Source organism: Scardovia wiggsiae (assembly GCF_051045985.1).
Classification (GTDB): Bacteria; Actinomycetota; Actinomycetes; order Actinomycetales; family Bifidobacteriaceae; genus Scardovia; species Scardovia wiggsiae.
Genome location: NZ_CP157350.1, coordinates 1,036,983 through 1,152,325, shown reverse-complemented (window position 1 = coordinate 1,152,325; position 115,343 = coordinate 1,036,983). Strand labels below are relative to the sequence as shown.

General features: G+C 53.6%; 94 protein-coding genes, 2 tRNA genes and 2 pseudogenes (2 of these 98 cut by a window edge). 57 read left to right on the top strand and 41 right to left on the bottom strand.

From position 1 onward, the window contains the following. Both ABKA16_RS04860 and ABKA16_RS04855 read right to left on the bottom strand, forming a co-directional pair. Positions 1-165: the 5' end (the start) of an NADH:flavin oxidoreductase/NADH oxidase gene (locus ABKA16_RS04860; protein WP_381000410.1), read on the bottom strand. Its footprint begins 1,119 nt before the window's first position; 165 of the gene's 1,284 nt are visible here — the first part of the coding sequence; it begins with the start codon at positions 163-165; the stop codon falls past the left edge of the window. A 326-nt stretch (positions 166-491) separates the two neighbouring features. Further along, positions 492-1,136 carry a vitamin K epoxide reductase family protein gene (locus ABKA16_RS04855; RefSeq protein ID WP_381000617.1) on the bottom strand — a complete coding sequence of 215 codons (645 nt, stop codon included), beginning with the start codon at positions 1,134-1,136 and terminating at the stop codon, positions 492-494. Between the two features lie 408 nt (positions 1,137-1,544). Here ABKA16_RS04855 and ABKA16_RS04850 point away from each other — a divergent pair, with 408 nt between their 5' ends. From ABKA16_RS04850 to ABKA16_RS04820, 7 genes and pseudogenes are all read left to right on the top strand, one after another. Next, on the top strand, positions 1,545-2,402 hold the full coding sequence (locus tag ABKA16_RS04850; RefSeq protein ID WP_381000412.1) for a PHP domain-containing protein: 858 nt from the start codon (positions 1,545-1,547) through the stop codon (positions 2,400-2,402). A 424-nt stretch (positions 2,403-2,826) separates the two neighbouring features. Then, the gene (locus ABKA16_RS04845; protein ID WP_381000413.1) at positions 2,827-3,828 is read left to right on the top strand and encodes a LacI family DNA-binding transcriptional regulator; all 1,002 of its coding nucleotides are present in this window, start codon (positions 2,827-2,829) and stop codon (positions 3,826-3,828) included. A gap of 338 nt (positions 3,829-4,166) precedes the next feature. After that, on the top strand, positions 4,167-4,721 hold the full coding sequence (locus ABKA16_RS04840; protein ID WP_381000415.1) for an ATP-binding cassette domain-containing protein: 555 nt from the start codon (positions 4,167-4,169) through the stop codon (positions 4,719-4,721). 233 nt (positions 4,722-4,954) lie between these two features. Continuing rightward, a pseudogene (locus tag ABKA16_RS04835) lies at positions 4,955-5,239 on the top strand (ABC transporter permease); the annotation flags it as partial. A 71-nt stretch (positions 5,240-5,310) separates the two neighbouring features. Then, a complete protein-coding gene (locus tag ABKA16_RS04830; protein ID WP_381000416.1) occupies positions 5,311-6,255 on the top strand; it encodes a substrate-binding domain-containing protein in 945 nt (314 codons plus the stop codon). A 192-nt stretch (positions 6,256-6,447) separates the two neighbouring features. After that, a complete protein-coding gene (gene rbsD, locus ABKA16_RS04825) occupies positions 6,448-6,843 on the top strand; it encodes a D-ribose pyranase (protein WP_381000418.1) in 396 nt (131 codons plus the stop codon). Positions 6,844-6,859: 16 nt separating this feature from the next. Continuing rightward, positions 6,860-7,867: a ribokinase gene (locus tag ABKA16_RS04820; RefSeq protein ID WP_381000420.1), complete on the top strand. Its 1,008-nt coding sequence runs from the start codon at positions 6,860-6,862 to the stop codon at positions 7,865-7,867. A gap of 109 nt (positions 7,868-7,976) precedes the next feature. Here the strand turns inward: ABKA16_RS04820 and ABKA16_RS04815 are convergent, their stop codons facing one another. Together ABKA16_RS04815 and ABKA16_RS04810 are read right to left on the bottom strand one after the other, a co-directional pair. Continuing rightward, positions 7,977-8,204: a DUF3107 domain-containing protein gene (locus ABKA16_RS04815; protein ID WP_381000422.1), complete on the bottom strand. Its 228-nt coding sequence runs from the start codon at positions 8,202-8,204 to the stop codon at positions 7,977-7,979. 234 nt (positions 8,205-8,438) lie between these two features. Beyond that, on the bottom strand, positions 8,439-10,232 hold the full coding sequence (locus ABKA16_RS04810) for a phosphotransferase (protein ID WP_381000423.1): 1,794 nt from the start codon (positions 10,230-10,232) through the stop codon (positions 8,439-8,441). Positions 10,233-10,374: 142 nt separating this feature from the next. Here ABKA16_RS04810 and ABKA16_RS04805 point away from each other — a divergent pair, with 142 nt between their 5' ends. After that, positions 10,375-11,832, top strand: a complete 1,458-nt coding sequence (locus ABKA16_RS04805; protein WP_381000619.1) for an ATP-dependent helicase — start codon at positions 10,375-10,377, stop codon at positions 11,830-11,832. A 79-nt stretch (positions 11,833-11,911) separates the two neighbouring features. On the opposite strand, the gene ABKA16_RS04800 is transcribed toward ABKA16_RS04805, so the two are convergent. Further along, complete coding sequence (locus ABKA16_RS04800; RefSeq protein WP_381000425.1) at positions 11,912-13,873, bottom strand: zinc-dependent metalloprotease; 1,962 nt, start codon at positions 13,871-13,873, stop codon at positions 11,912-11,914. 284 nt (positions 13,874-14,157) lie between these two features. On the opposite strand from ABKA16_RS04800, the gene ABKA16_RS04795 reads away from it, so the two are divergent. From ABKA16_RS04795 to ABKA16_RS04770, 6 genes are all read left to right on the top strand, one after another. Next, positions 14,158-15,048 carry a YlbL family protein gene (locus tag ABKA16_RS04795; RefSeq protein WP_381000427.1) on the top strand — a complete coding sequence of 297 codons (891 nt, stop codon included), beginning with the start codon at positions 14,158-14,160 and terminating at the stop codon, positions 15,046-15,048. A gap of 203 nt (positions 15,049-15,251) precedes the next feature. Then, positions 15,252-15,674 carry a DUF3052 domain-containing protein gene (locus ABKA16_RS04790; protein WP_007148073.1) on the top strand — a complete coding sequence of 141 codons (423 nt, stop codon included), beginning with the start codon at positions 15,252-15,254 and terminating at the stop codon, positions 15,672-15,674. A gap of 218 nt (positions 15,675-15,892) precedes the next feature. Further along, positions 15,893-16,849 carry an IS30 family transposase gene (locus ABKA16_RS04785; protein ID WP_381000621.1) on the top strand — a complete coding sequence of 319 codons (957 nt, stop codon included), beginning with the start codon at positions 15,893-15,895 and terminating at the stop codon, positions 16,847-16,849. A gap of 65 nt (positions 16,850-16,914) precedes the next feature. Beyond that, entirely contained in the window at positions 16,915-18,204 is a 1,290-nt protein-coding gene (locus ABKA16_RS04780; protein ID WP_381000429.1) for an ABC transporter permease, read from the top strand. Positions 18,205-18,210: 6 nt separating this feature from the next. Further along, entirely contained in the window at positions 18,211-18,852 is a 642-nt protein-coding gene (locus tag ABKA16_RS04775) for an ABC transporter ATP-binding protein (RefSeq protein WP_381000432.1), read from the top strand. A 12-nt stretch (positions 18,853-18,864) separates the two neighbouring features. Continuing rightward, a complete protein-coding gene (locus ABKA16_RS04770) occupies positions 18,865-20,241 on the top strand; it encodes an ABC transporter permease (RefSeq protein WP_381000434.1) in 1,377 nt (458 codons plus the stop codon). Positions 20,242-20,568: 327 nt separating this feature from the next. On the opposite strand, the gene ABKA16_RS04765 is transcribed toward ABKA16_RS04770, so the two are convergent. Continuing rightward, a tRNA-Val gene (locus tag ABKA16_RS04765) sits at positions 20,569-20,642 on the bottom strand. Between the two features lie 684 nt (positions 20,643-21,326). Between ABKA16_RS04765 and ABKA16_RS04760 the strand changes: the two genes are divergently transcribed. From ABKA16_RS04760 to ABKA16_RS04730, 7 genes and pseudogenes are all read left to right on the top strand, one after another. Further along, entirely contained in the window at positions 21,327-22,589 is a 1,263-nt protein-coding gene (locus tag ABKA16_RS04760; RefSeq protein WP_381000436.1) for a DivIVA domain-containing protein, read from the top strand. A gap of 165 nt (positions 22,590-22,754) precedes the next feature. Next, entirely contained in the window at positions 22,755-23,591 is an 837-nt protein-coding gene (gene recO, locus ABKA16_RS04755; RefSeq protein WP_381000437.1) for a DNA repair protein RecO, read from the top strand. 2 nt (positions 23,592-23,593) lie between these two features. Next, positions 23,594-24,385: pseudogene (locus tag ABKA16_RS04750) on the top strand (isoprenyl transferase); the annotation flags it as partial. Positions 24,386-24,548: 163 nt separating this feature from the next. Then, positions 24,549-25,298, top strand: coding sequence for an ABC transporter ATP-binding protein (locus ABKA16_RS04745; protein ID WP_381000623.1), 750 nt, complete (start codon positions 24,549-24,551; stop codon positions 25,296-25,298). Positions 25,299-25,395: 97 nt separating this feature from the next. Next, entirely contained in the window at positions 25,396-28,068 is a 2,673-nt protein-coding gene (locus ABKA16_RS04740; protein WP_381000439.1) for an ABC transporter permease, read from the top strand. Between the two features lie 185 nt (positions 28,069-28,253). Next, the gene (locus tag ABKA16_RS04735) at positions 28,254-29,999 is read left to right on the top strand and encodes a DUF2130 domain-containing protein (RefSeq protein WP_381000441.1); all 1,746 of its coding nucleotides are present in this window, start codon (positions 28,254-28,256) and stop codon (positions 29,997-29,999) included. Positions 30,000-30,044: 45 nt separating this feature from the next. Beyond that, a complete protein-coding gene (locus tag ABKA16_RS04730; RefSeq protein ID WP_381000443.1) occupies positions 30,045-33,170 on the top strand; it encodes a type IV pilus assembly protein FimV in 3,126 nt (1,041 codons plus the stop codon). A 163-nt stretch (positions 33,171-33,333) separates the two neighbouring features. Here the strand turns inward: ABKA16_RS04730 and brnQ are convergent, their stop codons facing one another. Next, entirely contained in the window at positions 33,334-34,833 is a 1,500-nt protein-coding gene (brnQ, locus tag ABKA16_RS04725; protein WP_381000445.1) for a branched-chain amino acid transport system II carrier protein, read from the bottom strand. A gap of 464 nt (positions 34,834-35,297) precedes the next feature. On the opposite strand from brnQ, the gene ileS reads away from it, so the two are divergent. Both ileS and ABKA16_RS04715 read left to right on the top strand, forming a co-directional pair. After that, positions 35,298-38,648 (top strand): isoleucine--tRNA ligase, encoded by a 3,351-nt coding sequence (gene ileS, locus ABKA16_RS04720; protein WP_381000447.1) that lies wholly within the window; start codon positions 35,298-35,300, stop codon positions 38,646-38,648. Between the two features lie 250 nt (positions 38,649-38,898). After that, positions 38,899-39,333, top strand: coding sequence for a DUF488 domain-containing protein (locus tag ABKA16_RS04715; protein WP_381000449.1), 435 nt, complete (start codon positions 38,899-38,901; stop codon positions 39,331-39,333). 12 nt (positions 39,334-39,345) lie between these two features. Here the strand turns inward: ABKA16_RS04715 and murI are convergent, their stop codons facing one another. The 4 genes from murI to ABKA16_RS04695 form a co-directional block, all read right to left on the bottom strand. Then, entirely contained in the window at positions 39,346-40,140 is a 795-nt protein-coding gene (gene murI / locus ABKA16_RS04710; protein WP_381000625.1) for a glutamate racemase, read from the bottom strand. A gap of 77 nt (positions 40,141-40,217) precedes the next feature. Continuing rightward, positions 40,218-41,138 carry a patatin-like phospholipase family protein gene (locus ABKA16_RS04705; protein WP_381000627.1) on the bottom strand — a complete coding sequence of 307 codons (921 nt, stop codon included), beginning with the start codon at positions 41,136-41,138 and terminating at the stop codon, positions 40,218-40,220. Positions 41,139-41,177: 39 nt separating this feature from the next. Beyond that, a complete protein-coding gene (locus ABKA16_RS04700) occupies positions 41,178-43,280 on the bottom strand; it encodes a transglycosylase domain-containing protein (protein ID WP_381000451.1) in 2,103 nt (700 codons plus the stop codon). Between the two features lie 97 nt (positions 43,281-43,377). Next, positions 43,378-44,106 (bottom strand): Crp/Fnr family transcriptional regulator, encoded by a 729-nt coding sequence (locus tag ABKA16_RS04695; RefSeq protein WP_007148088.1) that lies wholly within the window; start codon positions 44,104-44,106, stop codon positions 43,378-43,380. 95 nt (positions 44,107-44,201) lie between these two features. On the opposite strand from ABKA16_RS04695, the gene ABKA16_RS04690 reads away from it, so the two are divergent. The 4 genes from ABKA16_RS04690 (at position 44,202) to galK (ending at position 48,658) form a co-directional block, all read left to right on the top strand. Beyond that, entirely contained in the window at positions 44,202-44,987 is a 786-nt protein-coding gene (locus tag ABKA16_RS04690; RefSeq protein ID WP_381000453.1) for a polyprenol monophosphomannose synthase, read from the top strand. A gap of 59 nt (positions 44,988-45,046) precedes the next feature. Next, positions 45,047-45,841 (top strand): DeoR/GlpR family DNA-binding transcription regulator, encoded by a 795-nt coding sequence (locus ABKA16_RS04685; RefSeq protein WP_381000455.1) that lies wholly within the window; start codon positions 45,047-45,049, stop codon positions 45,839-45,841. 209 nt (positions 45,842-46,050) lie between these two features. After that, complete coding sequence (gene galT / locus ABKA16_RS04680) at positions 46,051-47,304, top strand: galactose-1-phosphate uridylyltransferase (protein WP_381000456.1); 1,254 nt, start codon at positions 46,051-46,053, stop codon at positions 47,302-47,304. An 82-nt stretch (positions 47,305-47,386) separates the two neighbouring features. Beyond that, a complete protein-coding gene (gene galK, locus ABKA16_RS04675) occupies positions 47,387-48,658 on the top strand; it encodes a galactokinase (protein WP_381000629.1) in 1,272 nt (423 codons plus the stop codon). On the opposite strand, the gene ABKA16_RS04670 is transcribed toward galK, so the two are convergent. After that, complete coding sequence (locus tag ABKA16_RS04670) at positions 48,655-50,145, bottom strand: metal-dependent hydrolase family protein (protein WP_381000458.1); 1,491 nt, start codon at positions 50,143-50,145, stop codon at positions 48,655-48,657. The genes galK and ABKA16_RS04670 overlap by 4 nt on opposite strands. 82 nt (positions 50,146-50,227) lie before the next feature. Further along, complete coding sequence (locus tag ABKA16_RS04665; RefSeq protein WP_381000631.1) at positions 50,228-50,893, bottom strand: tRNA (cytidine(34)-2'-O)-methyltransferase; 666 nt, start codon at positions 50,891-50,893, stop codon at positions 50,228-50,230. A 118-nt stretch (positions 50,894-51,011) separates the two neighbouring features. Here ABKA16_RS04665 and ABKA16_RS04660 point away from each other — a divergent pair, with 118 nt between their 5' ends. Then, positions 51,012-52,004: an A/G-specific adenine glycosylase gene (locus ABKA16_RS04660; protein WP_381000460.1), complete on the top strand. Its 993-nt coding sequence runs from the start codon at positions 51,012-51,014 to the stop codon at positions 52,002-52,004. Positions 52,005-52,161: 157 nt separating this feature from the next. Next, positions 52,162-52,983, top strand: a complete 822-nt coding sequence (locus ABKA16_RS04655; protein ID WP_381000462.1) for a hypothetical protein — start codon at positions 52,162-52,164, stop codon at positions 52,981-52,983. A gap of 30 nt (positions 52,984-53,013) precedes the next feature. Here the strand turns inward: ABKA16_RS04655 and radA are convergent, their stop codons facing one another. Next, on the bottom strand, positions 53,014-54,417 hold the full coding sequence (gene radA / locus ABKA16_RS04650; RefSeq protein ID WP_381000464.1) for a DNA repair protein RadA: 1,404 nt from the start codon (positions 54,415-54,417) through the stop codon (positions 53,014-53,016). Between the two features lie 102 nt (positions 54,418-54,519). On the opposite strand from radA, the gene ABKA16_RS04645 reads away from it, so the two are divergent. Both ABKA16_RS04645 and ABKA16_RS04640 read left to right on the top strand, forming a co-directional pair. Further along, positions 54,520-55,347: a hypothetical protein gene (locus ABKA16_RS04645; protein WP_381000466.1), complete on the top strand. Its 828-nt coding sequence runs from the start codon at positions 54,520-54,522 to the stop codon at positions 55,345-55,347. 149 nt (positions 55,348-55,496) lie between these two features. Continuing rightward, a complete protein-coding gene (locus ABKA16_RS04640; RefSeq protein ID WP_003817716.1) occupies positions 55,497-55,586 on the top strand; it encodes a 30S ribosomal protein bS22 in 90 nt (29 codons plus the stop codon). Between the two features lie 125 nt (positions 55,587-55,711). Here ABKA16_RS04640 and rpiA read toward each other — a convergent pair whose 3' ends face one another. Together rpiA and ABKA16_RS04630 are read right to left on the bottom strand one after the other, a co-directional pair. Continuing rightward, positions 55,712-56,413: a ribose-5-phosphate isomerase RpiA gene (gene rpiA / locus ABKA16_RS04635; RefSeq protein WP_381000470.1), complete on the bottom strand. Its 702-nt coding sequence runs from the start codon at positions 56,411-56,413 to the stop codon at positions 55,712-55,714. Between the two features lie 138 nt (positions 56,414-56,551). Next, a complete protein-coding gene (locus ABKA16_RS04630; RefSeq protein ID WP_381000472.1) occupies positions 56,552-57,430 on the bottom strand; it encodes a ribonuclease H family protein in 879 nt (292 codons plus the stop codon). A 346-nt stretch (positions 57,431-57,776) separates the two neighbouring features. Between ABKA16_RS04630 and ABKA16_RS04625 the strand changes: the two genes are divergently transcribed. The 3 genes from ABKA16_RS04625 to ABKA16_RS04615 are packed head-to-tail and all read left to right on the top strand — an operon-like array spanning position 57,777 to position 60,395. Then, positions 57,777-58,862, top strand: coding sequence for an ABC transporter ATP-binding protein (locus ABKA16_RS04625; RefSeq protein WP_381000474.1), 1,086 nt, complete (start codon positions 57,777-57,779; stop codon positions 58,860-58,862). Between the two features lie 4 nt (positions 58,863-58,866). After that, complete coding sequence (locus ABKA16_RS04620; protein ID WP_381000476.1) at positions 58,867-59,640, top strand: multidrug ABC transporter permease; 774 nt, start codon at positions 58,867-58,869, stop codon at positions 59,638-59,640. Next, positions 59,640-60,395: a hypothetical protein gene (locus ABKA16_RS04615; RefSeq protein WP_381000478.1), complete on the top strand. Its 756-nt coding sequence runs from the start codon at positions 59,640-59,642 to the stop codon at positions 60,393-60,395. The genes ABKA16_RS04620 and ABKA16_RS04615 overlap by 1 nt, the downstream gene beginning before the upstream one ends. 87 nt (positions 60,396-60,482) lie before the next feature. On the opposite strand, the gene msrA is transcribed toward ABKA16_RS04615, so the two are convergent. After that, positions 60,483-61,550, bottom strand: a complete 1,068-nt coding sequence (gene msrA, locus ABKA16_RS04610; RefSeq protein WP_381000479.1) for a peptide-methionine (S)-S-oxide reductase MsrA — start codon at positions 61,548-61,550, stop codon at positions 60,483-60,485. Between the two features lie 242 nt (positions 61,551-61,792). Between msrA and ABKA16_RS04605 the strand changes: the two genes are divergently transcribed. Together ABKA16_RS04605 and ABKA16_RS04600 are read left to right on the top strand one after the other, a co-directional pair. After that, on the top strand, positions 61,793-62,641 hold the full coding sequence (locus ABKA16_RS04605; protein ID WP_381000481.1) for an inositol monophosphatase family protein: 849 nt from the start codon (positions 61,793-61,795) through the stop codon (positions 62,639-62,641). 2 nt (positions 62,642-62,643) lie between these two features. Further along, positions 62,644-63,306, top strand: coding sequence for a GNAT family N-acetyltransferase (locus ABKA16_RS04600; protein ID WP_381000483.1), 663 nt, complete (start codon positions 62,644-62,646; stop codon positions 63,304-63,306). An 84-nt stretch (positions 63,307-63,390) separates the two neighbouring features. Here the strand turns inward: ABKA16_RS04600 and ABKA16_RS04595 are convergent, their stop codons facing one another. The 12 genes from ABKA16_RS04595 to ABKA16_RS04540 form a co-directional block, all read right to left on the bottom strand. Further along, positions 63,391-63,669 (bottom strand): HU family DNA-binding protein, encoded by a 279-nt coding sequence (locus ABKA16_RS04595; protein WP_007148107.1) that lies wholly within the window; start codon positions 63,667-63,669, stop codon positions 63,391-63,393. 172 nt (positions 63,670-63,841) lie between these two features. Continuing rightward, the gene (locus tag ABKA16_RS04590) at positions 63,842-66,391 is read right to left on the bottom strand and encodes a lysylphosphatidylglycerol synthase transmembrane domain-containing protein (RefSeq protein WP_381000486.1); all 2,550 of its coding nucleotides are present in this window, start codon (positions 66,389-66,391) and stop codon (positions 63,842-63,844) included. Positions 66,392-66,457: 66 nt separating this feature from the next. Next, positions 66,458-67,936: an adenylosuccinate lyase gene (purB, locus tag ABKA16_RS04585; RefSeq protein WP_381000488.1), complete on the bottom strand. Its 1,479-nt coding sequence runs from the start codon at positions 67,934-67,936 to the stop codon at positions 66,458-66,460. Positions 67,937-67,983: 47 nt separating this feature from the next. Continuing rightward, a complete protein-coding gene (locus ABKA16_RS04580) occupies positions 67,984-69,507 on the bottom strand; it encodes an esterase/lipase family protein (RefSeq protein ID WP_007148110.1) in 1,524 nt (507 codons plus the stop codon). 9 nt (positions 69,508-69,516) lie between these two features. Further along, a complete protein-coding gene (locus ABKA16_RS04575; RefSeq protein ID WP_017147373.1) occupies positions 69,517-69,843 on the bottom strand; it encodes a hypothetical protein in 327 nt (108 codons plus the stop codon). Between the two features lie 104 nt (positions 69,844-69,947). After that, entirely contained in the window at positions 69,948-70,529 is a 582-nt protein-coding gene (locus ABKA16_RS04570; RefSeq protein WP_007148112.1) for a DUF6466 family protein, read from the bottom strand. Further along, on the bottom strand, positions 70,526-71,569 hold the full coding sequence (locus ABKA16_RS04565; protein WP_007148113.1) for a vWA domain-containing protein: 1,044 nt from the start codon (positions 71,567-71,569) through the stop codon (positions 70,526-70,528). The genes ABKA16_RS04570 and ABKA16_RS04565 overlap by 4 nt, the downstream gene beginning before the upstream one ends. After that, on the bottom strand, positions 71,566-72,813 hold the full coding sequence (locus ABKA16_RS04560) for a vWA domain-containing protein (protein ID WP_007148114.1): 1,248 nt from the start codon (positions 72,811-72,813) through the stop codon (positions 71,566-71,568). The genes ABKA16_RS04565 and ABKA16_RS04560 overlap by 4 nt, the downstream gene beginning before the upstream one ends. After that, a complete protein-coding gene (locus tag ABKA16_RS04555; protein ID WP_007148115.1) occupies positions 72,810-73,313 on the bottom strand; it encodes a hypothetical protein in 504 nt (167 codons plus the stop codon). Before ABKA16_RS04555 ends, ABKA16_RS04560 begins: the two co-directional genes overlap by 4 nt. Further along, positions 73,310-74,296, bottom strand: a complete 987-nt coding sequence (locus ABKA16_RS04550) for a DUF58 domain-containing protein (protein ID WP_231198105.1) — start codon at positions 74,294-74,296, stop codon at positions 73,310-73,312. The genes ABKA16_RS04555 and ABKA16_RS04550 overlap by 4 nt, the downstream gene beginning before the upstream one ends. Before the next feature lie 60 nt (positions 74,297-74,356). Beyond that, positions 74,357-75,421 carry an AAA family ATPase gene (locus ABKA16_RS04545; protein WP_007148117.1) on the bottom strand — a complete coding sequence of 355 codons (1,065 nt, stop codon included), beginning with the start codon at positions 75,419-75,421 and terminating at the stop codon, positions 74,357-74,359. A 128-nt stretch (positions 75,422-75,549) separates the two neighbouring features. Next, positions 75,550-76,278: a uracil-DNA glycosylase gene (locus ABKA16_RS04540; protein ID WP_029246303.1), complete on the bottom strand. Its 729-nt coding sequence runs from the start codon at positions 76,276-76,278 to the stop codon at positions 75,550-75,552. Between the two features lie 185 nt (positions 76,279-76,463). Here ABKA16_RS04540 and ABKA16_RS04535 point away from each other — a divergent pair, with 185 nt between their 5' ends. Beyond that, positions 76,464-77,084 carry a LytR C-terminal domain-containing protein gene (locus ABKA16_RS04535; protein WP_007148119.1) on the top strand — a complete coding sequence of 207 codons (621 nt, stop codon included), beginning with the start codon at positions 76,464-76,466 and terminating at the stop codon, positions 77,082-77,084. Between the two features lie 227 nt (positions 77,085-77,311). Continuing rightward, entirely contained in the window at positions 77,312-78,925 is a 1,614-nt protein-coding gene (gene groL / locus ABKA16_RS04530; RefSeq protein ID WP_007148120.1) for a chaperonin GroEL, read from the top strand. A gap of 117 nt (positions 78,926-79,042) precedes the next feature. Here groL and ABKA16_RS04525 read toward each other — a convergent pair whose 3' ends face one another. Further along, a complete protein-coding gene (locus ABKA16_RS04525) occupies positions 79,043-79,333 on the bottom strand; it encodes a WXG100 family type VII secretion target (RefSeq protein WP_381000492.1) in 291 nt (96 codons plus the stop codon). A 361-nt stretch (positions 79,334-79,694) separates the two neighbouring features. On the opposite strand from ABKA16_RS04525, the gene ABKA16_RS04520 reads away from it, so the two are divergent. From ABKA16_RS04520 to ABKA16_RS04505, 4 genes are all read left to right on the top strand, one after another. Further along, positions 79,695-80,444: a response regulator transcription factor gene (locus ABKA16_RS04520; RefSeq protein ID WP_381000494.1), complete on the top strand. Its 750-nt coding sequence runs from the start codon at positions 79,695-79,697 to the stop codon at positions 80,442-80,444. A gap of 103 nt (positions 80,445-80,547) precedes the next feature. Continuing rightward, positions 80,548-82,803, top strand: coding sequence for a HAMP domain-containing sensor histidine kinase (locus tag ABKA16_RS04515; RefSeq protein ID WP_381000633.1), 2,256 nt, complete (start codon positions 80,548-80,550; stop codon positions 82,801-82,803). A 115-nt stretch (positions 82,804-82,918) separates the two neighbouring features. After that, positions 82,919-83,308, top strand: coding sequence for a cold-shock protein (locus ABKA16_RS04510; RefSeq protein WP_007148124.1), 390 nt, complete (start codon positions 82,919-82,921; stop codon positions 83,306-83,308). A gap of 63 nt (positions 83,309-83,371) precedes the next feature. Further along, on the top strand, positions 83,372-84,262 hold the full coding sequence (locus ABKA16_RS04505; protein WP_381000496.1) for a DUF3027 domain-containing protein: 891 nt from the start codon (positions 83,372-83,374) through the stop codon (positions 84,260-84,262). A 66-nt stretch (positions 84,263-84,328) separates the two neighbouring features. Here ABKA16_RS04505 and ABKA16_RS04500 read toward each other — a convergent pair whose 3' ends face one another. Then, positions 84,329-85,330 carry a universal stress protein gene (locus ABKA16_RS04500; protein ID WP_007148126.1) on the bottom strand — a complete coding sequence of 334 codons (1,002 nt, stop codon included), beginning with the start codon at positions 85,328-85,330 and terminating at the stop codon, positions 84,329-84,331. Between the two features lie 272 nt (positions 85,331-85,602). Here ABKA16_RS04500 and ABKA16_RS04495 point away from each other — a divergent pair, with 272 nt between their 5' ends. After that, positions 85,603-88,287 (top strand): ATP-dependent Clp protease ATP-binding subunit, encoded by a 2,685-nt coding sequence (locus tag ABKA16_RS04495; protein ID WP_007148127.1) that lies wholly within the window; start codon positions 85,603-85,605, stop codon positions 88,285-88,287. Between the two features lie 179 nt (positions 88,288-88,466). Then, positions 88,467-90,353 carry an ATP-binding cassette domain-containing protein gene (locus tag ABKA16_RS04490; protein ID WP_381000497.1) on the top strand — a complete coding sequence of 629 codons (1,887 nt, stop codon included), beginning with the start codon at positions 88,467-88,469 and terminating at the stop codon, positions 90,351-90,353. Here the strand turns inward: ABKA16_RS04490 and ABKA16_RS04485 are convergent. Then, positions 90,332-91,555, bottom strand: coding sequence for a sensor histidine kinase (locus ABKA16_RS04485; protein ID WP_381000499.1), 1,224 nt, complete (start codon positions 91,553-91,555; stop codon positions 90,332-90,334). The two genes, ABKA16_RS04490 and ABKA16_RS04485, sit on opposite strands and share 22 nt — an antisense overlap. 12 nt (positions 91,556-91,567) lie before the next feature. Next, a complete protein-coding gene (locus ABKA16_RS04480) occupies positions 91,568-92,179 on the bottom strand; it encodes a response regulator transcription factor (RefSeq protein WP_381000501.1) in 612 nt (203 codons plus the stop codon). Between the two features lie 193 nt (positions 92,180-92,372). Here ABKA16_RS04480 and ABKA16_RS04475 point away from each other — a divergent pair, with 193 nt between their 5' ends. Beyond that, on the top strand, positions 92,373-93,293 hold the full coding sequence (locus tag ABKA16_RS04475; protein WP_381000503.1) for an ABC transporter ATP-binding protein: 921 nt from the start codon (positions 92,373-92,375) through the stop codon (positions 93,291-93,293). Continuing rightward, positions 93,290-94,027 (top strand): ABC transporter permease, encoded by a 738-nt coding sequence (locus tag ABKA16_RS04470; RefSeq protein ID WP_381000505.1) that lies wholly within the window; start codon positions 93,290-93,292, stop codon positions 94,025-94,027. Before ABKA16_RS04475 ends, ABKA16_RS04470 begins: the two co-directional genes overlap by 4 nt. 250 nt (positions 94,028-94,277) lie before the next feature. On the opposite strand, the gene ABKA16_RS04465 is transcribed toward ABKA16_RS04470, so the two are convergent. Further along, positions 94,278-95,645 carry an FtsX-like permease family protein gene (locus tag ABKA16_RS04465; RefSeq protein WP_381000507.1) on the bottom strand — a complete coding sequence of 456 codons (1,368 nt, stop codon included), beginning with the start codon at positions 95,643-95,645 and terminating at the stop codon, positions 94,278-94,280. Beyond that, positions 95,642-96,352, bottom strand: a complete 711-nt coding sequence (locus ABKA16_RS04460; protein ID WP_381000509.1) for an ABC transporter ATP-binding protein — start codon at positions 96,350-96,352, stop codon at positions 95,642-95,644. The genes ABKA16_RS04465 and ABKA16_RS04460 overlap by 4 nt, the downstream gene beginning before the upstream one ends. Before the next feature lie 210 nt (positions 96,353-96,562). Between ABKA16_RS04460 and ABKA16_RS04455 the strand changes: the two genes are divergently transcribed. From ABKA16_RS04455 to ABKA16_RS04440, 4 genes are all read left to right on the top strand, one after another. Beyond that, a complete protein-coding gene (locus ABKA16_RS04455) occupies positions 96,563-97,477 on the top strand; it encodes a TraX family protein (RefSeq protein ID WP_381000511.1) in 915 nt (304 codons plus the stop codon). 438 nt (positions 97,478-97,915) lie between these two features. Beyond that, a complete protein-coding gene (locus tag ABKA16_RS04450; RefSeq protein WP_434156652.1) occupies positions 97,916-98,587 on the top strand; it encodes a deoxynucleoside kinase in 672 nt (223 codons plus the stop codon). A gap of 383 nt (positions 98,588-98,970) precedes the next feature. After that, a complete protein-coding gene (locus ABKA16_RS04445; protein WP_381000512.1) occupies positions 98,971-99,915 on the top strand; it encodes a DUF6574 domain-containing protein in 945 nt (314 codons plus the stop codon). Positions 99,916-99,956: 41 nt separating this feature from the next. After that, on the top strand, positions 99,957-101,270 hold the full coding sequence (locus ABKA16_RS04440) for a zinc-ribbon domain-containing protein (RefSeq protein ID WP_381000514.1): 1,314 nt from the start codon (positions 99,957-99,959) through the stop codon (positions 101,268-101,270). A 14-nt stretch (positions 101,271-101,284) separates the two neighbouring features. Here the strand turns inward: ABKA16_RS04440 and ABKA16_RS04435 are convergent, their stop codons facing one another. The 4 genes from ABKA16_RS04435 to xseA all read right to left on the bottom strand — a co-directional run bounded on the left by ABKA16_RS04435 (position 101,285) and on the right by xseA (position 103,751). Then, positions 101,285-101,773, bottom strand: coding sequence for a hypothetical protein (locus ABKA16_RS04435; RefSeq protein WP_007148140.1), 489 nt, complete (start codon positions 101,771-101,773; stop codon positions 101,285-101,287). A 46-nt stretch (positions 101,774-101,819) separates the two neighbouring features. Continuing rightward, positions 101,820-101,892 (bottom strand) — tRNA-Arg (locus tag ABKA16_RS04430). A gap of 202 nt (positions 101,893-102,094) precedes the next feature. Continuing rightward, positions 102,095-102,403: an exodeoxyribonuclease VII small subunit gene (locus ABKA16_RS04425; RefSeq protein ID WP_007148141.1), complete on the bottom strand. Its 309-nt coding sequence runs from the start codon at positions 102,401-102,403 to the stop codon at positions 102,095-102,097. A 61-nt stretch (positions 102,404-102,464) separates the two neighbouring features. After that, positions 102,465-103,751 (bottom strand): exodeoxyribonuclease VII large subunit, encoded by a 1,287-nt coding sequence (xseA, locus tag ABKA16_RS04420; RefSeq protein ID WP_007148142.1) that lies wholly within the window; start codon positions 103,749-103,751, stop codon positions 102,465-102,467. Between the two features lie 157 nt (positions 103,752-103,908). Between xseA and ABKA16_RS04415 the strand changes: the two genes are divergently transcribed. The 3 genes from ABKA16_RS04415 to glnA are packed head-to-tail and all read left to right on the top strand — an operon-like array spanning position 103,909 to position 106,576. After that, positions 103,909-104,628, top strand: a complete 720-nt coding sequence (locus tag ABKA16_RS04415; protein ID WP_007148143.1) for a hypothetical protein — start codon at positions 103,909-103,911, stop codon at positions 104,626-104,628. A 42-nt stretch (positions 104,629-104,670) separates the two neighbouring features. After that, positions 104,671-105,180, top strand: a complete 510-nt coding sequence (locus tag ABKA16_RS04410) for a hypothetical protein (RefSeq protein ID WP_007148144.1) — start codon at positions 104,671-104,673, stop codon at positions 105,178-105,180. A 58-nt stretch (positions 105,181-105,238) separates the two neighbouring features. Beyond that, positions 105,239-106,576, top strand: coding sequence for a type I glutamate--ammonia ligase (gene glnA / locus ABKA16_RS04405; protein WP_381000518.1), 1,338 nt, complete (start codon positions 105,239-105,241; stop codon positions 106,574-106,576). Positions 106,577-106,600: 24 nt separating this feature from the next. On the opposite strand, the gene hrpA is transcribed toward glnA, so the two are convergent. Further along, entirely contained in the window at positions 106,601-110,674 is a 4,074-nt protein-coding gene (hrpA, locus tag ABKA16_RS04400; protein ID WP_381000519.1) for an ATP-dependent RNA helicase HrpA, read from the bottom strand. Then, positions 110,671-111,378 carry a class I SAM-dependent methyltransferase gene (locus ABKA16_RS04395; protein WP_381000521.1) on the bottom strand — a complete coding sequence of 236 codons (708 nt, stop codon included), beginning with the start codon at positions 111,376-111,378 and terminating at the stop codon, positions 110,671-110,673. The genes hrpA and ABKA16_RS04395 overlap by 4 nt, the downstream gene beginning before the upstream one ends. Positions 111,379-111,582: 204 nt before the next feature. Between ABKA16_RS04395 and ABKA16_RS04390 the strand changes: the two genes are divergently transcribed. The 4 genes from ABKA16_RS04390 to hflX form a co-directional block, all read left to right on the top strand. Further along, positions 111,583-113,718, top strand: coding sequence for a hypothetical protein (locus tag ABKA16_RS04390; protein WP_381000523.1), 2,136 nt, complete (start codon positions 111,583-111,585; stop codon positions 113,716-113,718). Positions 113,719-113,720: 2 nt separating this feature from the next. Beyond that, positions 113,721-113,984 (top strand): hypothetical protein, encoded by a 264-nt coding sequence (locus ABKA16_RS04385; protein WP_381000525.1) that lies wholly within the window; start codon positions 113,721-113,723, stop codon positions 113,982-113,984. 76 nt (positions 113,985-114,060) lie between these two features. Further along, a complete protein-coding gene (locus tag ABKA16_RS04380) occupies positions 114,061-114,546 on the top strand; it encodes a hypothetical protein (protein ID WP_434156651.1) in 486 nt (161 codons plus the stop codon). A gap of 112 nt (positions 114,547-114,658) precedes the next feature. Beyond that, positions 114,659-115,343, top strand: partial view of a GTPase HflX gene (gene hflX / locus ABKA16_RS04375; protein WP_381000531.1) — the 5' end (the start) only. It continues 944 nt past the right edge of the window; 685 of the gene's 1,629 nt are visible here — the first part of the coding sequence; its start codon is at positions 114,659-114,661; its stop codon lies beyond the right edge, outside the window.

The following is a 115,343-nucleotide window of genomic DNA, read 5'->3' as shown; positions in this document are numbered from 1 at the left end:
CTTGCCTGCCGGATGCTGCGGTCCTCTGAAGTGTTTGGCTGCGGTTTTAATCCGTTTCGCTTCTTTCAGGGCTTTTCTGTCGATAACTTCGTATGCGTCCTTTGCTGCGCTTTCCGCCAGCCTGAGTTCGCGGTCTATCTTGTTTTTCTTCTTATCCTTTGACATAGCAGAGCCTCTTATTCCATTGGATTTCGCCGTTAACACTGCGGGATCGTATATGCTGTATATGCGTATATACGGACCGCCTGCTACTAATGTACACCAAAATGCCCTGTATTTTCAACGGCGTAGGATTTTCAACGGGGGCAGGGCTGGGACAGAAGATTTCCCGCGCTGTAGCCTGTATTGCTTCGGCTATCCCCGTCATTCCAGCTGTCCGGCCGGCTTGGCTATCCGGTTCCTGCCGTTTTGATTATTCCGGCTCGGCTGTTTCGGTTCTTTAGTTCTGCTTCTCTGGCTGCCCGATCCGGATGTGCCGGCTGCTCCAGGCCTTATCTCAACAGTACAGATCCGTGTTTGGCAAGGATAAGGGCAACAAGGATGATGATCCAGACAGCGTCGTCAAGCAGGTCAATATTCAGCCGATAATATGTGTGCAGTACCCGGCCGGCAGATGATGAAGGGCTGGGGATGCGCTGGATGCAGACCGTGGCATGGGTAAGCGACATGAACTGGACTGTTGTTGCGAACATAAGGCCCAGGCACCATGGGCATAAAGCATTGATAACGTACATTGACTGTGTGAAAAGCCAGTAGGCATACAGCAATGCCGCGAGCCCGCCAAGCCATGTGCACAGGGAAAACCATCGCGGTACTGCTATGCGCGAAATCCCAAGGACGGCAACCGTTACAAAAACCGATTCGGCTGCTATGCCGAAGAAGGCATTGGGGAAACTCATCCCGGCGAAATGGATGAATTCTGCTTGCCAGCTTTGCGCTACTGTTGAACAGGAGACTGCCGAGCTGATATCGCAGGAAAGCTGCTGATGGGGATGCCGTGCAAGCTGGAGGGTTTCTGCGCTTAAAGCGAAAGAGACAATAAGGGCAGCCAGTGACGACAGCAGCATGATCAGATATGTCCACACTGCGGTGTGCCTCCAGCCCCTGACAGGAGCTGTGCCGGGAGTTGCGGATATCCCGGCGGGCGCCTCTGCGGGTACCCCGGAATTCTCTGATGCATTGGGAGTCCTGGGCTTACCGGATGCACCGGGCGTTCCGGAAGTTCCAAGTATTCCGGGTTTCCCAGGTGCTTTGGGGGATCCCGGCACAGTGTGCCGGCTTCCCGTTGTGGTGTCAGGCGTTGACGCAGCCTTATTATGTGTCGTGCTCATAGCTGTCTCCGTTTTATGGCGGCCGGGCGATATGCCGGACAAAGCCATATCAACTATAGCAGGAGACCGCAGCAGGGATGGCCAGGACAGGAGTTCTCTGCTGCTAGTGCCGGTGGCAGTAATGAGGCAGCTGTTATATGCCCATCATAAGTCTGCTATATGCCTGCGCTGATACATACCTGCAAATTCCCAGTAGCGGCTTAGAATAAGTGTATGACGCGCAATGAATGGGATATGCATTGCCATACTGTGTATTCTGACGGGACTTATTCACCCGAAGAGCTGATTATCCAGGCGAAGGAAAAAGGCCTTGCAGGGGTTGCAATCACAGACCACGACACCACAGCAAGTTGGCAGGATGCTAAAGCTGCGTCGCTCGCATTCGGTTATCCCCTTATCCGGGGGACAGAGATTACCGCAGAATCAGGAAAAACAAGTGTCCACGTACTGGCATACCTGTTCGACTGCGAAGATGAAGCTGCCCTGGGCCTTTTTGCGCAGACGCGCCGGGCACGACAGGAGCGCATCAGGACGATGGTTGACAGGATCGCGCGCGATTATCCGATAACGTGGGAGAGTGTCAGGGCGCAGATCAGGAACGGTGAGGATACTACCGTCGGGCGTCCCCATATTGCGGATGCCCTTGTTGAGGCAGGAGTCTATCAGGACCGTTCTGCGGCGTTTGCAGGGATCATCAATACGCACAGCCCGTATTATGTTCCTGTGTTCTCGCCTGATGTAGAGACAGTGGTGTCCACCATGAAACAGGCGGGCGGCGTTGTCGTTATTGCGCATCCCGGGGCTGTTTCGCGCAACCGTTTCCTGCTTTCGGACGGGGAGATCGGGCGCCTCGCGCGCCTTGGGCTCGACGGGCTTGAGGTATACCACCGCGATAATCCTCCTGAGCAACGCCGCCGCCTCAGTGCCCTCGCAGAGCGTTTCGGCCTTCTTGCGACCGGCGGGTCGGACTGGCATGGCAAAGGCAAACCTAATGAGCTGGGCGAGAACACTACCGGCATCGAAACTGTCGATGAGATTATTTCCCGCGGTGTAATCCGTGTTTTACCTTAAGCCTCGGCATGGTGCTCCGGCCATTGCGGCCTATATCCGTCTGATTTGACATCAATATTCATCTTGTTATATTATTGCGGTAACGTTTTCGCATTGGTATTACGAAAAAAAGGATAAAAATGCGGGCACGTTTGCATAAAACGGATGCATATACAAGCAGGATCAGGGATGATCATGGAAAGCATATGCAGCCCGGCACGGCGGCAATTCCCAGTATGGTTATTGTTTCGGCGTAATGCACTGCAGCATGGCTGCTGAGGGTGTACTTGGCAGTCAGAATAACGAATAATAACGAATAAAAGGACAGTATAAAAAGACAGCACAGCAGCAGGATCCGTCAGCGCATAAACCGCAGGTTTGGCCACGATAAGGCCTCAAAGCCATAGACCCCCTGTTATGCTACTTTAGTTCGAAGGGAGGTGTGATGGCATACGTTACTATCCGTGATGTTGCTCAGCGCTCCGGGACCTCTGTTTCCACAGTGTCCCGCGCATTGAACAACAGAGGCAGGATTTCCCGGGAGACAAAAGCCCTTGTTGAAAAAACTGCCCATGAACTTGGGTATATACCGGATTCCAGGGCTCAGGCAATGCGGTCAACCAGGACCCGGCTTGTCGGGCTGCTTGTCCCCGATATCCGCAACCCGTATTTTGCGGATCTGGCGTATGCGATTCAGGATACTTTATTTGATGCGGGCTATTGCACATCAATTGGAACGTCTTCAGAAGACAGCGTAAAGCAGGATGCCTATATCATGAAGATGCTTTCACAGCATATCGATGGGGCAATAATCGTCCCCCGCGGCGGCAAAAGCAAGGCGCTCAAAGCCCTTGTCGATATCAGCGTACCAATGGTTTTCGTTGACCGCCATGTGAATGATATGCCTGAGGTCCCTGTTGTAGATTCTGATCCGTCCGAGGGGCTGCTTAAGGCGCTTACGGACCTGCATTCACGGGGTTTCAGGAAGGTTGGGTATATTTCAGGCCCTATTCTCGATTCCCCGACTTTGCAGGAAAGGGAATATGCCTTCCGTTCGGCAGGCCGCGCCCTGTTCGGCGAAGACAACCTTTTTGTGGAATCAACGAGCTTCGGCCATGTTTCATGCCTTTCGGTGATCAGGAAAATGCGCGGTTCCGGTGTCAATGCTTTTATCTTCGGATATTCGCAGGATGCGGTACAGGCAATTTCTGCGCTGGGGTATCAGGGGCTGGCAATAGGCAAAGATATTTCTTTGATCTCTTTCGATGATCCGGAAATGTTCCGTCTTATGACGCCGAATATTTCAGTCATATCCCAGCAGGTGCATGTTATCGGTTCTCTTGGGGCACAGCTGTTCCTGGACATTGTTGAACGCGGCAGGAAGGCCGGTTCCCAAAGGGTGGAAACAGTTTATATCCCCCGGGGTTCCGTTGGGGAAGCACGCTGACCGGTATTAACCGGTATCGAACCGTACCGGCGTACAGGCTGGCTATTGCTGCCGGCTGCCGGTAGGCCTCTTGGAGGAGCCGGTAATGCAGCGCTGCACAGCTGGAAGCCACGGCTGACGGAAATACAGCCTTGATGTGATACAGATACCATCTTTCAAAACAATAGTCCTGCCATTATGAGGATCAGCGTATCGAAGTACTTTAGCGGTGTAATACCGGGGTACCGGCATACGCAAGGCGTGAAAGTGGGTAAGACGATGACTGTCTTCCAAGAAAGTAGCAAAAATGACTCAAATATCCCTTAAAGGGGGTTTCCAAAATATTCGGGAACACCACAGTGGTAGATGATGTCTCCCTTACCGTTGAACCGGGTAAAGTACATGTCCTCCTTGGTGAAAATGGTGCTGGAAAATCAACGCTTATCAAAATGATGAGCGGCATTTACCAGCCTGATAAAGGCCATATCGAGGTAGACGGCAAAACTGTCAGGATCCCGGATGTGAATGCGGCCCGTAACCTTGGGATTGCTGTGATCCATCAGGAGCTCAATCTTGTCCCTGAGCTGTCGATCATGGAAAACCTGTTCCTGGGGCATATCCCGGCGACTGCGGGCTTTGTCAGCATGGCCCAGATGCGCAGAAAGGCGCGCGCAGCAGTAGAGCGTATAGGGTTGAGTGAGGATATTTCTACCCCGATGGGCGAACTGGGCGTTGCCCGGCAGCAAATGGTCGAAATTGCCAAGGCGCTTATGCAGAATGCCTCAGTGCTTATTCTGGATGAGCCTACCGCTGCCTTGACACGCAGGGAATGCGAACAGCTTTTTACGATTATGGAAGAGCTGAAAAACAGGACGTGGCCATGGTCTTTATCTCGCACCATCTGGATGAGATAAAACGTATCGGCGATGTTGTTACTGTCCTTCGTGACGGCAAATATATTGATACCGTAAAAGCCGATACCCCCGAAAAAGAACTTGTCCGCCTTATGGTTGGCAGGAATATCGATAACCAGTATCCCCATACCGGATATCCGCAGGGGGAAGTCCTGCTGAAAGTTGACGGGCTGACAAGGCAGGGGGCTATAGACGATGTTTCTTTTGAACTCCATGCAGGCGAGGTAGTAGGGCTCGCGGGCCTGGTCATCGCAGGAAGGCTTCATTCTGCACAGCCTCAGGCGGCACAGGGATATGAAATGGATGCTATTGCTGCCGTTGTGATTGGCGGCGCATCGCTTTCCGGCGGCAAAGGCAAGGTGTCGGGGACCTTCGTCGGTGCGATCCTTCTGGCACTGATTCGCAACGGCCTTAATATCCTCAACGTATCGTCGTTCTGGCAGCAGGTTGTTATCGGCCTTGTCATTGCGCTTGCGGTGAGTATCGATACCTTGCGGCGCAAGCAGGATACCCACTGACAGGGAGTCTGCAGGAACATATCCATATGTCATTAAATATGCCGTTAATCGCACGCAGGAAAGGAAAAACAATGATTAACAAGCACATTAAGAAAATTGCTACTGCTGCGCTGGCAGTTGCATGCACAGCGGGCCTTATGCTCGGTCTGTCGGGATGTTCACAGGGATCTTCCGGAGGGAAGGACAAAGTCACGCTTCTCGTTTCTACGCTGAACAATCCCTTCTTCGTTGATTTGAGGGACGGCGCACAGGAAGAAGCGAAAAAGCTGGGGGTTGACCTGCAGGTCTCCGATGCGCAGAACGATTCTGCAACACAGCAGAACCAGGCGCAGAACGCCCAGTCGCAGGGTGTTAGGGCGGTGATCATCAATCCTGTTGATTCTGATGCCGCTGCCCCTGCCGTAGCTACGCTCCGCGGTTCCAGTATCCCGGTTGTCAGTGTGGATCGTTCGGTCACCGGTGAGGAAGTCAACGCCCATATCGCGTCGGACAACGTTGCGGGCGGCGCACAGGCAGCACGGAAACTTGCGGAAGGTATGGGCAAGAAAGGCAAGGTCATCATCCTTCAGGACACGCCAGGGGCAGCCTCGACCCGTGACCACGGCAAGGGATTCAAAGATGAGATCAGGAAGTATCCTGATATTAAAGTTGTTGCCGAGCAGACCGCAAACTTTGACCGTACAGAAGCTCTGAACGTTACTTCTAACCTCATGCAGTCAAACCCCTACGCTACAGCGGTTTACGCTGAAAATGACGAAATGGCGCTGGGCGCCATCCAGGCTCTGGGTTCCAAAGCCGGGAAGGATGTGCAGGTCTTTGGCTTCGACGGGACTGCTGACGGCCTGAAGGCTGTTGAAAGCGGTACCATGCTGGGGACTATTGCACAGCAGCCGAAAGAGCTGGGAAGGAAAGCTGTGCGTGCTGCATATGACCTTATCCGGAATGAGAAAGTCGAAAAGGTACAGTCAATAGCAGTGAAAATAGTGACAAAAGAGAACGTGGCTGATTTCAAATAAAAACAGCTGCGCCAGTGCGTACTGCGCCGGTTGAAGCGGGGCTGAGGCAGCCCCAGAGATGGTATTTCCTCCGGTACTGGTACCGGTGCGGCCTGAAAGCCGCCTGGGTCTGCCTGCGTCCCCCCGTCGAAGCTGTGCAACAGCAGTAACTTAACTATTGAATAAGTATATTGGCCAGTAAGGGGGAAATATATGCTGAAAAAAGGGATTTTGAATGCCCGGCTTGCTGAGGCGCTGGCGGGGCTCCGGCACAAGGACCGTTTTGTAGTCAGCGACTGCGGCCTGCCTGTGCAGCAGGGGATAGAAGTCATTGATCTTGCGGTAGTTTTTGGTGTCCCGCGTTTTGAACAGGTCCTTGATGCGCTTAAAAACCAGCTGGTGCTTGAAAACGCTGTTATAGCGCAGGAAGCCAGGGACGGGCTGCCTGAAAAATGGGTCAGGGAGCGTTTTGATATCCCTGTATCGTATATCCCGCATAATGGTGCAGCAGGGTTCAAAGACAGCGTCAGGGATGCCCGGTTTGTTATCAGGACTGGTGAAACGACATCGTTTGCCAATGTTATATTTCAATGTGGAGTGCCTTTTTAAAGATAAGGATCATTATATGGTTTCACAACAGGATGTTGACAGGCTGAAAGCTTTGTTTGCCCGCATTGAAGAGGGCAGCGCAGGCGTATGCGTTATGGGGTCTGCGAATGTGGACTATACCGTTGAGACTGAACGGCTTCCCAAACCCGGGGAAACGGTCAGTGCCGGCCCCCTGCAGATACTTCCCGGCGGCAAGTCTGCCAACCAGGCTGCTTCAGCGGGGAAGGCCGGTGCTGCAGTAACGATGCTGGGCATGGTCGGTACCGACGATAATGGCAGTTTCCTGCTGTCACAGTTAAGCGATGCCCATGTTGATGTGAGCAAGGTGGAACGGTTCGACGGGCCGAGCGGCTCAACGGTGATTACCGTAGACGCTAAGGGCGAGAATACTATTGTGTATTCTTCAGGATCCAATGCCCACGTATCAGCGGATTATGTGGAAAAGAACCGGGACGCCCTGGATAATACCGCTGTTTTGGGCCTGTGCCTGGAAAGCCCTATGGATGCGGTGATCCGCAGCGCACAGATATGCCATAGGAACGGGGTGCCTGTCCTTCTTAACGATTCGCCTTTCGTTGCAGAGCTTCCCCAGGAACTGGTTGATAATACGGATATCCTTCTGGTCAACGAGCATGAGATGGCCCAGCTCCTCGGGCTTGATATTAACGAGGACGACCTTTCCCCGCACAGCCCTTACTGGCAGTCTGTTGCTGCAGCCCTGGAAAAGTTCGGCTATACCAAGGCCATCGTTACGCTTGGAAGCCATGGGGCGATAGCTTTTGAGCCGGGAAAGGCAGAATATATCCCCGCTGTAAAGGTTTCTGCGGTCGATACTACCGGCTGCGGGGATTCATTTATGGGAACTATACTTGCCGGGCTGTCCGCCCGGCTCACCCTTGCCGACAGCGCGTGGCTGGCTTCCTATGTTGCGGCTTACGCGGCAACGGGGCTTGGTGCGCAGGCATCTTACGGTACAGCTGCCCAAATAACAGAATTCTTTGCAGCAATGGCCAGGCAGGGATAGGCTATACCAAAAGAAGGCCGGCAGCCTGATATGATCAGTGCATTTGCCGGCCTTCTTTATCCTCTCCTGATCTTCTTTATCCTCCCTGTCTGTGCAGTCATAAAGGGTTTTAGCTGAGTGCCCCGAACCCTACCGGATGGGTTGTTTCCGAACCGATAATAACGTAGCCGATCGAGTGGGCAGGGATGATTATTGTGCGGCCTTTTGAGTCCTCAAGCTCAACCATCCCGCCGTGGATATTGGTTGCGGTGATTTTCTTTGACACATCCTCTGCACTTGCATCGGTATCGAAGGATACCGGGCGGTCTACATTCATAATGCCGATTTCAACGTTCATAATTCTCCTTAGCGGTTTTACGGGATATACTGCACGCACAGCGGATCCCGTGTGTATACGTATTATGATGTGTTACTTTACTATATACTAGCTGCATGCAGCGAATGGGACAGCTTTCATAGGGGACTTCATCTGGAAGAAAATCTGCGGCCCTTGCATCAGGTGTTCTTCGGGTATTCCCCTCCGCAGGATTGCTCCCCATGATAGAGTTTCCTTCGCGGGTACCCCTCCCGTTTAGCGGCTCATCCCGTCTTCAGCAGAGCGCTTCCCCTGACGGGTATCCTCACCGTCTGCCGGGCTCTCCTGCATATGCTGGGCGATAAAGGTTTCTGTGGCAATGCCGTCAGGGCTGTCATCTATCTGGAAAATGCCGCCGCTACTGTCGGCGGTATTGCTGTCAGCGGTATCATCGTTGCCGGCAACGTCATTGCCGCTGTCAGCAGTTTTGACAGTGCCGTTATCGGTATCAGGCTCTTGTACGGAAGCTTCCTGCAGAAGCCGTGCATTAAAGATCTCCTGTTCCCCGGTGTCGTCAGGGTCCCGCGGCGCACTATGATTTTCAAGGCCTTCCTGGATCTTGCCAATATGCGGTATAGCTGCTGTTTCTTCATCATCTGCTGAGGAGGAAAACAGCTGTTCCACGTGGCCATTCCCGCCGTCGGCTGCAGGCGTATCATCCGACGTGGTGAAACGGAAGCCCTGTGAATCTTCAGGTATCGAATTCCACGCAACCTGGTGGTGCTGCAGGCCTTTAGGCGCAGGAGGCTGCCCGTTTCTATTCCCATCTCTACCCAAAGGGATTGAGCTGTGCGGAGTGCCGCGTGAAGGTGAAGCGGACATCCCCGCTACTGTGTTATCGCTGTCGTCGCCGGCGAGAGGGCTTTCCTCATCAAGGCGGGTATCTTCCTGCCCGGGCGCACTGTCGCGGTCAGGGCTGGATCCCCTGTCTGAAGGATCGTGCGGGGCTCCTGGATTGGTATGGTGAGGCTGGCTGCGTGCCCCTGCCTGCACTCCTGACGAGCTGAGCAGGTCGCCTACGGTGAGGGTAGAAGGGTCTGCGGATGGGGAAGAACCTGAAGGGTTGAGCAGGGATATCTCATGCGCCAGGGACTCCACCTGGGACTTGAAGCGCATGATTTTCTGGGTATCTGCGCGCTCCAAGGCCCTGATAAAATCGCCTACCTGGGACATCTGTACCCACAGCCCGGCACGCAGCATGATCATATCATCCATACGCCTGCCCATGATGCGCGCGTATGCGGCGATTACGGAGTTGCGGCGCGTGGGGTCAAGTTCAGTAAATATCCAGGCCAGATCCCGTGCGGGATCGTTGATCTGCATATCTTCCCAGTGGCGGATGCCTGAAATGCCTGTACTGGTAAAAAGGATATCCCCGTCGCTGAACCCTCCGTGGACCGGGCAGGAGCGGAAATTCCACAGGTTCTCATTGGAAATGATTGATGTCCAGTTTTTAAGGATCTCCCCGGGGATATGCCCTGCTGCCTTCAGGCTGGTGATCCATTGTTCAAGCTGCTGATGTATCTGCGCAGAGGCATGGGCAGGGTAGTGGGCATTAACAATAAATTTCCCGCGCAGGCGATGTATCGCGCCGATCGAAGTGCCGGCTGCCGCACATTGGGCCTCAGTCAGGCCTGACAGCTGGAAAGCATCACCGTTGATATGCGGTGTAATGAGGACGGCTGTATTCCCGGTGGCATCGGTAGGGTCGTCCCCCGGGACGAAGACTTTCAGCTGGTCAAGCTGGAAGCCGAGCGCTGACGGTTCGTGGGTATTGTCAAGCACGTAAGCGGCCCGTGCCCGAGCTTTGAGGCGCTCTTTGCCGTCAGCTGTGTCGCAGATGCTGGCGTCATACTCCTCGCCTGCCGTATCGGCCACAACAGCAGTCGTAATATCGTCTTTATCACCGCTTAAAACGAATTGTTCTGAGCGGCGTGTTGTTGCCACAGTCAATGTGGGCATAGCAGCGGATGCAAGTGCTGCAATTTCGAAGCTGGAACGTTGGCTCACACTTTAACCTTAATACATGGGGGATACTCGGATGAAGTTACCTGAATGTGGATCATTGTGGATAACATACCCTATTTTATTACGTCCTTGTGTCTGTCACAATGGAACTGTGAAGAACGATATCCTGGCTGGCCTTGACGAGATGCAGAGGTCTGCTGCGCTTGCGTCCGACGGGCCGGTGCGTATCATAGCCGGTGCCGGGGCGGGGAAAACGCGCACGATCATGCGCCGCATAGCGTATGCATGCGAAAGCAGCCGGGGAAGCATGCAGTGGGATCCCAAGAAAGTGCTTGCTGTTACGTTTTCCACGAAAGCTGCCCAGGAAATGCAGGGAAGGCTGGCACAGCTTGGGGTGCAGGGGGTGCATGCTGCTACTTTCCATTCGGCTGCTTTGCAGCAGCTGCGAAGTGTGTGGCACAGCCTGAGCGATTCCCCCTTCCCGCAGGTCTGTGAGAATACCAAGAACCTTGTGTTCAGGGCGCTTGCCCGCGCCACCGGCACTGATGCTTACCAGGATATAGAGGTCAGCGACGCTCAGGCGGAAATAGACTGGGCAAAGGTAAGCATGGTTGCGCCGTCTGATTACGGATCGGCATGCCAGGCATCAGGCCGGACTCCGCCGCTGGGGATGGATCCGCCTGTTATGAAACGGGTTATGGAGTACTACGAAGAGGAAAAGGCTTTCCGCAATGAGATCGATTTTAACGATATCCTGCTCATGCTGTGCCATATCCTCGATGAAGATGCTGAGCAGGCGCGCACAGTACGCGGCGGTATCGGGTGGCTGACAGTCGATGAGTACCAGGACGTTTCGCCCCTGCAGCATCGGCTGACGGAGCTGTGGCTTGGTGATAACCGTAATATCTGTGTGGTGGGGGATCCGGCACAGACGATCTATTCGTTTGCCGGCGCAACCAGTTACTATCTTACGGATTTTGCCCGGGAATACGGCAGCCTGGCCGCTGACATCGAACTTGCTACAGACTACAGGTCTACTCAGAATATTGTAAAAGAGGCCAATAAGATACTTAAACATTCTCCAATGCGCGATACTTACCTGCAGCTGGTTTCTGCGCGGGAAACAGGAAAGCGTGTTTTCCGGCGCGTGTATGGGGACGACCTCGATGAAGCCCGCGGGATCGTCAGCAGGATCAAGGACCGTATAAGCCGCGGGGTGCGGGCAGAAGATATTGCCGTGCTTATGCGTATCAACAGCCAGGGAAGCCTGCTTGCGCGCCTCCTTAAAGAGGAAAAGATAGCGTACCGTGTGCGTACAGAATCCGGATGGACAAGCAATGCTTCCCATGACTCCCTTATGAACTCTGACGGCACAGTAGGGCAGGTGAGCCTGTCGACCATCCATGCTGCTAAAGGGCTTGAGTGGAAACATGTGTTTATTATGGGATGCAGCGAAGGGCTGATCCCTTTTTCGTCAAACCAGGAAGATGGGAACCTTGAAGAAGAACGCCGGCTCCTCTATGTGGGCATTACCCGTGCAGAAGATGAGCTGGAGATATCTTATGCACGGGTTGCCCATAAAGATGATGCTGCTGCATCGCGGTACGGCGCTGAGCGACGGCCTAGCCGGTTCCTGACGTGAACGGCCTGCACAGGCACACGAACAGGTATGGAATGGGCCCTCTGGCCTGTGCTCCGGCTGCGATACGGAGGCTACCCTTCTATCCCTGTGTACTGTCAGGACTGGAGGCGGGACCCTGTGTTCCAGATCCGTGAGGATTGCCGGAACCGCTGGGATCATCAGAACCATTAGGATCGTCATGCTCACCGGAATTGTCAAGATCGCCGGAACCACCGGAACTGCTGGAACCATCAGGCCCATCCTTTTCAGAGCCGCTGCCTTCACTGTCAAGAAGCTGTTCAAGCTCCTTATCCCAGTCGATCGGCCCGTTCAGGCCCAGCTGCTCCAGGCCCTTATCCTCAGGATCCTTATCCTTCGGGCCTTCATTCCCCAGGCCCCCATCCGGGTATCCCGCGTATGGGATGCCATTATCCCCTTCTTTATCCGGCAGAGCTGTCCCATCCTGAGAAGCAGGGGGATCCTGGCTGTCCCGTGCCGGGCTGGATGTATTCGGCGAACCGGGACTATCAGGCTCAGACGCTGCAGAGGTGCTATCCGGGGAAGGGCGGCCAGCGTCTCTGCCGGAACCTGTATCAGCATCACCTGCGGTGCCGGCAGTATTATCCTGTGCATCCGATATGTTCGAGGTATCCGGCGTATCAGAAGGGCTGCTGTCCAAAAGTTCCATAAGGTCATCATTGAATTTCTTTGAATCGGCTGATGACTTCTCAGATAAAGCCGCAAGGGCGTCGTCAGGCATCGTCGGCAGCATATCCGGATGCGACCAGTGCCTGTCTCTTCCCGATGCTCCTTCTGCCAGCGTGATGGTTTCCCAGAGCTCTGCGGCCTCGCGCATCTTTTTAGGCCGCAGCTCAAGCCCCAGCAGCGTCTCAAATGTTTCCTGGGACGGGCCTCCGGTGGCACGTTCGCGGCGCTGCATTTCGCGCAGCTGGTCAATATGGGGGATATGTGCCATTCCTGCGCGCCAGACGATGCAATCCACCCACCCTTCAACAAAGGCAAGGAGATTCTCAAGGCTATGCAGTGCCTCACGCTGTTCGGGAGTATCGCTCATGCCAACTTTGCTCAGATCCACTGCGCCTGCAATAGAATCAGGGTTGACCTCCTGTACCTCACGCAGCTGCTCTTCCATAGCATCCAGATCAATGGTGATACCGCGTGCATACTTGTCGATCAGTGCATCGAACTGCGGCATCAGCCATGGGACGTTGGCGAACAGGCGGGCATGGGCTTCTTCAACAAGCGCAAGGTAGGCCAGGACCTCGTTATAGCTGAGCTTAAGTTCGTCAGCGTATCTCTCAATATTTTCAGGAATGAGGGTCCCGGCAGGATTATCGAGGAGCGCGATCCCCTGGTCGAAGCCTCCGCGGATATTGCGCGCCAGCCGTCCGCCTGCCTGCCCTATCTGCATTGCATATGATGTATTGCCTAAAATAGTAATCAGCTTGCCCGGATCTTTGAGGTCATCAGGAAGCGGCATAGGGACCGGCCCGGCGAAAACCCCTGCAATCTGCCCGTCTATCTCGCCGCCCAGCCGTTCGGAAAATACTGCAGCCATAGCCTTATTCATAGATTCGGCGACGGGGGCGGCAAAATGAGTCCATTTAGGCATGGCTTTGCCTACCCATTCATCGCATGTGAGGACATCCAGGGTGCCCTCAGGCGGGTCAAAGTCCGTGACAGAATCCAGCCACAGGTTTGCTTCCGACGCCGCAGACCTTACCTGCTGGCCGGAGACTGCGCTGATCACATGGACTTTCTCGTTTTCCCGGGCAGTATTGTGCGCAATAGATGTCGCCAGTTTAATGTTGATCGGGCCGCTGCTGAGCAGCTGGTTTATATCCTGCGTGGATCCCAGGCCGCTCGTATTGAATGCATCCATGAGGGAATGGACCTCTTTGGGATCGGGCAGGCCTCCAGGGGTATTGATGATCTGCTCGCGGATTTCAGGGGGCAGCTGAGAAAGCTGCTGCCACGCCATCTCGCCCTGATAGGGGCCGAAGGAGTCGATCATCCATTGGTGCAGTTCATCTTCTGACATGACATCCGTTCCTTAGCTAGTGTTATTCCGTCGCCGTTATCTCCGTAGGATCAGGGTCTTTGGGCGTCCGCAATATCTGTAAAGCTGCCTGCCGGACAGACCAGACAGATAATACCGGTACCTGTACCATTTGGGCATCTGTGTATCAGACCGCCGCTTTACCCTATTATCCTAAATCTTGAGTCTAAGTGTATCAACTTTTAAGAATATTTTTTATTCCTGAGAATAATCTGAACAATCCAGCTGATATAGCTGTTTCAGCTTTCGGGATATCCGGATATACTATGGGGGATATGACAGATCAAACAGAAACAGACAGATCCCGGGCACCGCAGGCCCATCCTGCCGTTCCGCACGCGCCTCGCTATTTTGCTCCCCGATGGCGTTACTATATCGGCATGGCTACAGCGTTGGCCTGTATGGCTCTACTGTTCCTGCCCTGTTCTGCTTACACCATCGAATTCCCGGGACCGACAGCAAATGTCCTTGGGAAAGTATCCGAGGCTAAAAATGCGAAAGATATGATTTCCATATCAGGCGGCAAAACCTACCGGAGTAAAGGGAAGCTCCTGCTGACAACGGTCAGCGCTACAGGTGTCCCGGGATATCCGGCAACGAATGCGCAGGTCTTGTGGGCGTGGTTCTCCAGGCATACTATCGTTGTCCCGCAGGAAGTAGAGTATCCTGCCAATCAGACGCCGGAAGAGTATCAGAAAGAATCCAGCGAGCAGATGGATCAGGCTCAGGATTCCGCCCAGAATCAGGCCCTATCTTTCCTGAGAAAAAGAGGTGTGGACGTTTCAGGCCTGAAAGTCACAATGAATGTTGATAATATTGGCGGCCCTTCAGCCGGTATGATGTATACGCTCGGCGCCATTTCGAAGCTGACCCCCGAAGATGAGACTGGCGGCAAGGTCATTGCCGGTACGGGGACTATGGAAAAGGACGGCACGATAGGCGCTATTGGCGGGATACAGCTGAAAATGGTCGGCGCCTTGCGCGATGGTGCTGCATGGTTTATAGCCCCCAAAAGCAATTGCCGGCAGGTTGTTGGCAATGTCCCCCAAGGGCTGAGAGTGGTCGCGGTCTCAAACCTCGACGAAGCATATAAAGCGCTTGTGGCTATTGGGTCAGGCAAAGGCGGCTCACTTGAGACGTGCCAGGCGGCAAAGTGACAGAAGGAGCGGAAGAGTATCGGAAAGAATCCAGCGAGCAGATGGATCAGGCTCAGGATTCCGCCCAGAATCAGGCTTTGCCTTTCCTGAGAAAAAGAGAGAAGCGGTATAGAGCGGAATAAAAGAAAGAATGTGTCTGTGCGTGGGAAGGGATATATGCCTGTCCTCAGGCCATTTTCCATTATTTCTGATATGCTGAGCCTGTGTCCAATACAACTAACACCGATAACGCTGCAAGTGAATTAGGATTCCAGCCGGGGGATATTGTCCAGGAATGGCTGTGGGATGATGATGTTGACGGCCATATCCGTGATTCTATTGAGGCTCTGACAGGGGAAGACCTCGTTGATGAGGAGTATGATTCAGCCGTTGACGGCGTCATCGTGTGGTGGCGCGACGGTGATGAAGAGGACGAGCTCTCCGATACGATCATGGATGCGGGCGGGCTGATTGCTGGTGACGGGCTGTTTTGGATCATCACACCTAAGCCGGGACGTGAGGGTGCTACCAGCGCTAATACAGTCCAGAATGCAGCCAAGACTGCCGGGATGAATGCGGGGACACCAGTCACGCTGAGCCCTGACTGGAACGGTATCCAGCTTCGGGCATTTGGCCGAGGGCGGTAGGCATCTTAGCCGGTGGCCAATAGGTACCTTCGTGTTCCGTCCCTGTACTTCGTTTTTTTGATTCTTTGGCCCCTCAGCTATTTGGTTTTAGTTCTTTGATCTGTTAGTCTTCTAACCTTTTTTAACTTCCTGATTTGTCATTTTAGGTGAGACAAAGACCATGTGTGTTAGGGTCGAATAAAATGCGATTTTTGATTCAAAAGGATTCCGTGACACACATGGCGTATCATCATCTTACCTTACATGAACTCGTTATGGTAGAAACGTATTGGAGTATGCGTGTTCCCGTTAGCCGGATCGCTCAGAGAATGCGCCGGGGTAGGCAAACTATTTACCGTGTTATCCACGCTTTCGACCGTGGAATGACTGCACTCGAGTATTACCACGAGTATAAGAAACATCGATATCATTGCGGCAGGAAACGTGTACGGTTACGCGCCCAGTATGTGCACCTGATTACCTGTTTTCTTCATCAGGGATTAAGTTTCGATGTTATCAGTGGCCTATTCCCGCGTATGTTGCCTTGCTCGTCACGTACCCTGTATCGTTTAGCCCACAAAGGCGTCTTCCCCAAGCAGAGTCTGCCATGGAAAGGCAAGCGTCATAAAAACGGGGTTAAAGACAAAAGAGGCGGACGCTACACATTTCGTCGTACTCTTATTGATCAAGCACACGCGTATCCTCGATTTGATACCGAGTTTGGTCATTTTGAAGGAGACACTATTGTTGGAGCAAACCATCACAGCTGTGTGCTCACTCTCGCGGAAAGACAAACGAAAGCTATCATCGCGCTCCATACTAATGGGTGTACTGCCAAAGATATCGAAGACACGCTTGACGCGTGGCTATTGAGTCTGCCAAAAAATTTCGTAAAATCTATCACGTTTGATTGTGGTAAAGAATTCGCGAACTGGAAAACCACGGCGAATACGCATGATATTGATATTTTCTTTGCTGACCCCGGGTGTCCGGGGCAACGAGGCTTAAACGAGAATAGTAACGGGCTACTACGCAGAGACGGACTGTCTAAAGGAATGGACTTCACCACGATAAGCCAAGAACAGTTAAACCGTGTCACACGCTTCCGTAACAACATTCCCCGCAAAAGTCTAAACTATAAAACACCCATCCAAGTCATGACCCAACACATACGAGAAATGTCTCACTTAAAATGACAAATCAGGCATTTCTTTTCTATAATAACTATAACAAATGATGAAAACGTCCACATTGCATCACTGTGGGCTTTGAAATGGAGGGTGAGTTCATGCTCTTACAACAGGCAATCGCCTATATTTCTCGAAAAAGAACGAGGAACCTGGTTCTCTTTCTGATTCTCCTCTTGATCCTCTCTTGCTTGTATTTCTGTTTTTCACTGATGCAAGTGGGAGGAAAACTGGAGGACCATATCAAACAGTCGGCGGGGACCAGTTTTGCCCTGACCAGTAAACAAGGGGAGACGCCCTTTGCTCTGAAGGAGGCTGAAAAAGTGCAGCAGTTGGCTGGGGTAGGATCCATGGTTCCTCAATATGAAAGTCCCGTTCGCATTCTTGGTAAAGAAGCGGTGACGGGACAGCAGTCGGTAGAGCGAGACGATTTAGGACAGGAAGCCAAGCAAGCTCTAGGCGCTGTCTTTACCCAGAAGACAGACCAGCACCTGGATTTCCGAAGTGGTAGTTTCCAACTGGTGCAAGGCAAGCACTTACCCGATAAGGCGAGTGGGCAGATCTTGATCCACGAAGAGTTGGCTAAGAAGAACAAGCTTAAGGTCGGAGATCAGTTGACCTTATCTAGTTTTCAGATAGGAGAGACTCCTGCCAAAGAGAAAACCTTTGAAATCGTTGGGATCTTTTCGGGTAAGAAACAGGAAAAATTCACAGGAATGACCTCTGATTTGAGTGAAAACCAAGTCTACCTCCCTTATGAGGATGCGACTAAGCTCTTAGGTCTCAGTCAGCAAGAAGTGACCCAGGTCACCTTTGGCGTCAAAGATCCTGATAAAATTGATGCTCTCTTGAAGCAAGTCAAAAGCTTGGATCTGGATTGGCAGTCCTTACGCTTGGTCGAAGATCGCAAGGCCTTTGATCAGATGAAGGAATCCTCTCAGACCCTAGAAGGCTTGGTACAGATCATGATGATTGTCCTCCTAGTGACGGGAGCAGGGGCGCTATCGCTCTTACTGAGTCTCTGGACACGGGAGCGGATCCATGAAATCGGGGTGCTCTTATCCATTGGGAAGAGCAAGGGACGGATCTTTGGACAGTTCCTCTTGGAAGTGGTGCTGGTATCCTTACTAGCAGTGATTCCGGCCTTTCTCATCGGGCGGATGGTCAGCTATCGTTTCTTAGAACAATTTGTCGGAGAGACGGGTCAACAGCAGACCCTAGACTTGCTCCATCAGATCCCTCAAGGACTTTCCTTAGGGATCGCCTATGCTAGCCTCTTGGGCTTGATCCTTCTGTCGCTCGGTGCAACTACCAGCTTGATCTGGCGCAAGACACCAAAAGAAATATTAACAAAAACGAGTTAAGGAGAAATGACACATATGTTAGAACTCAAAAATGTAGCCTATAGTTACCAAAGCTATAGTGAAGATATCCTCTCAAATGTGAACTATCAGTTCGAAAATGGGACATTTTACAGTATTATTGGCCAGTCAGGAACGGGGAAATCAACCCTCCTCTCCCTCCTAGCTGGTCTTGACAATCCCAAGAAGGGGCAGGTTCTCTTTGATGGGGAGGACATCCAGACCAAAGGGTCTAGCTACCACCGCAAGCACCATGTTTCCCTGGTTTTTCAGAATTACAATCTGATTGATTATTTGACACCACTTGAAAATGTCCGCCTTGTCAACAAACAAACTGGGAAAGACATCCTCTTGGAATTGGGATTGGATGAAACGCAAATTAAGCGCAATGTCCTTCAACTATCTGGAGGGCAGCAACAACGGGTGGCCATTGCGCGTGCGCTCGTTTCAGAAGCACCTGTCATCTTGGCTGATGAGCCGACGGGAAACCTAGACGAACAGACAGCAGGTGACATCATTGCGATTTTGAAGAAGTTGGCCAAGGAACGCCAAAAATGTGTCATCGTCGTCACCCACAGTAAGGAAGTGGCAGAGGCCTCCGATGTGGTCTTGGAATTGAGTCGCCGTAGCCTCGTTGAGAAGAGCAAGTAAGGAGGGAATGCTATGTTGCGAAATGCTTTTGCTTATATCACACGTAAATGGCCCAAGTCTCTCTTGCTCTTTGCCATCATTCTCCTCATGGGGACCTTGAGCTTGATCGGACTCTCTATGAAGGGAGCGACCCAAAAAGCTTCATCAGATAGCCTGGGCTCCATCACCAATAGCTTCTCGATGCAGATCAATCGACGGACCAATCCGGGAACCCCTCGGGGAGCTGGGAATCTCAGAGGAGAGGATATTGAAAAAATCAGCCAGGTAGAGGGGATCACCTCCTCCATCAAGCGGATCAATGCCATAGCGGATATCCTAGACCACGAGATTATTGAAACCGAAGAAACCCTGCAAAATCAATCTCCAGAGCGTGCCAAGCACTTTAAGAACACCTTGATGGTGACAGGGGTCAATGACTCTTCAAAAGAAGATAAGTTTGTCTCTGGGGCCTACAAGCTGGTCCAAGGGGAGCATCTGACCGATAAAGACAAAAACCAAATCCTCATGCACGAAGATTTGGCGAAAAAGAATGGCCTCAAGGTGGGCGATAAGGTTCGTCTCAAGTCCAACCTCTACGATGCAGACAATGAAAAAGGGGCCAATGAAACCGTCGAAGTGACCATTAAAGGTTTGTTCTCAGGGAAGAACCAAGCTCCTCTAACTTACGCCCAAGAATTGTATGAAGATACACTCATTTCTGACTTGGATACAGCTGCTAAACTCTATGGTAATACCGTCCAAACAGCTACCTATGAAGATGCGACCTTCTTTGCAAAAGGGGATCAGGATCTGGATAAATTGATCGAAAAAATCAAAGCCTTGGATATCCCATGGAATTACTTTGACTTGGTTAAGAGCTCTTCGAACTACCCAGCCTTGCAAAAATCCATCAGCAGCATGTTCCAAGTGGCGGACTACTTGTTTATCGGTAGCCTCATCTTTGCCAGCTTGCTTCTCACCCTGCTCCTTGTCTTGTGGCTCAATGCCCGTCGCAGAGAAGTTGGAATCTTACTGGCTCTTGGACTTTCTAAGGTACAGATTGCGGGGCAATTCGTGGCAGAATTGGTCATGATCTCCATTCCAGCCTTCCTCCTCTCCTATGGAGTCGCAGGACTTCTTGCCAAAGCAGTAGGAGATACGGTGCTCAAAAACGTAACCAGTGGCATTGCCAAACAAATGGCTCAAGAATCCTCTGCAGCCAACCTTGGTGGAGGAGCTGAGGCAGAAAGCTTCAGTAAGACTCTGACAGATATCCATATGGACATCCAACCGAGCCAATTGTTGGTGATTGTTTTGGTCGGTGGGCTTCTCTTGATTCTTGTGTCCATCCTTTCTTCTCAATGGCTCTTGCATAAGAAACCAAAGGAACTCTTGGTGGATGTCGAATAAGAGATTGTTTCCTAAAATAGAAATAGCCTGATTTGATATGGATTATTTTTTGTTCATTCCCATTTCAACGATATGAAATGGTATTTGGCGTTGTTCACAGGAAGCGGTATTTGTTTCTTCGAGTTGGGTGAGCGGGATGAGGAGGGGCGAGCAGGGTGAGCGGGATGAAGGGAGAAGGAGGGGGTGAGTGAGGGTTTAATAAATAAGTTGTTTTCCATATTTGGGTAGAAGCGCAGAAAAATCAGGGATTGAAGAGGGAATAAAGAATTAAAGAATAGGGGGGATAAAAACGGGGCAAAAGAAGAAGATAAAAAATAAAGAAGAACGTGGGCGATGAGGGACTCGAACCCCCGACATCCACCGTGTAAAGGTGGCGCTCTAGCCAGCTGAGCTAATCGCCCGACTCAGGAAAGTCTATCGCACCACACAGACGATGTCCATATGCGACACGCTTTGTGCAGGTTGAGGAGACGAATGGAATATAAGGAAACAGAAGAAACGGGAGAGGCGGATTGGAGAGAGAGGGGAAGGATGGCATGGGGGGGGGGCGGTGGAGCAGATGAAGGTGACGGGAGAGATGGGTGAGGAGGGCGGAGATATAGAAGATATAAAAGACGGATGTGATGATGAGACGTATGTGACAAGTGTGACGGTGGTGATAACAGACGGAAGGAAAATAACAGTGACGGTACCGGCAGTTGGGCGAAGCGGTCGGGTAGGGAAAAAGGTGGCAGCAGGGGCAGCAACGCCAGCGGGTGAATTAGCACTAACGAGTGCGGTAGATTGGAGGCGAGTAAGAAGACGCAAAGAGCGAAAAAGATGAGACGGTGACGATGTGATAGGCAGGGCAGACGGCTGGCCGGTAGTTAATGACGGCGAGACAGGCAGCTGGACAGGTCTCAGGTATTGAGAGGTAATGGAACCAGCAGGCTCCCCGACAAGCCTCCCGGCGGGGTTTCGTGGTTGTTCCGTGTATAAATTGAGGAATCCCGGTGCGGTTCCTGAAAAATTTGTAGGCTAAGTATCGGATATTCTTATTTAGAATGCGTAACTCTGTTTATTGTTTATCGGGTCGGGAGGCTTGAATGACTGGTGAGGAACAGGCGAGAGGGAATCGGCTTCCATTAGCCGACAGGAATAAGTGGGGCTATGACATTGATCAGGTTGATGAGTTTTTGGATCGGGCGCATCAGCTGTATGATGCGGCCCAGCCGCAGCTTAATCAGGAAGATATTCAGAATGTCCTTTTTACCCTGGTCCGCGGCGGGTATGATATTGAGGCAGTAGACCGGGCTCTTCTGCGCCTTGAACAGGCGGCTGTGGATAAGCAGACGTCATATGAGATTTCCAGTGAAGGCCGTGTTGCCTGGCGGACGAAAACAGTCCAGCTTGCTCAGACCCTGATGCCGCGTGCGAATGCTGGTAATGGGTACCGTTTCGCTGATGGGCACGGCAAAGAACCGTCCTATGACCGTAAACAGGTTGACAGTTTTGTGGTCAATGCTGTCACGCGCATTTGTGATGAGCTTGGCATTGAGTACCCGCAGGCGGTCAGTTCCAGTAATTTTGATTCGGACGAGGATTTTACCCCGCGTTATGTGTCTACGATCCTGTTTACACAGCGCAAAGGGGATAGAGGCTATGATGAAGGCCAGGTTGATATGTATGTTAACCGCATTTCCCAGGTGGTTTCGCGTATCGTGTCTTTCCGCAATTTTGAAGGTGTTGATGTTAAGGACGCGCTGAGCGGCAGTGCAGCTGACGGGGATGCTCTCCGTCCATATGAAGCCCGCGGGCAGAATGCCCAGTATGAAGATGTCGCTTCTCTGGAAGAATCAGTTTTTGCTGCGCACCAGGCGCAGGGACAGGCGGAGGTTTCCGGCAGCATTACAGATTCAGGTCATTCGGCAGACAGCCCCGCTCCAGCCGTTTCCGACGGATCAGCTGTTTCCGACGGCGCCGCCCCTGAAACACTGCATCCGTATGAGGGCGCGATGCCGGTATCTTTTGCCCCTTCGGGCAGTCCGCAGAGAGGTGCCGATACACAGCATAAGGCGGGTGCGGGCGAAGAAACGGAGCTGATCACCGATCTTCCGCTTTCGGATGGTTCGGGCGCGGGGCGTCCTGAGGACAGTACCAGAGAAAATAATGGGGACGGGAGCAATGCCGGAAAAGCTGATACAGGGGACAATACTCCGTCCCAGGCATCGGCCCAGGCAAACGATACCGGTACTTTCGCTCCGCAGGTCCTGCCTTTCCTTTCCGTATCGAATTCCCTCAATACAGCTCCGGACAGTTCCGGGGATAGGGAACGTAGGGAAAAGCCCGGACAGGCAGAGACAGGATGAGGATTCTGCTTCCCTGCGAGGAAGGGTGATATCCCGCCTGAAGTGTTATAACATAATGCGGCAGGGGAAAGCCGGCGTACATAAGTATTCTGCGGCATACTTGATATTGTGCAGCGTGAGGTATCAGTAAGGATAAGACTGCGAGCTTGAAAAAAGGGGGTGCTTATGCCTGCATACAGGGATCAGGGTGTTATCCTGCGCACTATCAAGCTCGGCGAGGCAGACCGCATCGTTACTATCCTTACAGCCAGCCACGGCAAGATCCGCGCAGTAGCCCGCGGCGTCAGACGTACAAAATCGCGTTTCGGCTCAAGGCTTGAACCGTTTATGCGCGATGACCTGCTTATTGCCCAGGGCCGCCACGAGCTTGATACAGTTTCGCAGGCAGTAGTCATCAGTGCGTATGCCCCTGAGATCATCTCGGATTATGACACTTACCTGTCGGCGAATGTTATTGTTGAGACTGCCGACAAGGCAGTTTCTGATCTGCGCGAAACCAGTATTTCCCATACGATGCAGTATCGGCTGCTTGCGGGTGCTCTTGCATCGCTTGCTGCACGGAAGCATAAGCCTGAATTCATAGAATCCTCATATGTCCTCAGGGCACTCAGCCTTGCGGGGTGGACACCGCGTCTGGATGCGTGTGTGGTCTGCGGCCGGCAGACGGATCTGTGCTATTTTTCGGTTGAATCCGGAGGTGTTATGTGCCCGACGGACCGTATACCTAAAGCCAGGAAGATTTCGCCCGATGCCCTGGATCAGCTGAAAGCGCTGGCTGCAGGTAACTGGAAGGCTTTGGAAGGGCCGTCCGCAGAAGGGCCCGCAGAGCATGGCCGATATGTGTATAATATGTCTTCTGTCCGGCACAGCCGTGATAACCGGGATAATGATACCTGCGGCGCAGGCAGCCCCCCTGATGCACAGGTGAGGTCAATAGTGGAGGAATGGTCGCAATATTACCTTGAACGTCCCATCCGCTCCATGCGCCTGATACATTCATAAATATGAGTTTTGGGAATGTTGATTACACATCGCTGAGTATTCCGGATGCGCCGTTTTCCAACCCTTCGCGGATACCGGATTTTGCCCGTGAGCATACCGGGATACCGCGCCACGTAGGCGTGATCATGGACGGCAATGGACGCTGGGCGCAGCAGCGCGGGCTTGCCCGTACTGAAGGCCATAAAGCAGCCGAACCAGTCGTATTTGATACTATTGCCGGTGCGATAGAGGCCGGTGTCCGGTATCTGAGCCTGTACACATTCTCGACAGAAAACTGGAAACGCTCGCCTGCCGAGGTCCGCTTCCTTATGGGTTTTTCGCGCGATATTATCCATCGCCGGGTGGCGCAGATGGATGACTGGGGGGTACGTGTCCGCTGGTCAGGCAGGCGCCCGAAATTGTGGAAATCTGTTATCGATGAGCTTGAGGCCGCTATGGAGCGTACACAAGATAACACGGTTATTGATGTAGTATTCTGCATCAATTACGGAGGGCGCGCGGAGATCGCTGATGCTGCCGCCGAACTGACACGTCTTGCAGCTGAGGGGAAAATCAAAGGCGGACGTATCACAGAGAAGATGGTTGCTGAGCATCTGTATAACCCTGATATCCCTGACTGCGATCTGGTGATCAGGACTTCGGGCGAGCAGCGTACAAGCAATTTCCTTCCGTGGGAGGCTGCTTACGCTGAACTGGATTTTGTCCCGGAACTGTGGCCGGAATGCGGCCGCGAGGTGTTATGGCGTTCGATTGAACGGTATGCCAGCAGGGACAGGCGTTTTGGAGGAGTAAAAGACAGCAGGGGAAGGCCCGGTGAGCGCCCCGTTATCTGGCCGGACAGTACACCTAATCGCCGGCAGGCCGGGAGCCTGAAAATATCTAAAATTTAAAAATTAAAGAGTACATACTCATAAAATACATACTCATAAATAGTGGAATACTGATAAGGAGAAAATGATGTCTGCAATTTCCGCACAGCATCTCGTCAAGGATTACGGTGAGGGCAGCAGTGCTGTCCATGCCCTTCGCGATGTCACTATTGATATTGAGGGCGGCAAGTTTACCGTGATCATGGGGCCTTCAGGCTCCGGGAAATCAACCATGCTTCATACGCTTGCCGGCCTGGACAGTGTGACTTCCGGCCGGGTCTGCCTTAACGGCAATGAGATCACGGCAATGAATGATAAGCAGCTTACCCTTCTGCGCCGCAACAAGATTGGTTTCATTTTCCAGAGTTTCAATCTGCTGCCCATGTTCACAGCAGAAAATAATATCCTGATGCCGTTGACGCTTGCAGGCAGGAAGGCTGATAAAGAATGGTTCACTACGCTGGTAAGGACTTTGGGGCTGGAAGGCCGGCTGGGCCACAGGCCTTCGGAGCTTTCCGGCGGGCAGCAGCAGCGTGTGGCTATTGCCCGTGCGCTGATTACGAAGCCGGAAGTTGTGTTTGCTGATGAGCCTACAGGAAACCTTGATACGGTATCCAGCGCGGAAGTGCTTGGTTTCCTGCGCAAGTCTGTTACTGACCTTGGCCAGACCATCGTCATGGTGACCCATGATGCTGTGGCTGCATCCTATGCGGACAGGGCAATAGTCTTTGCTGACGGGCAGATTGTCGCCGATGTGGCTGATCCGAATGCCGAAATGATGAATGCACTCCTGGTACGCGAGCAGGAGAAGGCAGCTGCTGCACGCCTGGCGCAGTAGCCTGACCGGCAAAGCGGTGCGGCAATGGCCTGTCCGGAGCTGGGCGGGGCTGCAGAAGATGTAAAAGAACAACTGTAAAACTGTAAAAGGAACTATTATGTGGTCACTAACATTCCAATTGATGAAGAAAAGCATGAAAATGCTTATCCCGGCAGGTATCGCCATTATGATTGGGACGGCGTTCATAGCCAGTACATTCCTTTTTGGCAATTCGCTTCAGGATGCCGTTGTCCGGCATGATACGGCGGGTTTTGGCAACAGCAACTATTCTGTTGACTATTCTTCTACCGAGGCGGCAAAGTCCCCTAAATACACGATGTCAGATATCCATCTGGATGAGATCAGGAAAATGGAAGGGGTCACTGGTGTTGCCACCATTGCAGGCGGTTCGGCAGCGGTATCCCATAACGGGAAAACAGGTACAGTTGTATTCCTGCAGAACCCATGGGGCACAGCGCGCCAGCCATTGGACATTATCCGGGGGAAAGCGCCTGACGGCAATAACCAGGCCGCCCTTCCCGCAAACCTTGCGTCGCGCCTGAATGTGAAGATCGGCGATACAGTGACGCTGAAGCCCGGCAGTGCTGCCGGCAGGGAAAGCAGCCCTTCTGCAGCGGAAGATACGGCCGATGGGTATACTGTTACCGTGACGGGCCTTACAGATGACCCTGAGCATTTATTCTCCCAGATGGGCGGCTGTGCGCTGCTCTCCGCCAATACCGTCATGCAGATGGGCGGGCATACCAGTCTGGATGAGCAGCAGTTCAGCGGTGTTTTTCTCAATATCAGCCCGGACAGGGAACAGGAAACTGTTGAAAAAATCAGCAGGCTCCTGCCTAAATATGTCAGCATAAAATCCCGTGCCCAGGCAGAAAAGGAATCGCTGAACAATAATTCTGTGTCATCGAAGATCATCACTACGTTCCTTCCGGTGTTTGGTGTGCTCGCCATGTTCGTCGCAGCGCTCGTTATTGCCAATACGTTCCAGGTCCTTGTTGCGCAGCGGCGGCGCACTCTGGCGATATTGCGGACAGTTGGCGCGCGCAGAGGCCAGCTGTACCGGTCGGTGATTGCAGAAGCCTTTATCCTGGGGCTGCTGGCATCCTGCTGCGGTGTCCTGCTGAGTATCGCTGTTATGGGCGGGCTGAGCACATCCGGGGCTTTGCGGGGGATGTCGTCAGGAAGCCCGGTCCGCTTCATTTTCAGTTGGACAGCTGCAGCGGTGCCGGTTATTTTTGGTGCAGTTATAACAGTATTCGCCGCACTGGGGTCAGCCTATTCCGCAACGCGGGTAACCCCGCTTGAAGCCCTCAGGCCGATAGATACAGTTAAAACTAAGAAATCCAGCGCAGTGCGTGCCGTATTCGGCATCCTCATGGTCCTTGGCGGCATAGCAGTATCAGCCATAGCTGCCGCAATAAGGCAGCGGACCGATTCTTCAAGCGTTTCAGGAGGCGAAACGGCGCAGTATATGATCCTTGCCGCTATGGCCGGCTGCATGCTCGTTTTTGTCGGACTGATCATTACTGCAGTATTCTGGCTTCCCGCAGTGATGAAAGGTGCGGGATACCTGGTGTCGCTAATGGGCCCCTCAGGTACTGTTGCCCACGGGAATATCCAGAAGAACCCCAGGCGTGTTGCGGCTACAGGTACAGCCCTCCTTATAGGGGTCACGCTCGTGGCGACTATCTCCACCGGTGCGGCAAGCGCCAAGGCTACGCTGGGCAACAGCCTCGATGACAGGTACAGCATTGATATGACGGTTTCCGGCAATGGGATCGATAAAGGGACAGCAAAAAAGATCGCATCCGTCAAAGGTGTGAAGAAAGCAGTCCTTGCGCCTACAGCTACCGGTACGGTACGTGACAGTGCCGGACATAAGGCATATATCCAGCTTATCGGGGTCAACGGCACGCAGGAGCTGAAATCTGTTATGCGTGCAAACCTTCCCGACAATGCCGTCACTAAAAAGGCTATGCTCTTGCCCAGCAGCCTGACGGATAAAGGGTGGAAAACTGATACAGTGCAGTTTACCCAGGAAAATGATACGGACGGAGGCTCAGAAGGCTCTGCTGACAGCCCTGCTGCGTCTGCAAAGGGGAATACCGTAACGCTGTCGGCAACCAGTACGCGATTTCAGCGGATCAATCCGATGTATGCAGCGGTCGGTTTCGTGGATATCAGCTATTTCACAAGTGGTGCGCTGAAAGCGGACGCAGGCGGATACATGGTCCTTGCTTCCCTTGATACTGCTCACGGTGATGCTTCAGAAACTATCAGCAGCGTTAAGGATATCCTGAGCGGTACCGGTATGGTCAATGTTATGGGGAATGCTGCCAAACGGCAGGACTGGGAGAGGCGCATTGACCAGCTGATGCTCCTTCTTGTCGGGCTGCTGGCAGTTGCTGTGCTTATTGCACTGATTGGCGTGGCAAATACCCTGAGCCTGTCGGTTATTGAACGTACTCGGGAATCAGCGACGCTGAGGGCAATCGGCATGACCCGCGGGCAGCTGCGGGCATCCCTTGCCTTTGAGGCGCTTCTGCTGGCGCTGGTCGGAGAGCTCCTCGGCATCGTCCTGGGGACGCTTTTCGGATGGCTGGGATCCTATATGGTATTCAGCGACATAGGGAGGATGGAGTATCCCGTCAGCTGGGGTATGGATGCCCTTGTCCTTGTGATATCAGCTGCTGCAGCACTCCTTGCGAGTGTACTTCCGGCCCGCAGGGCAGTATCAACGCCGCCTGTGGAGGCGCTGGCTGAGGCCTAGTGCCGGCTATATCCTTCTTCTGTCAGGACGCCCGCTTTGTGTGCAACGCTTTGCGGGCGTTTTGCTGTGCTATGGACAGTTGCCGTACTGCAGGCAGAAGCTGTTCCCGCCGGCACCCGCGCCCTTCAGCGGGTTTTGCTGCACCCTCCGGCAGGACTTACGGCTTCCCGAGTAGAATAAAAGCCATGGCAGCGATTACAAAGGGAAAAGGCTCTAACCGCACTAAGGATGCTGCGGCGGATAGTATGCATGAGATCACGTGCCCCCACTGCGGGCATGCATTTACTGTCAATGAGGATGAATACCAGAAGCTTCTTGCGCAGATACGCGGCAAAGAATTCGACAGGGAGCTCAGCGCAAGCCTCCAGCGGGAAATCGGCAGGCTGGAAACTGAGCACAGGCTGGACCTGGAGAAAAAGCTCCACACGAAACAGTCCGATTTTGATAAGCAGATCTCAGAGCGCGACAGGGAACTGTCGGGGCTCCAGGCCAGGTTAGATAAATCGGAATCTGAACGGGATGCAGCTTTATCAGAGGTACGGAATGAAAAAGATAAGCAGATCGAATCATTGAAGTCGCAGCTTGATAAGCTTTCTATTGAGAAGGATTCGGAGCGTGACAGGCAGCTGTCTGCGCTGCAGTCGGAGCTGGATAAAAAGGTTATGGCGCTGCAGGCCAGCCTGGACAAGGCAGAGTCTGTAAAAGATGCAGCGCTGGCTGAAGCCCGCAGCGAGAAAGACCGGGAGATCGAATCGCTCAAGTCGCAGCTTGAAAAGATATCCCTTGAAAAAGACAGCGAAAAAGACAGAGAGCTGCTGCAGCTGAGGCAGAAGCTGACTGAAGAATCAGCCAAATCAGAACGGCAGTTCTCTGAAACGAAATCGCAGTTGGAAAAACAGCTTTCCCAGGCCCAGTCAGACCTGCAGGTGGAAAAGCAGAAGCAGGAGGCCGAACTGGCAAAACAGCATTCAGCTTTGACAGAGCAGAGGTCCCAGTATGAAGCGCAGCTCAAAGCGGCGCAGGAGCAGGTGGAATTCTATAAGGATTTCAAGGCATCCCAGTCTACGAAGGCTATTGGCGAAGACCTGGAGCAGTACTGCTATAACGAATTCAATAAACTGCGGGGTGCTGCTTTCAAGGATGTCTATTTTGAGAAGGACAATACTGTTTCTTCAACAGGGTCGAAAGGCGACTTTATCTACCGTGAGAAAGATGCTGACGGCAATGAAGTGCTGTCCATCATGTTCGAGATGAAAAATGAGATGGATGCAACGGCAAAATCCCAGAAGCATAAAAATTCCGATTTCTTCAAGGAGCTTGATAAGGACAGGCGCGAGAAGGGATGTGAGTATGCTGTACTGGTAACTATGCTGGAAGCTGACAACGAATTCTATAATGCCGGCATAGTTGATGTGAGCTATATGAAACCGTCATATAGCAAAATGTATGCCGTGCGCCCCCAGTTCTTCATAACGGCCATAGGGCTCCTGAGGGATGCTGCGTACAGCTCGGCAGGCCTTAAGCGGCAGCTGGAAGAGGCAAAGAACCAGAATATTGATATCACTAATTTTGAAGAAGAGCTCGATAACTTCAAAGACGCTTTCGGCAAAAATTACCGGTCGTATAAACGCAACTATGACGAAGCGATAAAGCAGATAGATAATGCTATCAAACGCATGGAGGCTGTCAAGAGCGCCCTGACGACCAGCGAGAACCAGCTGCGCCTGGCAAACAATAAACTGGATGATGTCGAAGTGAAGAAGCTTATCAAGGATAACCCTACGATGCAGGCCAAGTTTGCCGAACTTGAGGATAAGGGAGATGGGGGGAGGCAGGAATCCCCGGCAGATCAGCGGGTAACAGCCTGTCTGCCGCCGGACGGCATTTATCCACAGCATGCGCAGCAGTTTGTACATTCATATTTGTCATGAGTATAGTAGGAAAACAGACAGAACTGATAGAACAGGAGAGTCGATATGATAAGCATGGTTCCCCCATATGCCTGGCCGAGATCAATAGCAGATTTAAGGGACAGCAGCCTTAACCCGGATTCCTTCACGCCGGTTGACGGAACGGGGTATACCCCGACAGGCATGGATCTGGGCGACCCTCGGATGGCCAGCGTCTTTGAGCTGGGGCTGCGCATTGCCGATACGATGGAGAAGCGTGTGGCTGTGATGGAAGCGATCCGGCAATCGGTGTACGGTTTCCGTGGCATCCCGGCAGCGTATGCCTGGCCGCAGTCCGCGGAGCAGCTCCGTTCCCGCGGGCTTTACCCTGATACCTTTACCCCTATATCCGATATGTGGCGGACACCTTCAGGCCTTGATCTGGCAGATCCCCGTGCAGCAGAAGTATTAAGGCTTTCCGAAGAGGCTGCTGCGCTGTTCGACCAGCGGGCAGCGCTTATGGAACAGATACGTGGAAGCAGTGCAGCAGCTGTCGCGGTTCCTGTATATGGCGAACAGCCGTACAGGCAGTTTTCTGAGGCTGCGCCGGCCGGGAAGGGCGCGGCATCATCTGTGCCTCGGGAGGCAGATACGGATGTTGCAGGTGCAGATGGCGCAGGTACAGATATTGCTTCTCAGGCTTCACATGCTGCTGTACCTTTATCATTGGATATCCACGGACAGGCTGCCTCTGTCCATGAAGCTGGACCTGTGCGGCCTGTGCGGAATGGGAATGATCAGGAAGCCCCTGCCCCTTCACAGGCTGCCTCCGGTCCGGTGCCTTATGGGCAGCCTGTCCAGGGCGGCACGCCTGTGCAGGGTATGCCTGTCCAAACCCTCCCTGCGCAGCTCGCCGCTGTATCCGTACCGGATGGGCGCTTTGGGCAGATGCGGCCGCAGAAAGAAGCTGCCAGCCCTCAGCGCAGGATCCAGATACTTCTGCTGTCGCTTGGCATAGGCCTTGTCGCACTTGCTGCCATTGTCTTTGCGGGCTTTGCATACGCTCAGATGGATAACGGTATGAGGGCTGCTGCCATCGGGTCGCTTGGCATCGTTTCCCTGCTGTGCTCGGTGGCACTCTCACGCAGGGCCAAGGTGACATCCGAAGGGCTTGGATACCTTGGGGCCGCCATCCTGGTGATTGATGCATTCTTTATGAACGCTGCGGGCGTTATACCTTCACCGGCACTGCTGAAGAATTATTTTGGGCTTTATCTTGTTGCAGCTGCCGCAGTATTGGGGCTGTTTGAGATACTAGCCAGGATATCCAGAAACGACATATCAAGCATTACTATATGCATGATGGGCGTTATCACTGCCGGCCTTATATTCCTTCCAACCGGGTTCGACGTCAGGATGGAAATAGCCCTGCTTGTGCTGCAGGCCTGTGCATCTGTGCCGTCGATAGCCTTTATGGTTGCACACCGCTACGGCTTCAAATCCAGAAGCGATTATCGGCTTATCCATTCCGCGGTCACCGTGCTGATGTTCTGTAGCATAACCTATGAAGTGCTCGTTTCCCTTCCCAGCGTATTCACGTTGTTCTTCTTCCCGCAGTCCCGCGGTTTCGGGCCATCATATGCTGTCGATTCAGGCGGCTGGAGCCTTGCTATAACAGCAGCCGTATTTGCTGCTGTGGCGTTTATTTCGCTCTGGTTCGTGAAACTGACGCATATATTCCTGTTTGCAGTTACCTCCCTGATCCTCAATCTGATGGCGTTACCCGGTTCCGGTGCGTTCCTGAATATCGTCATCATGGTCGCGGCATTCCTGTGGATCGCTCTGGGAGCCAGAGCGATCAACGGGTACAACGCATACCGGCAGATCAGGATAGCACGGCAGCGGGCAGCTGCCGGCAGCCCTGTACCGCCATCCGGTACGGCAGGGGAAGGGGCAGCAGTTACCGATGATTCCGCCAGGGCTCTGGGACTTGTCACGCGGAATAAATTTGACTACGTATCAGTACAGGTTTCCCGGATACTCGTCCCGATCCTGGCGGTTATCAGCATGCTTCGGTCTGAAAATATTTTATGGGTGAAAATCATATACACAGTTATTTTTATTGCTGCTGCTGCACTGTGGCGCCTTGTCCTTGTAAGTTCAGCCGACCGCGTTTCCCGTATCATGAGCAGCGTATCGTCCACGGTCATTGTTCTGATGGTGTGCAATACCATCCAGTACGCATCTGCAGAGGGTGTGAGGCCTTCCGCCGACTGGGGGATGTGCATATTTGCGGGTGCGGTAGGCATTGCATATGTGCTTCTCAGTGTCCTCCGCAAGGGTGACAGGCTTGAAGCATCTGATGCTTCCATCCTCCGCCAGCTGTCCCGGCAGGCTGCCCGGCCCGGTATGCCTGCGGCATACGGGTATAACGCAGCACCCAGCCCTGCCCAGGAAGCAGGCCAGGCTGCATACCGCCAGTGGCTGCGTACCCGGAATCCGGGACGGACAGGGATAATAATGGATAATGCTGAGCACTGCACACTGCTGTATACGTTCGTGTGCACCCTCAGCCTTGAGATAATTTCCCACTTATCGCTGTGGAGCGGTGTAAACCTTATTGTCCTTTATGCGGTTTTTGCGGCAGTCGTCATTGTTGCTGCTGTATCAGGGACACGGCTGGTGGACCTGCAGCCACCCGATATAGCCAGTTCCATGTTGTACTCGACGATGATCCTGTGCGCGGCCTATTTTATTGCCAATATCAGCACTATACATTCTGCTTTTACTTTCTATGAGCTGCCTGTCATAGCTGCAGCCGTACTGCTGTTTATCAGCGGCAGTGTGAAAATGGCCAGGGATACCCGGGTCCGCAGCTGGCCTGCCCTTGGCCTTGCGAGTTTGCTGGCAGTAGTCCCTTCCATACTGATAGCCTTTTTCCAGAGTACTTCTATTACCAGATCTGTGTGCGTCCTGCTTATATGTGTAGCGCTTGTTGTTGTTGGCGCTGTGAAGAAGTGGCAGGCTCCTCTGTCTGTAGGTGCGACGTGCCTTGTTATCCATGTGCTCACCGTGTCATGGGGCTATATTGCGGCATTCAGCCGGAATTACTGGTGGGTCTGGCTTGCGCTTGCGGGCGTGATACTTATTATCACTGCTGCACGGTTCGAGTATGTCAAGAAAGTCAAAAAAGCATATGAAATGCTGCGTTAGCAGGTAATGCAGGCAGCTGCCCTACAGGAGGCGGACTCGATTCCGGACCGGCAATGCCCGTAGCCGATACAGCGCAGTTCAGAAGCTATGCCGTTGATTTCGGCATAGCTGAATGTTCCAGAGGCGGGAGGCACTATTGGAAGGTAGCAGCGGATACGGCGGGCTAAGCAGCTATCTGCTCCGCTGTGCTGCCGCCGGTATCACTATCGAGATCGGCGGCGGGCTGGCTCCCGTCAGCGGCCAGGTTTCCCGGCCATGTTTGATTGCTTTCCTCAATGAAGCTGTCATATTCTTTGAAAGCCTCAGGCTTTGCCTTCAGCTTGTACAGATGGACTGCCAGCCCTATAACAGCGCCGGCGACTGCCGGAAGAAGCCACGACAGGCCGTAATCCGCCAGCGGGAGCAAGTCCCGTACCCGCGCAATAAACAGGGCAAAGCTGCTTTTGCTGACAGTGTCCGGGAAAGAAACGACCATATCCATGAGGGCCGGGATTGCAGTAAACCCGATGACCCAGCCGTAAACCGCCCTGTCGCGCTTGAAAAGCGGTGAGCAGACTGAAAGCAATATAAGCACCATGGCGAAGGGGTACAGCAGCATAAGCACAGGCGTTGACCATGCGATAATAGTATCCAGGCCAAAGTTGGCGATGATGAATGACAGGATGCAGCACAGCGCAAGCCATGTATGGTAGCTGACCTTGGGGAAGTGGTTATGGAAATCCTGGGCAAAAGCGGCAACGAGCCCTACCGCTGTAGTCAGGCATGTTACTACGATAAGCGCGGCCAGCAATGCCTGCCCTGCTTTGCCTGCATACGCCTGGACGATCTGTGAGAATACGATGCCCCCATTGGACGACATCGTGAAACGCCCAAGCGACATAGCCCCCATTGCTATGAGGAGTATGTAGATCACAGCAACGGCAAACATGGCGATAGTGCCTGATTTGGCTGTAACAGAAGCAACATTCTTTTCGTGCCGCACACCCATCAGCCGTATCGTGGTCACGACGGTTACGCCGAACGCGAGCCCGGCAAGCACATCCATCGTATTGTACCCTTCAAGCAGGCCGTTCGTAAAGGCACCGGAAATATAATGCGCATCCTGCGGCGATTTGCCGAAAGAGTTCCCCAGCGGGCTGATGAATGCCATAAAGAAGACTATGAAAAGGAGGATAAGGAACAGCGGGTTCAGCACTTTTCCGATATTCGATAATATGCTGTTCTCCTTATAACTCAGGAGGAAGGCGAAGATAAAGAAGAGCGCAGAAAAAATAAGCAGAGCAGCAGTCCGGTATGACGACGGTATAAAGGGTTCGATACCTACGGTGAAAGAGACTGTTGCTGTACGGGGTGTCCCGAAGAAGGGCCCTATAGTTGCGTGGATAAGCACCATGAAAACGATTGCAAAAGCAGGGCCCAGAGGCCTGCCGATATCGTATACGCCTTTAGAGCGGGTAACGGCTATCGCCAGTACTGACAGCAGAGGCAGGACTACACCGGTGATCAGGAATCCCGCTCCTGCAATAGCCCAGTTTTTGCCTGCAAGCTGCCCCAGATGCAGCGGGAAGATCAGGTTCCCTGCACCGAAAAACAGGCCAAACAGCATAGATGCTACTACAAGGTAGTCAACCAGGCGCAGTTTCTTTTCATGTGTGCGGTCCATATGCTCTCCTTAAGCGAAGCGGCAGGGTGTTTGTGGTTGTTCACTATATGCAAAAGGTGTGTATAAAATGTGCGTGCGTGTTCCGGCTGTCTCGCAGTTCGAGACAGGGAAGGCGTGCGGCAGACAGAGGTATCAATGGTCATATGCTCCCTCTCCCCGGGATACCGGGGCTCTTTTATGCAGGAATAAATATCGGGAAGTATGTGTTACAGCTGATGCTATAGTAATAGCGTCAGCATCGATCCGTTATCAGCGGGGAGCTTTCGGAAGAACGGGACAGGCATATGCCCGCCCCCATTAGACCCGACGGGAGAGGCCCGATATAGCCCGCCACAAGTGGACAGGCCCGAAGCGGGCAGCTCCAGGTCCTGTCAAACGAGGTGGTACCGCGGTATCGCGCATGTGAAAACCACAGCCTGCATATCGTCCTCGTATAACACAGCAGTATTACGAGGAGCCTTTTTATGAGTGAGCAGAACAGCGTCAGGCATGTGTATCCGAAAGCTTCTGCCGGCAGTACAGATGGCAGTGTACAGCCGGTCACACCCAGCCCGAGTTTCCCCAAAATGGAGGAAGCAGTACTGCGTTACTGGGATGCTGACGGCACTTTCAGAAAATCAGTAGAGCAGCGCCCTTCCGGGGATAACTCTTCTAATGAATTCGTCTTTTTTGACGGCCCCCCCTTCGCCAATGGGCTGCCTCACTATGGCCATCTTCTTACCGGATATGCAAAAGATGTGATCCCGCGTTACCAGACTATGAAAGGCCGTCGGGTCAACCGTGTCTTTGGGTGGGATACCCACGGCCTCCCTGCGGAGCTTGAAGCCGAAAAAGAACTTGGCATAGAAGATAAAAGCCAGATCGATGAAATGGGACTTGCCCGGTTTAATGAAGCATGCCGCACATCTGTCCTGAAATATACGGATGAGTGGAAAGATTATGTCCACCGCCAGGCGCGCTGGGTAGACTTTGAGCACGGGTATAAGACCCTGGATACCACGTATATGGAGTCTGTGATCTGGGCTTTTAAGAAACTGTACGATAAAGGACTGGCATATAAGGGGTACCGTGTCCTCCCTTATTGCCCGAAGGATGAGACCCCGCTGAGCAACCATGAGCTGCGTATGGATGCTGATGTTTACCAGGACCGTCAGGATACATCCGTTACTGTAGCAGTAAAATTCCGTGATGAAGATGCGTATGCCGTTTTCTGGACGACTACCCCGTGGACAGTCCCCGGGAATTTATCGATAGTTGTGGGGCCGGATATCGAGTACAGCGAGATTGAACCTGTTTCGGGCGAATTCGCCGGTAAAAAACTGTATTTCGCTACAGCCCTTCTCCCGCGGTATGCTAAAGAGATCGGCGACGATTACACAGTGGTCCGTACGCTGAAAGGTTCCGACCTTGAAGGCAGGCGGTACTATCCTGTTTTCCCGTACCTTGCGGACGGCTCGGCAACAAGCCAGGATGGTGCATCCGGTGAAGACCCCCATGCATTCACTATCTATACAGCGGATTATGTAGATGTTACCGAAGGCACCGGCCTGGTCCATCAGGCTGTTTATGGTGAAGACGATATCAATACCCTTAACGCCCATCAGGTGCGTACCGTGGATTACCTTGATGATGCATGCCGTTTCAATTCCATTGTCCCGGACTATGAAGGGATCCGTGTATTTGAGGCGAATAAGCAGATAATCCGTGATATGCGCAATAATACAGGTGCGCTGGCCGGTGTGGAGGAAGACCGCCGCGCGCTGCTGGTGCAGGAAAAGTCATATGTGCATAGTTATCCGCATTGCTGGCGATGCGGCACGCCGCTGATCTATAAACCGGTATCAAGCTGGTTCGTAGCGGTGACGAAGTTCAAGGACCGCCTGCTCAGCCATAACGAAGGGATCAACTGGATTCCCGGCAATGTCAAGGATGGGCAGTTCGGCAAGTGGCTGTCGAATGCGCGCGACTGGTCCATCTCACGCAACCGGTACTGGGGTTCCCCCATCCCGGTGTGGGTCTCGGATGACCCCCGGTACCCGCGTGTGGATGTATACGGTTCCCTGGAAGAGCTGAAACGGGATTTCGGTAGGTATCCGACGGATGACAGGGGGGAAGTGAACCTGCACCGTCCATGGGTCGATGAGCTTACACGCCCCAATCCTGATGATCCGACGGGGAAATCTGTTATGCGGCGGATACCTGATGTCCTTGACTGCTGGTTTGAATCAGGGTCCATGCCTTTTGCCCAGTTCCACTATCCGTTTGAAAACCGTGAATATTTTGAGCAGCATTTCCCCGGGGACTATGTTGTGGAATATATCGGGCAGACCCGCGGATGGTTCTATACCCTCCACGTTATGGCAACGGCGCTGTTTGACAGCGCGGCGTTCAAGAATGTGATCTGCCACGGCATAGTGCTTGGCGATGACGGGCAGAAAATGAGCAAGCATCTGCGTAATTATCCGGATGTCAACGGTGTTTTCAATGAATACGGTTCTGACGCCATGCGCTGGTTCCTTATGTGCTCGCCGATCCTGCGGGGAGGCAACCTTATCGTTACGTCAGACGGCATCCGTGATACTGTCCGCCAAATCATGCTGCCGCTGTGGAGCACGTATTATTTCTTCACCCTGTATGCGAATGCTGCCAACGGGGGGAAGGGGTTTGAAGCCCATCAGCTGGCTGTGCAGGATATCGTGCACCTTCCCGAGATGGACCGGTACCTGCTTGCCCGTACGCGCAATCTTGTTGCCGATGTCCAGAAAAGCCTGGACAGTTTTGCTATTTCAGATGCATGCGACGCTGTTGCAGATTATATCGACGGGCTCACTAACTGGTATATCCGCAACTCGCGTGACAGGTTCTGGAATGAGGATCCGCAGGCGTTCAATACACTGTATACGGCACTCGAGGTCCTGTGCCGCGTGATCGCCCCTCTGGCCCCTATGGAAGCGGAGACAATCTGGCGCGGGCTTACAGGCGGGGAATCTGTCCATCTGACCGACTGGCCGTATCTTGACGGTACTGGCCTTGGCAGCATCCTCCGCCGGGATGACGGGCTGGTTTTAGCAATGGACAAGGTGCGTGAGATAGTTTCCGGCACTCTTTCCCTCCGTAAAGCCCGTCAGATCCGCGTCCGCCAGCCGCTTTCCACACTGAGCGTGCTCGTATCCGACGTTGATGCAGTCAGCCCGTATGCTGATCTCATCAAGTCAGAGCTTAACGTTAAGGAAGTGCGGTTCAGTACCCTGGAGGCTGCAGCCGGGAATGGGCTCCGTATTATCAGTGAGCTGAAGGTCAATGCACGCGCAGCAGGTCCGCGCCTCGGCAGGCAGGTACAGTCTGTGATCAAGGCTTCCAAATCAGGGGACTGGCATAAGGCTTCTGACGGCGGTGTGGCGGTGGATACCCCAGACGGTGAGATACCTCTGGAACAGGGGGAATACGAACTGGTAAACCGTGTGGAGGAGACCGGGGGGAATGCCTCTGATCCTGCCGGCACCCCGGGGCAGGGCGAAGCTTATGCCTCGGCAGCCCTTCCCGCCGGAGGGTTCGTGATCCTTGATACCCGGCTTACCGATGACCTCGTGGCAGAAGGCTATGCCCGGGATACTATCCGGGTAGTCCAGGATGCCAGGAAAGAGGCCGGATTGGATATTTCTGACCGTATTTCTCTGAAGCTTGCTGTCCCCGCTGCCCATGCAGGCCAGGTAAAGCAGTTTGAAAGCCTTATCTGTTCGGAGACCCTCGCGACACGTTTTGCTGTGGAAATTTCTGGCAGCGAGGCTGTAGACGCTTCAGTCAGTAAGGCATAGGCGGCATGGCAGGAGGCGTGCAGGATAAGTATTGCAAAGGTTCACTAAAGCGCCGTTGCTTAAGTGAACACTTCCATCTTAACTGACGCGCCTCCCATCTGATAAGTACATTATTCGTTGAGTTTAATTGGAAAAACTGGGGCTTGGGACAACATGCAAAACGCCCGGGGCTGCGGAAATGGAAAATCAGGGTGCCGCGGATGGTAATACTGAGGTATGATATAAGCAGTTTTCTGTCCAGGGAGGAAATATGGTTACTGAGATAGCCCTTAAACGTGTTTATGATGATGCTGATGATGCTGACGGGTTCCGTATCCTTGTTGACAGGCTGTGGCCGCGGGGGATATCGAAGGACAAAGCCCGTGTTGACCTGTGGCTGAAAGATATAGCCCCTACCAATGAACTGAGAAAATCATGGGGGCATGACCCCGATACTTTTGATGATTTTACCGCCCGGTACTGTGCGCAGCTGGAAGCCAATACCAGTGCGGTCGGGGAGCTTATTGACACGATCAGGGAACAGTCTTCGCGTGCAGTGCCGCGTATTACTTTTGTGTATGGTGCGAAAAGCCCTGTGTATAATCAGGCATGTGTGCTGCGGGATTACCTGTTTGCTCCCGCATCTGCTTCATCACAGCTGAACAGGCTGGAAGCTGCCGGTATTACAGATATCAGTGAAGCGTGATACTTCCGGGGCTTAGCCGAGGATGTCCCCATGGAGGAGGCTTTTTGCCAGTAATCCAGTCACCTTATCTTTGCGGGAATTTTCCAGGGTGACTGCGCCTGTATAGCTTTCCGGCCGGTCTGACTGTATCCCAAACTCCCTGAGGACGGTACCAAGATGATGGGATGTCCCCGGATTACCGTCAATAACAGCCACATGCCCGGGAAGCATCTCTTCAAAGTAGCTCCGGTAAAAAACGAAATGGGTACAGCCGAGCACTATGGAATCAAGGGCTTCTACATCAAATGGGGCGAGATATCCTGAGATAGCGTCCTGTACCCGTGTGTGGTCATTGAGCTGCCCCGATTCCACAATAGTGACCAGATCAGGGCAAGGCTGGGTGTGTATGGTGCTGTTCCCCCTGACCTGGGCGACAAGGTCTGCGAACTTCTGCCCTTTCAGTGTCAGTTCGGTTGCAAGGACCAGGATATTTTGAGGGCTGCCGCCGCCCCTGTCGCATGCTACTTTCACCGCGGGTTCCATACCGATAACCGGGATATCATATGTGTGGCGCATATCGCCTGCACCTGCGCTCGTTGCAGTGTTGCAGGCAATGACTATAGCCTTAGCGCCTTTTGCGATAAGATGGTCTGCCGCCGAGAAACTGAGCTCTTCCACTTCGCCGGCCGGACGGGTGCCGTAGGGCGCATTGGCGCTGTCCCCGAAAAAGATGATATCTTCGTTGGGCATATCCTTATGGATCTGCCGGACGACTGATATCCCTCCCATGCCGGAATCGAAAACGCCTATTGGTGCGTTGCTGCCCAACCGGATCACCCCTTTCGTTGTGTGCAGTACGGTTATTATCAACAGCTGTATCCCGGGCGCATGCCTGCAGCAGGCAATTATCCTATGAACTCCTGGATCTGTGCGATCTGTTTAAGTCCGTCATCATACATGTCAAGAAGCCCCTGCCGTGTTTTCTTCAGGGTATCAAGCCCGTGAAGGTCATCAGGCGCAAGGATAAGCACTTCGCCCTTTTCCTCGTACTGTTTAGCAAGGCTTATCTGGCCATTGTACAGCTTATATCTGTTGAGGACCCGTTCTGCAGCCGCAGGGTACTGGCGTTTAAGGAGCCTCCCGGGTATCCTGTCATGCGCCGGCTCGCGGAGCACATCCTTCTGGCGGGTAAGGATAAGGACGACTTTGGTGCATCCGTCTTCAAAAGCCTTTTCCACGGGGACAGGGTCCGCGATCCCGCCGTCAAAGTAGGGGACACCATTGATTATATAGGGGGCATTTGCCGCCGGCACACAGCTGGAGGCTTTGAAAATATCATAATTATCCTGGCTGATATCGTCTTTGGTGAAGTAATGCGGTTCGCCCGTGTTTGCATTGCATGCGACTACAGTAAGCGTGGCGGGGTTATCCCTCAGCGCTTCATAGTCAAGGGGATATTCCCCGTCATGGTTTGAAAGTCCGCTGTAGATATAGTCAAGGTTGATAAAATCGCGCTGGCTGAGCATATTGTGGAAGCTGGCATACTGGCTTCGGAAGGAATACTCGGTGTAGAACCGGAGGTTCCTGCGGTACTGGCCTGACAGATAGCTTGCCATATCGGCACTCCCCGCAGATACGCCGTAGCAGCGGTCAAAATGGATATTATGCTCCAGGCAGGCATCGAGCACCCCAGTACCGAAAATAGAACGGAACCCTCCGCCGACATCAATCACGCCTACCGTGGCAGACGCATCTTCTGCGGAGGGGGAGCCCTGTACCGCAGGCATACTGTCTGCATGCACCTGCCGCTGCCTGTCCATATCCATATCCATCAGATAATAGCCTGCCGTTTCTTTCCGCAGGCCTCAGCCCATAAGGTTGTGGTCAGGCTGCCCGTAATCAGGGTCATCAGGGATATTGGCGGCTTTGACGTAATCGTTCACGAAACTGGTCAGTATAGGCAGAGTATACGCGCCATACCATGTATCGTATGTACGGCCGCCAACTGTCTTCCTGGTGAAGGAGACCGGCCTTTCCATATTCCCCATAGTGGTATAGGCGGCAACGCCATTGGTGAAGATAACCGAATCCATATACTTGTCTTCTGCCGTCCCTGTTTTTGCAAAAGTCTTGCGCCCGCCGGCCAGCTGGGCATCCTTCGCAACTCCCTGGGTGACATCCTTATTGAGGATATAGGCAGTCGTCTGGGCAACTTCCTTGGAAATAGCCTGCTTGCAGCCTGCACTCGGGACAGCAAGCTCACGTCCGTTCTTTGTGACCTTCGTTATGGCGATAGGGTCGCAGCGTACACCATTCGCGGCTATGGTTGCATAGACGTTAGCCATGGTCAGCGGGGAGGCGTTGAGCGCACCGATGATCATGGGGACCTGCATCTGCTTTTCAAGGTCGCTTTCGTTGATCGCAGAATTATGGTAGCCAAGGGTCTGTGCTGTCTTTGTGATAGCACACAGGCCGATCTTCTGGGCCATTGCTGCCTGTGTGGTGTTATGTGACATAATCAGGCCGTTATATGGCGTTTCGGGGTTAACTGTCCCGCCCCCTGAATTCTGGACGCTCCATATACCCGATTTTACCGGGGCGCATGGGAACGTCTTCAGGGGATAAGCGGTAGAAGTGCGCAGGGATTCCATAGCTTTATGCCCGTTAGACAGCCAGGAAACCATATTGATAGGCTTGAAAGTGGAGCCGGTCTGTACACCTATGCCTCCGCCGTCTATCTGGTCAACAGCATAGTTGATGGAGGTAGTTGTACCCCCTGCATTAGTCTCAACACCATATGTGCGGTTTTGCGCTATGGCAAGGACTTTTCCGGTACCTGGCTGGACAGCTGCCATAACAGCCTCGAACCCTGACTTATCGTCTTCGGGCACTACTTTACGCACGGCCGCATTCGCCGCATCCTCGGCATTGACATCCATAGTGGTGACGATATTCAGCCCTCCTGCGTACAGGAGCCTGCGCCGTTCTGTACGTGTTTTCCCAAAGGCAGGGGAGTTCAGTATGCGGTGGACCACATAGTCACAGAAGTATGCTGCACCGCCTGCGGCCTGGCAGCCGACGCGGATATCTTTGATTTTAAGGACGCTCTGAAGGGGGACAGCTTTGTATTTTGCAGCCTCCTGCTGTGAGATGAAACGGCTGCGCACCATGAGGTCCAGCACGATATTACGCTGTTCCTGGGCATTCTGGACATTAACGGTAGGATCGTATTTCGTAGGGTTTTTGGTGATGGACGCTATTGTTGCCGCTTCGCCGATATCAAGGTCGGCGGCGCTTTTGGAAAAGTAATGCTGCGCTGCCGTTTCCACGCCAAATGTATTGACCCCGAACTGGGCTATATTCAGATAGCCCTGGAGGATGTCTGCTTTGGAATATTTTTTCTCGATCTGGAGGGCCAGGAGCATTTCCCGTATTTTACGGGCGATGGTATCTTCCTGGGCATGGTACGCTTCAATAGGGTCATTATCTGCCTGGGCCTGGGCTATAAGCATATTTTTGACGTACTGCTGTGTCAGAGTGGATCCGCCCTGGGTCCCGCCGCCCTTATGCACATAGGTCTGCAGGAAGGCCCTTAAAATACCTGTAGGGTCGACCCCGGAATGTTCGAAGAACCGGCGGTCTTCGCGCGCTACCACTGCCTGCTGCATGACCTTGGATACTTTGCTCAGGGGGACGTTGATACGGTTCTGGTCGTAGAACGTAGCGATCAGGGTCGTGCCGTCCGAAGCATACATGCGTGACTGCTGAGGCAGGTCAGACAGGCTGAACGTAACATTATCCGTGGTAGAGAGTGTGGGTGTCAGCTTTTTGACTGTATCCGAAGCCATAAGGGCTCCGGGCAGCAGGAAACCGGAAGCGATGATTCCGCCTGCGACGCAGAAAATGATATAGGCCAAAATAAGCGTAGTGATACGTTTAAAATCTTTTTTGGGTTTTTCGGCTGGCATACTTCTATTCTAAGGATAAGTATCTACCAGGGCAAGGCGGTTCGCAGGCCATTCACACGGTCCGCATAAGCAGGGTCCGGCTGTGCTGGGCTGGGGATCAGTGCTGGGAACGCAATATCAGCTTCCCCGGGCTGTAGATGATGATAGCCCGTCCGTCGCGTGCGATCCAGCCGCGGTTCGTAAAATCCATAAGGGCTTTGTTGACTGTTTCGCGGGATGTGCCTACAAGCTGTGCAAGTTCTCCCTGGGTAAGGTCATGGGGGACCAGGAGCCCTTTTTCCGTAGGCTCGCCGAAACGGCGGGCAAGGTCTATAAGCGTTTTTGCCAGGCGTGCGGGGACGTCCATGAAAACGAAGTCGCTTATACGCTCATTGTTGCGGCGCATGCGGCGCGCCAGCACCTGCAGCATGCTGACTGCCACACCGGGATGGTCATTGAGCCATTTCAGGAGGGATTCATGCGAGAGCGAGACGCCGGCCGTACTGTCCTGCATTGCCACAGCAGAAGCGGTACGCGGCCCTCCCAGGGGATCGAAAACGGGGATTTCGCCGAGTACTTCCCCCGGGCCGTGGATGCTCAGGAGCTGTATCCGTCCGTCATGCGATTCGCGGATCAGCTTGACGCGGCCACTTTCAAGGATGAACATACGGTTGTCGGTAGCACCTTCGCGGAAAATGAAATCGCCTTTGTTGAAAACCCACTGATGCAGATGCGGGATCAGCTGGTCTACTTCTGAAGGCTTGACGTGTTTGAAAAGGGCAGTGTGGAGCAGGATTATTTCAGGATCGATATTGGTGTGAGCCCTGTGCAGCTCTGGAGTATCCATCTGAATTCCTGTTCTACGTGCCGCCATTGCGCATATCTGCAAGCTGACACCACTATACTATGCATATGCGATGACCGGCCCTATAATGGGTGGTGATGGATCGTACTACTGATATTAGTGATTCTTATAGGCCGCGGACGGTTATCGTTATGCCTACATATAACGAAAAGGATAACCTCCCGCATACTCTTGAGGGTATATTCCGGTATTGCCCGTATGCCCATATCCTTGTGGTGGATGATTCGTCCCCGGATGGTACGGGGCAGCTGGCAGAAAAAATGGCGCAGCAGGACAGGCGCATCTTCGTTATCCACAGGTCCATCAAGCGCGGGCTGGGGCCGGCATATATCGCGGGTTTTGAATGGGCGCTCCTGCATGATTACGAGATCGTCTGTGAAATGGATATGGATGGGTCCCACCGCCCTGAAGACCTTAAGCGTGTGCTTAACGGGCTCAGCTCCCATCCTGAGGCAGACCTGTGCATAGGCTCGCGCAGGGTTCCGGGCGGCGGGACTGAGAACTGGCCGTGGTACCGTGACGCTATTTCCAGATGCGGCTCTGCATATGCCCGCACTGTGCTGGGGCTTTCTACCCGGGACGCTACTGCCGGTTTCAGGGCATACCGCGCTGCTGCCCTGCAGCGCCTGCACCTTGATAAGATACAGGCGAACGGGTATGTTTTCCAGGTAGATATGACCCGGCGTGTGGAGTACTCCGGAGGGAAGGTCGTTGAAGTCCCTATCCTGTTTGTTGAGCGTACCCGGGGCAGGTCAAAGATGGATACAGGCATAGTTATTGAGGCCATGTGGCGTGTTACTGCATGGGGTGTATCCAGGCTTTTCAGCGTACGCCGCATCCCCGGCAGCAACCGCCTCCGGTAACCCTTTGCTCCCGTATCCATGCATCTCTTATGTGCGTATGATTCGGTATTCTTTCGTTTTTGTGCGATAATGTCTATATGATCCCGACACAGCGCCAGCAGTCCCTACTTTCTGAACTCCATGAGAAAGGCGCCGTGCGCGTCAGCGAACTGTCCATACAGCTTGGCGTGTCTCCCATGACTGTCCGGAGGGATATAGAGGACCTTGCCGGGAAAGGGCTGCTGAAGCGCGTGCATGGAGGGGCTGTGTCTGCCAGCACCCTTCTGGCCGAGCCGCTGTTTTCTGTAAAATCGCGCATGGAAACAGCTGTCAAACAGGCGATAGCGGCAAAGGCTGTAGAGTATGTGGCGCCTGGTGATGTTATTGCTGTCGGGGGAGGGAGCACGACTTATGCTTTTGCGCAATGCTTTCTGGAAAGCAAACGCTGCGAAGGGGTGACTATCCTGACGAATTCCATACCTGTTGCGCAGCTTGCCCATTCTGCCGATGCATCCGGCTCTGTTGAAGTGATCATGACAGGCGGGGCTGTTACCCGGTCCAATTCGCTGGTCGGCCCTATTGCCGATAAAGTCATCCGGGGCTTGAGGGTAAATACCCTGTTTACAGGTGCCCACTCGGTTTCGCTTCCCCGCGGGTTCCTTACCCCCAATTCGCTGGAAGCTGCTACCAACTCTGCTTTGATATCTATTGCTGACCTGTGCATCGTCCTGGCAGACCACACAAAGTGGGACAGTACATCGCTGTCGCTTTTTGCTGATTTCTCACAGATAGATACTGTTATTACCGATTCGGCGCTAAACGGGCCGCGCCGGAAGCAGACGAGCAGCCTGGTGAAGCATCTTGTGACTGTCTGAAACCGTCTGAACAGGGCGGCTGCATTCTGAGAAGCCGGTTATTTATGTTAGAAAATGTTCGATTTTAACAAAAACGAACAAAATCTAACATTACTGATACCATAAATCATGAAAGCATGACATATAACAGCAGAGCAGGCAAACAGCGCCTGTAAACACTGCGGGGACAGGGCTATGAGCAGTCCTGCAGAAGCAGCAAAAGGAGTATGATGGCTACATTTATGCACTATACGCCGGGAGAATATGCACAGGGGCATATCCGCATCACCGGGACAGAGCTGTCTGACGGGCGGCAGTTCTTTTATCTGGACGATACCCCCGAGTATGTCTCGGGGGAGAAGGTGCGCGAGCTCAGAGACCCCAGGGAACTTGCCAACCGTTTCGAACCCGGCGTTGACGGCGAGGGGAACCCTATACCGGTGCAGGCGCCTCAGATGCGCCGGGACCCGCTGACAGGGGACTGGATACCTATGGCGACTGCGCGCATGAACCGCCCGATCACGGCCGGGCCTGGGGCTACTGCCACCGGGAACCCCCTTGCTGCGCGGAATCCGGACGACCCCTATCAGGATGGCGAGGTGCCGGATACGGATTATGACGTAGTGGTTTTTGAAAACCGTTTCCCCTCAATGAACCGCATCCCGGGCGTGAAGGATGAAACGGTGTATGTGGACGGCAACCCGTTATGGCCCCAGCGCCCGGCCGTAGGGCGGTGCGAAGTAGTATGCTTCGATCCGAAAGAGGACTCCCTCCCTGCTGACCTCCCTGTTTCCCGGCTTCGCACTGTAGTAGAAGCGTGGGCTTTCAGGACAGCTGAAATATCGGCAATGGAGGGTATTGAGCAGATATTCCCCTTTGAAAACCATGGGCAGGAGATCGGCGTATCGCTGGCGCATCCCCACGGGCAGATATACTGTTTCCCGTTTGTGGCTCCGCGCCTTGAACAGGAGCTTCAGCATACGGAAGCCTACCGCGGCAGAACAGGGGGCAACCTTCTGCGCGATATCCTTAAAGGGGAAGTCGATGCGGGCGGGCGTATCGTCATGCGCAACAGCACGTGGATCGCCTATGTCCCCGCTGCTGCCCGATGGCCTTTGGAAGTGCATGTGCAGCCGGTACGGGACGGCATATTGACCCTTGACCAGCTCAATGATAATGAACGCTGGGGGCTGGCACAGATGTATTCCGTGCTCCTTAAGCGCGGCAATATGTTTTTTGATACAGGCAATGGTGAAGGCATGGATCTGCCTTATATTGCCGCATGGCATCAGGCCCCTGTCCGTGACAGGCGCCGCAGCAGCTACCGCCTTAACCTTCAGTTCTTCTCCTTCCGCCGTGCTGCTAATAAGATCAAGTATCTGGCCGGTTCTGAATCCGGAATGGCTGCATGGATATCTGATACGACACCTGAAAAAATCGCCGCGCGCTTCCACGAGCTTGGCGATACGGATATCGATAAATAACAGCCGGAAGGCAGCGGCGTACTGCGGTTAGGCTCCGGTACAGCATACTGATAACAGATATGGACCATGAAGGGAAATTATGATGGCACAGGACAGGGATATAAGATTCATTGAGGCGATAACAGACGCTGACGGCGCGCATAAGGCATGGGAGCTGTTCAGCCGCACGTTTGGAGATGAGCCGTCAGGTGTGTGGGCAGCACCGGGACGGGTCAACCTGATCGGGGAGCATACGGATTACAATGCAGGCCTGTGCCTTCCGATCGCTTTGCCGCATCGCACTTTTATTGCGCTGGCTCCCAGGCAGGATACGCAGATACGTGCAGTGTCTGCCGTCAGGCCGGATTCCGTAGCGGAAGCTGAGCTTGAGGGACTTGATGCCGGGGGAGTGGCAGGATGGGCTGCTTATCCGTCAGGTGTGGCATGGGCTATGCGTGAACATGGCATGGCTGTCAGAGGTTTTGATGCGGCATTTGTATCATGTGTCCCGCTGGGGTCAGGGCTGAGCTCTTCTGCCGCTATGACATGTTCCACAGCCCTGGCGCTTGACGATGTTTATGGCCTCGGTTTCGGGAGTACGGATGAAGGCAGGGTCACTCTGATCTCTATGGCGATCGCTTCAGAGAATGACATGGCTGGTGCCAGTACCGGAGGGCTGGATCAGAACGCTTCGATGCGCTGCCGGTCGGGCAAGGCGCTGCTCCTTGACTGCCGGCCCGGGCTGTCTGCATTGGAGAATGTGTCCCAGCAGGATTTTGACCTGGCCGCGTATGGGCTTGAACTCCTTGTAGTCGATACCTGCGCCCCGCATCAGCTTAATGACGGGCAGTATGCTGCGCGCCGTAAAACGTGTGAGGAAGCCGCTGCAAAACTTGGGGTGCGGGATCTCCGCCAGGCTGCTGACCAGATCGCGGATGCTTCCCGGGGTGATGCAGACAGGAAACGGGAGGGCCTGGACCGTGTGCTTGCCGGGCTTTCCGACCCTACGGAAATAAAACGTGTGCGCCATGTGATAACTGAGATATGGCGTGTGGGGGATTTCGCCGAGGCATTCAGCTCCGGAGATATCCGCACTGTCGGCAGACTTTTCAATGCTTCACATGATTCTCTGCGTTACGACTACGAAGTGACTGTGCCGGAACTGGATACTGTAGTGGAAGTAGCCCGCAGCAATGGAGCATATGGCGCACGCATGACCGGCGGCGGTTTCGGCGGCTCCATTATCGCGCTTGTTGATAAAGGCCAGTCCAGACAGCTGGCGGAAAAAATAGCAGAAGCATTCTCTGCCAAAGGGTTCCGGCAGCCGCAGGCACTTACCTCAGTAGCATCTCGTGCAGCTGAACGTGTAGCTTAAAGGGTATCAAGCTCCTCGTCGATTTCGGCAATATGCCTGGCGTGGGGGCGCCATACCGGGATCCCGTGTGTTACGACGAGCGAAGGGTTATTAAGCGTACGGAGGTTTTCGAGCGGATTCCCTTCAGTAACAAGGAGGTCTGCGGACAGCCCTTCATCCAGTGACCCCGTAACATCGCTGATATTAAGGATTTCTGCGTTTCCTGCCGTTGCGGCGTAAATTGCCTGGGCTGCGGTCATGCCCGTATAGCGCACGAGGAAATCCAGTTCACGCCAGGTATTGTACTGCGTCACATAAGGCATTGCGGCATCAGTCCCCACGCCTATATGAAGGTTTTTTGCCACAGCTTCGCGGTATCCGGCAAGCATATGCTCTGCGATGCGTTCCGCATTGGCGCGCGCAGTATCATTTATGCCGACCTTATCCTGGTCAAGGGAAACCATTACCAGAATAGTGGAAAGGGTTGGTATCAGAGCGCTGTACCCCTTCAGTGAACCCGGATTGTGCCGGAACAGGGCAACAGCTTCCTTATCGAGGTCAGAGCCGTGCTCAATAGTATCGACACCTGCCCGCAAAGCAGCTTTGACCCCCTCAAGGCTCTGGGCGTGTGCCGCGACGATGACCCCTGCTTTATGGGCTTCTATGCAGATGATCCTCATAAGGCTTTCACTCATCTGAGGGCGCCCGGCTTCATCAGCCTCCTGCGAATCAATCACACCGCCAGTCGCAGCGATCTTAACAGCATTAGCCCCGTTGTCAAGCAATATATGCACATTGGCGAGGGCGCTCTCCTCATCGGGGCATTCCAGTGCGATCAGCGGTGCACCATGTCCGCCAGGCGCAGACAGGAGAGGCCCTGAAGCCAGGATCCTGGGGCCTGTAACTGTGCCATCCTGGATATCGTCCCTCAGATCCGCTGAATCATAAGCTATATCACCTAAAGTCCGCACTGTAGTAACGCCGGAAAGGAGCTGCTGCCGGATATTGTACCGTGTCAGCCTGCGTATCATCGCCCGCCCTAAAACCGTAGCAGTAAAATGCTTAAGGGTTTTTTGCGGGCCTTTATCCCCCATATTCGATGAGAGACGCCTGCCGCTGCCAAACACATGGACGTGCGCATTGATAAGCCCGGGCATAATGTAGCGGCCCTGTGCATCAATGGACCTGTAGCCGGCTGGGATCTTCTTCATCCTGGCAGTATCTGAGCTGGGGAAAACAGCCTCGATAGTACCGTCTTCCGATATGACGACAGTCATATCATTATCAACAGACCCTTCTTTCATCCCCAGCCCGTCAATACCCTTGCGGGTGCGGATAATATTGGCATGGTGGATAGCAAAAGGGACATGTTCCGCGGAGGCCCTGCATGCGGGCTTGCACTCAGGGAACCTGGCGCGCAGGGAACCAATGATCCCTGAAGCTGTAGAGCCCAGGCCGCTGAGCATATGGGATGCAGACCGCCTGCCGGAGGTACCATTCTCTGTCATAATAATCCTGTGCCTTTCTGCGGCAGCCCTTTCTGCCGCGTACAAAAGATGGGATAGCTGCACCCTATTGTACAGGATCGCCTTATAGTTTGCTAACCCCTGTCCGGCTTTTATCCGGGATCCCGCCGGCTGCCGGGGCGCCTGATGCCCTGCTGCTTCCTTTGAACCCCAATTGCCGCCATGCTTCATACAAAGCGATAGAAGCACAGTTGGCAAGATTGAGGCTGCGCAGGCTTGGCCGCATAGGGAACCTGACCTGCTTGTAGACGTGTTCCCCGGCCATGATATCCATAGGGTCGGGGATATCCCCCGGCTCAGGGCCAAAAAGCAGGATATCCATCGGCCTATACTCAACCTCTGTGTACAGGCCATCCGCCTGTGCGGTAAACGATATAATGCGTGATCCCGGCATAGAGCTGACAAGGTTCTCAAAATCGGGATGGATAACAACGTGGGCCATATCATGGTAATCAAGGCCGGCCCGCCGAAGCTTCGTATCCCTGAGATTGAAACCGAGCGGTTCCACCAGATGGAGCACAGAACCGGTCACTGCACATAAACGGATCGCGGAACCGGTATTGCCCGGGATGCGGGGGGAATAGAAACATAAATGGGGGACAGAGGTTTCCTTAAGGGCCGCCTCATTCGGCTGCAGCATGGCATCTGTGACATTTACAGGGTTCCCGTGTGCGTCGGTGATAAGCTCATCCGGCCCGTAGGAAGGTTTACGGTACCCGTACTCAAACATCGCTGTCACACCCTGGGGGACCGGCGGCACAACTGTACCATTACCCGGTCCAGGCCCCTGTTCCGGTTCTGTGCGCTGGCGTTTCGTATTATCGCTCATATTTGCAACAATAAAGATGATGACCGACAGCGTGCATTTATCCAGCCAACAGGGCCCCGGTACAGCAGACGGAGGGGCCGCGTCAGACGAAACAGCCGTCAGTGCATACCGTGCACTGGCGCAGTGGTGGGGCGGCAGTGCGCGTGATTTCCCCTGGCGTTTTGGGAAAACTACCCCATGGGGGATACTTGTTTCCGAAGTCATGAGCCAGCAGACTCCTATGTCTCGCGTCCTGCCTTACTGGGAAAAGTGGATGGAGATGTGGCCGGACCCTCAGGCGGTGTCCGAAGCTTCCACTGCAGAGATTATTTCTGCCTGGGGGCATTTAGGGTATCCGCGGCGTGCGCTGCGGCTGCAGGAATGTGCACGTACACTTGTCAGGGACTACGGCGGCAGGCTCCCGGCATCATATGACGGGCTGACGGCGCTCCCCGGGATCGGGGATTACACGGCAAGCGCAGTCCTGTCATTTGCCTTCGGGATCCGTATACCTGTTATTGATACCAATATCCGGCGTGTCCTGGTCCGCGTATTTGACGGTGCTGAATCTACGGGAGGTGCTGCGGGTGCGCATGACAGGGAGCTCGCCGCTAAGGTGCTGCCGGCCGGGAGCCGTCAGTCAGTTGTGTGGAACCAGTCGGTGATGGAGCTTGGCGCTGTCGTATGTACAGCGAAAAAACCGTGCTGTGCAGTATGCCCGTTGAACAGCCTGTGCAGGTTCTATGCAGCCGGGCTTCCGGGGCTCGGGCAGCAGCCTACCCGCCCGCGGCAGAAGTTCAGGGGGACGAACCGGTATGTGCGGGGGCTGATCCTTAAAGCCCTGCGCCAGGCAGAAGCAGAAACAGTGCCCGGTACAGCTGCAGGCGCGCAGCGCCGGAGCCGCTTTGTCCCTTATTCTGAGCTTAAATCCTTGTGGAACGATACAGTGCAGCTTGATGGATGTATCGCCTCATTGGATGAAGACGGGCTGATCGTTATCAATAAGGACCATTCGGTGTCTTTGCCCCGGTAGCCTGCCTGTCTGCCGGTGCGCACAGGAACCCGTACTGCAATCCCTCCAATTCCGGAAGCAGGGGATATGCGGCATGCCTTTGTGCCTCCATGTGGAATGGCTGTAAGTATTCCCGCAGGATACGGTTTTCTCTGTATTTTCGCATAAACTGGTATATATGGCGACGTGGAAAGATTCAACACATTCAGCATGGCAGAGCAGCTCGGGTCCGGGACGTACTTCAGGGAGACGTTCACGAGGCTCCGGGCGCAGGCTGTCTAAAGCTGAGATGCGCAGGGTCTATCTGCGGCGCCGGATCATAGCTGTTATTGTCCTGGCAGCGGTTATTGCCGCAGCAGTATGGAGCGGGGTGGCAATAGCACGGACACTGTCGAGGCGGCACAGTGCGGCATCAACGGTACAGGAAGCAAAACCGCGGGCTTCTTCGTCTGCTGCATCTGAGGGGCAGTCAGTACACCGTACAGAGAAAAGCAAGCTTTCCGGTATCCCCGACTGCACGGCATCTGATCTGGAATTAAGCCTCAGCGTGCAGCAGAGCACGGTGGAATCCGGCGGAACGGCAGTTTTCAACGTGAGTGTAGCCCACAAAGGGCAGAGGGACTGCCTTATTGATGCGGCGAACGGTTCAAGGGTCCTCGCTGTTGCATCGGGCAATACGGTCGTGTGGCGCTCCGATATATGCGAGAGCAGCGCCAGGATGCTGCTGATGACAGATAAAGATGTGGATACCCAAAAAATAAGCTGGGGTACAAAAGCTGCCCAGTCGTCCTGCAAGCCCGACAGCGCACTGGAAAATGTGCAGCCGGGGACATATACCGCATACACATATATCAAAGATGACCCATCAATACGGTCAGCAAAAGTCCCTGTGATTGTTACGCAGCCTGCGGTACCAGCACCTTCCTCTGAACCCGGTACGCAGGACAGCCCTGCACAGGATAATGGTACCGGCCAGGGGAATTCAAATAACCGGCAGTAATGGCAGTAATGGATAATACTGGGCAGGCAGTCAGATACCCAGCTGTGCGAGTGCCTCAGCGGCTGACGATACTTCGATAAAGTCCATGCCGTCTACCTGTTTCCATGGCGATCCTTTCCGATGGCGCGGGATGACGGCTGAGGTGAACCCCATGCGTGCAGCTTCGCGCAGACGGTTTGCCATACGGGTAACGGGGCGTATCTGCCCGGTCAGTGATATCTCGCCTATACATACGGTAGTACGGGGAACGGGGACCCCCTTTGCCGCGCTTGCAAGGGCGGCGGCAATAGCCAGGTCGCATGCCGGTTCCCGCGCAGATCCGCCTGCTATAGTCGATACATAGATATCATTATTCAGCAGGGATATTTTTGCATGCCTGTGCAGTACTGCTATGATCATTGCCAGACGGTTGTAGTCGATCCCGTTCGTTGCCCTGCGCGGGGAAGGAAGGACAGAAGATGTGGCCAGTGCCTGTATCTCAATGGGAAGGCTCCTGTGTCCGTCAACAATGAATGTCACGCATGTGCCTGCCGGGGTTTCTTCCGAATCGCTCACAAACAGGCCGCTCGGGTCGGAAACTTCTTCTATCCCTTCGCCGCTCATATCGAAACAGCCTACTTCATCTGTCGGGCCGAAACGGTTTTTCAGGCTGCGCAGGAGACGCAGTGCTGTCTGGCTGTCGCCTTCAAACTGGCATACCACGTCTACAAGATGCTCAAGGGTGCGCGGGCCCGCGATAGAGCCGTCTTTGGTCACATGCCCGACCAGGAGTATGGGGATATCCAGCGTTTTTGCACATTCGATAACTGAAGCTGCCACTTCACGCACCTGGGTATTCCCTCCAAGGATGCCGTCAGTATCCGCGCTTGATATAGTCTGGACCGAATCAACGATAGCCAGTGCAGGTTTTTCCTGTTCGATGAGGGCGATAACAGTCCCCAGGTCAGTGGTAGAGGCCAGGAGGAGGTTGCTGACAACAGTCCCGATGCGCCGTGCCCGCATGCGTATCTGCCCCAGGGATTCCTCCCCGGAAATATAAAGGACCTTTTTGCCGGTACTGTACAGCGACTGTGCAATATTCCCTGCTGTTTCCAGCAGGAGCGTCGATTTGCCGATCCCTGGTTCCCCGGCCAGCAGGATCACAGCGCCGGGCACGATGCCGCCTCCAAGGACGCGGTCAAATTCGGTGAAGCCGGTGGGTATGCGGATAACATCCTCCAGGCCTGTATCCGTAACGGGGCGCAGTATGCTGCCTTTTTCGGTGTCGGTAAGCATAGGCCGTGTGCCGCTGCCTGAGCGGGGAGAGGCCTTGATTTTGGGTTCATGGAACTCTTCTATAGTGCCCCATTCGCCGCAGCTGGGGCATCTCCCATACCATTTTGAGCCGTTCCATCCGCATTCCGAGCAGACGTACTGTGGTGCAGTTTTCGCCATAGTCTGCACGCTACTGATGTATAAAGACATTCCGGCGGCAAAAGGGGCGGGCTATGCAGAAACCCTGCTGCAGAGTCCCGAATGCGTGCGAAAATAAAAGGTATGAGTAACGAGCAGCAAGACAGCAGCCCTTTTGAAGGCATGGCTATGCGCGGGCAGACGGTGCAGGAAGGCCATAGCCGGAATGAAGCCGCCCGGCAGGACAGCTATGATGGCCAGACAGGCTCGGAGAAGGGCTTTCCAAGGGATCCTCAGGGTAATACGGCACAGGAAGGTCCCAGCCGCAGCACTGATGGCGACGGCGTTTCCGGCAGTGAGGCAGATGCCCAGTCCCGCCATATATCCCACCGGAACAGGGTCATCGTCCTTGTTGCCGCTATAGTGATCGTTATCCTTGCTGTACTGAGCGCATTCGTATGGCCGGGCTGGGCGCTGAAAAAAAGCGGTGTGATTGGCGGCGGCTCCAGGCCTGTTTCTTCCGCTGCCGCAACCCCTACTGTTCCGGCTAAAGCATTGCCTGACGGATCTTCAGTGCTGGTAAAGACTGTGCTGCCCGATACTGCCGGGGCGTATGCCCGCCAGAGTGTTGAAAAAACAACGGATTGGGAATCTTCCCAGCCGATCGAAGAATATAAGGCAGTCTATTCGAATGGCCAGGCCGGGCAGGATATAACTGTCACAGTTGCCCAGTGGTCTACATCCGATTATGCCCTCAAGCAGTATCAGAGCCTGACGGGCCAGCTCAGAGGCACGCAGATCGCCCAGGGGAATGTGTCTGTCAATGGTGCCCAGACCGGATCTTATATTGCCCATGAAGATCAGAAAAATACCCGGAATGCGATTGTTATTGAACAGAACTCTTCTGTACTGTTCCAGCTGTCGGGGCCGAAAGCCCAGATGACTGATTTCTTCGATAAGTTTGGGTACTGACGGAAAACAGCATGCAGGCAGCCCTGCCCGCCATGTGGATTGCTGGAATAGTGCGGATAGGCTCAGGCCGTGTGTTCTGCTGCAGTGCGCGTGTCCGCCAACAGGAGTAGGATACTGAAAGTTGTGTCAAATAGGAAACGGAGGCTCTGATGGGTTCTGTCATCAAGAAGCGTCGCAAGCGGATGAGCAAAAAGAAGCACCGCAAAATGCTGCGTAAGACTCGTCACCAGCGTAAGTAGTGTGGGCGCCTGAAGGCGCTTTTGCCTTCTTTCAACAGATGGTTTTATATGGATGATGCCCCTCTGCGGAGGGGCATCATCCATTATTTATATAACCGCTGTGTACGCAGTATCAGGATGCGGTATCAGGCTTTATCCGGATTCTGCATGACCCGCGGGCCGGCAGGATCGCCTACGATAACAGTATCCACCATATTGAGGAAAAGCCCGTGCTCTACGACGCCGACCGTAGTGATAAGGTCCCCGGCAAGCTCCTTCGGGTTCTCAATACGTCCAAGATGAAGGTCAACAATGTAGTTTTTTTCATCGGTACGGACCGGCTCCCCCTGGGCATCGAGCCGGAGTACGGGCTTATATCCGCGCTTTTTGAACTGTGCAATCACGTGGCCTGCCCCGAAGGGGATAACTTCTACGGGCAGGGGGAACGCGCCTATCGTGTCAACAACTTTGGACCGGTCAACGATCCATACGATTTTATTGGAATTGACGGCAACGATCTTTTCCCATAGGAGTGCTGCGCCGCCGCCTTTGATGCCGTTGAAATCCTTATCCACTTCATCGGCACCGTCAATAGTGATATCGATATGGTCTGCATCATCGATATCGATGATTTTTATCCCATAGCCTTCAGCCTGCTCCTGCGTGCGGCGCGATGTCGTCACACCGGTGAATTTAAGGCCTTCTTCCTGTGTCCGGCGGCCCAGTTCATCCACGAGGAATTTTACAGTGGAACCGGTGCCGAGGCCGGCAACCATACCGTCCCGGATCAGTCGTGCCGCCTCTATACCGGCTGCTTTCTTCAGTTTATCCTGTGTTTCTTTATCCATAGTGCTCCTTTGGAATCGTATTATGGTCAGTATGCGGTTACCGTTCTTATGCGGGGCTGAGTCCCGGCGAAGCCTGCTTCATATCCTGCAGCAGGCCCTGTGTTTCTCGGGTCTCTGCGCTGTCGCGTCCTGCAGCCGCTAGAACAAGGTATTCTGCCTGCCATTATCCCAAGTACCATCGTCAATGCGGCGGATAGTTTCGTCGAGTTTCGCTGCAGCGCTGTCCATACGCTCATATGAATCTTTGAGGCGCTCGGCAGCAGCGTTGAACTGCTGTGTTGCAGCGGCAAATGAGTCAATGATCTCTCTGACCAGTGACTCACTGTCCTCTGTACTTATAGGGGAGGCTCCTTTTATAGAAGTGCTTTCTGCAGAAGAGGTGCCGGCATTGTCAGCAGGAAAGCGGGTATCGGGTGCAGCAGATCCCGTATCTGATACCTGTGCAGCGTCTTCAGGCATATGTATCCCGCTGCCGTACTCAGAGCTGATCAGGGACTGCCAGCCTTCGTAGGGGAGATATCCGTCGGCGTTTCCTGTACGGCATTTTTCAGCGTAGCCGCGTGCGAGCCCGTCAACCTTCTCATTGTATGGGTTCCCTGCATGGCCTTTTACCCACTTGAATTTTACCGGCCCTCTGCGGTTTGTTATTTCGGCATCAATAGCCATGATAAGTTCAGAATTTTTTACAGGCTCATGCCTGGAATTTTTCCAGCCGTTCTTTTTCCAGCCGGCAACCCATGTTGTTGAACAGTTGATGGCGTACTGTGAATCTGTTTCGATAAGGAGCGGATACTCTCCCTGATGTGTACGCAGGGCCTGCAGGACAGCGCACAGTTCGCCTATCTGGTTTGTCCCGTTGGGAGCCCCTCCGCAGTCGCTGCTGCTGCCTGTTGAAGATGCGGGGGATGCGGAACCGCTGCTGTGCTCCGCCCATGCCCACCCCATAGGGCCGTTAGGGTTGGCCAGGGCGCTCCCATCAGTTGAAACGGTTACGGCTGCCTGTGTATCAGTTTCCATATGCTGCTTTCAGTCCACGATGCCTGCCGGTATCTGTCTATTTTCTGTTATGTGCTATTCTACCCGGCTCAGGCAACTGCGGATCAGGGGGATACCGCTGCATCAGCCTGGTGAAGGGATAACACGCATGACAGCCTGTTCTGGATATATATGTGTTATCATCAGTTGTGATGGTCTTGCTGTGCGGAGGTGCAGCAGTGCGAAGCATACCTGTTTTCCTATATTTCATTATATGAAGATATCAGATAGCCCTTCAGGCTGATTGCCGGGTTTCAATTCATTCTTTATCAGCAGTTTAGTTGCGGTGGCCGGAAGCATAGGATAATAGCCATCGGGAGTTAGTAATATGCCAGAAGAGCAATATATGCATAAAGATATACAAGATATACATAGCAAAGACGGCAGGGCCCCTGTCCGGGATTTCGGGCAGTTTTCCGGACAGGCTGTCCTGGAGCTGGATAATGTATCCCGCAGTTTCAATAAAGGTGCAGTGCAGGCTGTCCGGGATGTTTCGTTTAAGCTGCATCCCGGCGAGATACTGGGCCTTATCGGCGTTAACGGTGCAGGCAAAACGACCACAGTTAAAATGTGTTCCACCCTGCTTGACCCCACATCAGGGCAGATACATGTTGCCGGGATAGATACCCGCACATCGCCGCGGGAAGCCCGTTCCCATATAGGCCTTATGCTTGGCGGCAGCGGCGGTTTTTACCCGCGCTCGACGCTGAAGGATAACCTGCTGTTTTTCGCGGACCTGGCCGGCGTCAGTTCACGTGAACGGCAGGCTGAAGTCCGCCGGACCCTTGAACTTGTTTCACTCGGCGATATGGAAAACAGGAAAGCGTACGAGCTGTCCCGCGGGCAGCGCCAGCGCCTGCATATCGCGAGGGCGCTTTTAGGCAGCCCGGAGCTGCTCCTGCTGGATGAGCCTACGACCGGCCTCGATCCCGATATTGCCCTGAAGATCCGCGGACTCATACGGTCTGTGGCGGACAGCGGAGTGGGTATCCTGCTGACATCACACTCTATGGAAGAAGCTGAGGAGCTCGCGGACCGCTTTGTGGTGATCGACCGCGGGGCTGTCCGCGTATCCGGCTCCCTTGATGATGTGGCGCGGTATGCGGATATATCCCGGACTACTACTTTTACCTTTACCCCGTCTGGCAGTTTCGGGCTGGACGACATTTCGCGGCTAGTGGATAACGACGGTTTTATTATGCATAGGGCAGTGGGCAGCCAGTGGCGTGTAACAGTCATGTGGCATTCTGCAGCGGCGGGAAGGGTTGCGCAGCGGTGTGGCGCAATTGCCGGCTGTACATCTGCTGACGACCTTCTGACCCGTCCGGCGAATCTTGAGGACGCCTTCCTTGCTATCGCCGAGATGGGGCAGAGCCCGGCGGTATCGGCAGCATCTTCCGGAGAAAGGGGATAGAAGCATGAGGCTCCGCCGTTTTTTGCGCATTGCCGGGTTTGAACTCAGACAGTTCGCCGGCACAGGATATTTTGTGCAGACTGTAGTCGTTGCAACACTCAGTGCTTCAGTAGTCCAGCGTCTGGGTGTCATGGCATGGCACAGCAGCGCATACGAATGCTTCCTCCGTTCGGGGATGATCGGTATGTGGACTTCTTCCATATCGGCCGCGGGAATCGTCGGTTTTGAACGGATGAAGGGTACCCTTGTGTACCTGGTCTCCAGCCGTCAGAATGCAGCTGTGACCCTGCTGGCGCTTGTGTCCAGTGTATCAACGTTCAGCCTGCTCGCTTTCCCAATATCATGCATAGTATGGCTTATCCCCGGGAAGTCGGGGATAGCACCCATGTTCCTTCTGCAGCATCTGCCGCAGCTCGCAGCAGGCGTTATCCTGCTATGGGCGGCTACATTGTCCATCACGCTTTTCATGGCCCTGATATCGGTGATAACACCGCAGGCTCTGATATTTGAAGGGCTTATCCTTGTCCCGGCACTGTTCTTTTCCGGTGTATTTGCTGTAAGTTCGCCGGTATACCGGGTGCTGGGATCCGGGGCAATTTTTATCCTGCCGACCGCATCTGCCGCAAGGTTCCTGTATTCGTACGGGGCTCCGCGTGCGATGTTTTCCGGAGGCATAACGTGTGCAGCTGTCACCGCAGTATGGATCGCTGCAGCAGCGTTCACTGCACGGTATGCGTTCAGGGTTATGCGCCGTACCGGAACAATAGAGGTGATCTGATGGACAGGCTGCGTACCGTGATCCGGATAAGCCGCAGTGCTTCGGCAATATTGGCTACCAGGGCTTCTGCGATAGTGGGCATCATTATTATCCCGCTTTTTGATATCCTCTTTTCCCTCCTGTTAGGGTCAAGCCTTAATGCCGACAACCTTGTGCGTATAGGTTATGCGAGCGCCCTGCTGGGGATAGCTGTCACAACGATGTCATTTATGGACCAGAGCATCGTTTATGCACGGGCAGCCGGTGTACTCCAGGAAGTCATACAGCGCAGGAGGTTCGATACGGCCTACTGGGCAGGTATCTCGGCGACAGCCTGCGCAGCGGGGCTTGCGATGGGTATCATACCTTTTATTGGGGTGTTTGCTTTTGATACGCATCATAATACGGCTGCCCTGATGCTGTCCCTCGCCGCTGTCCCGGCAGCACTGGCCGTTGGGGCAGCATTAGGCCTGTTTACATCAGGTATTGGCCTGCTGCTTCCTGACCCGTATGCTGTATCGAATGCGGTCAGCATGCTCCTGCCTGTAACAGCGGGTACTGTAGTGCCGCTGCACTATTATCCGTGGGGATCCGGCACAGTGCTCAGATTCTTCCCGGTATCTTCCATCATCCAGGCCGTTGCTGGCTCCGGTGCTTTTGTCCAAGCGGTGCTTATTGAGCTTATCCACACAGCGGTATGGGCTATGCTGGGCGCAGTGTGTATGGATATAGCCCGGCGCCGGCTGCGCAGCGGGAAGATCCCGGAGATACTGTAGTGCAATCAGGACAGACTGGCGGGATCCCATTCCCTGCTGCCAGCCTATGTTCGTCTGTATCCCTTGGATACCTCTGTTTTGTTGCCCTTATGCCTGCCCGTCCTGCCCGCTTTCCCTGTTTTCAACGGCCTCTCCCTTTTCGTCTGGCCCACCGGTTCCCTGCCTGCTTTCCTCCTGTCTGCTGACAAGCGCACTGTACTCTCCATACCCTTCTTCTTCCATATGGGAGAGGGGGATGAAACGCAGCGAAGCGGAATTGATGCAATACCGTACTCCGGAGAATTCCCGGGGTCCGTCATTGAATACATGCCCGAGGTGGATACCGCTGCTGACGGCAAGCACTTCGGTCCGTTCCCGCCCCGGGACCGTATAGTCAGCGCGCTCGGCAAGGGATCCCGGGCTGATCGGCCGTCCGAAAGCGGGCCATCCGCAGCCGGAATCATATTTCGCATCCGAAGCAAAAAGCGGTTCGCCGCTGACAATATCTACATAAATGCCCGGTTCAAAGGTCTCGTCGTAGGCGTTGGCAAAAGGCTGCTCAGTAGCCGCTTCCTGGGTAACGGCATACTGGAGGTCGTCAAGCTCATAGATGCGGTCAATGTACTTCTGACGTTTCGATACCTGGGCGATTTTCATCGGATCAATATGGCAGTAGCCTCCGGGGTTCTTTTCAAGATAACCCTGATGATACGCTTCAGCAGGATAGAAGTTCTTCAGAGGGCTGATCTCTACCGCTGTTTTGTGCCCATGGCGTGCTTCCACCTGTGCATCCACTGCATGGAACACTGCCATATCGCTGGCGTATGAAGGGTTTGCAGGGTTGGAGTACAGCCCGGTACGGTATTGCCTGCCATGGTCATTGCCTTGCCGGTCCACGGAAAACGGATCGATAATATCATAAAAAAGCCGTGTCAGCGTTGTTAGGCTTACTATTGAGGGATCGTAAGACACTTCCACGGTTTCAGCGGCATCAGGCCTGCCGGAGCATACTTCTTCATAAGAAGGGCTGTCCGTTTTCGACTGGGCGTATCCTGCCCGTGTAGCCGTTACACCGCTGATGCGGCGGAAATATTCTTCAAGCCCCCAGAAGCAGCCGCCTGCAAAGTAGGCGACGGCTTCAGCGCTGTCCTGTGTGGTATCGGCAGTCTCCGTCATACTGTCCCTCCTGCAGAATAAGATCTGTAAACTGTTATATTTGTGAAAAGATTACCCCGCAGAAGCGCCGGGCGCAATATGGACACGCGGGTTTTCACCCGCTGCGGTATAAGGGATATTTGGGACAGGCTGCAATCCGGCGGGCTGCAACATGCGGCTGAAACTGGTAGCACGAAGGTTGTACTATACACCATATAAATATATAGACAAAAGTAAATCATAAAACAACAGGAACAGAGATTATGGAGCTGCGCATTATTGCGCAACGGTTGCATGAAGCAATTGTTGAAGCAGGAGAACATGCTTTGCAGGTACAGATATCGCCGCGTACCTTCAGCACAAAGGAAAGTTTGCAGTCAGGCGCCGATCAGGGCAGCCAGCTTATAACGGCGTCAGTTGATGAGGATATCCTGACTTTTATGAGGCATAAGGTCGATTCTATCGGGCCATTTGACGGTTACTGGGAGGAGGCCGGCAATGACCGGCATCCGGGAGGGCACTACTGGTCTATCGGAAAAGTTGATGGGGCCATTAATTTTGCCAGGGATATGGCTGAGTGGACTTTAACGCTGTCGCTTTTTGAGATCAATGATCAGGGCGTCGCCTACCCAATCCTGGGGATAGTCCATGCCCCGGCGCTGAATATCACATATCTTGCTGCGCGGGGCGAAGGCGCTATCCGTATCCGGCGCACGCCGTCCGGCGTCAAACGTGAACGTATTGTGCCAACAACGACAGCAGGTCTTAAAGGGTCTGTTGTAAGTTTCGGCATGTCATATTTTGCCCATGAATCCCGCAGGGCAATAGAAACAGTGGCCGCTATTGCCGGCATGCCTGCAGATATCAAGCGTATAGGGCCTACTTCGCTGGATCTGTGCAAAGTGGCCGACGGCACATATGATGCTTATTTTGAGCCTTCCCTCCATCATTGGGATATCCCTGCAGTGTCGGCCGGGAGCGTCGTAGTGTGGGAGTCCGGCGCCCGCCTGCGCCAATGGGATGATACTGAGATAAACTGGTACGCCAATAACAATATTGTTGCATCCAATGGGCTCCTTACCGATGAGCTGCAGCCGTATCTGGAGGTGTAATCATGGGGATGCGGACCGGCATCCATAGGTTTGAGACCTCACACCTGACCCTGCGGCCCTGGAAAGCCGATGATGAGGCGGAAGCATCTGAACTTTTCAGGTATGCCTCAAACCCTACTGTCGGGGAGATGTGCGGCTGGGCACCACATAAGAGTGCAGAGGAAAGTGCGCGGATAATCCGTGATATCCTGGATAATCCGCATACTTTTGCGATTGTCCTTAAGGAAACGGGCAAGCCGATCGGGAGTATCGACTTCCACCCTGTATCGTCCGATACCCGCAGTTTCCTTGCGGAGGGTTTACGCAGCGGTGCCCCGGCAGGCGGGGAATTTATGGAGATAGATATCCCTCGGGAAGGCGTATCGGCCCTAGGGGAGGTTGCAGCGCATCCGGACTGTGCGCGCGAACTCGGCTATTGGATCGGTGAGCCGTATTGGGGGAACGGCTTTGCTGCTGAAGCAGGTGAGGCTGTCAAAAGCCATTGCTTCGGCAGGCTGGGGCTGCGGGCTGTCCTGGCGCGGCATTTCGTGGGGAACCCTGCATCCGGCAGGGTTATGCAGAAGCTTGGTATGCGCAGGATCGGACGGATACATGATGTCCTGATGCCTCTTTTGCCTGGGAATGTCCGCCGTGATGAATTTGTATATGCGGTTGTGGAAGCATAGGCGGCTGCATAGCAACAGAAAATGCAGAAAGCCCCGGGCGCATACCCGGGGCTGTATTATAAAGATCGCAAAAGATCCGATTACTTAGGCAACTGCCTTCTTGAGAAGGGAGCCGGCCTGGAGCTTTACACCATATCCTGCAGGGATCTTGATGGTCTCGCCAGTACGAGGATTGCGGCCGGTGCGGGCTGCACGCTTTACACGGGAAGCGGAAAGGACACCGGTAAGGCGAAGGCCTTCGCCGGACTCGAGAGATTCTACGAGGACTTCCTGGAAAGCATTGATAGCAGCCTCGGACTGTGCCTTGGTGAGGCTCGTCTTCTGGGCAATCTTTGCTACGAGATCAGACTTGTTGTATGCCATAATGGTTATACATCCTTTTTTATCAGGGAGTCAGGCAGGATGCCCGACTCAGCGGACACTTTAGATACTACCGTATTAAGTGGAAAAAAGCGACTTGAAAAGCCGAAAAACGCCTATTTTTCTTAAAATTAATGTGAAAATTACACATTTGTAACTTAATATCATCTGATAATTAAATCAAATCATGCTTATTGAGCCACTGCATGGCGAGCGCACCCAGCGGTATACGAAGCCAGTATGTCATAACCCTGAACAGCAGGGTAGCGGATAATGCGATGCTTGAGGGCACCCCGATGCCGGAAAATGCGAGGCTCAGCGCCGCTTCAATGGCTCCCAGCCCGCCGGGGGTAGGGACGGCGGATCCGAGTGTGTTCGCGATGAGGAAAACGAATGTTGTTTCTATAGGATTGGCGGTGTACCCGAATGCCTTCAGGGCGCACCAGAATGCCAGCCCTAAGCCCATATTCTGCAGGACTGATCCTGAGGCGCAGGCCAGGAGCTTTTTAGGCTGCGTAATAAGCGCTGCCAGTTCATGGCCGTACGATTTGATCGTCGGGACGAATTTTGACAGGACCAGTTTCCTTAAAGGCTTGATTGCCATGACTAGGGCGATGCCAAACCCTGCGATGCCCAGGACTATGGCGATCGTCCCTGTGGGGATGACCCCTGACAGAGTAGTGCGCCCGGTGAAAATGCCGATAATGATGAGCAGGAGGGTCGTCGTTGTTACCTGTATTGCTACGACTGCGCTCATTATTGCGGTTGCAGGGGTATTTTTATACCCGGCTTTACGCAGATACTGCAGGTTGACAAAGGCCGGCCCTACCCCTGCCGGCATGGTGACCGCCGTGAACCCCTGCATGACCTGGGAAAGGAATAAAGGAGCCAGGTGCCGCTTGCCCTTATCGACAAAAACCCCCAATGACAGGGAAGTGGCTGCCCATGGGAGGGCAGCACCGAGAGCGAAGCACAGCAGTGCCATCCATGGGTTGGCGCTGGAAACAGCCTTAGCCATTTCAGTCGGATTCAGCTGGCTGAATACCACTACAGCTGCAATAACAAGCAGGACGACGCCTACGAAATTACGTACATTGAAACGGGCGAGCGTAATAGTCTCTGTGTTTTCTGCCTCTTCTTCAGGGATCAGGGCGTTGATCCGGGTACGCAGGTCTTTGAGGGCGGAACGGCTCCATGAGGGGTCCTGCCGTGTTTCCAGGGGGATGGCCGCCCTCTGGATGAAGGGGACGAGAGTATATACATAATCCCTGCCCCAGGCGGCGGCGGCGCAGGAAACAGTCCGCTGTACGCCGATCTTTACGGCAAAGGCTGCCAGGAGTTGAGCCCTGTCAAGGCTCACATTCGTAGAAGCGCTTGCGAAATCCCCGTTATCCCAGCCGGCGAGGATAAGATTGCCTCCATCGTCGCGCACCAGGTTGGCAGGGGTGATCCTGCGGTGCGTATATCCGCGTGAATTGGCCTTTTCCAGATATTCCATAGAGTTGATAACATCGCTGTCGGTGACGGAACCCCAGTCGCATTCGTGGAGCTGGGAATCTTTATAGTATACGAGAATCCCGGACTCCTGGGCATCCGTTACACCGTAAGGGAGGATAGTTGCCAGCCCTGTATTGCGCAGCCCGAGAAGCATATCAAGATGATGGTGGCATGTCACCCTTACAGTGCGGTCATGCCGTGTGGCAAGATTCGACATCTGGAACCACTGGAAAAGCTGGCGCAGGTATCCGGCGGAATGGCGGCGTTCATCAAGGACCGATACGGTGTAGCGGACGCCCTGTGCATCTACAGCGTCGTATAAGCGCGAATTGAGCGTGAGATCGTCGTCCAGGCTTGCCGTCTGGCGGGATACGCGCAGCGATGTATCAGGCCGCTCCAGTGTGTATGTGCGGCTTCGCAGGGTGCGTATCTCCAGGCCGACGTTTTTCAGGGCTTCAATAACGCCTTTACCCCATACGCCAACGTTGAGGGTCCCTGCTGCAAAACGTACGAGGAGGCCGGCCGCGCGCCCTATGAGGACGGCGAAGAGTACTCCTATAAGGGAATCAGCGGAAAGCATGATAAGGATGAGCCCGAGTGTGATGGTGAGGTTCCAGCCCCATTTGACGCTCTGATGCATTTTGCGCGGGCCTGAAGCAGTAAGGAATGCAGCGAGTGCCGAAAAGACGACCGGGATAACACCGTCAAGGGAACTGAGCTGGTAAAGGAGCAGCGGGTCATGGACCAGCGTGATAACCCTGGCTGCCCCGTAAGCTGCTGCGAAGCCGAGTATCAGGGAGAAAGTGCTTACTGCGAGCTGCTGCCATTCATTTTTGAAGACCAGCTGGATAAGGACAGCAATTATTATCCCGACTGTCACCAGCTGCTGGAGAAGGGACAGGGGGACCGCATACAGCCAGTTATCTATCAGATTGCCGAAATTCCGCACATCATTTTCAACTCCATGGGCCAGCCCCTGCAGCCGCATGGAGGCAAGGAGGACAAGCAGTGAAGCTATGATGCAGAGGATACAGTTCAGAAGGTCGTTCAGATCGTGCACCCTTTTAGGAGGGGTATCGATAATGCGGGTCTGCGGCAGGGAAACGGTATCCATGATCTCCAGGCCGCTGTTATCCGGTATGTTGCTGATGGGATCCTCAGATACACTGTCAGAGGCGTGAAACCCTGGGGACTCCGCCTTAGCGGTTTTATCTTCGCGTGATACCATCGGAATCCTTAATATAAAAAATTGGCAATAATAACTGGTATATCCGTAATGCAGCTGTGCCAGGGATCAGTCACCCGAAGGCCTGTCTGAAGGCCTGAGAGACTGCTGCTTCAGGGGGACGAGCTGCTCTGCTGCACCGAGATAAGCCGAAGGGCTGAGCCGGGAAAGCCTGCGTGCTGTTCCTTCATCGAAACCAAGCGCTGAGATGAAGCTTTCAACATCATGTTTATCTATCTTTTTCCCGCGCATAAGCTCTTTGACACGTTCATAAGGGTTATCCATGCCTTCAGCCCCGGTAAGCGCGCATGCGCGCATCGCAGTCTGCACAGGCTCGCCAAGGACTTCCCAGTTGCTGTTGAGCTCCTGTTCCATAGCTTCATTGTGCGGGTGGATGGAATCCAGGCCGCCGGCAAGGTTTTCCAAAGCCAGGAGGCTGTATCCAAAAGCCGAACCTATGTTGCGCTGGGTCGTGGAATCGGTCAGGTCGCGCTGCCAGCGGGTCTCAACGAGGGTAGCGCTCAGGGAGTCGAACAGGGCGCATGAGAGTTCAAAATTAGCTTCAGCGTTTTCAAAACGTATAGGGTTCACTTTATGCGGCATAGTGCTGGAGCCGGTAGCCCCCTGAACGGGGATCTGCACGAAAGTCCCGCGTGAGATATACATCCATATATCAACTGCAAGGTTGTGAAGGATATGGTTTATATGGCTGACTGTAGAGTACAGTTCGGCCTGCCAGTCGTGGGGCTCTATCTGCGTAGTGAGGGGGTTCCATGTAAGTCCTAAGCGGATGGCGACGAATTCCCTGCTGATGCGGATCCAGTCAGTCTGGGGGACAGCTGCGTAGTGCGCCCCGAATGTCCCGGTGGCGCCGTTGATCTTTCCCATGTATTCCTGGTTTTCCAGAGCGGTACGCTGGCGGTTTAGCCTGTATACATATACTGCCAGCTCTTTCCCAAGGGTCGTGGGCGTTGCAGGCTGGCCGTGGGTCAGGCTCAGAAGCGGCATGCCGGCATACTGTTCTGCTGCGGCGTCAAGCTTAGCAATAATACGTTCAAAGGCCGGGGACCATACGCAGGTTACAGCCTGCTTGATACAGAGGGCATAGGACAGGTTATTGATATCCTCGCTGGTGCATGCAAAATGTACCAGGGGTTTAAGGCGAGTCAATGAGGTCTTGTGCCCGAGCCTTTTTTCTGCAGAATCAAGGCGGCGGCCTATATAGTATTCGACTGCTTTTACATCGTGGCGTGTAACGGCTTCAATTTCAGCCAGTTCCCTGATACTGTCCGGTCCGAACTCCTTGGGGATGCTCCTGAGATAGCTTATTTCCTCTGCGGTGAGGGGATCAACTCCGGGGACAGCAGGGGTGCTGTCATTGTCGTGCGTACCATTAGCCAGCTGGATCATCCACTCGATCTCTACAGCTATCCTCTGACGGTTGAGTGCGGCCTCGCTCAAATACTCAAGCAATGGTTCTGTCTGCTTATGATAGCGTCCATCCAGGGGGCTTAAAGCCAGTGAAGGTTTGATATCAGTTAGCTTCATAGTTCAAGATTACGCTAAGGCATAAACGCGCAGATCTCCTGTTTACCCTATTTATGCAGGCGTCCCCGGAAGTAGTACTGCTTATCCATGGTGCCCCGGATAGTTTCTGCAAAATGCCTGTTGTGGCGTTCCACGTCATTGCTGTGGAGTTCCTGCGCATTCTGCCAGGCGGCACGCTGATAGTTCATCCCGTGTGTCAGCTCTTTGGCGGATGGCGCGCCTTTTACCCGTGTTGCAGTCCCTGCTGCGGTATCGGCGTCCGAACTGATGCCGCGGACAGTAAGGTGTTCAGCATCATGCCTGTTAGGCGCGCCGTCAAGGCTTGATATCAGTTCATCGTTCACTTCGGTGCTGGTGACCCATGTGCCTTTGCGGATGGGGTGGTTCGCAATAGGCGAGCCTGCTGTAACAACATGCTTTACATTGAAAGCGTGCTGCGGGTCACTTGCTATGGAGGCGGCCACAATACCTCCCTGAGAATGTCCGACGAGCGCTACAGGGTCAGAAGGCTGTATACCGGCCCGTTTCATGGCTGCCATAACGTATCTGGCGCTGTCGGCCTTGGCGCGCTGGCCCGCATCGGAGCTCATAAGGTCTACATTCTGTGCCCATCCGAAAGGGGAATCCATATGCCCGTCTGTTCCGGGGATGGTGACAAGCCAGCTGTGCTTCCCGTCTTTCGTGGTAAAACGCTGGATAGCAATAGTCCCATAATCCGTCCCCAGTCCTCCCGTGCCAAGCCGTTCCTGATTGGCCAGGCAGCTGCCGATATCGTTTGGTTTGGATAGCCGGCTTTCAGGGTTTACCGCAGTAATCGACAGTTTGTTGCCCTGTATGGCATTCATCACAGGTTCGCTTATGGAAGAGACTTTTGAGGCAGCATCGCTCACTGTCCCTCCTCCGGTAAGGCGGCTGGCCAGCCCTGACATAAAGCCTTCATGGGAGGCGTTGCTGTCTGTAAGGATCCGGATGGGATTGAACCCCTCTTTGCCGGTCATCCCATGGACCCCTGCCGATGCAGCACCCAATGCCAGTATCCCCAGAGCACTGTTCGTAGGCGACAGCGCGGTAAAAAGCCCTGTCAGCTTTGAGATGATGGAGCTGCTTGTTTCTTCAGCATGTGAGTAAGTGCTGTAGGCCCGGGTTACGCGGTCTGCCATACTGCTCAGTTTTTGGCCAAAACCGGCAAGCAGCGCAGAATTATTTTCGCAGGCTGCAATGATCCTGCCAAGCGGCAGAGAAGTATGAAGCCGCGTATTGTCTCCCGGGATCCCGGATGCTGCACCGCCAGTTCCGATGGGCGACGGCTGCATTGCTGGGACAGTTAGAAACGTATCCGAGAATGGCCCGCGGACCAGGCTGGGGTATTTCGGGCATGATGTAAACGGGCTCAGGGAAAGCAGAGGCTGGCATGCAATCACAGACTGTGCCGATGCCCATATCCGCGAATGTGCAGCCAGCTGCGCGCTATGCCGGTTGAAAGCATCGGCAAAGCGTACGAGGGAAGGCATATCTATGCTTGTAGAGGCGGCGCTTCCATACAGATATGAAGTTATATGCGGCTGTGCCATGATCTCCTCCTACGGCCGTATGCAGAGATGCTGTGCAGCAGGGATCGCGGAGCCTACTGCCGATACTTCTGTCAGAAGGGCTGCCAGGGATTTACGGTAATATTCTCCTGCTTTTCCCGACCATTCCATAGCGTATGCGCCGGATATGTCTGCCCGGACCCTTTCCATAAGTGTTTGTGTTTTTTGCGTTGTGTCAGTGACGAACTGCGACAGTTCCATCCCTGCGCGTATACAGATGCAGGGCATCTGCTGTCCCGCAGCGCCTGGTATCAGCGGCGGGTAAGAAGGCCTCGGGATTATGCAGGGGGTATCCTGGGGAAAAGTGTTATTTGCCATACGGAAATTGTGGCATACAGCGCCCGTCTGCCTTAACTTCTACGGCCACTGTGGCCGGATGTGGATAACACTCTGCAAAAACTGTTTGACAAAACAGCAGAAGGCTACCACGGTTTCACAGTTGGCTGTGGGGACTTGTCGGGTGAGGGGGCCGCCTGCTGGTCGGTAGAGTTCTGCCGCAGGAGTTTTTGTGTTTTTTTCTCATCCTCTTTATCTTCAGTACTGTCAGAATCCTGACGGCCGGAAGGCTCCTGTGAAGATGCCGTGCCCTGCTGGTCCGCTGCTGTGCCCTCTTTCCGGGCATCTGCTATTTTACGGGTCAGTGCGCGTGAGACGTCGGCATTATGCCTGATAGAATTTTTTAAGCCCGGTGCCGCGAGCAGCGAATTATTCTGCAAGTCTTTGAATGATTCATCCACATTTTTCTGGCTGGCTGCCAGATCATCTAGCTGTTTCTTTGAAAGAGAAGGTTTTTTATTGAAAGAGGCGATATTGGACTGCAAGGAACCGGTAGCAGAATTGAACGACGATACTGTGTAAATATTGACGCCGGCTATAACGGCTGCAGCCAGGGCCACTGCTCCGATAATGCCCAGGGCTATCCGGGTTGCAAGCGGCATCCGTGCATGTGTCCGCAGGTGCCGCCGGGACTTTGGCTTTGACTGGAGATTGGGTACGCCGGTCATAGCATCCTCCTTGAAGTAATGGTCCACGCTGCCAGTTCCCATGCGAAGATGAGGGCGAAAAGGGTAGTGAAAGGCCAGATTATAGGGACTGTATAATCTGCCCGCCGGGTTACTGTGCGGAGGCGGTAATCGCGGGAAGCTCCTGCAGAATCCTGGAGGGTGACCCCCCGCTCCTGCGTTATATGGATATATGTGCCGGAAAGTTCATCGGCAATGCTTTTCAGGCTTGCCTCGTCCAGTTTTGAAATGCCGTCTTCGCCGGTAGCCGGATCTTTGACCCATTGGCTGGCATTATCCTGTGTATCCATAGCCTTGACACCAACCTGGGTTAGCGGCACCTTGCCGCCCTCAGCAGAACCTACCCCAACAACGACAGCATTATCCACATATTTGCGCAGTGCGGAAAAAGTCCTGCGGGCCTGGCTCCCTGTAGATTCCCCGTCGGATATATAGTACAGCACGACGGTATCACCGGGATGGGCCTTTTTTGTATTAGCCATGGATGCAATAAGGCTGTCCAGCGGCGCATCCAGGTTCGATCCGCGGGAAGTTGCTGTAGCCTCGGTCGCCAATGTATCGGCCCATTGCGTGACTGCGTTGGAATCAGGTGTCAGCGGAAGGTCTGTACTGGTTGAGGCACCGAAACGGATAACGCTGAAACTGGCATCAGGGTACATCCGCGCAATATCTTTCACTGCGCGGCTTGCTGCATTCAACCGGGTGACCGACTGCCCGCCTTTATAATGGGCATCGTTTACTGCCATAGATCCTGTTGTATCCACTGCGATGTAGACATCTGTAGCATTCACCGCCTGCGTAGTATTGCGGACGTACCGTGCCGGGGTGAGGATGATTATTGCCAGCAGAAGGCACATCAGGACCCTTCGCACAACAGCCCAGACAGTAGTGTCAGTCATCTCGCTGTGCGGCGCTGCAGTACTGCGGTACCGGGCAACTGTGAAAACTGCGAGGCATACAAGGATAAGGGCGAGGATCGGGGAAACTATCCACCCGAACATAGGGGCAAGGGTCGCTGTCATCGGCGTAACCTCCAGGTGAGGGCAAGATATCCGCCGAATGCCAGGACAAGGATGATGATAAGCGCCTGCGGGGCATCGGCGACTATAGACTGGCGGCTGTCCCGGCGGGTCCCGGAGCTTGTCCTTTCTATTGCCTGTACAAGCGAACCGATATCCGGAGTAGTGTTCATATTGGTAAAGGAACCGCCGTAGCGTTCGATAAGGGTACGCATCTGTGATTCATTCGGCGAATGGGTATTTGATGCGGAACCGACGTACAGGCCGTCAACGGTAATATGCGATTTATTGACAAGCCCGGCCGCCTGCTCAAGGCTGTATGTCCCCGACTTGCCTTCTATATTGTCAGTCGCCAGGATGATAGAAGCGCTCCTGGTCGACCGGGCACGCTGGGAAGATCCTTTTTTATCAGCCGAACCGTTTGCATTCACGGAGAACTGCGGAAGCTGGAGGGCGCAGCTGACAAGGCCGTCGCCAATAAGTGAAGAAGAGTTGGTAATATTCCGCGTGCCCTCAAGCCAGTCCTGGATCTGCGCATATTCTTTTTGGGAAATATTATTGAAATCGCTGGAGGATACTTTTTTCAATATTCCGAAAGCGTGTTTGAGCTGGCTTTCTATAACGTCGGAATCATCAGTAAGCGGGAATACCGTACGTGTGGTGGAGTCAAAAATACTCAGGCCTATGCGGTCGCCCTGCAGACGGTCAATCAGGGTCAGATAGGCTGCAATGATCTGGCGGTCATAAGCAAGTGCTGATCCTGATACGTCGAGGCACAGGACAATATCCCGCGACCCGTAGGTACTGTTCCTGCGGTCCACAGTCGAAGGGCGTCCCATCAGCAGGGCTGTTATAAGGCTTATGGCTGCAAGGGCTATTGCCGCCGCGAAACTGAGGCGCCTGTATAGTTTGTACCGTTGGGACGGTATATCAGACTGGAGGTCATCACTTACTGTCCATGAGTATGCCGAAGGCTTTTTCTGCCGTTTCCCTGTCCTGGCGCCGGCCGGCCGGGCATTGGGGGTATCAGTATCCCCGTCAGCCTTATCGTCAGCATCATCAGGGGCAGTTCCGCCTGCATCCCCTTCGCCTGCGGCATCCCCCTCAGCTGTGCCGGGCCCGGTAACAGGCCTGCGGGGGTATCTGCTCCGCGCCCACAGGCCCGCGGCAATAACAGCGGCGGTAAAAACCAGGATGGTGAGGATAATGACTGCAGGCCATTGCCATGATATGACCGGTGTGTTCATTCGCCCCACCTTTCTATAAGCCCGGATACCCATTGGGCAGCTTCTTCAACAGATGCGTTCTGTGCTGCAGGGTTCCATTCAGCTTTTGCAAATTCAGGCGGGTAGAGGGCTTCAACAGTCTGTCTGAGCACCAGATACCCGTCCCTCGAGTTTCTGTCCGGCGTTTCACGTTTCAGCTCTGCCAGAGTATGTTTAGTAACATCCTTACCCAGCTTTTCTGATGCAAACTGGCGTGACAGGACAGAAAGTCGATGGTAGGCCTGTTTATCGTCAAGAAGCCCTCTGGCATGGTCTTTCTGTACTGCAATGATGCGCGTCTGCCACTCCGACCTGGTATGCGTGCGCCCAGCTGTTTTTGTCCGGGGCGAAACGGCTTTGCGCTTCATACTCCCGATAACAGCCAGCGTACCGGCAGCAGCAGCAACGATGATGCAAATGCACAGCACAATAATGGCCGGTGCCGCAGAATGCAGCGGATCAGGGGTCTGTGTGAATCTCATAGCGTGGGTATCTCCTCCTGCCGGATCTGTGTATGCGTGTTTTTCAGGAGGTTGACATTCCCCGCCCGGGTAAGTGCTGACGAGATACGGCGGATGAAAGCGGTGAACATCGCCTCGCTTGAGCCGGCATTCAGCACTGCTGCGCCTGCGCGGCTCAGCCGCTCTTCAAGGAGTTTGGAAATGAATTCCCTGCGTACCCGCACATCGTCATCCAGTTCTTTAACGCGCATAAAAGCAGGAATAGCACGGTTAGAGGCAGCGTCAATGACTGAACCGAAATCCGGCGCGGCGGAGAACGGGCTGATCGCCTCAATATCCACTACGATCAGGGGATGGGTCTGTGCGAGCACTCCTGCTGCCTCTATAGCCTCTTCACTCCATGCGGTATGTGCCGTTGCAATAACGATCAGCGCGTGGCGGTCGCGGATACGTTTGGCATAATCAAGAAGGGAAAACAGGTCCCCTGGCCTGGTCAGGCGGATATGGGCAATACGCTCAGCCAGATCGTCAAACGCCATATATCCGCCTGTCAGCGGGATTCGGGTGATGCGTGCCGAATCCCCAAGGATGACCGACAGCTCATCTGAACGGCGCAGCGACAGCACTGCGAACATGCGCAGCGCGTTCAGCGCCACCTCCATCTGGCTTTCTCCGCTTGTGCAGGTCCCGGTCATCTGCGCGCCGGAATCAAGCAGCATCCATACCCGGCTGGTAGCATTCTGTTCCTTGTCTGCTATCATGGGGCGTCCTGCGCGCGCACTTGCCTTCCAGTCGATCAGGCGGGCCTCATCGCCTGCCGTGTAGGGGCGGATATCCAGGAATTCATACCCGTTCCCCCTGCGGACAGACTGATGTTCACCCTCAAGCACCCCCAGCGCGCGTTTGACGGCAGGCAGCGATAAACGTGCACCAAGCGCCTCGATCCTGCGCCGTATGGTCTCCTGGGAAGCCTGGGGGTTCGTTGTATGTGGATGGTCAGGCATAGTCATTTCGCTGATTATAGATACTCCTTGTAGCAGGGGCTGCGGGGATTGCAGGGCAGGCTAGGGGACAGGGACAGTTTCAATGATGGAATCAATGACCTGGTCGCTGGCGACCCCGTCTGCCAATGCTTCAAAAGTCATGAGGATACGGTGTCTCAGTACATCATGGGCATAAGCCTTTATGTCCTCCGGGATCACGTAATCGCGGCCGCTGAGCAGCGCCTGTGCCTGTGCTACCCGCATCAGGGCAATAGATGCACGCGGGCTCGCCCCGAGCCGGACAAGTGTTGAAAGGCCGTTAATAGGATGTTGCCCTGCGCCGCGGCTTGTGGCAACAAGGTCAACGATATACTCTTTGACTGCCTGGGAGATATGGACTTTACGGGCATTCTGGCGCAGATAGGCCACATCCTGCAGGGAGATGCTGGTCTCAGGATCGCTGCCCGTACTGGGGACATCGCTGTTCTGTCCTGAAAGCATGGTCAGCATGCTGACTTCATCCGTATCGCTTGGATACGTCATGACTGCCTTCATCGTGAAACGGTCCATCTGGGCTTCCGGAAGGGTGTAAGTCCCTTCTTCCTCAATCGGGTTTTCAGTGGCAATGACCATGAACGGGTCAGGAAGGGATATCCGTTCCCCGCCTATCGTTGCTGCACCTTCTGCCATAGCTTCAAGCATAGCCGACTGGGTTTTTGCGCTTGAGCGGTTGATCTCATCAAGCAGGACGATGTTGGCATTGATAGGGCCAATCTGTGTGACCATCTTCTGCGAGGCGAAATCAAATATTTGTGTGCCTACGATATCGGAAGGCATAAGGTCCGGGGTGCATTGGATGCGCTTAAAGGACCCGGAAACGCATGATGCGAGGATCCGTGCAGCTGTAGTCTTAGCAAGGCCGGGGACAGACTCGATAAGGATATGCCCTCCGGCAACAAGTGTAATGATCAGAGATTCCCTGAGATCGTCCTGCCCTACGAGGCCTTGTGAAAAACGTCTGCGTATGCGCTCGGCGAGCTCCTTGTTGTGATCAGTGACATCAGATCCCAGCGGTGAACTTTCGCGCGGGCCTGAGGTATCGGCACTGTGGTCCTGGCCGTCGTTGTGCGAAGAAAATAATTCCATACTTAAACTCTATCTGTGATTGTTGACGTGATCTATATATTGGCTGGGGATTTTATATATTCGGGCAGTGTGCGGCAGCATGTGTACAGGCAGCGGCGCGGGTATACAGATCCCTGTTGCGGGAAGCCTCAGCCCTGGTGTCCCTGGGAGAGGTCCCAGTTTACAGGTGCAGCCCCCTGCTGCTCCAGATACGCATTCGCGCGTGAGAAAGGCCTGGACCCGAAAAATCCTCTGCTGGCGGAAAGCGGGCTTGGATGCGCCGATTTGATTATTTCAGCGTGGGGCAGCAGCGGTTCCAGGGATTGCGCATTACGCCCCCAGAGTATTGCAACGAGCGGAAGTGGCTGCCCCTGCCTGTCGGTGCGGCTGTCCAGCGTACGGATAGCCTGCTCGGTGACCTGTTCCCAGCCTTTGCTCTGGTGGCTGTTCGGAGCTCCTGCGCGGACGGTCAGGGACCTGTTGAGCAGCATGACCCCCTGTTCCACCCAGGGGGTGAGGTCGCCGTTCGGCGGCGCAGGCACATGGACGTCATCCATAAGCTCTTTATAAATGTTGCGCAGGCTGCCCGGTATAGGGTCAACATCAGGGGCGACGCAGAAGCTCAGGCCGACAGGATGTCCTGGGGTGGGGTAGGGGTCCTGTCCCACGATAAGGATTTTGACATTACTGACAGGCAGCTGGAATGCGCGGAATATATTGCCGCTTGAGGGGAGGGTAGCATGGCCCTGCGCGTGTTCCTGCCGCAGAAAATCGCCCATGCGGCGGATAACGGGCTCGACCGGTTCCAGCGCGCGGGCCCAGCTGGGATCCATGATATCGCTTAATGCTTTTCGGGGAGGGGCGGGAGATTGCGTCATAGGACTTATAGTAGTACGCACTGTAGCCCTTTCCCAGGCTTTAGGCTTTGGATGCAGGGGCATTCCGAATCCCGGTGCGTATAAGCCTCAGGATTTTGCAAACATATTGTAGCGATTTATAAAGGGATATAAATTGTATATGGCGATCCAGTATAAACTCACTGTAGATATCATTAGGAGGACTTATGGCATCCGGCAGCAATCGTGATAATACATTGGTCGATGATGAGTTTAGCCAGGCAGCAGGTACGCCAGGCGGTGCGCATCGCGGCAGGAAAGGCCTTGCTGTAAGGCTGCGCCCCTATATTATCGTAGTCGCTGTAGCGGCATGCCTCGGCATCCTGCTGTGGATGTGGGTCTCGGGTACTTTCAGCGGCCATCCTACAACGTCGTATACCAAGGCGGCTGCTTCCGTGTCTTCTTCCCCCTCGGCATCCTCCAAGGAAAGCACTTCCGGCAATTCTGCTGGTTCGGGATCATCGTCGCCTTCGGCTTCCAGCTCTTCCGGGCCGTCTTCTTCCTCGGGGAGCCAGGAAGCAGATAAGGGGACCCAGATCATTATCTATAACGGTGGGCATACGAAGGGGCTTGCAGCTTCAAAACAAGCCCAGCTCACTCAGGCAGGCTACACCCATGTTTCTGCCATGAACCCCGCAAACCGGTCAGTGCTTCCATCGCAGCAGACAGTATGGTATAAGGCAGAATCAGATAAGGCTGCCGCCCAGGCCGTTGCACAGCAGCTCGGCATATCTTCCGTGTCCCAGAGGGCGAATATAGCTGCGCCTGTAGTGGTGATCGTCCGCTAGCCCGGGGCCTCCCTGCCTTCCCTGTTTATTCCGGATTGGCGGCGGGTCACGCTTGAAGCATATTTTTTAGGGTGTTTCGCAAAAAAGTTGGCACTCGACGAGGCAGAGTGCTAATCTCATTTTTAGCACTCGAAGCATGGGAGTGATAATCGATAGCTGACGGTTGAGCGTCACGAACATGTGCGAGTGATGACGTAAGCCATTGTTCATTACAAAAAGAGGATAGTATGGCAAAGATTATTAAGTATGATGAAGAGGCGCGCCAGGGCATGCTTGAAGGCCTTGATGAGCTCGCAGACACCGTTAAGGTAACCCTTGGGCCCAAAGGCCGCAATGTTGTCCTTGACAAAACCTATGGTGCTCCGACGATCACCAATGATGGCGTTTCCATTGCAAAGGAAATTGACCTTGAGGACCCTTATGCACGTATTGGTGCTGAGCTGGTCAAGGAAGTTGCCAAGAAAACAGATGATGTAGCCGGTGACGGTACTACGACAGCAACTGTACTTGCCCAGGCGCTGGTGCACGAAGGGCTTAAGAATGTGACAGCAGGGTCGAACCCTATCGCATTGCGCCGCGGTATTGAAAAAGCATCTGATGCGATTGTCCGCCAGCTGCTTGCTACTGCAAAGCCGGTTGAGACAAAAGACCAGATAGCAGCTACTGCAACGATTTCTGCAGGCGACCCTGAAGTCGGCGAGAAGATCGCTGAGGCACTGGATAAAGTTGGGCAGGACGGTGTTGTTACTGTAGAAGATAATAACAAGTTCGGCCTTGACCTCGAATTCACTGAGGGTATGCGCTTCGATAAAGGTTATATTTCCCCCTATTTCGTCACCAATCCGGATGACCAGACTGCAGTTCTTGAGGATCCGTACATTTTGCTGACTTCAGGAAAGGTCTCAAGCCAGCAGGATATTGTGCACATTGCCGAGCTGGTTATGAAATCAGGCAAGCCGCTCCTCATCGTTGCTGAAGATGTTGACGGTGAAGCACTGCCGACCCTCGTCCTTAACAAGATCCGCGGTACTTTCAACACGGTAGCTGTAAAGGCTCCGGGCTTCGGCGACCGCCGCAAGGCAATGCTGCAGGATATGGCTATTCTTACCGGTGCCCAGGTAGTATCTGATGAGCTTGGCCTTAAGCTTGACTCTATTGATGATACAGTCCTCGGCCATGCTGCCAAGGTTATTGTTTCCAAGGATGAAACAACTATCGTTTCCGGCGCCGGCACTAAGGAAGACGTAGATGCCCGCGTTGCTCAGATCCGTTCGGAGATCGAGGACTCCGATTCTGATTATGACCGCGAAAAGCTCCAGGAACGTCTTGCCAAGCTTGCAGGCGGCGTCGCTGTGATCAAGGTTGGTGCCGCTACTGAGGTTGAGGCCAAAGAGCGCAAGCACCGTATTGAAGATGCGGTGCGCAATGCCAAGGCTGCTATCGAGGAAGGCCTGCTTCCCGGCGGAGGCGTTGCCCTGGTACAGGCTGCTGCTGATGTCCGCAAAGATGTCAATCTTGACGGCGATGAAGGTACAGGTGCAGACATCGTATTCCGCGCTATTGAAGCACCGCTGAAGCAGATTGCCCAGAATGCGGGCCTGTCCGGCGAAGTTGTTATTGATAAGGTGCGCACGCTTTCCGCGGGCCATGGCCTGAATGCTGCGACCGGCGAGTACGGCGACCTCATGGCTGCAGGCGTTACCGATCCTGTTAAGGTGACCCGTTCTGCCCTGCAGAATGCGGCTTCTATTGCCGGGCTTTTCCTGACGACTGAGGCAGTTGTTGCCAATAAGCCGGAACCTCCGGCGCCGGCAGCCCCTCAGCAGGATATGGGCTACTAAAAAGGCGCAGGCCTGGGCCTGATTCGGCACAGGCTGCAGAAGACTTTAAGGGCTGGCTGGTTTTTTCAGCCGGCCCTTAAACCTTTTTGTGATATGGGCGATCTCCATTGCCTGCGGTCAGCTGGCAAAAAGGTGCTGGGCATCAGCCTCAGCCTGTGCGTATGTAGCCGAGGCGCGGCTCATGGACTGCTGAATATTCTGCAGTGACTGTTCCATCTGCTGCTGGGCCGCACGCCACTGCTCCATAACTCCCTTGAACCTTGCTGCAGCTGCCCCCTGCCATGCGCTCTGGAGGTCCTGCAGGTTTGCATACATTGTCCCCACAGACTCCCGGATCCTTGTTACTGATGTATTGACTGCAGCGCTTGCGGACTGTAACCTGTCCGAGTCAACACGGTATGTCGCCATAGTGCTCCTTTAGTTTTTGAGGATATCTGCAGCAGAGACCCTGCCGGTATCCTTCCTGTTTCGTTTTTGCAATGCGTCTTTCCTCTATATTCCTCCGTCAGGCAATAAAGGTTCCAGCCGCAGGATCAAGCCTATCGCAGCCGTGCATGGCAGCCGAAGTATTCTATGGGATGTGGCTGGATGTGGACAACACGCAAGTTACGCAGCTTGACAGCCATATAATATGTATAGTAATTATAGCTTATCTACAGGCAGCTTAATACTAAGGATTGAGCCAATCTTCACCCGGACGCATAGAATTTGCTACTAATTCGCGGACAATTTTCAGGTAATCATCAGGAGCATATTTAGAATAAGAGGTATGGCAAATAATCCAGAAGCAACTATTGTAGTAGTTGATGATGAACCTTCGATTCGCGAACTGGTATCCACGAGTCTGCACTTTTCCGGTTTTGACGTAAAAACGGCATCAAACGGTACAGAAGCCATTGATGTTATTACCCAGACCGATCCCGACCTTGTAGTACTGGACGTTATGCTCCCGGATATTGACGGTTTTACAGTGACCCGCCGTATCCGCCAGCAGGGCGTTGAGGCCCCGGTACTGTTCCTCACCGCCCGTGATGATACGCAGGATAAGGTCATGGGCCTTACAGTCGGCGGCGATGATTATGTAACCAAGCCGTTCAGCCTGGAAGAAGTCGTAGCGCGTATCCGTGCCATCCTCAGGCGCACCAAGGAGCAGGTTGAGGATGACCCCGTGATCCGCGTGGCTGACCTTGAGATAAACGAGGATTCCCATGATGTGACCCGCCATGGCGTACTTGTTGATCTCAGCCCTACGGAATACAAGCTTCTCAGGTATCTTATGGATAATGAGGGCCGTGTGCTCAGCAAGGCACAGATCCTTGACCATGTGTGGCAGTACGACTGGGGTGGGGATGCGGCAATCGTCGAGTCCTATATTTCCTATCTGCGTAAAAAGATTGACGGTGTAACGTATACTGACGATAAAGGAAATGAGCAGAAAGTAGTGCCTGTTATCCAGACAAAACGCGGTATCGGGTATATGATCCGCGAACCGCGCGATATGAATGGGGTGCATGCATAGCATACAGGTGTGAATACTTTTATCAGGTATCAGCGGAAAGCAGAGGCGTTTGAGTTCGTGAGGGGTCAGACGCCTCTGTCTTACGCACCGTAAGGATAGGATGATGAGCAAAGATTCGCAGAGCAGGGCACCGCAGCCGCAGGCGGATACATCCGGAATACCCGGTACTGCGGCGCATAATGCTGCCGCTGCTGGAAGCCGCGGGCACAGCGGCAGTGCCAGGCCGGGTGCGCATCGGAGCCCCAGGGAGGGTTTTTTCAGGCGGAACAGCCGGAACAATAAACTGAATACTGGACGCATCCCTCTGACCGTGAGCCTTACAGTTATAGTTTTTGTCATCATCCTTGTTGCAGGGATCATCATGACCTTTGCAGCATACGAACTGGTACAGTCGGCACTTAATGATCAGACGAATACCCAGCTGAAGCAGCAGGCTGATTCGATCAGGAATAATGTGACTCTGATCCAGCGCCAGGCTGCCAGGAAAAACAATATCCCCGATATCCCGGCCCCTGGTTCCAACGGCCAGATGGATTCGGCGAGTTCCAAGGATACTGCACAGGCACTTGATGATTTCCTTGAAGCGCAGGGTGCGAACGGCCCCACGGATTATTTCCTCCAGATCAGGGATACGAATAACACCATCCTTGCCACGCCGTTTACGCCTTTTGCCAGCAACAATATGATCTCCGTCCCCCGCCTGAGCGAAACAGATTCCATAAAAAAGCAGGTGCCGACGGACGGGGAACCGGTAACGGTGCCTGCCAACGTCCATATATACAGCAATAACTATGATCAGAAAATCTATGAAAGGGCGGCCACGGACTGGCGTGTAATGGCTGTCAGCATCATTAATTCTGAGACCGGGAAAACTGAGTATGTCGTTTATGTTGCGCGGTCGCTGTTCTGGCAGCGTGATGCAGCCCGCAGGGTCGTGCAGTATTTCATCATTGTTGATATTGCGGTCATCGTATGCGGTGCAGTGCTGTCCCTTATACTGATCCTCAGGGCTTTAAGGCCTTTGAAGCGTATTGAGAAAACCGCCGCCGAGATCGCAGGGGGCAACCTTTCCGAACGTATCCCCGAGGGGTCTGCCAATACCGAAGTAGGCTCCCTTTCTTCTTCGCTCAATGCCATGCTGTCCCGCATTGAGTACAGTTTCAAGAAACAGGAAGATACGACTAACCAGATGAAGCGCTTTGTTTCTGATGCCAGCCATGAGCTCCGTACCCCGCTGGCCGCTATCCACGGGTATGCCGAGCTGTACAGGATGCAGCGCAGAACCCCCGGTGCACAGGAACGTGCCGATGCAACGATCGATCATATTGAAATATCCTCTACCCGCATGTCGTCGCTGGTCGAAGCCCTGCTTTCCCTTGCCAGGCTGGACGAAGGCCGCGGTATCGATCTCGGCCAGAAGATCGGGGTGGACCAGATAGTAAAAGAATCTGCCGAAGATCTGCATGCACTTGACCCTAACAGGCATATAACGCTTGGGCGGCTGGTCATTGACGGGGATGATATGCTCAATAAGATCGCTTCGGTTGCCTCCGGTACTGTGCAGCCGGTATCCCAGCTGAACCGTTTTAACGGCAGGCGGCATACGGATACTGGCAGAACACACGGATATAACGGCAGGGATGCCGGCGGCGATGCTGCACAGGCACCTGCCCCTGTGCCTTCCCCCGCAGGCAGCAGGATATCTGTAGTCGAATCCAGCCTGCCGCCGGTTACGATAGGAGGGGATCCGACACGGCTTCGCCAGGTACTGACTAACATTATCGGCAATATCCACAGGTATACTCCTGCAGATTCGCCTGTAGAAATTGGCGTAAGCATGGTGAAAGCTGTCACATCGACAGCAGACCTGAGCAAATATGACCCGAATGAAGAGACGCTCGGCACTTTCCTCGAAGATGTGGCGAGGGCGAACAGGACGAATTCAGGGAGGGAATTTGTTGTGATCCGTGTGAGTGACCACGGTTCGGGTATTGATCCTGCGAAGATGGAAAAGATATTCGAGCGTTTTTATACTACTGACCCCTCGCGCGCCCGGCAAAGGGGAGGAAGCGGCCTGGGAATGTCTATTGCGCTTGCTGTGGTCAAGGCCCACCATGGGTTTATCTGTGCTTCAACAACTCCCGGCGGCGGGCTCAGCTTTACTATCGTCCTTCCTGCATCGCAGACGAGGATGTTCCTTGACCGTAATGACTATGCCGAACTGTCAGGGATCTCCGTGGCTGATGCACGCAGGAACAGGGAGGCACAGAAGCGCCGGAGGAAACGCGGGAAAGAAGGGGAAAGCCAGCCTGCAGAGGCAGTGCAGCCCGGCCGGGATATGCCAAACTCTAAATCGTAGGGTAGAATCGTATATAGTCGTATACGTAACGGAAAAATCGGGAATATTTTAGCTTGTGTGCTGTTCAGGACTGAGTAACAGCATCCGGGTGGAATCAGGCAGACAGAGGTGTGATATGCCAACAGGAAAAATTCGCTGGTTCGAAGCAAAAAAAGGTTATGGCTTTATTACAGGCGATGATGGGGAAGATATCTTCCTTCCCAAAACCGCTTTGCCGGCAGGCGTAACAACGCTGCGCAAGGGGGCAAAAGTCGAGTTTTCCCGTGTTGACGGGCGTAAGGGCCCCCAGGCGATGGATGTTGTTGTGCTCGGTCCTGCGCCGTCAGTGATCAAAGCGACCCGCCCTAAGGCCGATGATATGGCAGCGATCGTGGAAGACCTGATCAAGCTGCTTGACGCTGCGGGCAACAGCCTGAGGCGCCACAGGTACCCTTCCGCGCAGGAGTCCCATAAGCTGGCAACTATGCTTCGTGCAGTTGCTGACGATTTCGATGTCCAGGATTAAACGCGCATGGCATAGAGAGCCGCGGAATAGGGAATTTTTCCAGGAAACAGTTCTAGGAGCATAATGGCTGAGACTAATGACCAGGAGCAGGATCCGAAGGCGCTTGCATACAGGGCGGCTGTTGAAGCTGCTGAGGACCCTCAGGATGTTGGCGGGTATGTGGATGCCCGTGTGTCCGATGAAGACGCGAATATCCATGATTACCGTTTTGAGTCGGGCATCGCAGGGTATGAAGGGTGGCAGTGGTCTATTACGATGTACCACGACTCTGACACTGGAAGATGGACAGTAGATGAGTCATCGCTGGTCCCCTCTGACAAGGCGCTTCTCGCGCCACGGTGGATCCCGTGGAAAGAACGCATCACTCCTGACGACCTTTCGCCTACTGATGTTTTGGGCACTGATGAGGATGATCCCCGGATGGAGCCCGGGGCAGGGGATCCATCTGATAGTAATGGGGAACCTGGTAATAACAGGGGATCCGGCTCAGACACATCGCAGGAGGATGTTTTTTCTGCGGTCAGTGAGTTTATGCTTGGACGCCGGCATGTTATGACTGCTGCCGCGCGTGAGGAAACAGCGAAACGGTGGTACAGCGGGCCGCACGGGCCGAAGTCCATGTCTACCCAGGCGGCAGACGGCAACACCTGCGGATCCTGCGCTTTCTTCATCCCTCTCCAGGGCGAGCTTGGGACCATGTTTGGCGTATGCGCCAATAAGTGGAGCCAGGATGACGGGAAAGTGGTCTCCCTGGATCATGGCTGCGGCGGGCATTCTGAGATTGAGCCTCCTGAACCGACCGAGCTGTGGGTGCAGTCTGACCTGCGTGTAGATGATGACCTTGATATAGAGATCGTCCCTCAGGCTCCGCGTGAGGAAAATCCTGAGGTTGAGCTTATTGAAGAGTCTGAGTCTGCAGCTGCAGACGGGCCGGCTGGCGAAGGCAGGGATTAGGCTGCGTCCGGCAGTTCCGGACCCATACCGGCGCTACAGCCGTACTGTGCATATATTTACGTATATTTAGTGGACAATCGTTACTGTACACCGCGCGCTGTCGAGGAGCTGGCGGCTGACTGAACCGAGCATCACAGCATCAAGGCCGGTCAGGCCGCGGGACCCTACGATCAGCCGGTTCGCATACCGCGAGGCGCTTTGCAGACCTTTTACGGCACTGATATGGAATGCATGCTGGTTCACCCGTACTGATTGGGGGATATGGGCATCGGAGACGATATCGGCAACGATTTTATCCGCATACTCCTGGGCCTCATCATGCGACGGCACGGCATGCGTCCTGTCGGCGATCTCAGAGAGGTTCTTTATCCTCCAGCAGTATATGACCTGGAGCGGCCGTCCGGTAGCCTGCGCTTCTTCTGCAGCGAAAGCAAGTGCGCGTTTGGATACGGCCGACCCGTCTACTCCTGCCACGATCGGCATAAGCGCAGAACCGAGCATTTCAGATTCGGTTACCGAAATCTCGCCTCCCTCATCACTGTCTTCCTGGCCTGTGGAGCGCCCGGCACCCTCGGGTTTGAGTGCTTTGGCGATTGATCCTTCGGCAGCTGTTTCTTCGGCTGTATCTGCATGGACTATTGTTACAGGGACCTGGGCGCGGTCAAGGAGGGAATCCGACATGGAACCGAGGAACCATCTGGCCAGCCTGCTTAGTGACCTTCTCCCTACGATTATCTGGTGTGAATTTTTGCCTATGTTCAGGAGCGCTGTGGATCCTGCAGCATGGACTGAAGTCAGGGTGAGCCTGTCCCGGTCGAAATCAATGCCGCGGCTTGCCCTTTCAGCCCATTCGTTGAGCTCCATGGTGATAAACTTGTGGATCTTTTCCCATTCAGCTTCATTCTCGGGACGTTCCCCCATATCCCAGGAATGAGTCCATCCATATACAGCGTTGACATTCTGCCCGGTTGCAGCGGATTCACGCAGCGCCCAGTTCAGCGCGGCGAAAGACTCGTCTGACCCGTCAACTCCAACAACGATGTCGGCCAGCTTCTGTGTGTCTGACATGCGGACTCCCTTCTGTATAGCCTCGAGCCACTATGCCTGCCATTCCCAGTGTAGCCCCTTACAGAGCCGGTACGCAACGCGCGGGGATATTTTTACGAAATTCAGGGATATATAAGGCTGTTGATTATGCATGTATTTATAGTTGAGCCAGAGCAACGCAACTTTTGCGTTAACGGCGTAATTCATCAAAAACGGGAACAGGAGTCACAACAAATCTGTATAGTTTAGTGTAGTTATTCCTTTATGAGATACACGATACAAGAGGAAAGTTTATGTTTGAACGTTTTACAGACAGGGCACGGCGTGTGATCGTCCTGGCCCAGGAAGAAGCCCGTGCGCTGAAGCATAACTATATTGGTACGGAGCATCTTCTCCTTGGCCTTATCCGTGAAGGTGAAGGCGTAGCGGCGAAAGCCCTTGCAGCTAAAGGTGTTGAGCTTGATGCAGCCCGCAGCCAGATCGAAGAGATGATCGGCAAGGGGTCTGCGTCTCCAGCAGGGCATATCCCGTTCACGCCCCATGCGCGGCAGGTTGTTGAACTTTCTTTGCGTGAAGCCCTCCAGCTGGGCCACAGCTATATTGGTACGGAGCATCTTCTCCTTGGCCTTATCCGTGAAGGCGAAGGCGTGGGGACCCAGGTCCTTATAAAAATGGGTGTTGATGTCTCAGACCTGCGCTCCAGTGTGATCAATGCGATCCGTGATACCGGCACCAGCAGCTCAAATGACGATATGGTCAACGCCGGAGGGATGGGGGATCAGTCGGGGAAAAACGGTTCATCCCTGCTTGACCAGTTTGGGCGCAACCTTACCGCTGAAGCCGGGGATGGGAAACTTGACCCTGTTATTGGGCGCAGCAACGAGATCGAACGTGTGATGGTCGTCCTGTCGCGGCGCACCAAGAATAATCCTGTGCTTATAGGCGAACCGGGCGTTGGCAAGACTGCCGTAGTAGAGGGGCTTGCGCAGAAGATCGTTGCAGGCGATGTCCCCGAGACCCTTAAGGGCAAGCAGGTATACGCACTCGACCTTGGTTCAATGATTGCCGGCTCCCGGTACCGCGGCGATTTTGAGGAACGCCTGAAAAAAGTCCTTAAAGAGATCAGGACCCGCGGCGATATCGTGCTCTTTATTGATGAGATCCATACTATCGTCGGTGCAGGGTCGGCAGACGGTGCAATGGGTGCTTCCGATATGCTCAAGCCGATGCTGGCGCGCGGCGAACTCCAGACTATCGGTGCTACTACAACAGATGAGTACCGTAAGTATATTGAAAAGGACGCAGCCCTGGAACGCCGCTTCCAGCCTATCCAGGTAGCTGAGCCTACTATCGCTGAAACTATTGAGATACTCAAAGGCCTTCGCAAGAAGTATGAGGACCATCATCATGTGACTATTACTGATGAGGCAATCCAGAGCGCGGCCGAGCTTTCCGCGCGCTATATCCAGGACCGTAACCTGCCGGACAAGGCTATCGACCTGATCGATGAGGCGGGCGCGCGCCTGCGCATCAAGAGGCTCACGGCCCCCAGCGCCCTTAAGGAGCTCGATATCAAGGTCGAGAAAGTCAAATCCGATAAGGACAAGGCTATTGCAGACCAGGATTTCGAAAAGGCTGCCTCCCTGCGGGATGCCCAGGAAAAGCTGGAACAGGAACGTAAAGACAAGGAAAAATCCTGGCGTGAAGGTGAATCTGATGTTTCCATGGTCGTGGATGAGGACACTATTGCCAATGTGATCTCTTCTTCCACAGGTATCCCTGTTTTCAAGCTGACGGAAACTGAATCCAAAAAGCTGCTTAACATGGAAAGCGAACTCCATAAGCGTGTTATCGGGCAGGATGAGGCTGTTGAAGCCCTGTCTCGCTCTATCCGCCGTACCCGCGTGGGGCTGAAAGACCCTAAAAGGCCTTCCGGATCGTTTATTTTTGCAGGGCCGACGGGTGTGGGCAAAACAGAGCTTGCCAAAACGCTTGCAGAGTATCTGTTTGACGATGAGGATGCCCTTATCCGCGTAGATATGTCCGAGTTCGGCGAGAAGTATTCTACTTCACGCCTTTTTGGCGCGCCTCCGGGATATGTAGGCTATGAGGAAGGCGGTGAGCTGACTGAAAAGGTCCGCCGCAAGCCGTTCTCAGTGATCCTGTTTGATGAGATCGAAAAGGCGCATCCGGATATTTTCAATACGCTGCTCCAGGTGCTGGATGACGGCCACCTGACTGACGGACAGGGGCGCAAGGTCGATTTCAAGAATACGATCATCATTATGACTACGAACCTCGGCACAAGCAAGATATCGCAGGCGCAGAGCACAGGCTTCAATATCGGCGGGAATACTGATACCAGCTATCAGCGTATGAAAGACCAGGTGCAGAGCGAGCTTAAAGGGCAGTTCCGTCCTGAGTTCCTTAACCGCCTTGACGATATTATCGTCTTCAGGCAGCTGACTGAGCCTGAAGTACGCCAGATCGTGGAACTTGATGTCAGGACTCTGAACGACCGCCTGTTCGAGCGCCATATGTCCGTAGAGCTTACCGGCGCGGCTAAGGACCTGCTCGCCCAGAAGGGTTTTGATCCGCTGCTTGGGGCCCGCCCGCTGCAGCGTGTGATCCAGCGCGATGTTGAAGATGCCATATCCGAGAAGATACTCCTTGGAGATCTGAAGGAAAATGAGCAGATTGTTGTTGATGCTGAAGGCGAAGGTATCCTTGGTGAATTCACTTTTACCAGCCGGCCTTTTGATTTCAGCGTTGGGAACGGGGGCGGCATCCCTGCTGCGGATTCCGGTGATACTGAGGCCGGCAGCCCTGAAGGTCCTTCTGCTGAACCGGTGCCTGTTGGTGCTGATATTGCGCCTGAAGGTGCTGGCAATGCCGGGCTGCAGGGGCATCCTGACGATACCGGCGGTACAGGCAGTTCTGCAGCGGAACCGCTGCCTCAGGATAATCCGACAGAATAAATAACGGCAGGCTTAGGTTCCTGGGTCCAAACTGAGCCGGGTGAGCGTAAGAAAGTGCGGTGCTTTATCGGTACCGCACTTTTGCTGTTTAGGCCTGTGTCCCCAGGTATTCAGCTTTTGTTATAATGATTACGGCTTGCGGGCAAAATAGGCAGACCATACGTGACAAGGGGAATACGATGAATACGGATCAGAAGCCTAAGCAGTCGCTGGGCAAGCGTATGAAAGCAGTGGTCCATTCATGCGGATGGAGCCTGCGGACAGCGCTGCAGACCGCACCTGCAGCATTTATCTCTTTACTGGTTATGAGCGCTTTGAGCGGTGTGACACCAGGACTGCAGACGTATGTTGTAGGGTCACTGACACAGTCAGTAGCGTCAGGTTCCCGTTCGGCGGCCCTGTGGTGGGCTGCTGCAACAGGGGTCCTTGTTGCTTTTACTATGGCAACGTCAATACTGACAGAATCAGTTAACCTGTTTGTCAGCGACCGGATACTGAATGCCTGCTTCAAAATGGTCAACAGCACTATCGCACGTATCAGCCCTGCCCGCCTGACCCGTGAGCGCAAAGCGGAAGAGGCCCGCCAGGCAAGGGAAGCTGTGAATAATATGGCAGTGTCTTCCCAGTCAAGCGGTATAGCCTCCATACTTTCCATGATCGTTGTCTGTGTGTCGCTGCTCCTGTCGATCTGGTATCTCAGCCCTCTTGCGGCCATCCTGGTGATACTGTGCTTATTCCCCATAACTGTAGCTGCTGCTATCCTGGCAAATGTGGAGGCTGTGGTCTGGCCGAAGATCGTTAAAACGAACAGGCGGTCGGAATACTTTGAGAACCAGATCACATATGAGCAGCAGGCGCACGAGCTTGCGCAGCTCCAGGGGCGCAAATATGTGGCGAAGCTCGCCAATGATAAACGTGATGAAGCGCTGAAAGGCAACCTTTACCTTGACCGTATCTACTTATCAGGTATGCTGGTTGCCGGCTTTCTAATCCTCGTTTTCGTTGTAGGGGCACTTATCGCGCTTATCAACAATAATGTCAGCGCCCCTGTCCTTTCAGGCGTCCTTGTAGGTATCCTGTCCGGGATAGTCAGCATGGCCAGCCTGGGATACAGGCTGGGAGGCATGGCGAAAAATTCTGTGTCAATAGAAGCGTTTATCTCATTCATCCATAGCAACGATAATGAGGATAAAGCTGAAGCCGCTGGGCAGCCCGCCGGCAGCCCGGCGCAGCAGCATGGCAGTACCCGTGATGCGCAGAAAGGAAGTGCTTATGCCCATATTCCTGCCGCTGCCCGCAGCAGCACATTAGCTGGTTCGCCGCTGCTTAAGCTGGATGGCCTTACGGTAATATATCCGGGGAAAACTGAGCCGTCCGTTGCTGACATCTCATTTGAAGCCCGTATGGGCGAAACGATTGCCCTTGTAGGGCGCAACGGTGCAGGCAAAACAACGACGCTGCAGGCTATGCTCGGTGTGGTGCCTGCGCAGGGCGGGACCCTGATACTTAACGGCGAGGATATAACCGCTGAAGGGTTTAATGAACGTATCAGCCATTTTGCTGTTATGCCTCAGGAGTATAACCGTTTTGAATTTACTGTCCGCGATAACCTCCTCCTTGGCCTTCCCGAGGGTACGGTAGATGATGCTCAGATATGGGATGCCCTGCGTGCTGTGGAAGAGGAGTCTGTGATACGCAAGCTGCCGCAGGGGCTGGATACCCAGCTTGGCGCAGAATGGGGAGGCGTGGGCCTGTCCGGCGGCGAATGGCAGCGGCTTGCACTTGCGCGTATGCTGCTGCGTCCTGCACCTGTCCGTGTGCTTGATGAGCCGACGAGCAATGTCGATTCGCAGTCGGAAGAGGTCATCTATTCCACGCTGTCGCAGGATTCGCATGAACATGCTACGGTGCTTGTATCCCATCGCGCGTGGACTTTGCAGAAGGTTGACCGGATATATGTATTCCGTGGCGGCAGGATAATTGAAACCGGCACATACAGGGACCTTATCAAGCCAGGGACTTATTTTGCTGAGTTGTTCGACTATCAGCTCAATGCCGGTGAGTAGCTGTTAGGCACATACACGTAAATCATCCACTGGTTATCCTCCGTCCGCATCCTCAGCGTGCCGCCCAGGGCTTCAATAGCCTCTTTATGCATGCGGAGCCCGCGGCCGGAGGCTTCTGCACCCGGCAGCGGCTTGGCATCCTTTATATCATTGGTTTCACGTATTGTGATCCCATCGGCATCGCTGCCAATGGCCAGGGCATATGAATCTTTGCCTTGTGGCGCATGGCGCTGTATGTTCGCAAATATCTCAGTTATGACGGACAGTATCTCAGCACGCGCAGCATCTGAAAAATAAGTATTGGCCCCATTTATTTTTACAGTGCCGGTAAATTTGAGGTTTTCCAGCCGTGCCTGCTCCCTGCTGACAAAACTGTGCAATTCCGGCATCAGGCCTGCTGCCGCCGGCTGCCTGTTTCCGGGTTTAGCTGACAGTGCTGGATCCCGGGTATATGTATCGTCATCCAGAAGATCCAGTATCTCATGTATCTGGGCGAAGGCCTGCGAAGAATGGTCGGCAACCAGCTTCCAGTCCTGTGCATCGGCTTCACTGATGCTATCTATGGCGCCTGCCCCGCTATGGCTGTGCGCAATAAGCGAAATACCGGACAGGTTATTCGTCAGGGAATCATGTATCCGTATAGCGAGGGCCTTCCTGTCCTGCATATTCTTCAGCCGTTCTTCCGTTATTTTCTGCTCCATACTGATACGTTGGGCATCAAGCTTCCGCCTGTGCTGGGAAAAAACTATCCCGGATAATAATCCTGCAGCGTAGAGCGCAGCCACCGCTACCCATGGTACCGGTTCCCACTGGTGGCTTACAGCCTCAGCAACGGTATGGATGGCAATGCACACAGCAAGGGCGGCAAGGGATGCCTGAAGGGAGGAATAATATGCAAGGACACCAATAGCAATGATTTCTCCTGAAAGTATCAGAGGATGATTGGGCCCTTCGACCAATGGGGCGAGCAGGGCGAAGAAAAGGATGGCCCAGCAGCCATACCGCGTGAGTACGGGGAGCAGGAAAATCATTGTTAAATAGGGGACGAATATAAGCCAGAAAATACCGCTTCCGGGTGAAATCATAAGGATCTCAAGGACAGAAAGGATCAGCCCGAAAACTGAAAGTACAATAAGCCAGGTATGGCTGGAATATTGCGACAGATAGTGTCGGAGTGTTTTTATCCTATGGGCATCCATCATTATAATCCTCAGTCAGTGGTTCAAATCCGAACAGGCCAGTATAAGTGCCCGGTTATTAGGCACGCCAAGTTTTTTAGCCGCATTCTGCAGGTGGGTGCGGACTGTTGTCTGGCTTATTCCCAGTTTTTCAGAGATCTGCTGCATTGATTCACCAGTGCACCATAAGTCCACAATCTCAGCTTCACGTGGTGACAGCTCTGTGTTTTTAGAGTTTCTGATCCTGTAAAAAGCATCCTGGGAAGAATCAAAATCGATGTTTTTATAGGGGAAGGGGGATCCGGAGCTTATCCGTATGATAGCTTCGGCGATCAGCGCCGGATCATCTTTGTGGATGATCCCCTGTGCTCCAGCTGCCGCAGCCTTGCGCGCGAAATGGTCTACATTGAATGATGACATCATAAGTATCGCTGTAGAAAAATTTTCGCGTCTGATAGCTGTGCATGCCAGCAGCCCGTTCATATCGGACATTGATATATCTGCAAGCAGCACTGTTGGAGGATGATGTGAAAGGCAAACGGAAACAGCCAGGGAAGATTTATCAACCGGGTCAAGGATATGCCATCCGGGAAGATGCTTTTTCAGGGTTGCGGCAAGCACGGCAAGTGTAAACCTGTCGTTGTCCATGATAAGCAGTGATTTGCCCGTAGCCGCTCCTTCCGTATGCTGGTACCTTGCTTATTTCAGTTTATACTTCAGCCGTTACGTATCGGCTATCCTCAGAAAAGAGGATACCTGTTTGAGGTCCGGCTAATAGCTTTGTAGTATCTGTTGCAGGGGCAATAGCAGCTTATCTGTCCTGAGATAAAGGATAAACAATATGAGTACGCTTACTGTTGATTCGCTGAGCAAACGGTATGGACGCAGTGCGGATCTGGCACTCGACAATATCAGTTTTCAGCTGGGCAGCGGCATGATTGCAGGGATCCTTGGCCATAATGGGGCGAGGAAATCAACATTGCTTGGTTCAATTATCGGGGAAGTGAAGGCGACGGCAGGGAAGATCGCATATGATACTTATGATCTGGCTGCTTCTCCCAGGACCGCGCGCAGGATATGCTCCTTTATGCCGCAGACTTACGCGCCATTGACCGGAGTAAACCCTCAGGAAGCTTTGACCAGTGTCACAGGGATGAGAGGGCTCCCCGATAAAACTGGGGAGAGGCTTGTCCATGAATTTATGGAAGAACTGGATATCGTAGAATATGCCCGCACACCTGAGAACAAGCTTTCAGGAGGGTATCACAGGCTGGTTTCCCTGGGAATGGCTGTAGTGCAGCAGGCTCGGGTACTTTTGCTTGATGAGCCTACTAATGATGTCGATCCGATACGCCGCAGGCTGTTGTGGAACTTGCTTCGGCGGATTGCTGATAACGGTGCTTTGGTGCTTGTTGTGACCCATAACCTCGAAGAAATACAGTCTGTAGCAGACAGGCTGCTGGTTTTTGACAGGGGTCATCTGCTTGCTGATTCGGCTCCGCCGGATCTTGCCGCGCTGTCCAATACGATCCGTTTTGAGATAAACGGGGAGTATCCTGCGCAGCTGCTATCCGGTTTGCCGGTGGCCAACATTACGCATACTGATTCTGTGACAGCATTTGAGTGTGACCCTAATAATAAAGGGCAGATACTTAGCCGGCTGAACCAGGCTTTTATTGATGATGATACTTTTGCATTCTCAGTTTCACATGGGACTATCCAGCAGGCATATGAAAAGCTTGTGGGAAGCGAGGCATTATGAAAACTTCTCTCCGCTCGCATAAAGCACTGTTGAAATGGAGCTTTCTAAGGCATCGGTATCTGTTCGTCTCTTTTACAGTCCTTCAGATTATGTTTGCCCTTGCTATAGTTTATGGATTGACGCTGATGCTTGATATGTCCGGCGGACAGTCTGCACAGAATGTCAATACTGGTGTCTGGCAGCTATGCCTGATAACGATTGGATGCAATCTTGCCCCGCAGATGATGGCCGGGTCGATCAGCGAAGGGTTTATGGAGTATCAGAGCAATTTACCGGTCTCAAGGGTTGGTATACTCCTGTCTGACTGGCTGATCTGGGCCCTTGTCTCAGCGCCTGGAGTTGCGGCGGCAATCCTGGCCGGATGGGCACGGTTCGGATTGGTTCCCCAGAATCCAGGGCTGCTGATACTCCTTCTGCTGCTGTGTATGCTGGTCAACCTTTCTTTTGGCTATACAATGGCTTTATGGTTTCCTCCGGACGCTGTGACAATAGTCGGCCAGGCCGTTATGTTTGTTGCTATGCTGTTCTCCCCGATACTGTATTCTTCGGATAAGCTCCCGCATTTTATTGTTGCTTTCCATAATTGCCTTCCGTTTGTCCCTATGCATCGGCTGATACTGGCGGCTGCTTTCCCGGGAAGCTCACAGATGGATTGGCCGGATCTTGCTGTCGTCCTGGTGTGGCTGCTTGCCTGCTCCGGCATCTGCATGGCTGGGCTTTACAAAAGGAAATAAGAGGATTGCGGGCAAATATGGAACTGGCAGACCTCTCATTCTGCCCGAAGAGGTACCTGAATGGCAGGCAGGAAGGAATGCGCACATAATAAACATAATAAAGAGTACTGTCAGGAATACTGGTTCTTCTTTATTCTGCCCATTGATACATCCGCCTGTATATCCTGCCGATATCCGCTAATAGTACTGTTTGCATGGGATAGCAGGAGACAACAGGGAATAGCCAGGGTGGAGGCTATCCGTATGCCAGTCAGTCATCCTGCCTTACCATCTGCCTGGCTACCTGTCGGGATGCAATGCGCGAAGCCATCCCTCCCAGTATGATCAGCAGGACGCATGCTGTGACCATGCCCAGATAGGTAGGAAGGAATGAGGCCACTTTCATGCCGGCTGCTCCCGCAGGGCTCAGGAGGAGCAGCCCCATCAGTGCGGAGATCACTGTGATGACCAGCAGCGGGGTGACTGTTTCAATGCGCCGGGCTTTATCGAGGATCTTACGGTCAGCCCCTTCCAGCGCAAGGCTGATATACTGGTCGGACTGGTCATAGACCATTGCACTTTGCGTGACTATAGCTGATACTGCGGCCAGAAGTGCCACGAACCCCAACGTGAGCATCCCTCCCAGGCCGACGTCGTGGCTGGCGATCACCTGGCTTGGCCTTTGCTGGCCGCCTGTCCCTGCTGCCGATGCTGCAGCTGCGGTTATTGAGCATACAAAAATAGCCAGGCCTACGCCTGCTGTTGATCTCCATGCACGCTTGGGATCGTCCAGCAGCCTGCGCAGCCCTATAAGGCTGGCAGCACTTCGCGGATGCCGCACGCATATCTTTGCCCATACTTTGATGACCCATGGTCCCACAAGGTTCAGCACGCCAACTGATATCCCCAGGCCAATAGCCCCAACGATCCCCATTACAAGGTATCCGGCGTCTTTTCCCAGGCGCATGGAGAATGCGATCAGGACCATCAGGAAGAAGGCTGCCCCTATAATGGCACGGCGCTTAGTCACTTTTACTCCGGATGCCCTCATGCTCACGCCCAGCGGGGTTACGTTCACCCTGTGCAGTGAAAACAGCGCGGACAGCACGCAGATAAGGGTAATGACAGCAACTGCAGCCAGCATGAGAGGTACCCCTACCCACAGCTGGCTGAAAGTGAAGGGCACTCCCTGAAAAACAAGGAGCCGTACCAGAGGGATCGCTGCTATATAAAGGAGGCATCCGACCAGGGAACCGGCAAGGGCCTGGCTGGCGCTTTCTGCAACAGTCAGCAGGGTAGTCTGGCTTTGGGTAGCTCCGATAAGCCGCAAAATGGACAGCCTGCGGTCCCGCCGCCGCAGTGTCAGCCGTGTGGCGTGCGCGGACAGGGTGATAAGCGGTGCCACTATCAGTGCGGCAGCAATGCTTGCCAGGAATATGTATCCGTCTGCATCTGACCGTACCTCACGGTCAGAAAATATCTGCGCGGCATTCTGGCTTCGTACGAGGAATGCGTGGAAGCCTCCCATGACAGTGAGGAATACCCCCATAGACACCGCGAATGCAATAACGGCAAGGGTGTTGATGCGCCGGTCTTCGCGGGAAGAACGCATCAGGCTTGTAAGGGTGCGGAAGTTCATGCGAGTATCCTCCCATCCTGCATGTGGATAGTCATCTGGCAGGATCTTGCCACATTAGGGTCATGGGTCACCATGATCAGGCTTGCCCCTGTGCGTGCACACCAGCCGGTCAGCAGTTCAATGATCTGTTCCCCTGTGGCCTGGTCCAGCGCGCCTGTAGGTTCATCCGCAAAAATGACGGAAGGACTGATAGCCAAGGCACGGGCTATTGCAATACGCTGGCGCTGCCCTCCGCTCATCTCGCCCGGCCTGTGTGATGCCAGCTGCTGCAGGCCCAGCCTTTCCAGCCAGTCTGATGCCGCTGCAACGGCTTTTTTATAGTCTGCCCCGGAGAGCATAAGGGGGAGCGCAACATTTTCCTCAGCGCTGAGTTCTTCGATCAGCTGCCCCGACTGGAAAACGAAGCCGAAATCGGACCGCCGCAGGCGTGTGCGGTATGCATCAGGCAATGTTGCCATATTGCGGTTTTTATATACCACGGTCCCCTGGGTCGGCTTGAGTATACCTGCGAGTACATGGAGGAGGGTCGTTTTTCCCGATCCTGAGGGGCCCATGATAGATAAGCTTGATCCGGCCACGATGTCCAGGTTCACATTATCCAGGGCGCGTACTGCATTTGCCTGCGGATTGCCTGACCCGCCGGTCTGATAGTCCATCGTTACGTTCCTTGCCATAAGCACAGGCGCTGTGCGTTCATCTCCTGGCATTTCTCCCGCCTTTCATAAATAGATAGCTGGTGTTTTCACATTTAGTATAAGCTTGAAAAGTTTCCGGTTTTATCGGGAAGCACCCTGAAATCACCCTGAAATAGGTGCGCGGGATATCAGGGGGCTTGCTCAGGGTGCAGCCTTGCACTGTACGTAATATAGTTGATACAGGAATCGGATAAGGTAAATGTACAGTATAGGATTACAAAGTTGATTTGGAAAATAGATACTGCACGGTTTGGCTACAGCGCGACAGTGCTTAAATGGATCGCGCTTATCACTATGACGGCCGACCATATCGGGTTTATCCTGTTCCCGCAGGCCACGGCGCTGCGTGTTATAGGGCGAATTGCTATGCCGGTCTTTGCTTACCTGATTGCTGAGGGATGCCGGTATTCCCGGCATAGGCTCCGTTATTTCCTGACAGTCCTGGGGACAGGGGCTGTGTGCTCGGTGGCGGCGTACTATGCAGCAGGGGGTACCCTGTATCAGAATATCCTTATTACTTTTGCCCTTTCGATTGCAACTATCTGCAGCCTGCAGTCCCTTATTGACTCGGTGGGAGGGGGTAACCGGGGCAGTATCCGCAGGAGCACAACCCACAGTAGTACAAAAAGTTCGGAAGGATATGGGCATAATTCTGGCAGAAGTGCTGTAGGTGACAGTAGAGGCATTATAAGAGTAAGCACGGAAAGCATACAGAGAGGGTTTGAGGGGAATACCGTTGAGGATGTGCCGGGATCCGCTGTGCGGCTGCCCGTCCTGCTGAGTGCTGCATGGTTCCTGGGCATGATTGCGGTTGATGGGGTGCTTGGATTCCCCGCCCCATTCCTGAACCGGATCGGGTTCAGCGTGGATTATGGTTTCATGGGCATCCTGCTGCCCGTTTTTGTTTATGCCGTCCCTAACAGGAGGCTGTGGAAGTGGCTTGCGCTTGCTGCAGGGATATGCCTTCTCGCCGTCCAGATGCAGTGGCTGGAGGCGTATGCATTCCTGGCCCTGCCTTTTGTCGCATTGTATAATGGCAAGCGCGGCAGATACCCTATGAAATATTTTTTCTACCTTTACTATCCTGCGCATATTGCATGCATTACGGGAATATCAATACTTATGTCGCAGTATTGATCCGGCGGCTTTTACGGGGCCCATGCTGTAGGAATAATTCAATGCACCCCCCCCATATAGCATCCCCTGATCCCTTTCTTCCATATTTATATATGTCATTTATCGTATATGCTCAGAGAGGGGTTATACTGCAGACGTCTTTTCTTCCTGGAGCTTGTAGAGCAGCATATTCGCGGCTCTTTAATGATGTACATCACATTTCCGGCGTTTTACAGAATATACTATTTGTAGTACAGAAAATATTGATTTAACCGATATTTAGGGGTTTGCACCGTAAGATTTTTATCCCGAAAACCCTTGATGAGGTTTCACTGTACTGGTAATGTTGTCATCGAGTAAGGAAGGATCAGACAATGGTCCTCACAGGTTTTTGATTATTAAGGGGTGGGCAGAATTTTGCTGACATGCGCAGGAGTTATCTCCGCAGGAAAAAGTACTATGACAAAGATCCTCTCAGAAGAGCTGGGGACTAAGGCTTTCTTTGAACCGGTAGAGGACAACCCTGTCCTCCCTCTTTTCTACAGGGGGAACAAAATGGTTGAAGCTGGTGAGGCGGACAGCAATCCGTATGCTTTCCTTCTCCAGGTGTTCTTTCTGAACCGCCGTTTTGCAATGATCAAGCAGGCTATGCAGGAAGACAACAACGTCCTCGACCGTTCGATCTACGAAGATTCTATCTTTATGAAAATGAATACGGACCAGGGGCATGCCACCGAGGAGGAGTGGAATATTTACAAGTCCCTTCTTAACAACATGCTCGAAGAACTGCCGTATGCAGCAAAGAAAAAATCCCCCGATCTGATGATCATGATTGATGTAAACCTTGAGACCATGCTCCATCGCATCAAGAAGCGCGGGCGTGACTATGAACAGATCGATACAGACCCGTCGCTGGTGAAATACTATGGTTCCCTGATCAAGTACTATGATGAGTGGAAGGCTACTTACGACAAGTCCCCGCTGCTTATTATCGACGGCAACAAACTTGATTTTGTAGAGGATCCCGATGACCGCAATACAGTGCTCAATATGATTGAAGAGAAAATGGTTGACGTTGGCGCATTGGGGCAGGCTCAGTATGATGACCTGCGCGCCAGGCGCGAAGGCTGATTTTTAATATAATCCATTTAAGGCTCCGGCGTGCGCGCCGGAGCCTTTTGTTTGCCGTATATAAATTAGCAGGATCACCGGCTGTGAGTTGGAGAATATGCGGTTTAGAACCGGCGAGTCCAGCTAATTTGAGTACAGATGTGTGTCCGCGGTCTTAAGACGTTTAGGTCCCTGGTGGTAAAACACACAGATACAAGAATGAAAAATGTGGAAAACCGCCACAACGGATTTTGTATCTGCGTGTTTTACCACCAGCGGTTGTGGATCGGAGGGAGTGGAATTCTTACCGGATAATGAAGCTCGGCGGTGACGTGTATTAGTATGGAGCAAGGGTGCATAATCACATCAGGTAAAATTTGTAAAATATGCGAAAGGACAGATAAATGAAAATTTGCAGCCAATGTTCTGCGCAAAATCCCGATAATGCCCGGTTCTGCCGTAATTGCGGCACGCAGCTCAATACAGGCGCAGGTCCGATAGGAGGCCATGCTCCAAGCCAGCCTGCGTCTGCACCGGCGCTTGTGCAGGCTCCGGCGCCTGTACCGGATTCTGCCCCGGCGCCTGCTTCTATGCCAGCCCCAGTGTCCGCGCCTGTCCCGGTTTCTGCCCCGGAATCTGAGAAGGTTCCCGGAATAGCCCATGGAGCGCCGTATAACCCTGCAAACCCTCAGGCTGGCGGAGTTAAACCTGACAGAAAAAATGAAGCCAAGGCTTTCTTTGCATGGCTGGTTTCCGCGCTGAGAAGGCCCAGTGGTTCGTATGCAACCCATTCCTGGTGGGCGTTCGTTGTTATGGCTGTTATGTCGCTTCTTCCAGCGCTGCAGATAATTATTATTGCGAATAAAGCAGTAGGCACTTCCCTCTCAGTTTTTGGCAGGCATATATCCATCCCTTCAGGGGCAGGTGCAGGCATTTTAGTATCTGTTTTCTTCAGGCTGTGGCTGATCTTTGCCCTGATATTCTATACCGCAGTGCTGCTCGCGTTCATTGGCCGGAGGCTGTTCGGGGAACCAACTACGTTTCTGCAGATGCATGACGCAATGGTGCAGCGCTTCCTCCCCGCAGCTATTGCCGTAACGGTTTCTTTCCTGCTGTCCTTATTCGGCGTTGGTGCCCTTTCGCTGATTATCATCCTGATAACCCTTTCATTCATCATGGCTGTCTCTTCTGTTGTTGTCAGCCAGTCGGAGAACCGGCGCGCTGCCGATGGGTTCCTGCTGTGGTGTGTCTTTTTCGTGATCACACTTATCGCTTTGGTCGTTCTTGGCACTGTTATCAGTTCTATAGTCCTTGGCGGGGCACAGGATATTATTAATTGGGGTTTTTAACGGGCAACTTAAGGTTGGCGCAAGAAGTAAGGATTTAGAGTATGTTTTGTACGAATTGCGGTACCGGCAACAGCACAGATAACAAATTCTGTATTGCATGCGGTGCACCATTGCGTAACACGGCTGTCAATACCGGCAGAGCTGGCGTAGCCCGTATAGCCCATACAGTCGGTACCGTCCAGCAGGAAACTGCAGTTATGCAGCCGATAGATACTGCATATAGCACCGGCACACCTCCGGCTTTTGCCCCCCGGACGGCAGAGGATACAGGTGTACTGCCCGCAGACGGTATCAGGGATATGGCTGCCAGGCCGAAGCGGCATATGAAGAGAAGCACTGTCATAGTGCTTACCGTTTTAGGGGTGCTGGCTGCCGGGCTGGTCATAGCGTATTTCATACTGCTCAATACTGTTTTTTCTGAGCGGAATGTGGTCAATGATTATGTTAATGCCATTGCCAACGGGCAGTACTCAAAAGCAACGAAACTTGTTGACCCCGGTGTCAGCAATGAGGCCCGTGCTTTATTTACCGATGTTATTGCCAGGGATCCGAAGGACCGTATCCAACAGGTGTCTGTAGGGGATATAACTAAAGACACTGCGCAGAACGGCAGGAAGCATAAAGTTACTGTTACCTATACGGTGAACGGGGTAAAGCAGTCTTCGACCTTAACACTGGAACCCAGCGGAAAGCGCTTCCTTATTTTTGATTCGTGGAAGATAACTACCCCCATGATCGAGAAAAGGGATCTGGCTATCCCTTCACTCCTCGACAGTATTGTGGTGAATGGAGTAACAGTAAAACTGGCAGGATACGAGGCCGGCGGAAGTTCCGGGACATCATATTCCCTGCCGAGCTATCCGGGTATGCTCAGGATTTCAGCCCCGAAGTCCCCTTATTGGGAATCGGAAACCGTATCGTCAGGGGAAACTGCTGGAGCTACCGCAATTTTAGAATTGACTGCTACGCAGAAGCTTAAGCAGGCTGTCCTGGATCTTGTCAGGCAGAAGGTAAAAGCGTGTGTCGCATCCTCTGCACTGTCCAAAGAGGGATGTGATTTCTCAAATGGATCCTTTGAATCATACAGCACCAGTTCAACAGCCTATACTGATATCACACGTACCGTAACGCAGGAACCTGCATTTGATTCCTCTGATTCCCTTGACATATCTGCCGGGACATTCAGGACATCGCGTATTGATGTTTCGATCCATTATAAATACCGGTATAGTGAAGATGAATCATGGCAGGATGGCGATACTTCGGATTCAGGACGGCTGGAAGGGACTTTCTCAGTGAAAAATGGGAAATTATCTGTCAGCTACACCTATGATTCAGGCGCATCCTGGCAGTAAACTGTCCTGGCTGGTCAGCCTTTACGGCCTGACCTTTTCCGGATGAGGCGGATCAGCCTTCCAAGCCCATAAGGGACAAATATGACAGGGATATACGCGACGGTATATTTGAGCAAGTCTATAAGCGGATAATATGAAAAATCAAGCACAAAACTGCCGGCAAGACGGAAGCATGTAGTACTGCTCCCGGGAAGCACACCATTGGTGCAGCTATCCATAAAAATAAGCGCCGCAGGGACCAGCGCAATAAATGTCATGATGAAACACACGATAGGGTAGAGCCACGTAGTTTTATACATAATGCCGAGTACCAGGCCGGTAATTATAAGTGCTGCCGGCCAGAAAATAATGATTCCGAAAGCTATAGATTTGCTGATAGTGTTATGTGTGTCATTGTAATACTGGTCGGCCAGCGTAAAAGCATACAGTGCAAAAATAAGTATCCAGCAGATGACCATGCTGCGGCTGGCTATATGGTGCTTAGCGGTATTACGTTTTTCCATAATGAGCCCCTTTGCCTATGCGGATTTCCAATACATGCGGAACATGTGCCCTGGATGCGATTCGAACGCACGACACCCACTTTAGGAGAGTGGTGCTCTATCCCCTGAGCTACCAGGGCAGTTTTCAATTAAGCAGGCCGGCGTATGCACTGGAGCCTGCACGTATCTATCATACAGGAGTCTTAAACTTTTTGGCGCGGAGTTTCTCCTGTCAGGGTTTGAAGGTACCTAAGGCTGGTACTGATAGTGGTAGTGATAGGGATGGAATAGGAGGGGTCGGGAGAGCAAAAGGCAGGCAAAGGAAGGCACCTGTCCGGCCTTTTACTCCATATTCCCCTGAGTGCCGGCATTTTCCCCTGCGCTTGCCTGATCAGCCTGCGCGGCATCAAGTTTGGCACGGACATCATCCAGTACTTCCTGGGCGCGCCTGGCCAGGGCTTCGCCCAGCTCCCACTGGCGTACCGAATTTTCCAGATCAAGCCCGCCTGCTTCGAGGGCCTGGACTGCCTCTGTAAGTTGATCGCGTGCCTGTTCATAGCTTAAAGCGCTGATCTGTGCGCGCTCCTCATCGGTAAGGGAGGAAGCTTTTCCAGTGCTTTCTGCCGGTTTTGCACCCGCTGCCTTTGCCATATTCATATCCTTAATATATCTTATATTTCTTACTGTTTATTACTTTACTGCAGTTATGCTACTACATTTTATTCTCTGCATTTTCCGGGTCCGGATCAGTGGAATCAACGGAAACGCCGGCTTTTCCGCGCCGCAGTGTTATAGTCAGCTTATCGCCGGCGGAGAGGGAAGCCGGATCATCGATTATATGCCCATCAGCATTCTGGACTACCGCGTAGCCGCGGTCAAGTGTTGACTGCGGGCTTAGGGCAGTCAGGCTTGCATGCAGCTTTTCAATGCCAAAGCCGGCTTCGTCAGCCAGACGCCGCATGCTTACATCAAGCCTGCGCGCGGAATCGTTGATCAGCAGCTGGGGCCTTTCCAGGATGGTCTGGGGATGCGTCAGGCTGGGGCGGTTCCTGTAAGCGTCAATACGCTGCTGTTCGGTATCGGCGGCTGTGCGTATGCGCTGCCTGATGCGGCGGCGCGCCTCATCAACAAGTGCCAGCTGCTCCATAACATCCGGGACAATGCGCTTTGCAGCGTCTGTAGGGGTGGATGCGCGCATATCTGCCGCCAGGTCGATCAGTGTCCAGTCATCCTCATGCCCAATAGCAGATACGATTGGGGTAACGCATGCAGCGGCGGCGCGCACTACGCCTTCATCGGAAAAACCGATCAAGTCTTCAAAAGAGCCGCCGCCCCGCGCAACGATGATCACATCAATGTCCGGGTCGGCATCAAGCTTGCGGATAGCCTCTATGACTTCAGGCGGGCATTGTGCCCCCTGCACATGCACATGTTCAATAGTGAAGTTGATAGTCGGCCAGCGGAGCCTCGCATTAGTCACGATATCGCCCTCAGCGCGCGCCTGGGGGGCGCATATTACGCCTATCCGATGGGGGAATTCCGGGATCGGCACTTTATGCGACTCGTCAAACAGCCCTTCCCCCTTGAGCTTCTTGCGCAGCTCTTCTATCTGCTGGCGGAGGTCGCCTTTACCAACCCTGCGGATATCATCGCCTATGAAACTCAGACTTGTGCGTTTCATCCATACATCAGGGTGCCCATGCACAACGACCTGGTCCCCCTGGATGAACTGCGAAGCCTGCGCTGCAAACATCCTCCACCCTGATACCTGGACGGTGACGTCTTCTGTGTTATCGCGCAATGTTATATAGGCGGAGCCCGCCCTGCGGGTATTGATCTCCTGGATCTGGCCTTCTATCCATGTTGCGGGCCAGCGTTCAACGGCATTATGGTATGCCAGGCTCAGCCTGCTTACCGGCCAGGGATTGTCAGGCGTAGTATCGGCCGCTTTTTCCGGCGGCTGTTTTGCAGTCTGCACTCCGATCTCAAAATTGGACATAATTATACTGTAATAGGCGAGTGGTACTGCTGGAGGAAGGGGGGGAAAAAAAGAGGTGCCGGCCTGTATTTTTAGCGGGGAGGGAGAGAGGGAAAAGGCGCTGGCCTGATCCATGACAGCCTGCGGTGTTGGCTGCTGAGTTTGTTAAGGTAGCAGTATGAGCAATACAGATTCAGAAGATCCGCGTAAAGGTTTTGACGGCTCTGAGGACCCTGAGAACCCTGATAGCTCCGGCGGACAGGATAACCCTGACGCAATGTCTGACGAGGAAGTCAGGGATATCCTTAAAGGGTTTGAGGGGGAGTTCAGCGATTCCGATATGTCTGCTGCGGTCCCGGCTGCGCAGGATACGGGTCCGGGACCTGGATCTGCCGGATCGGATACTCCCGGCCTCAGTGACGATGAGCTTAGCGAATTCAGCGACCAGCTTGAGGGGGTACTGGGGAATAAAGCGAAATGTGCAATAATCATCACCCAGCTGCGCTCTGCGCGTTTTCTTGCTGCCCTGTGTTCCCTCACAGATATTTCAGCGCAGTGCATTGATTCGCAGAACGGGGCATGCGCTGTTCTGCGCGAGCTTGACGGCAGCGGCCCTGAAGATGCTGCACGGGGGCTGACAGAGGCTGTTAACGGTTTAGCGGCAGTCCTTGCCGTCAACCGTGCCGATAAAGTCGATATGCATCTGTGGGTCGGAGGGAAGGAGGGGACATCATATGCGCCTCCTATAATACTGTCATCGGCGCCGTTATTCGTTGAAGATATGCTCACAGGGTCTTTGACTGTGCAGGAGGTCATCAGTGAAGGCACCCATGTTGAAGATAGCGGTTCCATAAGTAAAGTTGAGGCTTACGGGATAATCGGCGAGAACCTGAAATAAACAGCAGGGGACATATAGTAGCAGGAACAGGAGGGCAGTTATATGCCGGATATATCTGATGGGATTGGGCAGCCGTCGGGCGGGGAGCCTGATTCTCCGCATAAGAAGCCGCATAAGAAGCCAAAATACAAGATCGTGAGCAACAAAGTCCTTTCTTCATGCAGCGTGATTATTGATGTAACAGCATTCCTTATATGGTTCACACGGTGTTTTACCGACGCGCTTGGTTACCGTGTATATAATAATCCCGGGCTGTGGGGATTGGAGCCGTGGGAGGATGTCAGCAATATAGTTATTTTTTTTGAGGTACTCGCGGTAATAATTTTTATCGGGTTCAGGCTGTTTGGAGCTGTCCTGCTGAGCGCGGCTGCAACTGCAGGTATCCTCTTCTGGGGGGCATCGCATTCAGATAATGGCTTATTTTTTGGACTGGGCGGGATCATCCTTTTATCCCTCCAGTTCTGTATAGCTGTGGCCGCCGCTGTTGCATTTATGGATGTGCAGTATCAGAAAGACAGGCAGTTCCAGGAGAGGCAGGTAAAGGCTGACTGACTGTACTTCACTTTGCCGGGTACTTTGTTTTGACGTGAACATGTGGCAAACTTGAAGTATGAATGCACAGCAGGAGTTTGCGCTTCGCGCGGTTGAAGAGAATGACATACGGTTCATCCGTCTGTGGTTCACAGACGTCCTTGGGCAGCTGAAATCTGTTGCTATTGCCCCGGCTGAGCTCGAAGCTGCTTTTGAAGAGGGGATAGGCTTTGATGGCTCAGCAATCGAAGGCCTTACGCGCGTATCTGAGGATGATATGCTGGTGCGGCCGGATGCTTCGACTTTCCAGATACTTCCTCTGTCCAGCGGCGAAAATTCTACAGCCCGCATGTTCTGTGATGTCCTCACCCCTGAGGGGGAGCCAAGCCTCGGGGATTCCCGGAATGTCCTGAAGAATGCGTTGGATAATGCTAAGGGGAAAGGTTTCAGCTTCTATTGCCATCCTGAAATTGAATTCTATCTGTTCAGGCATCAGGATGACTGGACCCGTCCTCCTGTCCCCATTGATAAGGGCGGCTATTTTGACCAGGTCCCGCGCAGCTCGAGTATGGATTTCCGCCGTGCTGCTGTCAGCCAGCTTGAAGATCTTGGCATACCGGTCGAGTTCTCCCATCATGAAACAGGGCCGGGGCAGAATGAGATCGACCTGCGCCATGCGGGTGCTTTGAATGCTGCGGACAGCATCATGACTTTCAGGACTATTGTTAAGGAGATCTCACTTGACCGCGGGATATATGCAAGTTTCATGCCTAAACCGCTGGTAGACCAGCCGGGATCAGGCATGCATACGCATCTGTCGCTTTTTGAGGGGGATTCGAATTCATTTTATGAGGCGGGGCAGGAATTCAGTATGTCGCTTACTGCACGGCAGTTCGCCGCCGGGATCCTTTACCATGCGCAGGAGATCACAGCAGTTATGAACCAGTACGTGAATTCGTATAAACGCCTGTGGGGCGGGGCAGAGGCACCGAGCTATGTATGCTGGGGACATAATAACCGCTCGGCGCTGCTGCGCATTCCCCAGTATAAGCCCGGGAAGATCAATTCTGCGCGCATTGAGTTCCGTGCGCTTGACCCAACGTGCAATCCGTATCTTGCTTTTGCACTGCTCCTGGCTGCCGGTATTGATGGAATCGATCAGCAGATGGATCTTGAAGAGCCGACGAATGATGATGTGTGGGAACTTACGGATGCTGAACGCCAGGCAATGGGTATCAGGCCTTTGCCGGGGTCACTTGATGCTGCGCTGCGCCAGATGGAAAAGTCGGAATTTGTTGCCGGTGTCCTTGGTGAGCATGTTTTTGAATATTTCCTGCGCAATAAGCATGCGGAATGGCGTGAATACCGCCAGCAGATCACCCAGTATGAGCTTTCCAAATATCTGCCCAGGCTGTGAGTGTGCAGGCCGCTGCAGCTTCTGCTACTGAAGGGTATCCAGCAGCTTCTGCATGCGCTGGATGCTGACAGGCTGCAAAGTGCCGAGTTCCTGTGCCCACAGGGAAATAAGGAATTCCTCATACATCCATCGTATCCACTCGGCGGTTTTCAGGGCTTTATCATGCCCGGGACCGGAGGGTGTGCTGGAAGCGGCTTCACGGGCCCTGTCAACGAGGCTGCGGGCTTCGTCAGCCTGCCATGCCCACTGAACATCGCGGGATTTGTTGTCTTTTGCCTTTCTGATCCGCAGCAGGTCGGCCTGGCAGTATACAGATATGCGTGCGAGACTTTCCGGCGGGGTTTGGGCTATAAAACCGGGGAAGACCAGGGAAGCTATATGCTCGCGCACAGACTGCAGCACGGATAACAGCGGCAGATCGGCAGTTCCGGAAACCGCATGGCTGGTATCGCCGTAAGACTGAAGATCCCTGACAACATCCTTTGCCACCGCATATACGGTATCTTCGTAAATATCTTCCACTCCTGATACTGCCTGCGCAAGCTGTGTATCATCAGTTACCTTTCCAATATCCGGCAGAAGGCGTTTCACAGCAGCCAGCTGCAGGTCGGAAACCAGCTTTCGGGTCGAATCATAAGGGGCAGCCGCCAGCATAAGCGCTTCATCCCCCAGCCACCGTGATGAAATACGTTCTGCAGGAAGCGCAAGGTGCTTCACGGCCTCATCCCATAACATCTGCGAGCGGGGGACTGCTGAGGCGCCCGCCTGGCTGAGGAGGTTTGCCTTGGCAACATTCTTCCCCTGGGCCTGTGCTTTGCGCGCTTTCTTTTCCACATGTTTACGGGCACTGTGCCGGGCCGCTTCATCAAACCTGTTCTGGAGTTCTGCCAAGTCTTTTGATACCCCCAGGGTCTCTGCCTGTGATGCGGAAGCTGAAGAGTAGAGCACGGATCCAGGTGCCGCTGCCGGGGAAGGCTTCTGCTTGGTATCCCGTTCTACGCTGAAGGTCATGCGCACATAGCCGGGAAGGCGCGCAATCTGTTGTGCATTGAAAACTTCAGGATGTATCTGTGCACCGGCAACGGCTATCGCGGCCTGGGTGAAGACATGGGAGAATTCGGGGACCTCTTCCGACCATTCAGCTGTCCCGGGAAGGTTGGGATACCGGGTACTGATCCATTCGCGGATCTTCCGCGCAGTATCCGGCGCGGGTATAAGCTGTACGCGCAGTGTTTTAGGAAGGGATTTGATAGTCGCCGTGATCAGGTCATCAAGGAGCCCGGGAACATTCCAGGTGAATTCCTGCGGACGTATGCGCGAGAGTACCGACAGAGGTATGTGGACGGTCACGCCGTCGCGCTCAGACCGCGTATCGTATATGTAGCTGAGCCTGAGAGGGATCGTGGAGCCGTCTGTGCCGGCAGCATGCCAGTAATCCGGGTATGCATCAATGCTGAAGCCGGTATCCGTGCCGGAAAGCCTCTCTACGCTGTCTGCAGTGAAATCAAGAAGGCTGGGCTGCTCGGCATGTTCTTTTTTCCACCATGAACCGAGTGCTGCAACAGATGTTATACCCTGCGGAAGTTTTGAATCATAAAAAAGGAAGAGGTCGTCATCATTCACGCTGTCTGCGATGCGGCGTGTACGGTGTGTTTCCTCATCGGCCTGGTCAATAGCCTGGCGGTTGCGTTCCACAAAAGAATCATAAGGGAAGCGCTGGCGGATATCACCGTCAACAAGCCCTTGCCTGATAAGGAATTCCCGCGCCTGCTGAGGATTTATCCGCACCCATTGGACAGGCCGGTCCTGCACGATGGGCAGCCCATACAGGAGTACGGTGGACTTGGCGATCGCTGCGCCCTGGACACCTGACCAGTGCGGCTCAGCGTAAGTCGTACGTGTGAGGTGCTTTCCCAGGGATTCCGCCCACTCCGGCTTTATGGCTGCTGCGCTGCGTGCCCACAGGCGGGATGTCTCAACAAGTTCTCCGGCCATGACCCACTCCGGCGTAGTTTTGAAAACTGCTGATGCCGGGAAAAGTGAAAAGTGTATCCCGCGTGACCCCCGGTAGCTGTTTTTTAATGTTTTTTGCGCCCGTTTCAAAGCGCGAGCTTTCTGTGCCTTGTTTAAGCCGGCGAAGTCTGATGCCTTGGGTTCACGGACAGTCTGCATCCCCATGGAGCTGAGCAGCCCGCTGAGCATTGCAGTATGGATGCTGTCGCTGTCCCATGAACAGCACAGGCTATGTGCGGACTGCTGGGCCTGGGGGAGCTGCCGGATAGCGATATCAGGGCGGGAAATGGGGAAAGGCCCTCCCACTTTCCATCTCATCTCTGCGCACACTGAGCACAGCTGCCCGTAGAGGTCAGCCCACTGCCGCATACGAAGGTAATTCATGAATTCAGCTTTGCAGGCCTTTCTCAGGGCGGAATTACTCAGCTTCCCATCCGCCTGGAAAAAGCGGTCCCATATGTTCAGGGCGGTTATAAAATCGCTGGAGCTGTCCGCATAACGGTTATGGATCCGATCTGCTTCTTCAGCTTTATCATCCGGGCGCTCGCGCGGGTCCTGGAGGCTGAGGAAGGCGGTAACAACCAGTACTGCAGCAAGGGTATCCGCAGACATTCGGGATGCCTGGACCATCATGCGGCCAAGCCGTACATCGATGGGTATGCGCGCCAGGCGCCGGCCGATCCCCGTAAGCACAATATCGCCGTGCTTACGCTTGACGGCACCCAGTTCGGTAAGTTCATTGAACCCGTCTGTGACCGAGCGCATGTCCGGCGGGTCTATAAAGCCAAAATCGGTGATATCATCAGCCGTCCGGGCAACGCCCGCAGAAAGCATCTGAAGGATGACTGCCCCCAGGGAGGTGCGCTGGATTTCAGGGTCTGTGAACTGCGGACGTGATTCGTAATCTTCCCGGGAATATAAGCGGACAGCGATCCCGTCAGCAATACGTCCGCACCGTCCGGCGCGCTGATCTGCGCTGGCCTGCGAAATGGCTTCAACAGGGAGCCGCTGCACTTTCGCAGTTTTAGAATACCGCGAAATGCGGGCAAAACCTGGGTCCACCACAAAACGGATCCCTGGGACAGTAAGCGAAGTTTCAGCAACATTCGTTGCAATAATAATCCTCTGATGTTCGTGCGGTTCAAAAACCCTGTGCTGCTCTTTCGCACTGAGACGGGCGTATAACGGTATTATTTCTATGGCGTCTGCGTTGCGCAGGTCAGTCTTCCGCTGTCCGAATGCATGCGATACCGCGTCTTCGTAGTCATGGATATCGCGCTCCCCGGAAGCAAAAACAAGGATATCCCGTGCGCCCCTTTCCCGCGAGGATAAAGCCGCAAGTTCCAGGCATGCCCTTGCTACAGCGTGCGCAGTGTCTGCAGAGTCATCATGGGTTTTTTCTGCATTGCCGCTGCCGGTGCTGCTGTCCGTATTTCCGGCCCCGGGCACTGTATCCATCAGCGCGGGTGCTCCGCCTAAAGGCTCATACACGATGCGGACCGGGTATGTACGTCCGCTCACTTCAATAACGGGTACGTCATATCCAGTGACATCGCTGAAATGTTTCTGGAATTTCTGGGAATCGATGGTTGCTGAAGTAATGATCAGCTTAAGGTCTTTGCGTTTGTGGAGGAGCTGGCTGAGGTACCCGAGGAGGAAATCAATGTTCAGGCTGCGTTCGTGGGCCTCATCGATCATTATAGTGTCGTATGCGCTGAGCAGGGGGTCGCGCTGGATATGGGCGAGCAGTATCCCGTCAGTTGCTACGCATAAACGGGTAGAAGGGGAACTGCGGTCTGTGAAGCGTATCCGGTATCCTATCTCGCGGCCCAGGGCAGTATGCATTTCATCTGCGATGCGTTCTGCAACCGTCCGTGCCGCCAGGCGCCGGGGCTGCGTGAGCATGATCTGCCTGCCATGAGTACCGCGCCCAAGCTCCAGAAGCATTTTAGGTATCTGGGTCGTTTTCCCTGAGCCTGTCTGCCCGCTGATTATCACAACCTGGGATGAACGGACCGCCTGCATAATGCGTTCACGGGCTCCGCTTACCGGGAGTTCAGCCGGATAAATGAATTCCATGCTCATGCAGGTTCTCCGGAAGCGGGGAGACGGTGGATTTCAATTACCCTGTAGCCTTTGGATGACGAGTATTTTCGGACCGTATATCCCACCCTGCCTGATGAAAGTGCGGTTCCATTCCCGGAGCCGGCATTCAGTGATGTATCCAGCCATGGGATAAGCGAGTCGGCACCAAGGTTCTTCTGGACAACGAGATACGCGTATCCATTGGTATTCAGGCGGGGCAGGTATGCCATAAGCAGTTCGTGGAGGGCCTCTTTCCCGATGCGGATAGGGGGGTTTGACCAGATCACATCAAAACCGGTGCGGGCCCATTCATCGCCATACTCTGATGCAAGGCTTTCGGGGGTACCGGTTTTTATATTTGCCAGCCTGTTCTGCTGTGCATTATAGCGGGTAAGGCTAACGGCACGTTCATTGATATCAGCGGCCCATACGGAAGCTTCGGGGTATTCGCGGGCCAGTGCAACGGCTATAGGGCCCCATCCGCAGCCGAGATCCAGGCAGTTCAGGACTTCCCTGCCCTCATTGATGTCAGCGGCAGCCCCCGGCGCATCTTTGAGAAGGACTGCGGTACCCGGGTCAAGGCGGTGTGCGGAGAAGACGCCGTTGGATACCGCCATATCAGTAGGGATCCCGCGGATAACAGTATGGATAGTGCTTCGGATGTCGGCAGAGGACGGGTCTGCCGAGAAATACTGTTCAGCCATGCTGCCTCCACTGTGGTCCCTGTTTGAGGACTGGTGATATCCCCTGACCCGTGCCATTATACCTGGGGACACCCGAAATGGTGCGCATCTCCCTTTCAGCAGAACAGCCGGATAGAAAACGCCTGCAGCGCCTGACTTGCAAAAATATGTGAGACTATTAAGATAAAAATAAAAGCAGCAGAGAAACAATTAAAGAGGATTACGGTGAGGGTCAATTTTACAAAAGTACTCAGTGCTCTTAATGCAGAGAACACAGTGATCGATAAAAAGCTTGAGGACTGCCAGGATGGGATCAGTAGGCTTTCCAAACTTGCTTTGTCTGAGTACGGGCTGCAGGGCAAGGCATATACGGCTGTGGAGGATACCATACATTCGCGTGCGCCGTTTCTCCGTGCGCAGTGGAATGCCTGGGAGGCATTGAGAAACGGTAATTTATCCCATCTCGCAGCAATCAGCAGGCTTCGGGGCCAGGGTATGCATGATGAAATCGATACCGACAAATTACTTGCACGGCTGTGGGAGTGTTACAGGCAGATAGCAAAATGCAGGGACTCACAAGATGCTTTAATGACGCCAAAACCTGAGGTTAAGGCCGACTCTTCTATACGTCTGTCTCAGCTGACAGGGGGTTCGCTGACGCTTTTGGAGCCGCTCAAAACCGGACTGCAGAAACAGCTTGACCTTTTTTATCAGTATCAGCAGGCAGCAGCGTCATTTTATGCGGAAGCAGAGGCAAAAATATCACTGCTGAAAGCTGCTAATGCTGATGCTGCGCTGCTCCTTTCCGGCGGGGCTCCGCAGATGGAGTGGGTGGATGATGTAGAGAGGGACTACGCCATGCATCATACGGAAGATATCAAAAAATTTATGGCGCCTGCACAATATAAAGCGCTTATGGCTGCGCTCGGCAGAAAAAAAGATGGGAGCATTAATCTGGAATCTCTGGATCCAAAGAAACTGTACAGTAATGGAAAGCTTAATGAAGACTTGTGGAAGGCCCTGTATGCGCTTCCCAAAGCATACGTAACCGATGGGATGGCTGCTGCGGGTGTCAGGGCGATAGAAGAAATGGCCCTCGGCACATACAACAATGATAATCCGGACTATAAAAGCATCCAGACGGTTTTGAAATGGGCATTCCCCAGTGACGGGAAGACAATTTATACACTGCCTTCCAACGCGGCAAAAGATCCTGGGACGACGGAAGACAAAGAAATCGGTTACGGACATACAAAGAGTGATTTTCTGTTTCGCATGATCCAGGCATCGGACAACCTTATCCATAACACGGATATGCCTAATCTGGCAACTTTGCACTGGAAGGAAGCCACGTGGCCTATCCGTGTGGCAGTAGGGCAGATACTGCGTATAGCTGACGGTATCAGGCCCACTGTAGTTGAAGGTAAAACAAGTATATGGTCGTCAAGCAAAAACAACGATGGGGGTGTTGTTTTTGATGTAGCTATTTTCGGTCCTAATTCTCACTACAGTGTGAAAGAAAGTGCGGATCAGCGGAACGCATCAGTACGTATAATTGCCATGCAGTCTAACATATATGACTATGACAAGTTCAAAGGCGGAACCATATCGTGGCATGGGTCAAGTATAACGGGTTCTCTCCCCGATGTTGCGCGTACCTTGGAAAATATCCAGAATGGAAAGGATTTAGAGAAATATAGTTTCTGGTCCAGCCTGGGAGAACATGTCATAACTGAAACTGCGAGTACAGCTGTAAACTACTTCTTTGCAAGGACCGGATTATCTATAGCTAAAAGCCTTCTTATAGGAGTCCTGCATGATTTTATTGAGGGAAAGCAAAAAGAACAAGTCGCACGAGTACTTAAAAAAGTTGGAAGATTAGATGATGATTCACATCAGAACCCTGCGCTTAATGATGAAGGCGCAATAGCCTTTAACTATAATAGCAGTAGCAGTTCTGCCGGTGCCCAGGTTCTTGATGAGCATACCGATTTTAAGCTGATTACGTATTTTGCCAGCAAGAAGCACGAAGTTGCGCTGCGCAAAGCTATCAGTACTTTTAACAACAGTCTGTCCGGCTACTGCAAACCTAGCGAAAAACCTTTTAGTTACGAACGCTTTATGGAGAGTATGGCTGATCCGTTGAATCTTGATGGGCATAGCCAGGATTTCCTTAATTGGTGTCTTGAGAAGCCTGATTTGGTGTATCGGGTGGATTGTTTTGATCCGCTTGATGGGAAGTATCATAAGGCTGGTGAGGCGGTGGCGCTGAATAGTAGTATCCAACCGTCAAATTATTCCTATGCTGTTAGTGCGTATACGCTTTATGAACTAAAGTCTGATTTTGGGGTGGGGAGGTAGGTATGAACAGCAGTGATTACGCCAATATCCGCAGCCAGAGCCAGTTTGACAGTGCATATGCAGATGTCAGCAGGGAATTGCGTGCCCGGCGGGATGTGCTGGAAGACCGGCGCTCCGCGGTAATCTCCGAATACAGCCGTATGGAGGAAAAGTGGCTGGAGGGCAATAGCTGTGTGGCTGATACTGTATGTTTCGTTAATGAGCTTGCCGCAGAAGGGCTGATAGATGAATATTTCAGCAGTGAAGCTGGCCTTTTGGAGTCATAGCGCTGTGCAGTATTCAGCGAGCTTGATGACATGGCGTATGCCCGTGACTGTGTCTTAAGGGAGATCGATGAAACCTATGAAGCTTTTGAACGGGAATGCCTGCACAGGATCCATGAACTTGATGAGGCATATGGACGGTTCCGCAAGGAACGGTATAAAGGTCAAAGGTAGTACAGCTTTCAGCAGTACCGGTAAATTATCTAATAACAGCCAAAACAGTAACGGAGGAGCCATTATGACAGACGGGACGATCCAGACATCAGGGGAGGCCGCAGCAGTGACTGCAGAAATGAAAAAGGGGCTTGACGGCTATACGGATTTCTCCCCGGAAAAACTCGGGGAGGCGGATACCGTCAGCGGAGTAGAAAAGCATGATGACCCTGTATGCTCCGCTATAGTCGAAGGGCTGAAAGCGTTCAGGAATTTGGTTGAAAAGGATTCAGCCGCTGTTATCGAGACGGATAACAGGCTGCGTGAGGCAGACGCCGCAGCTGCCCGTGACTTGAATAATAAGATCGGCGCTATTATGGGCAGTAAAGCGTCCAGCGCAGACCAGCAGTAAAAACAGAGGGAGAGTGCTGTGCTTTCAGGGAGATGCGGAAGCGGGATAAGTAGCAGGCGCAGGTAAACTTGTAGCCATAAGATACATATAGTGCGTAAAACTGAAAGGCGCAATGGCAGAAAACAGGAACAGGCAGCTTAATAAGTCAAAAGCGAGCTATAAGAGCACCAGGAAGGCGGGACGCCGTAATACTGATCTGGGCTCCGTGCTGGATAGCCAGTCGGAGATACTCCTTGGCAGTACCCATACGGGCAGCCGTTCCAACGGTGCCATTGCGCGCCAGCAGGATGACGAAGGCTGGAAAGAACGTGAAAGCCGCAACGAGCTGAAGCGCGTTACAGGCCTTGGCGAATTGGAAGATGTTACGGAAGTCGAGTACAGGCGCATCAGGCTGGAGCGTGTTGTCCTGGTGGGGGTGTGGTCCAGCAGGGAAACAACGCAGGCGCAGGCTGAAGAATCGCTCCGTGAGCTGGCGGCGCTTGCCAGGACAGCAGGCGCGCAGGTGATGGAAGGCGTGCTCCAGCACCGGTTCAAGCCTGACCCTGCTACTTATGTAGGCAAGGGCAAGACAAATGAGATCGCTGCAATAGTGGCAGCAACAGATTCCGATACGATCATAGTTGATGCGGATCTGCCGCCCTCGCAGAGGCGTGCTTTGGAAGATGTGGCCAAAGTCAAGGTAGTAGACAGGACAGCAGTTATCCTTGATATTTTTGCCCAGCACGCAACAAGCCGAGAAGGCAAGGCGCAGGTGGAGCTGGCCCAGCTGGAGTATATGCTCCCGCGGCTGCGCGGCT

What these genes read in the sequence shown, in the direction of transcription:
- hrpA (WP_381000519.1), bottom strand. Translation starts at nt 110,674, where the DNA reads ATGAGCATGGAATTCATTTATCCGGCTGAACTCCCGGTAAGCGGAGCC.
- ABKA16_RS04670 (WP_381000458.1), bottom strand. Translation starts at nt 50,145, where the DNA reads ATGACAGAGAATGGTACCTCCGGCAGGCGGTCTGCATCCCATATGCTC.
- ABKA16_RS04640 (WP_003817716.1), top strand. Translation starts at nt 55,497, where the DNA reads ATGGGTTCTGTCATCAAGAAGCGTCGCAAGCGGATGAGCAAAAAGAAG.
- ABKA16_RS04800 (WP_381000425.1), bottom strand. Translation starts at nt 13,873, where the DNA reads ATGTCAGAAGATGAACTGCACCAATGGATGATCGACTCCTTCGGCCCC.
- groL (WP_007148120.1), top strand. Translation starts at nt 77,312, where the DNA reads ATGGCAAAGATTATTAAGTATGATGAAGAGGCGCGCCAGGGCATGCTT.
- ABKA16_RS04410 (WP_007148144.1), top strand. Translation starts at nt 104,671, where the DNA reads ATGCCGGATATATCTGATGGGATTGGGCAGCCGTCGGGCGGGGAGCCT.
- ABKA16_RS04845 (WP_381000413.1), top strand. Translation starts at nt 2,827, where the DNA reads ATGGCATACGTTACTATCCGTGATGTTGCTCAGCGCTCCGGGACCTCT.
- purB (WP_381000488.1), bottom strand. Translation starts at nt 67,936, where the DNA reads ATGAAGCTAACTGATATCAAACCTTCACTGGCTTTAAGCCCCCTGGAT.
- ABKA16_RS04815 (WP_381000422.1), bottom strand. Translation starts at nt 8,204, where the DNA reads ATGAACGTTGAAATCGGCATTATGAATGTAGACCGCCCGGTATCCTTC.
- ABKA16_RS04555 (WP_007148115.1), bottom strand. Translation starts at nt 73,313, where the DNA reads ATGAGATTCACACAGACCCCTGATCCGCTGCATTCTGCGGCACCGGCC.
- ABKA16_RS04490 (WP_381000497.1), top strand. Translation starts at nt 88,467, where the DNA reads ATGAATACGGATCAGAAGCCTAAGCAGTCGCTGGGCAAGCGTATGAAA.
- ABKA16_RS04450 (WP_434156652.1), top strand. Translation starts at nt 97,916, where the DNA reads ATGACAAAGATCCTCTCAGAAGAGCTGGGGACTAAGGCTTTCTTTGAA.
- xseA (WP_007148142.1), bottom strand. Translation starts at nt 103,751, where the DNA reads ATGTCCAATTTTGAGATCGGAGTGCAGACTGCAAAACAGCCGCCGGAA.
- ABKA16_RS04515 (WP_381000633.1), top strand. Translation starts at nt 80,548, where the DNA reads ATGAGCAAAGATTCGCAGAGCAGGGCACCGCAGCCGCAGGCGGATACA.
- glnA (WP_381000518.1), top strand. Translation starts at nt 105,239, where the DNA reads ATGAATGCACAGCAGGAGTTTGCGCTTCGCGCGGTTGAAGAGAATGAC.
- msrA (WP_381000479.1), bottom strand. Translation starts at nt 61,550, where the DNA reads ATGACGGAGACTGCCGATACCACACAGGACAGCGCTGAAGCCGTCGCC.
- ABKA16_RS04830 (WP_381000416.1), top strand. Translation starts at nt 5,311, where the DNA reads ATGATTAACAAGCACATTAAGAAAATTGCTACTGCTGCGCTGGCAGTT.
- ABKA16_RS04395 (WP_381000521.1), bottom strand. Translation starts at nt 111,378, where the DNA reads ATGGCTGAACAGTATTTCTCGGCAGACCCGTCCTCTGCCGACATCCGA.
- ABKA16_RS04595 (WP_007148107.1), bottom strand. Translation starts at nt 63,669, where the DNA reads ATGGCATACAACAAGTCTGATCTCGTAGCAAAGATTGCCCAGAAGACG.
- ABKA16_RS04435 (WP_007148140.1), bottom strand. Translation starts at nt 101,773, where the DNA reads ATGGAAAAACGTAATACCGCTAAGCACCATATAGCCAGCCGCAGCATG.
- ABKA16_RS04560 (WP_007148114.1), bottom strand. Translation starts at nt 72,813, where the DNA reads ATGAACACACCGGTCATATCATGGCAATGGCCTGCAGTCATTATCCTC.
- galK (WP_381000629.1), top strand. Translation starts at nt 47,387, where the DNA reads ATGGCACAGGACAGGGATATAAGATTCATTGAGGCGATAACAGACGCT.
- ABKA16_RS04695 (WP_007148088.1), bottom strand. Translation starts at nt 44,106, where the DNA reads ATGGATACTCCAGAGCTGCACAGGGCTCACACCAATATCGATCCTGAA.
- ABKA16_RS04770 (WP_381000434.1), top strand. Translation starts at nt 18,865, where the DNA reads ATGTTGCGAAATGCTTTTGCTTATATCACACGTAAATGGCCCAAGTCT.
- brnQ (WP_381000445.1), bottom strand. Translation starts at nt 34,833, where the DNA reads ATGGACCGCACACATGAAAAGAAACTGCGCCTGGTTGACTACCTTGTA.
- ABKA16_RS04600 (WP_381000483.1), top strand. Translation starts at nt 62,644, where the DNA reads ATGGGGATGCGGACCGGCATCCATAGGTTTGAGACCTCACACCTGACC.
- ABKA16_RS04850 (WP_381000412.1), top strand. Translation starts at nt 1,545, where the DNA reads ATGACGCGCAATGAATGGGATATGCATTGCCATACTGTGTATTCTGAC.
- ABKA16_RS04565 (WP_007148113.1), bottom strand. Translation starts at nt 71,569, where the DNA reads ATGACAGCGACCCTTGCCCCTATGTTCGGGTGGATAGTTTCCCCGATC.
- ABKA16_RS04485 (WP_381000499.1), bottom strand. Translation starts at nt 91,555, where the DNA reads ATGATGGATGCCCATAGGATAAAAACACTCCGACACTATCTGTCGCAA.
- ABKA16_RS04700 (WP_381000451.1), bottom strand. Translation starts at nt 43,280, where the DNA reads ATGCCAGCCGAAAAACCCAAAAAAGATTTTAAACGTATCACTACGCTT.
- ABKA16_RS04740 (WP_381000439.1), top strand. Translation starts at nt 25,396, where the DNA reads ATGTGGTCACTAACATTCCAATTGATGAAGAAAAGCATGAAAATGCTT.
- ABKA16_RS04690 (WP_381000453.1), top strand. Translation starts at nt 44,202, where the DNA reads ATGGATCGTACTACTGATATTAGTGATTCTTATAGGCCGCGGACGGTT.
- ABKA16_RS04540 (WP_029246303.1), bottom strand. Translation starts at nt 76,278, where the DNA reads ATGACGCAATCTCCCGCCCCTCCCCGAAAAGCATTAAGCGATATCATG.
- ABKA16_RS04570 (WP_007148112.1), bottom strand. Translation starts at nt 70,529, where the DNA reads ATGACCGGCGTACCCAATCTCCAGTCAAAGCCAAAGTCCCGGCGGCAC.
- ABKA16_RS04440 (WP_381000514.1), top strand. Translation starts at nt 99,957, where the DNA reads ATGTTTTGTACGAATTGCGGTACCGGCAACAGCACAGATAACAAATTC.
- ABKA16_RS04620 (WP_381000476.1), top strand. Translation starts at nt 58,867, where the DNA reads ATGAGGCTCCGCCGTTTTTTGCGCATTGCCGGGTTTGAACTCAGACAG.
- ileS (WP_381000447.1), top strand. Translation starts at nt 35,298, where the DNA reads ATGAGTGAGCAGAACAGCGTCAGGCATGTGTATCCGAAAGCTTCTGCC.
- ABKA16_RS04495 (WP_007148127.1), top strand. Translation starts at nt 85,603, where the DNA reads ATGTTTGAACGTTTTACAGACAGGGCACGGCGTGTGATCGTCCTGGCC.
- ABKA16_RS04550 (WP_231198105.1), bottom strand. Translation starts at nt 74,296, where the DNA reads ATGCCTGACCATCCACATACAACGAACCCCCAGGCTTCCCAGGAGACC.
- ABKA16_RS04535 (WP_007148119.1), top strand. Translation starts at nt 76,464, where the DNA reads ATGGCATCCGGCAGCAATCGTGATAATACATTGGTCGATGATGAGTTT.
- ABKA16_RS04745 (WP_381000623.1), top strand. Translation starts at nt 24,549, where the DNA reads ATGTCTGCAATTTCCGCACAGCATCTCGTCAAGGATTACGGTGAGGGC.
- recO (WP_381000437.1), top strand. Translation starts at nt 22,755, where the DNA reads ATGCCTGCATACAGGGATCAGGGTGTTATCCTGCGCACTATCAAGCTC.
- ABKA16_RS04630 (WP_381000472.1), bottom strand. Translation starts at nt 57,430, where the DNA reads ATGGAAACTGATACACAGGCAGCCGTAACCGTTTCAACTGATGGGAGC.
- ABKA16_RS04605 (WP_381000481.1), top strand. Translation starts at nt 61,793, where the DNA reads ATGGAGCTGCGCATTATTGCGCAACGGTTGCATGAAGCAATTGTTGAA.
- ABKA16_RS04525 (WP_381000492.1), bottom strand. Translation starts at nt 79,333, where the DNA reads ATGGCGACATACCGTGTTGACTCGGACAGGTTACAGTCCGCAAGCGCT.
- rbsD (WP_381000418.1), top strand. Translation starts at nt 6,448, where the DNA reads ATGCTGAAAAAAGGGATTTTGAATGCCCGGCTTGCTGAGGCGCTGGCG.
- ABKA16_RS04580 (WP_007148110.1), bottom strand. Translation starts at nt 69,507, where the DNA reads ATGGCACAGCCGCATATAACTTCATATCTGTATGGAAGCGCCGCCTCT.
- ABKA16_RS04775 (WP_381000432.1), top strand. Translation starts at nt 18,211, where the DNA reads ATGACACATATGTTAGAACTCAAAAATGTAGCCTATAGTTACCAAAGC.
- ABKA16_RS04715 (WP_381000449.1), top strand. Translation starts at nt 38,899, where the DNA reads ATGGTTACTGAGATAGCCCTTAAACGTGTTTATGATGATGCTGATGAT.
- ABKA16_RS04445 (WP_381000512.1), top strand. Translation starts at nt 98,971, where the DNA reads ATGAAAATTTGCAGCCAATGTTCTGCGCAAAATCCCGATAATGCCCGG.
- ABKA16_RS04760 (WP_381000436.1), top strand. Translation starts at nt 21,327, where the DNA reads ATGACTGGTGAGGAACAGGCGAGAGGGAATCGGCTTCCATTAGCCGAC.
- ABKA16_RS04655 (WP_381000462.1), top strand. Translation starts at nt 52,162, where the DNA reads ATGGCGACGTGGAAAGATTCAACACATTCAGCATGGCAGAGCAGCTCG.
- ABKA16_RS04705 (WP_381000627.1), bottom strand. Translation starts at nt 41,138, where the DNA reads ATGGATATGGACAGGCAGCGGCAGGTGCATGCAGACAGTATGCCTGCG.
- ABKA16_RS04460 (WP_381000509.1), bottom strand. Translation starts at nt 96,352, where the DNA reads ATGCCAGGAGATGAACGCACAGCGCCTGTGCTTATGGCAAGGAACGTA.
- ABKA16_RS04545 (WP_007148117.1), bottom strand. Translation starts at nt 75,421, where the DNA reads ATGGAATTATTTTCTTCGCACAACGACGGCCAGGACCACAGTGCCGAT.
- radA (WP_381000464.1), bottom strand. Translation starts at nt 54,417, where the DNA reads ATGGCGAAAACTGCACCACAGTACGTCTGCTCGGAATGCGGATGGAAC.
- galT (WP_381000456.1), top strand. Translation starts at nt 46,051, where the DNA reads ATGGCTACATTTATGCACTATACGCCGGGAGAATATGCACAGGGGCAT.
- ABKA16_RS04795 (WP_381000427.1), top strand. Translation starts at nt 14,158, where the DNA reads ATGGGGGATATGACAGATCAAACAGAAACAGACAGATCCCGGGCACCG.
- ABKA16_RS04510 (WP_007148124.1), top strand. Translation starts at nt 82,919, where the DNA reads ATGCCAACAGGAAAAATTCGCTGGTTCGAAGCAAAAAAAGGTTATGGC.
- ABKA16_RS04425 (WP_007148141.1), bottom strand. Translation starts at nt 102,403, where the DNA reads ATGGCAAAGGCAGCGGGTGCAAAACCGGCAGAAAGCACTGGAAAAGCT.
- ABKA16_RS04465 (WP_381000507.1), bottom strand. Translation starts at nt 95,645, where the DNA reads ATGAACTTCCGCACCCTTACAAGCCTGATGCGTTCTTCCCGCGAAGAC.
- ABKA16_RS04785 (WP_381000621.1), top strand. Translation starts at nt 15,893, where the DNA reads ATGGCGTATCATCATCTTACCTTACATGAACTCGTTATGGTAGAAACG.
- ABKA16_RS04475 (WP_381000503.1), top strand. Translation starts at nt 92,373, where the DNA reads ATGAGTACGCTTACTGTTGATTCGCTGAGCAAACGGTATGGACGCAGT.
- ABKA16_RS04820 (WP_381000420.1), top strand. Translation starts at nt 6,860, where the DNA reads ATGGTTTCACAACAGGATGTTGACAGGCTGAAAGCTTTGTTTGCCCGC.
- rpiA (WP_381000470.1), bottom strand. Translation starts at nt 56,413, where the DNA reads ATGGATAAAGAAACACAGGATAAACTGAAGAAAGCAGCCGGTATAGAG.
- ABKA16_RS04500 (WP_007148126.1), bottom strand. Translation starts at nt 85,330, where the DNA reads ATGTCAGACACACAGAAGCTGGCCGACATCGTTGTTGGAGTTGACGGG.
- ABKA16_RS04575 (WP_017147373.1), bottom strand. Translation starts at nt 69,843, where the DNA reads ATGGCAAATAACACTTTTCCCCAGGATACCCCCTGCATAATCCCGAGG.
- ABKA16_RS04520 (WP_381000494.1), top strand. Translation starts at nt 79,695, where the DNA reads ATGGCAAATAATCCAGAAGCAACTATTGTAGTAGTTGATGATGAACCT.
- ABKA16_RS04645 (WP_381000466.1), top strand. Translation starts at nt 54,520, where the DNA reads ATGAGTAACGAGCAGCAAGACAGCAGCCCTTTTGAAGGCATGGCTATG.
- ABKA16_RS04415 (WP_007148143.1), top strand. Translation starts at nt 103,909, where the DNA reads ATGAGCAATACAGATTCAGAAGATCCGCGTAAAGGTTTTGACGGCTCT.
- ABKA16_RS04665 (WP_381000631.1), bottom strand. Translation starts at nt 50,893, where the DNA reads ATGTTTGAGTACGGGTACCGTAAACCTTCCTACGGGCCGGATGAGCTT.
- ABKA16_RS04380 (WP_434156651.1), top strand. Translation starts at nt 114,061, where the DNA reads ATGAAGCTTTTGAACGGGAATGCCTGCACAGGATCCATGAACTTGATG.
- ABKA16_RS04480 (WP_381000501.1), bottom strand. Translation starts at nt 92,179, where the DNA reads ATGGACAACGACAGGTTTACACTTGCCGTGCTTGCCGCAACCCTGAAA.
- ABKA16_RS04805 (WP_381000619.1), top strand. Translation starts at nt 10,375, where the DNA reads ATGCAGAGGTCTGCTGCGCTTGCGTCCGACGGGCCGGTGCGTATCATA.
- ABKA16_RS04615 (WP_381000478.1), top strand. Translation starts at nt 59,640, where the DNA reads ATGGACAGGCTGCGTACCGTGATCCGGATAAGCCGCAGTGCTTCGGCA.
- ABKA16_RS04660 (WP_381000460.1), top strand. Translation starts at nt 51,012, where the DNA reads ATGACCGACAGCGTGCATTTATCCAGCCAACAGGGCCCCGGTACAGCA.
- ABKA16_RS04730 (WP_381000443.1), top strand. Translation starts at nt 30,045, where the DNA reads ATGATAAGCATGGTTCCCCCATATGCCTGGCCGAGATCAATAGCAGAT.
- ABKA16_RS04735 (WP_381000441.1), top strand. Translation starts at nt 28,254, where the DNA reads ATGGCAGCGATTACAAAGGGAAAAGGCTCTAACCGCACTAAGGATGCT.
- ABKA16_RS04385 (WP_381000525.1), top strand. Translation starts at nt 113,721, where the DNA reads ATGAACAGCAGTGATTACGCCAATATCCGCAGCCAGAGCCAGTTTGAC.
- ABKA16_RS04505 (WP_381000496.1), top strand. Translation starts at nt 83,372, where the DNA reads ATGGCTGAGACTAATGACCAGGAGCAGGATCCGAAGGCGCTTGCATAC.
- ABKA16_RS04625 (WP_381000474.1), top strand. Translation starts at nt 57,777, where the DNA reads ATGCCAGAAGAGCAATATATGCATAAAGATATACAAGATATACATAGC.
- ABKA16_RS04470 (WP_381000505.1), top strand. Translation starts at nt 93,290, where the DNA reads ATGAAAACTTCTCTCCGCTCGCATAAAGCACTGTTGAAATGGAGCTTT.
- ABKA16_RS04590 (WP_381000486.1), bottom strand. Translation starts at nt 66,391, where the DNA reads ATGGTATCACGCGAAGATAAAACCGCTAAGGCGGAGTCCCCAGGGTTT.